Origin of the sequence: Archangium violaceum (assembly GCF_016859125.1) — a bacterium.
Lineage (GTDB): Bacteria > Myxococcota > Myxococcia > Myxococcales > Myxococcaceae > Archangium > Archangium violaceum_A.
Genome location: NZ_CP069338.1, coordinates 7,689,719 through 7,801,178, shown reverse-complemented (window position 1 = coordinate 7,801,178; position 111,460 = coordinate 7,689,719). Strand labels below are relative to the sequence as shown.

Below are 111,460 nucleotides of genomic sequence, written 5' to 3'. Positions count from 1 at the left end.
GGAGTGCCGGAGGTGGGCGTGGCGTACCGGCAGGGGACCGGGGGCTGGGAGCTGGGAGCGCGGGCGCGGTTCGACTACCTGCGGCTGTCGGTGACGGGAGAGGGAGTGGTGAGGCGGCAGCTCTGGACGAACGGGACCTGGGCGGTGGCGCCGGAGCTGGGGCTGGGGCTTACGGGGAGCACGGGGAGCCGGTACTTCGACGAGCAGAACCTGGAAGGGTGGTTCCTGCGGCTGAACCCGGCGCTGGTGGCGACCTGGCGGGCGGCGGAGACGGTGTCGGTGGTGGGGCTGGTGGAGGTGCCGTACGACCTGGGGCTGAGCCCGAGCGGGACGTGGCGGGTGAAGCCGATGGCGGGCGGAGGCGCGGAGGTCTACCTCGGCGAGGATCTGTCGCTGTCGGCGGTGGGCGAGCTGGGTGTGGACGTGTTCAAGGAGCTGCGCGGGGTGACACAGACGCGGCTGGGCTATGGGGTGCGCCTGGGCCTGGGCGTGCGCCTGTTCTGAGGTCCCCCGCTTCAAGGTGAGATGAGGGGGAGCCCCCCTGGAATGCTTGCAGCAGGCGTCTGGGGGCAAGACGCCGCATGTCGAAGTCGGCAATGGCGCTCGCGGGCATCTGCCCCCTGATTCTTGTCGCAATGATTGACTCAACGGGCTTGCGTGGATGCTCACGCGGCCTGGCTGGGTTGACGTTCGCCGCCATCCGCAGCAGCAAGCGGCTCAGCACCGGCGCCGATTGGGTTTCAAGCCCTTCCCACTTCGCTTCTGGCACGGCAATCATCATGTCGCGGCAGGCATTCCTCTCTTCGCTTGTCATGTAGCAGGAGGAGGACACCTGGAAGTTGGCCGTCCACCAGCAGAGACTGCCCGGGCTGCACCGCACCACGGAAGCCTCGCGGCGGCTTCAACCTCTTTTCACTCACCGCCAGGCGGTTGCCACCCAGCACACGCCCCCCCGGTAACCCACCGCCCACTGCGTCTGCCTCGCCCTCATGAGCGCAACCACCGGCACCAACTTCTCGGCGCACCCGCGCATGTATCACCTCCGGCCCGGTGTGGTTCACCTTGTCGTTCAGGGACCGGTTTGGCTTCCGAGACGGTGTCGAAGGACTTGCACTGCCGGGCTCGCGTAGGCTTTCCTAGTGCAAACCTCGGGGGAAGAACTTGTTTAGAATTCCACAATCCACACAGAAGGCCCTTCAGGAGGAATTCGACAGGCGGGAGGTCGTGCCGGAGTTATGCCAGTACCTGAGGCAAACATGGCCTGAGCACATCTCCAGCTTGTCGGACGAAACTCTCTTCGAGAAGGTCTTCCAATCATGCCTGACTGCCCGACGCTTCGGGTTGAGTTCAGGCATGGACCTCTATTGCTTTGTCACATTGGATGTCACCATCTGCCCTGGCTTCCACGAGAGAAACGCCATCGCATCCATCCTGATGCGTGAAGGCGCGAGCAGTGACATGCGCATGCTCGAGGTGTTGACACAGGCTCCTCTTCGCACCTGGAGCCTGATCATGAAGAATCGCCCGTGATTCCACCATAAGACACACCATGCAAGTTATCGAGAAAGGAGAGAATGACATTGGAATCCCCATGCGTTCAGACGCTTTCGCCCGTGGTAATGGTCTTCTCCCAGGGGTTGTCGGCGGGGGACGAAGGAATGAAGAAACTCTGCGGCATCATCCAGGGCTGCCCTGACACAACGGCGCAAGCAAAAGATGCCGCCAGACGTGCACTCGTCAAAAGGCTTGACGAAGAACTGCTATGCGCGATCGTGTGTTGCTGTGAAGCCAATCCGTCCATCAGCCCTTCCGGGCGGAACGGAATGCAGGAGTGCTTGAAACAGACTCTGAGAAAAGCGGACTCCGAGCTGAATTGGAAGAGCCGATACAAGGCGGAAATCGCCTACAATATGGACGCCAAGCCTCATCCCACGCCATTCATGCACCGTGAGCCGAAGGGCAATGATTCTCCAGGCACGGAGCCTTCCCGTTACTGGCAGGCCCGAGCGAAGGAGGAGATCAATGAATTCGAAGGAGGTCAGGGGAAGGTCCGGATTCCAGATGTCGTCATCGTGAACGATCCTTCTCGTCCACCAGATACTGGAAACATCGACAGGGTCGTGGAAATCAAGTTCATGGGAGACTCGCTGAGCAAGGACCGGGAGGTGGACTACACCGATATAGCGGGCGGGCGCAGCCGGTTTGCCGTGATGGGCTCATCCAAAACGGAACTTCGTAATGTCTCTTCCAGCACGAAGAACTGCGACTGTCGAAAGGGGCAGAAAAGGACCGCGCCTCAGGAAGTCTATGCCCCTTCCGTCAAGAGCGTTCACGAGCGGCTCAATACGCCTGGGGTTGATTGGAAGTCACTACTTGAAACAGCTGGATGGGGAGTGGTGACCGTACTTGGGACCGCGGCAACAATCGCTTTGCTCATTTCTCCCTTCGAGGGTCCCGTGGGGGAGGCCGCCGCGGGAGCAGGTACCACTGCGGCTGCTGCACGGACCGGCGCGGCTGCACGAGCACTCTTCCAATCGCTGTTTGCCAGACCTGCGCTACCATGAACCGAGTGGTATTCGTATCCCTCACCCTGGAGAACGCTCTTGCCAACGCCCGATCTCGAAAGTGTCACGGCTGATTCGCTGGATACGTTGGAAGTGACAGACGAATTGGGACAGCCCGTTGCACGGGTTGGTCTCACCATGACTCTATACCTGGAAGACCCCCACAAAGCCAGCGTCCGCCAAAAGGCCGCCGAGTGCATCGATGAGTACATTCTACTCGTTCGTGAGCACTTGCGCTGGGGAGTGGTTGGGGAGCAACGTCCCAGGGACATCAGCCATCAGCCTTTCGGCCCCATGACTGACGTAGCTCGCGCCTTGCCGGAGGCCGAGAGCTTCGAGATGGCGGCGACGGGTGCCGAGGCCTATCATCAAGCAAGTCACTACAATTTACATGCGCTCCTGGGCCGCCACCGTCCATTTCGTCGCCTGGGTTATGTCAGCGCATCCTTGCCCTTCCGTTTCTTGCTCGGGCGCCCCGCTGGCTTCTTTCAGCAGCTTGTCCACGCCTGGTGTTGTAGACTTTCGCCTTTTCACGGCTATGCAGGCCTGGGGCTATTGCGCAGCATGGAAGGCTCGGAGGCTCGCGCGATCGAGCCCCTCGTCTTCCCGTTGGTCAAGCGTTTCCCCGGGCTGGAAATCGAAATGCCTCACCTGGAGTCCAGATTGCTCTCGGAGGGAATCAAAGGCGTGAATTGGCTCACTATCGTGGGGGACCCCCTCCTGGAAAAGGTGGGCGGCCAGAAGGCTCTGATCCAGTCCTTGGGGAATGACTTCATATTTCATCCCTACCCTGGTGGTTTGATGATTCAAGCGGGGCCGCAACCCGAGTTCGGAGATCTGGAGCGGAACATGCTTCCTGTTCATTACTGTCAACTCTATGAAGTCTTGAGGCCCTTGCAGGCTCAGTACGATGATATATTGATGGATACGCCTGAGGGTGTTGAGCCAGAGGAGTTCACCCGGCAATGGTTGCGTCGATTTGCTGGTCCCCGTCGGCGCGATTCGTCAGGACGATGATTCGCCCCCTCTTCGCCGAAGCAGTTGCGCGATGAGCGAGTTCCCCTGGAATGGCTTGCAACAGGCGCCTGGGGGCAAAATGCCTCATGTCGAAATCGGCAACGGCACTCTCCGGCATCCTCTGGCCCCTGGTTCTTGTCGCAATGATTGACTCACTCCTCGGTTCAGTGAAGAGGCCTCGAGCCCTTGGGGAGACGCACCCGGAAGGTCGTCCCGTGCTCCTGGGTGCTCTCCACCCGAACGCATCCCCCGTGCGCTTCGGCGACGCCCCTCACCAGCGTGAGACCAATCCCCCAGCCCTTCTTTCCACTGCTCTCCGCGCTCCTCGTGCGGGCGAAGTGCTGGAAGAGCCCTTCCCGCTCCTCGGGGGGAATGGGCCTGCCCCAGTTGTGGACCGACATCTCCACCTGGTCGCCGTCCTCGCTCAGGGTCACCGTCACCCGGCCGGTGGGGTCGCCATACTTGATGGCGTTGTTGCAGAGGTTCTCGGTGAGCCTGCGGAGCGCATCGGCATCCCAGGAGCCCTGGAGTCCCTCCTCCCCCTGAAGGGAAAACCGCTCTCCGTGAACGGTCGTGAGATCCTCCAGCGTATCGGCCACCACCTGACGGAGATCGCAGGGTGACGTCACGATCGGCAATCCCTGCCCCGCGCGGATCCGGCTGGCATCCAGGAGGTCGGTGATCATCTGGTCCGCCCGGTCGATGTTGAGCTTCACCCTGGCGGCGAGCGAGTAGACCTTGTCGGGCAGGTTGGGCTGCCGGGGAATCAGCTGGGCGCTCATCTTCGCCGCGGTCAGGGGCGTCCGCAGATCATGACTGAGCGCCGACACGAACTGTTCGCGCAGCTCCCGCTCCATCCGGAGTTGGGTCAAAGCGGTCTCCGCGTCTTCCCTGGCCAGTTGCTCACTGGAGAGGCTCCGCGCGAGCTGCTCCTCGGCCGCCTTGCCCTGGGTGATGTCGAGGACGAAGGCGACGTTCTTGAAACGGCTCTCATCGAGGAAGGCGACGCCCAGGAGGATCCACACCACGCGACCATCCGCGAGGACGTATCGCTTCTCGTACGGGGTACAGACTCCCTCCGGGGATTCGAGCATCTCCCTCGCCGCGGCCCTGTCCTTCTCGAGTTCCTCCGGCGGCGTGATCTCATCCCATCGCACCTGACCCGTCAGGATCTCCTCTCGTGAGAAGCCGATGAGCCGGGCGTAGTACTCGTTCACGTCGTACAGCCCCCCCTCGATGTCGCCGAAGACGATCCCGAGCAGGTTGGACTCGAAGAGCCGCCTGAACCGGGTCTCGCTCTGCTTGAGCTCCGCCTCGACTCTCTTCAACCCCGAGATGTCCTGGAAGACGAGCATCGCCAGCGCGGGGCGCCCATGGAGGGCAGGCATCAGCCTGCCATTGAAGATGAGGGGGAGGGAGCCTTCCGGCGTATGCCAGGTCAGTTCGACCCCCGAGAACGTCTCGCCACTGGCGACCCTGACTCTCGGCAGCTCCGAGAGGGAAACCCGCCTGCCCCGCCCATCGGTCGCGAAGTACTTCACGCCATCCACCTGGGAGAGATGGGTCGGGACGGGGAAACTCAATCTCTTCGCCTCTTCGTTCCTGAAGGTGAACTCCCGGGTGGCCGGGTCGATCAGCGCCACGGGCACGGGGAGGCGATCCAGCAGAGCCTCCAACCACTTGCGCTCGTCATGTAACGCCGCTTCCGCGGCCTTCCGCGCGGAGATGTCGATGAAGAGTGTGACGGCCTGGATGACCCGCCCCTCCGAATCCCGGATGGGTGCCGCCGTGACGGACAGGTGCGTGAAACTTCCGTCATCCCTTCGGTACAACATCTCCTCATCCTTGACGGTCTCGCCCTGGCGGAGTGCTCGGACCATCGGGTACTCGTCCGGCCCATAGGCAGAGAGGTCCTCATGAACGGCGCCATGAAGGGTGCCCTGTGCGGGATTGTCGACCGGGGAAAGAGAATGCCCGAGGAGGCGCTCCGCTTCCTGATTGCAATAGATGACCCGGCCTGACGGCGCTTCGACGAGGGCGAGGCCCGCTGGCATCTGTTTCACGATGGCATCCAGCGTCCTGCGCTCGGATTGGACCTCTTCGTAGAGGCGCGCGTTCTCCAGCGCCACCGCGGCCGAGGCGCCAAGCCCCTTGAGGAGTTCCAGATCCTCGCGGGTGAAGGGCTGGCCGTCCTTCTTGTCGTGGAGCTCGAAACAGCCCAGGAGCGCCCCCGAGCGGCCAAAGATGGGCAGGTCGATCAGGCTGCGAAAGCCCATGGCCTTCTGGAGATGCGGAGGGACGTGAGGATCATGGGCCGCATCGTTCGAGATATAGGGTGCTCTCGTGACCATCACATGACCGGGAACGCCCACCTCCGGCTCGAACACGATGAAATGGGGTTCGATGTTCTGGCCTTGCCGCCTCAGATATTCGGTGAAGATCATGCGGCCGGACCTCAAGCGTCCCCAGGTTCCCCCGGCCGCGTTGACGAGCTCCAGGGACATCCGGACGAGGCACCTCATGATGTCCTCGATCTGAAGGCTCGAGTTGAGCTCCTGAGCGGCGGTCGTCAGGATTTCGAGCTGCCGGGTGCGATGCTCGAGCTGCGCATTGGTTCGCTGGAGCTCCTGCGCTCGACAATAGATCTCCGCTTCCATCTCATGAGCACGGCTCTCGAGCGCCTCGGTGAGCCTGCGCTGCTCGCGTCCTCGCTCCTTGAGCTGGACGTATTCGGTCACATCCTCGACCCGGTGGATGATGTGGGAGACGTCGCCCGACTCGTCCAGGAGCGGGGAATTGACCGGTGACCAGTACTTCGCCTCGAATCCGCCTCCCTCCGACGCGGGCCGGCGGACGGAGTACTTCTGCACGGCCATGGTATCCGTGGCCTTGTTCGCCAGGACGCGCCTCAGGGAAGCGCCCAGGTTCTTCGTCCCCGTGGCATGCGGGTCGTCCGGATTGTCGGGAAAGGCCTCGAAGATGGGCCGGCCCAGGATGTCTTCACGCCGGGTCATCGTGGCGTGCAGATAGGCATCACTGACGGCGACGATGATCAGGTCTGGATCCAGGACCAGGTAGAGCCCTGGGACGGCTTCGAAGAGGCGCCGGAACGTGCGGTCGGAGAGATGCTCCCCTCGCGAGGAGGTACCTTGAAGGATCCCTTCCAGGTTCGCCTGCTCTTCCATCCTCAGTGGATAAGAACGTCACGGAGAGGAGGCCAGAGGGGGTGGCGCGGGACAACCCCTCTTTCGTGGGGATCGAGCGAGAAGCCGTGAGACCGTTCCCCAGGTGAGCGAAGAGGCAGGCGAGGAGGGGGCACGTGCCCGTGCTCACCACTCCGGAAGCGGCGTGACGCGAGGCGTCCCGAGGATCTCCAGGGTACGCAACGCGACCTGGATGAGCGTCTGCGCGCAAGGCTCACAGCCCCCGCCGCAGCACCGGGGCCAATGACCCTCGGGGTTGCGCAACAGGGGCCGGACACAGGCCTCGTAGTAACTGGGGAAGGACAGTTCCTCGCTGGCGCGGCGGAGTGCGGAATCCATCTGCTCTTCGGTGAAGTCGGCCACGGCCCCATCAAAGCATGCCCGGGGCACGACGTTCGACTGCATCCGGCGCCTGCGGGGCAGGTCAGGGCTCCCCTCCGTCCAGAGCCCGCCTCAGGATTCGCCCGTCCACGCTGATCGCATAGGTTGCCCCATCATCGAGCATACCGACGGTCCTTCCGCAGTTCTCTGGCTTGAACTCGATCCGAACGAAGATGACGTCACCCTTTCGTAGGGCCCGGTACCTGTAGGAGACCTGCTTCTCTCCACAAGGGAGACCCGTCGGGTCCGCATCCAGGAGATCGTCTGCCGCGATGCGGATGGCCTGGAGCGTGTATCCATCCAGGTCAGCCTCTGGTCTCAGGGAGTGATCGAAGACGGGGAGTTGGACGGACGAAGCTCGATTTCGAAATTCTCGGAATCCAGCCACCGCACCGCACCATACGGTTCCCGCCTCCACTCCCTCGCCCCCGCGGTCCATTTCAGCAATTCACCTGTGAGTGGGACATATTGGAAGAATCCATCGCATGAGGCATAGCCAACCCCACCCTCCGAAAAGAACGCGACCACAACCAGGGGCGCGCGGATAGCCCCAGGATTGGACCGATTACGCCCCCCGGACCTCCACCTCGCGCACCAGCGGCGACACCTCGCTGACGGAAACCTTCACGTCGAGGAAGTGCGCGAACGTTTCAATCTGCGTCTGTGCATGTCCATCCAGGGGCAGGGTCCGGAACGAGCCTCCTCTCGCCAGCGCGAGCAACAGCATGAGCTGATCACACAGGTGCTCCCCCACCGGTACCCCGGCCTCCAGGTAGACCCGCGCCTCCTCCGCCACCGTCTCGGCCACGTCCTCCGCTCGCACACCCCGCTCCCCGAACGCGGTGAACACCTCGGTCACGTGCTCGCTCTCGACCTCGAGAGTCAGCGCGTTCCCCGGCCCCGCCGAGTTCTTCACCTCCTCGACCTTCCGCTCCTCCGGGAACCACCCCAGCTTCCGCCCCACCGCCTCCAGTTCCCGCTTCGCCACCTCGTACGGCACCTGCGCGATCAGCGCCGTCGCCTGACGTCGCAACACCGCTCCCCGCTCGGGCAGATGCAGGGGCTTCAGCGGCGCGGGCTCCACGCCCACCAGGAACTTCCCTCCTCCCGCCGGGAAGAACCCGGGCCGCTCCAGCGTGGCCTCCACGCTCGGCCCCATCCGTCTCAGGAGCGGCAGGTACGCCTTCGTCAGGAAGTCGAACGGCGGCGCCGCCGGGTTGTGCGTCCCGCCCTCGAGCACCAGCATCGACGGCCCGCTCGCCTTCAGCAGCGCCGGTAGCACCGTCTGCAGCACCAGCGTCGCGCTCCCCGCCGTCCCCACCGCGAAGTGGTACTCCCCCGCCTTCAGGCTCCTCGGCCGGAACGTCAGCTCCTTCGAGTGCAGCTCCGCCCCCTCCAACTCCGCGTCTCCCACGGCCGCCGCCGCCTTCACGGCGGTGAGGTGCTGGCGCAGCAGCCCCGGCTTCGAGCGTCCCGCTCGGATATTCACCATCTGGAAGGGCGTCCCCGTCACCAGCGACAGCGCCAGCGACGTGCGCAGCACCTGTCCCCCTCCCTCTCCCTTCGAACCATCGATGCGAATCATTTTCTGAACCCCTCGAGCCACTGTGCCCTTCACGGGCCCGACATACCCTCACCCCAGCCCTCTCCCGAAGGGAGAGGGGGCATCCCCCCCCGCACGTAGCGATGCCCGCTCCCTCATCCTAGCGACCGAAGTCTCGGAGAGAGCGGGCATCTCGATGTCTCTATCCCCTCATGTGTTTCCTCCCATGTCGGGTCCCCCCTTCTTCGGGTCCACGCCTCATCCCTTCACGCACACCACCTGGCGCAGCGTGTGGACCACGTCCACCAGGTCCGCCTGCGCCGCCATCACCGCGTCGATCGGCTTGTACGCACCCGGCGTCTCGTCGATGACCTCCGCGTCCTTGCGGCACTCGATGCCCGCCGTCGCCTTCGCGTGGTCCTCCAGCGTGAAGCGCCGCTTCGCCGCCTCGCGCGACATCACCCGACCCGCCCCGTGGCTGCACGACTCGAACGCCTCCGCGTTCCCCTTCCCTCGCACGATGTACGAGCGCGCCCCCATGCTGCCCGGGATGATCCCCAGGTCCCCCTCTCGCGCCCGCACCGCCCCCTTGCGCGTCACCAGGACGTTCTTCCCGTAGTGGTGCTCGCGTGACACGTAGTTGTGGTGGCAGTTCACCGCCGCCTCCGTGAGCTCGAACTCCGGCAGCTCACCGCTCGCCTTCAGCGCCTCCACCACCGAGCGCAGCATCAGCTCGCGGTTCATCGCCGCGTACTCCTGCGCCCAGCTCACCGCGTGCAGGTAGTCCTCGAAGTGCTCCGTCCCCTCGGGCAGGTACGCCAGATCCTGCTCGGGCAGATGGATGAAGAAGCGGCGCATGTCCTCCTTCGCCAGCTCGATGAAGTGGCTTCCGATCCGGTTCCCCACCCCGCGCGAACCGCTGTGCAGCATCAGCCACACCTGGCCGGACTCATCCAGGCACACCTCGATGAAGTGGTTCCCCGTCCCCAGCGTCCCGAGGTGCCCGAGGTCCGGGCCCCGGTTGATGTGCGGGTGCTTCTCGATGATGGCGTCATAGCCGGGCTTCAGGCGGGCCCACGCCTCGCGGTGCATGGCGGGCGCGTCCTTCCACGCACCCCGGTCGTTGCGGCCCCCGTTGTCGGTACGGCCGTGCGGCACCGCCTGCTCGATGGCCGAGCGCACCTTCCCCAGCGAGTCCGGGAGCTGCTCCGCGCGCAACGTCGTCCGCACGGCGATCATCCCGCAGCCGATGTCCACCCCCACCGCCGCCGGAATCACCGCGCCCGCCGTCGCCACCACGCTCCCCACCGTCGCGCCGAACCCGCGGTGCACGTCCGGCATCACCGCCACCCACTTGTGGATGAACGGCAGGGACGCCATCGCGCGCAACTGCTTCTTCGCCTCGTCCTCGAACGGCACACCCACCGTCCACGCCTTGATGGGCACCCCACCCGCCTCGTTCGACAGAACCTCGTAGTTGCGCTGCGTCTGCATGACCGTCTCCTTCAGTCCGTTCGCCTCGGCCTTGCCGGGCACGCGAGGGGGTAGAGCAGGCCGCGTGCCAGCTTCCTCCCCGAGGGAGCGCGCGAATCCCCTGCCCGTCCGTCTATCCTCCAGGATAAAATCCTATCCGCATGGCGAAGACTCGGGCGCGCGAGACGGTGGTCATCGGGATGCTGGGCTCCATCCTCGACGCGGGGCGGGGCCCCAAGCGCTGGGAGAAGTGGCGCCCCACGGTGGCGCTCTGTCAGCAGGAGGACCTGTTGGTGCACCGCCTGGAGCTGCTCCATCAGAGCGCCCATGCCGAAATGGCCCGGCAGGTGGCCGAGGACATCGCCCAGGTGTCACCGGAGACGCGGGTGCGCCTGACCGCCATGGACATCCAGAACCCGTGGGACCTGGAGGAGACCTACACGGCGCTGCTCGACTACGCGAAGGCGTACCCCTTCCAGCCCGAGCAGGAGGACTACCTCGTCCACATCACCACCGGCACGCACATCGCCCAGATAACGATGTTCCTCCTGGCGGAGAGCCGGCACATCCCCGCGCGGCTCATCCAGACGTCTCCACCTCCCTCGGGGAGGGACTACGGCGGCCCGGGCTCCCACGCCCTCATCGACCTGGACCTGTCGAAGTACGACAAGCTGGCGCGGCGCTTCCAGCAGGAGCAGCGCGAGGGTCTGTCCTTCCTCAAGGCGGGCATCGACACGCGCAACCCGGCCTTCAACCGGCTCATCGAGCGGATCGAACAGGTGGCCACGAGCTCTCGCGCGCCACTGCTCCTCACCGGGCCCACGGGGGCTGGCAAGTCCCAGCTCGCCAGACGCATCTACCAGCTCAAGAAGGCGCGGCGGCACGTGAGCGGTCCGTTCGTGGACATCAACTGCGCCACCCTGCGCGGGGATGGGGCCATGTCCGCGCTCTTCGGCCACGTGAAGGGAGCCTTCACCGGAGCGCTGGCGGACCGGCCGGGGCTCCTGCGCCAGGCGAATGGGGGCGTGCTGTTCCTGGATGAGATTGGCGAGCTGGGCGCGGATGAGCAGGCCATGTTGCTGCGAGCGCTCGAGGACAAGCGCTTCCTGCCGGTGGGCTCGGACAAGGAGGTGGAGAGTGATTTCCAGCTCATCGCCGGCACCAACCGGGACCTGCAGGCCGAGGTGGAGCGCGGACGCTTCCGGGAGGATCTGCTGGCGCGCATCAACCTGTGGACCTTCCGCCTGCCGCCCCTGCGCGAGCGGCCCGAGGACATCGCCCCCAACCTCCTCTACGAGCTGGATCAGGCCTCCCAGGTGATGGGGACGCGGGTGACGATGAACAAGGAGGCCCAGGAGCACTTCCTGCGCTTCGCCACGTCGCCCGAGGCGCGCTGGAGCGGCAACTTCCGCGACCTCAACGCGGCGGTGCTGCGCATGGCCACGCTCGCCCCGGGCGGGCGCATCACCCGCGAGGGCGTGGACGAAGAGCTGGAGCGACTGCGCGCCGCGTGGTCCAGGAGCGGGCCCAGGCGGGAGGCTTCGGTGGACCTCGTGGTGCGGGTGCTCGGCGAGGAACGGGCGGCGGAGCTGGATCGCTTCGATCGGGCACAGCTCGCGGAGGTGCTCGATGTGTGCCGACAGGCGCGCTCGATGTCCGACGCGGGTCGGGCCCTCTTCGCGCAATCCCGAGCACAGAAGAAGAGCGTCAACGACGCGGACCGGTTGCGGAAGTACCTCGCCCGCTTTGGCCTGAGCTGGGCCGACGTGTCCGGACGAGCGATCGCCGAAGAAGCCTGAGCGGAGCCCCACCCTCGGCCGCCAACCACACCTGACCCTGGGCCCGCTGGAGAAGGACCCGGAGCAGGCTGACGGGTGAACGAGAGCCGCGACCTCGCCACCGCGAGTGTGCCGACGTACGGCCTCGCACCCGCATCACATTCTTCACTTCCATCTCTACCGCTCATCGACAGCGGGTCACTCGACGAGAGCGACCCGAAGAGCCGGGCTCCGTCTTCGGCTCGAGGAATACATGCATGACTCGCGCTCATGATCTTCCCGCCGCCGTGCAGTGGCACGAAGGGATGCTGCTCGCCCCCCAGCACTTCCAACAACAGGACCGCCGCTACGAAGAGCTCCTCCATTACCATCTGGGTCTGGCCATGCCCTTCCACTGGGGCGTGCGCCAGCTCCAGTACGATCGTTCACTGCTCCTCGCGGGCACGCTTCGGATATTGGAGTTGGAGGCCATTCTTCCCGACGGGCTCATCATCTCCCACCGGGCGAACGCGCGAGAAGAGCTGCAGCTCTCGCTCGGTAGCCTGAAAGGTGTGGACTGGCAGCGTCCGGTGCGCATGCACGTGGCCGTTGCCTGCGAACAAAGTGGAGTCCCCGGCCCCGGCCGCTTCGTCTCCACCACGAGCGAGCCACTCGTCGACGAGAGCACCGGAGACATGCCCCTGCGCATTGTCCAGCTCCAACCACGGCTCGAGCTGTTCGCGAATATTCCCCCCGCCGGATACAGCGCACTCCCATTGCTCGAGGTCCGCCGCAACCACGAATCCTTCTCCGTGGAGGAGTACCTGCCCCCCCTGATGGCGGTGCCTTTCGACTCGCCACTCGGAGATCGGTGCGACCGGATCACCCTGCGCATCCGGCAGAAGGCCGCCAGTCTGGTGGAGGCACTCAGGGCCCGGGCAGCCGAGCCCACGCAGCTCGCCGAGAACCAGCAACTGCTGCGCTGGATCGTCGCCGGACTCCCGGCCTTCGAGGCCGTGCTTCGCTCGGGCACGCCCCACCCCTTTGGCCTCTACCTGGCGTTGTGCACACTGGCCGGCCACCTCGCCCCACTGAGCGAGAGCCGGATTCCGCCCGCCTTCCCGGCCTACGAACATCGGGAGCTCCTGCGCTCCTTCGAGTCGGTCCTCTCCTTCATCGAGGGCACACTGGAGGAAGGCGTCTCCGAGGCCTACACCCGCGTCAAGCTCGACCCCGAGGGGGGCGGCTTCTCCACGCGCTTCCTCCCGAGCTGGATGGGCCGCGAGCTGGTGCTCGAGGTTCAAGGTGGGCCCAACACCACCCGTCAGCAGCTCCTCGGGTGGGTGGCCAGTTGCCGCATCGGCTCGGAGAGCCGTCACCGGCTCATGCGTGAGACGCGCACGCTCGGGGCCCGCCGCGAGCTCGTCGAAAGCCGCCCGGGCCTGGTGCCCCGTCCCCACTCGCTCCTGTTCTCCCTCGAGGCCAACCCCACCTTCATCCGCCCCGATGAACGGCTGCTGCTCGAGAACACTCTCGAGCAGCGCGAGGTCCAGACCCCCTCCGCCATCTCCCTCCTCATCCGAAAGGAGAACTGAACCCCCATGCCAATTCCAGACATCTCTCCCCCCTCCTCCGAGAGCACGCCCCTCCTCGACAAGTCCCGTATCGTGTTCACGGAGATCCTTCAGCTGCGCCAGCAACTCCAGGCCATTTCCACCCCCACCCGCTTCAACAGCAGGTTCACACCGGGCCCCACCGTCGAGGAGCTCCGGCGGCAACTGCTCCATCGCGTTCAGGAGCAGACCCGCATCGAAGGGGCCCCGCGTGGCTCGCTCATCGAGCGCCATCTCGAGGAGTGCCGCTATGTGCTCACCTCCTTCGCCGACGAGATGATGGTTCACACGCCCTGGTACGGCCATGAAGCCTGGCGGGAGAACCTGCTGGAGGACGAGCTCTTCGGCACCCACGTCGCCGGGGACCGGATCTTCGAGGAAGTGGAACGCTTGTTGCGCGAGAGGGATCCGGCACGCGCGGAGATCGCGGCCGTGTACCTGATGGCGCTCGCACTCGGCTTCCAGGGCCGCTACCGGGGGCTCGGGGCCGAGGCCTTGCTGCAGGATCTGCAATGCCAGCTCTACACCCTGACCTGGCGGCGACGCCCCGAACCGGACACGCCCGCCCGCCGGCTGGTGCCCCAGTCCTACGAACACACCCGGGATGAGCGGACGGATCGACGCTTCATGCGCCGCTGGCCCTGGACCACCGCCATCGCCGCCGTGCTCGTGAGTGCGTTCGCCGCCGGAGGAATCCTCGTCAGCTCGCACGCCCACCGTTCTTCGACCTCCGTCACGCAGGAGTCCCGCCCATGACCGCCCGACATGCACCTCTCGACACGACACTGCACCGGATGGGCGCGACCGGCCGCCACCGGGAGCGGCGCTACCAGGTCCCCTGGCTCATGGTGGTGGGCGAACCAGGCTCGGGGCGCACCTCACTGGCGGCGAGCATCGACCTGCGCCGCCCCTACGGCTCTCCCACCCAGAAGGAGATGGCGAGGGACGGCTGGGGTGTCTGGCTCTTCGAGCAGGGCGTCGTGCTCGACATGCCCGCCATGACCGAGGAGCCCACGGAAGATTGGCGCTCCGTCATCCGGCGCCTGCGGCACCTCCGCGGTCAGCGGCCCATCGATGGGCTGATGCTGGCCGTGCCCGCCACCGAGCTGGCCGGCCCCAAGGCACTGGACGAGGTCCAGCTCGATCGCAAGGCCCAGCGCCTCTTCGAGAAGTTGCAGTCCCTGCGAGGTGAGCTGGGCGTCCGCGTCCCCATCTACGTCGTCATCACCCAAGCGGACGCCATTCCCGGGTTCTCCGCCTTCTGCCGAACCCTGCCTCCGCGAACGCGGGACGAGATGCTCGGCTGGTCCAGTCCTTACTCTCCCGAGGAGGCCTACGCGCCCGCCTGGGTGGACGAGGCCTTCCAGGACATCCATCGGGCGCTGAGCCAGATGCAACTGGAGCTGCTCGCGGATGGGTGGGGAGAGCCCTCCGATCGCGAGGACTCCTTCCTCTTCCCCACCGAGCTGCGAAAGCTGGCCGAACCGGTACGGCGGCTGCTCGACGTCCTGTTCCAGTCCACGCCCTACACGCGGCCCTCGATGCTGCGGGGACTCTATTTCTGCGGAGACCCGGAGGCCGACGGAGCATCCGCGAGCGGCGGGAAACGAGCCTCCGGGCTGCGCTCTCCGGCGTTCGTCACCCACCTGGTGGAGCGCAAGATCTTCCCGGAGAGCGGCCTCGCCGGCCCGGATCCGGAGGCCGCGCGCGGCAACCGGCGGAAGATCGCGATGCTCCAAACCGTGCTCGCCGCCTGCGTGCTGCTGGCGGTGGGCGGCCTGGGGGTGACGTGGGCACAACTCCGTCCCGCCAAGGTGGCGACTCCGGTCCACCCCCACCCGACACAGACCGTGGTGAGCACACCTCCGCCACCGGAACCCAGGCCGCCGGAGCGGCCCCGGGCCAAGGCGAAACCCAAGCCTCCACGGAAGACCCCTCGAATGGCGCGTGCTCCCCAGCCCATCCAGGCGCCGCGAGCCCCGAGCACGCCTGTCTGGGATGACGCTCCGCCACCCAAGGTCACCCGGCGGACTTCTGCCTGGGATGACGCCCCACCCCCCCGGCCTGGAGCGGCCACCACCTCTCATGGGAACCCACCATGACGGATACGACTTCCGCCTCCCCGCCAGACCTGCAGTCGCTCCTGCAACCCATCTCCCCCGAGGCGCCCTCGGGGCGGAACCTTCGCTACGAGCCGATCTACGAGCACATTCGCGAGGCACGCCGCGAGGATGATCCCTCACTGCCTCAGGGCGTCTGGCAGGTCTCGCTCAAACGGGCCGACTGGGCGCAGGTGAGCGCGCTCTGCCAGCAGGCCCTGGCGCGTGAAACCAAGGACCTCCAGCTCGCCGTCTGGCTCACGGAGGCCTGGGTGATGCAGCAGGGGTTCACCGGCCTGCGGTGGGGGCTGAACCTGTCTACCGCGCTGGTGGAACACTTCTGGGACACACTCTGGCCCACTCTCGATGATGGCGATCCGGAGGCCCGCCTCTCCCTGCTGAAGTGGCTCGATGACAAACTTTTCATCGCGCTGGGCAAGCAGCCCCTCATCCGGCCACCCGCCCCCGGAGCCGTGACGTATGGCTTCGCGGATTGGCAGCAGATCCTCCTCCGGGAGAAACAACCCGGCAAGCAGGAGGATGCCAAGAAGAAGGAGCAACCGGATGGTACCGATCCTCCCCCGTTGACCCGGGAGCGGTTCATGGCCGCCGCCTCCCAGATACCCGCGCCCACCTTCGTCGCGCTCGCACAGCAGCTCACGGATGCGCTCGAGGCCATCTCCGCACTGGAACAGGCGCTCGATACGCGGCTGGACCAGACCTCCGCGGCCCTCCGCCGGACCCGCGCCGTCCTGGGTGACATCCAGGCACTGATTGCCCTGTTGAAAAGCAATGCCTCTCATTCCCTGACAGATGACCCACCGGAGGTCACCACCGAACCAGGGGCTCCGTCCCCGCCTCTCGGACCGGGGCAGGTCCCGAGCGTCATCCGTAGCCGGAAAGAGGCCTATCTACTCCTCGGGCACGCAGCGGACTACCTGCTGCGCACCGAGCCACACAGTCCCGTCCCCTACCTGGTCAAACGCGCCATGGCCTGGGGCCAGCTGTCTCTCGACAAACTCCTGGAGGAGCTCGTCCCCGACTCCTCCAGTGTGGAGGCACTCCACACACTGCTCGGCATGAAGCAGCGGGAGTGAATCCGTCATTCGTCATCACAAATCCACGCACCCCACCCAACCCCCAACAAGGAGAAACACAATGCCCGCGAAAGAAAGCATTCAACACGTGCTGGACCGGATCCGCCCCCCTCGAGTGCAGATCACCTATGATGTGGAGATCGGAGACGCGGTGGAGCAGAAGGAGCTCCCACTGGTGGTCGGCATCCTGGCGGACCTGGCCGGTCAGCGCGAGGGGCTGCCCCGGTTGAAGGAACGCAAGTTCGTGGAGATCGACCGCGACAACTTCGACAAGGTGATGGCCGCCATCAAACCCCGATTGAAGCTGTCCGTGGAGGACAAGCTCCGCGGCGGCGACAACCGCATGCCCGTGGAGCTGGAATTCGAGAGCTTCGATGCGTTCAACCCACGCCAGATCGTCGAGAAGATCGAGCCCCTGAGCAAGCTCCTGCAATCGCGCGAACGGCTGGTGGACCTGCTGGCCAAGTTGGATGGCAATGACGCGCTGATGGAGCAACTGCGGTCCGCGTTGAAGGACAAGGCCAGCCTCCAGGCGCTCGCGTCCGAGCTGAACGCGAAGAGCAATCCCTGACCCGCCCCCTCCCCCCCACCCCACAGAAAGAGAAGAACAATGGCTGACGACACGACGCAGATGGCATCCGCCGAGAAGCAGGCCCCCGTGGAGGAACCGGCCCCGGGACTGCTGGCACGACTCATCGAGAAGGGCAGGCTGGCGCGCGACGAGAACCAACAGCCTCGCGCCCGGGAGCTGGTGGGCGAGTTCGTGGCCCAGGCGCTCTCCACGGAGGCAACCGCCGATGTGGACGTGCTGGCCCTCCTCAACCGGCGCATCACCGAGATCGACGGGTTGCTGAGCGCTCAGCTCGACGAGGTGCTGCACGCCGAGCCCTTCCAGCGGCTGGAAGCCTCCTGGCGGGGACTGCGCATGCTGGTGTTCGACTCGGAGACGGGGACGAACCTGAAGCTGCGCGTGCTGCACGCCACCAAGAACGAGCTGCGCAACGACATGGAGCGGGCACCCGAGTTCGACCAGAGCAACCTCTTCAAGAAGGTCTACGAGGAGGAGTACGGCACCTTCGGTGGCCAGCCCTATGGTGTGCTCATCGGCGACTACGAGTTCGGCCGAGCACCGCAGGACGTGGCGATGTTGGAGTCCATCTCCCGGGTGGCCGCCGCCGCCCACGCTCCCTTCATCTCCGCGGCAAGCCCCTCCCTGTTCGACATGGACAGCTTCACCGACCTCGGCGCCCCGAGGGACCTGGCACGCCTGTTCGAGAGCACCGAGCTCATCCGCTGGCGCAGCTTCCGGGAGTCGGAGGACTCTCGCTACGTGGCGCTGGTGCTGCCGCACGTCCTGCTGCGGGAGCCCTACGGGCCCGACACGGTGCCGGTGGAGGGCATCAACTACACCGAGAACGTGGACGGGCGTGATCACCACAAGTACCTGTGGGGCAATGCCGCGTATGCGATGGCCCAGCGCATCACCCAGGCCTTCTCCCTCTACCAGTGGTGCGCCAACATCCGAGGCGTGGAGAGCGGCGGCATCGTCCAGGGACTGCCCACCTATACCTTCCGCACCGACGAGGGGGATATCGCCCAGAAGTGTCCCACCGAGGTGGCCATCACCGACCGGCGTGAGAAGGAATTGAGCGACCTGGGCTTCATCGCGCTCTGCCATTGCAAGGGCACCGACTACGCGGCCTTCTTCGGCTCGCGGACGGCCAACAAGCCGCGTCGCTACGACACGCCCGAGGCCAATGCCAACGCCGAGCTGTCCGCCCAGCTCCCCTACCTGATGGCCACCTCACGCTTCGCTCACTACCTCAAGGTCATCATGCGCGACAAGATCGGCGGCTTCTCCTCGAGCCAGGAGATCTCCACCTTCCTCAACCGGTGGATCAGCAATTACGTGCAGATCAACGACAACGCGTCGTTCTCCATCAAGGCCCGCCAGCCCCTGCGCGAGGCGCGGGTGGACGTCACCGACATCCCCGGCCGCCCCGGCTCCTACCGGGCCGTGGTGTTCCTCCGCCCCCACTTCCAGCTCAACGAGCTGACCGCCTCCATCCGACTGGTGGCCGATCTGCCCACCCCGGCCGCCTGAAGCACTCCTCCTCCTCAGTGAATCCCCTTCCACTCCATGAGGTCATGACCAGACATGGCATCCAGCATCTATCTCAAGATCGACAAGATCAGTGGCGCCTCCAAGAACGCTGATTTCGCGGGCCAGATCGAGGTGTTCTCTTTCAGCCACGGCGTCTCCTTCCCGATGACCAGCGGTGAGCGCTCCAACGAGGGCGATGACAGACAGGGCCGCAGCCAGCACGAGGCCTTCACCATCGTCAAGAAGGCAGACGACGCCACACCCAATCTCTTCCTGTACTGCAGCTCGGGCGAGCAGGTCGGAAAGGCCACCATCAGCATCCAGGGCAACAACAAGAGCAAGATCTTCTCCTTCGAGCTGGACAAGGTCTTCATCACCTCGGTGTCCATCAGTGGAAGCCCGGGGGACGATCCCATGGAGACGGTGACGCTCAACTACTCGTCCATCAAATGGACGGAGGGCGCCAGCAATTCGACGGCTTGGGACCTGGAAACGAACGCGAAGAAGTAAGCCCGGGAGAAGCACGCATGAGAGCCGCACACCAGGACGGCGGAGTCTCCACTCCACTGCTGGACAGGTTGATGGACCTGAAAGGGGCGACTGGCGAGCCCTTCGAGCCGCAGGACCCGGAGGAGGCGTTGCGCGCCTCGGTGAGGCGAGAGGTGGCCCATGTGCTGGGCACCCGCTGCACGCTCTCCGTCAAGGAGGCCGAGTCGCTCGAACCCGGCGAGCGATCCGTCCTGGACTATGGACTGCCGGACCTGTGGTCCCTCGGCTCGGCTCCAGAGGATGCCCGGCGCCTGGAGCGGCTCATCACCCGAGCGGTGGAGGCCTACGAGCCACGTCTGTGCCAGCTCCAGGTCTCCGTGAGGCTCCCTCCTTCCGAGGAGGGAGCCGTGGTGGCGGTGCTCACCGCCCGGCTCGCTCCGGGGCTCAACCTTGAACCCTTTTCCCTTCCGCTTCGGCTGGACCGGAGCGGACGGTTGGTGGAGGTGGGCGATGGGCTCTAGCCAGGACGAGCTGCTCAAGGCCTACCAACGGGAACTGGCCTGGCTGCGCGGGGCGGGGGCGGAATTCTCGGCCAGCTACGACAAGCTGGCCCCGCGGCTACGACTGGCGGATGGCGAGGTGGGGGATCCCCACGTGGAGCGGCTCATCGAGTCGTTCGCGTTCCTCACCGCGCGCGTCCAGCTCGCCTTCGACAGCGATCTGCCGGAGATTGGCACCAGCCTGCTGGGCCAACTGGCCCCTCATCTGGTGGAGCCGCAGCCCTCCATGTCGATCGCTTATTTCAAGGTGGATCCGGATGCAGGCCTGTCCCTGGCGGGCACCCGCATCGAGCGCGGTACGCCCCTGCTCGCCGAGCCTCGTCCGGGGCAGGTCTGCCGCTTTCGCACCTGCTACCCGGTCACACTCTGGCCGCTGAAGGTGACCGAGGCGTGCCTGGAGTCACCTCTTGCCCACAAGTGGCTGCGTGAGCAGCGGAACGTGTCGGCGGTGCTTCGGCTACGGCTGGAGACCTTCAACGGTGCCCGATGGCAGGATCTGGATATCGAGCACCTGCGGTTCTTCCTCGACGGGCCTTCGGAGGTGGCCTTCCGCCTCTACGAATTGCTCACCGGTCACATCCAGAGCGTGGCGCTCATACCCGATGGACCACCGGGCAGACCCCACCTTCTGCCTGCGGGAAGCTTGCGACAACTGGGCTTTGGCCCGGAGGAGGAGGTGCTGCCCAACCCGCCCCACGCCCACCCTGGCTACCGACTGCTGCGGGAGTACTTCGCCTTCCCGGAGAAGTTCCTCTTCACCGAGCTGTCGCTGAGCCGCGAGTGCATCCAATCCGCCGAGAAGACACTCGAGGTGCTCCTGCTCCTGGACGATGAGCCCGACGAGGGTCTCGCGGTCTCGCCGGAGATGTTCCGGCTGGGTTGCACGCCCATCATCAATCTCTTTCCCAAGCTGGCCGAGCCCCTGCGGATGGATCAGCGCCGCACCGAGTATCCGCTGGTGCCCGACGCCCGCCGCCCGAGGGAGGTGGAGCTGCACTCCATCGTCTCCGTCAGCGCGTCACCCGACGAGAAGAAGCGGACGCGTGTGGTGGAGCCCATCTTCTCCTGGCACCACCGTGAGCGAGGAAGCCAGCCACGCGCCTTCTGGCACGCACGGCGCCAGCCCACCGGTGACGCGGACGCGAGGGGCTCACGGGTACTGCTGTCCTTCGTGGATCTGGACTTCAACCCCCGGCTTCCAGCAGATCAGACGCTCTACGCACACACGCTGTGCACCAACGGCTCGCTGCCCGTGCAGCTCGCCACCGGCGCACCGCTGCAGGTGGAGCAGCGCGCTCCGGTGGGTTCCATCCGCTGCCTGCGCCGCCCCACACCGCCGCGCCTCCCTCCGGAGCGAGGCCCCACGCTCTGGCAGCTCGTCTCCCTGCTGTCCCTGCACCACCTGTCGCTCAGCGGAGGCGAGCAGGCGCTGGAGGCGCTCGAGGAGCTGCTGCGGCTGCATGACGGCTCCGGAGGCGATGTCGCCGAGAAACAGCTCCAGGGACTGACGAAGCTGGAGTGCCGGCCGGTGGTGAGACAACGCGGGTGGGATGCCTGGCGAGGCTTCTGCCGGGGCCTGGAGCTCACCCTCACCTTCGACGAGTCATTCTACGTGGGCAGCAGCGCCCTGCTGCTCGGGACGGTGCTCAGCCACTTCTTCGGCCTGTACGCCGCGGTGGATTCCTTTACCCAGCTCGTGGCGAAGAGCGAGCAACGGGAGGGCACATGGATGAGATGGCCACCCAGGACCGGCGACCAGCCCCTTCTGTAGAGCAGGAGCTCCGCGAGGCCGGCTACCGCTTCGACTTCTTCCAGGCGATGCGCCTGCTGCGCCTGCTCCACCCGGGGCAGGAGGCGCCCGCGGGCCGAGGCGTGTCGTTCCGCCAGGAGCCGGTGCGCCTGCGCTCCACGGTGGAGATGTCCTTCCCGCCCAGCGACATCGTCCAGGTGGAGTTTCCCCCGGAGAAGGCGGATGCACCGAAGCGGGGGGGCGTGCCGGAGATGACGGTGGCCTTCTTCGGGCTGGGCGGGGCGTTGGGGCCGCTGCCGAGGCCCTTCGCCCAGCAACTGCGGGACCGGACGCGCGCCGGGGACACGGGGATGCGCGACTTCCTGGATATCTTCCACCACCGGCTGCTGTCGTTGCTGTACCGGGGGCGGCAGCTCCGCCGGGTGTGGCTGGCGGAGGGCGCACCCGAGACTCATGACGTGGCCCGCTACCTGTATGCCTTCATGGGCCTGGGCACCCAGGGAATGCAGGGTCGGTTGAAGGTGAAGGACCCGGTGTTGCTGCGCTACGCGGGGCTGCTGGCGCGCCGGCCCGTGTCCGTGGGGGCGCTGCGAGCGATGCTCTCGGATTGGTTGGGGTTGGACGTGCGCCTCCGGCTGCCCCGTGGGTCCTGGCTGGAGTTGGAGGAGGAACAGTGGACGCGTCTGGGACCCACCGGCCGCAACCAGCGTCTCGGCCAGGGAGCGGTGCTCGGCAGGCGCGCGTGGCAGGAACAGGCGGGCCTGGAACTGGAGCTCGGCCCCCTCTCGTGGCACCGCTACCAGCGCCTGCTGCCCGGTGGTCAGGAATTGGCCGCGCTGCGCTCACTCACCCGCTTCGCGCTCGGCCCGGGCCCGGAGGTGGCGCTGGTGCTGCGGCCACGCGCCGAGGACATCCCCGCCCTGCCCCTGCGCAACGTGGGTGATCACCGGAGCCCGCGATTGGGATGGACGTCCTGGCTGCGCGCCAGGCCCGGACAACAGGGATTGCGGACGGTGGCGCTCCCACCCCGCCACCTGCGCGAACAACGAGAAGAGGCCGGAACATGAGCTACACCCAGGATCGCGTCTACCTGTCCCTCACCACTCCCCTGGGCAAGGACGTGCTGCTGCTCCACGGCTTCCATGGAGAGGAATCCCTCTCACGGCCCTTCCACTTCACCCTGGAGCTGCGCTCCGAGCAGCGCGACGTGGACTTCGCCCAGGTGGTGGGCAAGGACGCCGCCATCACCCTGGACCTGGTCCGCGGTGGCGAACGCTTCTTCCACGGAGTGGTGACCCGCTTCGTCCAGGCCGGCACCTACCCGGACTTCACGAAGTACATCGCCGAGCTGCGTCCCTGGCTGTGGCTGCTCACCCTCACCCGAGACAGCCGCATCTTCCAGGACAAGACGGTACCGCAGATCCTCGAGCAGCTCTTCACCGAGCACGGCTTCACCGACTTCCGGATGGAGCTCCAGCGCAGCTACCCACCTCGCGAGTACTGCGTGCAGCACCAGGAGTCCACCTTCGACTTCGTCTCCCGGCTCATGGAGGACGAGGGCATCTTCTATTTCTTCGAGCACTCGGAGTCACGGCACACACTGGTGCTGGCGGACGATGCCGGCGCCCACGCCCCCTGCCCCGGGCCGGGAGTGGCGAGGGTGCAGGGGCATCAATCCACGGTGAAGACAGACGACGCCGTGACCGGCTGCGAGCTCGAGCAGCAGGTGGTCCCCGATGTCCATGCCCTGGGGGACTACTACTTCGTGACGCCCTCGACGCGACTGCGCACGAAGGTCGCTGGCGAGCAGGCCCGCTTCGAGCAGTACGAGTACCCCGGGAACTTCACCCAGCAGCACGTGGGCGAGCAGCGCGGCCGGGTGCGCCTGGAATCCCACGAGGTGCGAGCCCGGACGCTGAGGGGCCAGAGCCGGGTGCGCTGGTTCATCCCCGGCCACCGCTTCTCGCTGACGGAACATGACCGCGACGACGTCAATGGGGACTACGTGCTGCGGTGGGTCTCCCACTCGGCCACGGTGGAGCAGTACGCCAACAGCTTCGAGGCATTCCCGGCCGCCACGCCCTTCCGTCCGCCCCGGGAGACGCCTCGGCCCGTGATGACGGGCGTACAGAGCGCCCGGGTGGTGGGCGAGTCGGGTGCCAGGGATATCTGGACGGACAGCTACGGCCGCGTGAAGGTGCGCTTCCCCTGGGACCGGGAGGACCGGGACTCCTGCTGGATACGGGTGGCCCAGAGCCAGGCCGGCAAGGGTTGGGGCACCTTCTTCCTTCCCCACGTGGGCCAGGAGGTCCTGGTCACGTTCGTGGACGGGGATCCGGATCGGCCCATCATCACCGGCTCGGTCTACAACGCCGAGCAGCGGGTGCCCTATCCCCTGTCCGCCGAGCAGACCAAGAGCACGATCCGCGGCGCCCCTTCCGGCGAAGGGCAGCCCAACGAGCTGCGCTTCGAGGACAAGAAGGGCGTGGAGGAGTTGTATCTGCACGCCCGCCGGGACATGAAGGTCGCGGTGGAGCAGGACAGCCTGCGCGAGGTGGGCAACGACGACACGCTGGTGGTGAAGAAGGACCAGATCGTGAGTGTCGAGCAGGGACAATCCCTCACCGTGGGCGAGGACCTGCAGGTGAAGGCGAACAAGCGGCATGCGTTGGAGGCAGGCGAGGAGGTCCACCTGAAATCCTCCAAGGTGATCATCGAGGCCACGAGCGGACTTACCCTCAAGGGGCCCGGGCCCGGCAATTTCATCACCATCGATGCGAGCGGAGTTTCCATCCAGGGATTGCTGGTGAAGATCAACTCGGGAGGCAGTGCGCTGTCTGGAGGCGGTGCGAACCCCAAGCGCCCCAAGAACACTGCTGATTGAAGCGTGTCACAACCGGCGCGCGGAACCTCTCTCAAAAACAAGTGAATCCAACACTGAAAAGGAAAGCACTCATGGCTCGGCATGTCTGTATGGGCGCGATGATGCGGTGCAGCTTTGGCATGACGCCGTCCCCGCTCGTGGTACCGCCCGTGAAGAGGGTGCTCGTTGGTGGGAGCCCGGCGGCCAACATCCAGGACCATGCTCCCGTGGCGAACATTCCTCCGTTTGGAATGTGCATGTCACCGCTCAACCCCACGGTAATCGCCGCGACCACCGCGGCCCTGGGCGTGCCGACCCCCATGCCTTGCATACCGGTGACCCCAGCTCCCTGGGTCGTGGGCGCGCCCACCGTGGTGGTGGGAGGAGCTCCCGCCCTCGACGACCAGTCCCGGCTGATGTGCACCTGGGGAGGCATCATCCAAATCATCCAGCCCGGCCAGCTCACCGTGGAAGTGCCTTGAAGTGGCTCTCCCTCCCAGGTGCGTTGCCCCTCACGAGACAAGGAACACACGATGAAACGAATGATGCGCATGGCCATGGTTGCCGCCGCGACCTTCGGAATGGGTGCCGCAGCTCGAGCAGAAGAACCGCCTCTCGCCATCACGCTCAAGGACAGCGAGCAGGTGCTGACCGTTGGCGGCTCCGCGGGGAAGGATGAGGATGCGGTCGTCCTGTCGCCCTTCCAGCTCCAACCCGGCCAGGGCTTCAGCCTGAAGCCAGTCGGAAATCCCGAGGACCGGCTCTTCAACATCATCTCCCAGCAGAGCGGCAAGTGCGTGGATGTCAAAGATGGGAGCCGCGAGGAGGGAGCCCCGATCGTCCAACGGCCGTGCAATGGCGCGGAATGTCAGGTGTTCCACGTGAGCGAGCGGGGCACCGATGGCCACCGGGAGCTCCGCAACAAGCTCAGCGACAAGTGCATGGCAGCGCATGGGGGCGGCGCCACTACCGGCAACTCACTCATCCAGGCGAACTGCACATCACAGGACGAACAGCGGTTCCGCATCAGCGCTCCACAGACGACGGCATCCACCGTGGCCCAGCAGAGAGCCAATCCAGCCAACGAATAGCAAGAGATCGGGGCTGGCGGAATTCAGATCAACCCCATGAGCGGATAGGGGCGCAGGGGAGCGGTGGGGATGTATGCTGTTTCCATGGGCACGAAATGCTCCATGTCCCAAACATCAACACAGCACACCTTCAACCAACAACGGATATACCCCATGCCGAACGCACAGAATGTTCTCCTCCGTTACAACATGAGTCACTCCAGCAAGTCAGGCCAAACGGCATCCGGAACAGCTGGGAGACTGACTCGGATAAATGGCAAGACACTGATTCGCCATCACACCAACAGCATCTGGGAGTATTGCCTCAGAGACCAGACAGGAAACGTTCATGGAAGGGTACCGGAAGACATCATCATCACAACACTTACCCGTCTTGAGGCGGGATACATCAACACCTACTCCAACGTAAAAAACCACCCAGGCTGGCAAACAGCATACATGAGGGCGCCACGACCCGTGAACCTTGTCAATGCCGCGGGCAATTTGACGCAGAGCCAAAACGTGTGGACCTATCCGTGCCACTATTGCGGCATCGTCCTCCCAGAGCAGTTGATTGAAGTTGATCACCGCCAGCCCAAATCGCGTCCAGGCCCGGCCATTCTGAAGTCTCTACACACACTCCACAATCAGTACGCTGGCAGTGGCGCGCATGGCCGAAAGGCCACGCAGCTGGACAACATCATGCAAAATGGCAACATCCAGCCGATCACTCCCAAAGGATGGAGCTGGGGGAATTGGCAGTCGGGGCTGGCTACGCGGGTCAACGCGCTCGCCACAGCCAATGATCCGCTCGCGCACATCAACGCACAAGCCAAACAGGACCGATACAGGATCACCGAGTACGGCGAGACATTCCTGTCAGTTTGCGTGATGTACTACGGCCAAAGTCGAACCGAAAAGATTTGCGTGAACAATCTCATCAATCTCGTCCCCGCATGCGGCATCTGCAACGGGGCATCAGGCAAGGGAGCTAGCGCTCACGCGCATCAGTGATCATTCGGGGACGCATGAAATGTTCGTCACGTCCATCCTCCTCTCTCTGCCCAAACACAGTCTCACCACCCCAAAGGAACTGACATATGAATACCAAGGCATTAGCGACGATCATCGGCACCTTGTCGCTCGGCTCGCTCGCGGCGGGGTGTGCGACCGCCAGTGGTTCCGCGGCACCTCGCACGGAGAAGGGCGCGCAGGGCTCGTGTAGCACCACGAGCGGCGAGGTCTCCTGCAGCGGCAAGGCCACCCAGAAGGGCGGCGAGGCCTCGTGCGGCGAAGGATCCTGCAGCGGCGCCCAGAAGGCCGCAACTCCGGAGAAGGGTTCCCTGGGAGGCTGCGGCGAGAACAGCTGCGCGGGTGGCAGGTAGCCCGTCTCTCGGAGGCCCTCATGACGGCGAGCCATGCACAGAGAAAGGGATTGAAGCCGCTGGGAGCCGGCATCGGGCTCCGGCGGGACTTCTATGAGCAACTCCCTCGCACCCAGCGAGCACTCGATTGGGTGGAGCTCGTCTCCGAGAACTTCCTCACCCTGGGGGGTCGCGCGCAGAGGGCGCTGGACGCCTGTGCCGAGCGCTGGCCGGTGATTCCCCACGGGGTGGGACTCGACATCGGCGGGCCCGAGCCCCTGAACGAGGACTACCTGACCCGGCTCGCGGCTCTGGTGGAGCGGGTGGACGCGCCCTTCTTCTCCGACCACCTGTGCTACGCGCGGCTGGGCGGGGTGTACCTGCATGACCTGCTACCGCTCCCTTTTTCCGAGGAAGCGGTGGAACACGTGGTGTCTCGGGTCCGCGAGGTGATGGCGAGGGTGGAACGACCCTTCCTGCTGGAGAACATCACCTACTACGCACGCATGCCCGGGAGCACCCTGTCCGAGGCCGCCTTCCTCCGGACGGTGGTCGAGGAGGCCGACTGCGGTCTGCTGCTCGACGTGAACAACGTGTATGTGAACGCATGCAACCACGGCTACGACCCAAGGGCATTTCTGGACGCGCTGCCGCTGGAGCGGGTGGTGCAGGTCCATCTGGCCGGTCACACAGAATTGCCAGACATCCTCATCGACAGCCACGGAGCCACCGTCCGCAACGAGGTGTGGGCGCTCTACCGGTATCTCCTGGAGCGAACCGGTCCGGTGTCGACACTCATCGAATGGGACCAGGAGATTCCCTCGATGGAGGCAGTACTGGACGAGGCGGACCGGGCGCGTGCGGTACTCGGAGAGCTGGGGGAACGGTGATGCCAGGCCTTCAGCATTTCTTCGAGTCCATGAGGACCTACCTGACGGAGCCCGGGGCGGCGGGGTTGGAGCGGCTGTACGCGGCGCACCCCGGATGGGAGGTACCGCGCGCTCGGGTGGCGCTGTATGGGCGCTTCGTCCGCCACCACGTGGTGGACGGAGTGGAGAAGCTCTTCCCATTGGTGCGTCGGTGCGTGGGCGAGGCCGCCTGGGAAGAACTGGTGCGGGGTTACTTCGCCACCGGGCCCGCGCGGCACTACGAGCTCAACCGGCTGGGTGAGCACTTCCCGGACTTCCTCTCGGACAAAGCGCCGGCACGTGGGCTTCCCGCGTGGGTGCCAGAGCTGGCGCGCTTCGAGTGGACGGACTTCGCGGTGTACGCCTCGGAGGAGCGGGTGCCAGCGACGGTGGAGAGGCTCTCGCCCAACCCCACACTCGCGGTGCTGCGGCACTCCTGGCGGCTGTGCCCCTTCGTCCGAGGTAGCGCGGAAGGAGAGCCACGGCCGGGCGAGGAGCTGGCGCTGCTGTGGCGCCACCCGCGAGACCTGGTGACCCTGTACATGGCCGCGGATGACGTGGCGTTGCTGGCGCTGAAGATGGCGGTGGAGGGGCTAACGCCGGCCGAGGTGGCTGTGGCTACGGGAGTGGCGGAATCCGACATCCGCGCCGCGGTGGAACGCGGCCTCGCGGATGGTCTGGTACTCACCCCCTGAAGGGATGACGTCTTCGGACTGCAGCGGGGCCGGAACATGCGAACCGCTCCCCCACGAAACCGGTCGGCCCGGCGCAGCGCGTGCTCGGCGACAGAATCGACGTGCTCCCCACAGGGCTCGCTTCGCTGCAAGACATCCATCATGACGCCAGCGGGGTGAGCCGATTGGGGTGATTCCCGAAGAGGGCCTGTCATGCTTGATTTTCCCCATCGACCCACGAGAGCAATGGGATCCAGTTGCTGGCGTTGCAGCGATAGTTCAGGTCCTTGAAGCCAGGTTGTTCCTTCGTTGTTTCATGCGCTTCCATCAACTGGATCAGCTCTGCTCCCACCCTGTGCCTGGTCATCATGGCGCGAAAATCTGAATCGTCAGCCACCAGGAGCGAGACGTCCGCCTTGCGGACCCGCAGTACCACCATCGGCACATCGCCGAGCTTTTTCTTGTAGTCATCGTAGCAATAGGCTGCATACTCTGGCTTCTGGAAGTAGATGTGGCTCGCCGTGATGGTCTCCTCGATATCGAATCGGCATGCCACGTATTGAATGGCGAGACGAACCAGGAAATGGCTCTTGTCCTTCAGGAGCATGTCCTTTGCCGCCTTCTCAACCTCCGGGTCCCTGCCAAGTCGAAGCCTCCTGGCTCTGTTGACCTGTCCCTCATTGGGCAACAGCAATCGAACATACGAGAGAAATTTCCCCTTCTCGAGGCCATCGAGCTTCGGATTATCGACTTCGTTGCTGCCTTGTGGCTCGAAAACGAAGGGCTGGTACTGACCTTTTTCCTCCCGGATCTGATCCATCGAGACGCCGCGCGAAAGGATGTCGCAGAGATAGGCCTTCAGCTTGTTATTTGTTGATTTTGGCTCTCTTTCCCTTCGATCCTTCGCGAAGGCTCCCTGTGGATGGGCCACTGCACGGCCGCTCCGCATCAACTCCGAGGTCATCCCGTGGTCTTTGATGAGCAGGGCCACTTTCCTGGTGGTGAGGTGATACAGCCAGGCGGAGTCACGCATTGTCGGCTCTCCATGTGCGGATGCATCAGGCGAACAGAGCGGGACAACCGGTGTATGGCCCCCGGAGACCCGTCACTCAGTTCCACGAGGTGGAGAGCCACCGCCCCCCATGTGACACGCCTACCCGATGCGCACCGTGTAGCCACGGGAGTGGCGGAATCCGACATCCGCGCAGCGGTGGAGCACTGCGTGGCGGATGGACTGGTTCTCACTCCTTGAGTGAATAAGCGTTGCCTCCAGGCCCAACTCATTTGAGCAACAATCAATATCCCTCGCACGTCACGAAGACTTTCTCCCTGCGCGCGCCAAAAAACGGTATCGAACAGGCAGCGGGCTGGCCCCTTCTCGGTTAGTTGCTCGACGCCGGCACAGCGGTCATGAGAGACGCCACGGCCCGATTGAGATGGACCCCGGGGCCACACCAGCCCGGCCCAAGGCCGAAGTCGCTCCGAGGCGCAGGAGAGCACGTGGAAATCGCGGTGATGCACGAGGGACAGTCGACACAGGGCCAACCACCTCTGGGGCTCTTCCGGCTGACCTGGCCAATCTTTTTTGAGTTCCTACTGTTCATGCTGATGGGCACGGCGGACACGCTCATGCTCAGCGGCGTCTCGGACGATGCCGTGTCCGCGGTAGGTGTGGTCAATCAATACATCTTCATCTGCATCCTCATCATGGAGGTCATCAGCAACGGGGCCTCCGTCGTCGTCGCGCAGTACATCGGCGCCCGGCGAGCGCAGGAGGCCGCCCGGATCACCGCGCTCTCCATCACGCTGAACTTCCTGCTCGGCATCGTCGTCAGCGCGGGCCTGTTGCTGTTCGGCAACGCGATCCTGAGCCACATGAACCTGCAGGGCCAGGTGCTGGCTCATGCCCAGACGTACATGGGAATCGCGGGTGGATTCCTGTTCATCCAGGCGCTCATCAACGTCTTCTCCAGCATGCTCCGCACGTACGGATTCACCAGGCAATCCATGTACGTGTCGCTGGGCATGAACGTGGTCCACGTGCTCTGCAACTACCTGCTCATCTTCGGCCACTTCGGCTTCCCGAGGATGGAGGTGGCCGGTGCCGCGATCTCCACCGTGATGAGCCGTGCCCTCGCACTCGTCGTCTTCGTCTGGATGCTCTACCTGGTGATGGAAGTCCGGATGGTGCTCCGCGACTACGTGACGTTCTCGAAGGAGTACATCCACAAGATTCTCAAGGTGGGCATTCCTTCCGCCGGCGAGCAGGTCACGTACCACGTCTGCCAGACGGTGTTCCTGTACTACGTGACCTTCGTGGGCACCGCGGCCCTGGCGTCCAGGCAGTACGCCCTGGCCATCTCCCAGTATGTCTTCCTCTTCAGCCTGGCGATCGGGATCGGTACGTCCATCATCGTCGGGCGCCTGGTGGGTGCACGCCGCCCGGGAGACGCGTACCGGCAGGTCCTGCAAAGCCTGAAGTGGAGCGTACTGATCACCCTCGCGGTGGATGTGGTCGCGATCCTCTTCCGCGAGCAGCTCGTCGGGATGTTCACGGACAACGCCGACATCATCCGGCTGACCTCGCAGGTCATCATCCTGAGCCTCGTGCTCGAGACCGGGCGGGCCTTCAACCTCGTGCTGGTGAACGCCCTGCGCGCCGCCGGAGATGCCACGTTCACCGTCTACATGGGCTTCCTGTCCATGGCCTGCCTCAGCCTGTCGCTGGGCTACCTCTTCGTCTTCAAGCTGAACCTGGGACTGCCGGGCGTCTGGCTGGCCATCGCGGCGGATGAATGGACGCGCGGCCTCGTCTTCTGGTACCGGTGGCGGAGCAGGGCCTGGGAGAAGAAATCGCTCGTCACCCCCGTGGAGCAGGAGCAGCCCGCCGCGGTGGCCGTCGGCGCTTGAGGTCCATGGGAGCGTAGGTGAGGCACTTCGTCATGGTCGCGCTGGGAGCCACCCTCTGGGGGTGCTGGTCCCTCTTCCTGCGGCCGGCCGGGCTCACCGGCATCCAGAGCGCCTTCCTCTCGATGGCGCTCCTGTCGCTCCCGGCCCCCTTCGTCCTGCGCCGCGAGGCCTTCCGCGATCGCCGTGCCACGCTCGCGCTCGTCGTCCTCGGGTTCAGTGACGCGGCCAACTGCGCCCTCTTCTTCGGCGGCGTCCAGCGCGGCCCCGTCGCCGTCGCCGTCCTCACCCACTACCTCGCTCCCCTCCTCACGGCCCTGTGCGCCCCCTGGGTCCTCCGCGAGCGCCGCTCCCCTCGCGCCCTCCTGGGTGCGCCCCTCACCCTCGTGGGGCTGGCGCTCCTGCTGGATGTACACCGGGGAGGCCTCGCCGATCCCTGGACCGCCCTGCTCGGCGGCGGCAGCGCCCTCTTCTTCATGGCCAACGTGCTCGCCTCGAAGGAGGCCTCGCGCGCCTACTCGCCCCTGGCCATCTCCGCCCTCCACTCCCCCATCGCCACCCTCGCCCTCCTGCTCGTCTTCGGGCGCGAGGCCCTGCCTCCCGCCCTCGACTCCCGCCTCCTCCTGGCCTCCTGCGGCGTCCTCCTGTGCGGCTTCGTCGCCAGCCTGCTGTTCTATGCCGGACTGCGCCGCATCCCCACCGCCACCGCCAGCGTCCTGACCTACCTGGAACCCCTTACCGCCGCCCTCGTCGGAGTGATCGTCTTCGGCGAGACCCTCGGGCCCCTCGGTGTCCTGGGAGGGTTGGTGGTCCTCGGCTCCGGCGTCTGGGTCGCCAGCGAGCCTCGGGCTCGGGAGGGCGTCCCGGTCCAGGACGCACCGGTCCCCACGGGTACGGGGTGACCCATGGGGACCGGAGGGAAGGGGCTACTTCAGCTCCTTCTCCAGCGCCGCCCGGACTTCCGCGGTGAAGCCCCCCAGTAGCCGGCTCCCCGTGTCGATGAGGGGCCTGCGTACGTGGTTCGGGTTCGCCGCCAGGTGCGTCACCAGCTCTTCCTCCCCGAGCGCCCCCAGCTCCGCCTTCCTCTTGGGCGCTATCAACTGGTGGACGCCTCCCATCTTCGCCGCCAGCGCCCGGACCTCGGCCTCGCTCAGCGGCTTCTTCGTCAGCTCCCGTACTTCCGCCTGCACTTCCTTTTGCGCGAGAAACTCCCGCGCTGACTTACAACCCGTTCAACCGTTCTTGATATAGAGCGTGATGGACATGCCTCCCGTGTAGCAGTCCCACCGCACTCCCTCAAATACCCGCTTGCACTGGGGGCCGGGGGAGTGGTCCTCTTGAGAGATCCCGTCAGAGTCCACGGGAGCAGTCCCCTCATGGAACCCTCCGTCGATAGCCGCGAGTACCGCGTCGTCTTCTTCTGCCCGACCTCGAGCGCCCAGCTCGAGAACATCGAGGCACCCGTGCGCCGCGTCCTCACGCGCATCTCCGCTCCTCCCGCCGAGCTCGCCCCGCTCGAGGCCGCTGGCACGCTCGGCGAGGCCGGCTGGCGCGTCTACCTGGTGCGCTCCATGACCGAGCGCTCCGCCGCGCACGCCCTGGCCGCCCATGTCACCGAGGCCGCCTCCGCCATCGCCGCCGAGCTGGACACCGAGGTGCTCGGTCTCTACGTGGACGTGGGCAGCGACTCGGCCCGGGTCTGTCGCTGCCTGCCCGACGAGAGCCCCGAGACGTTCGCCGGCCGCCGCCGCAACGTGCTCGACCGCACCGCCGAGTGGCTGGACATCAACCCGGCCAACCTGTCGGCCCTCTTCCAGCTCGGCATGGAGACGGACGAGGAGATGGACGCCGAGGACCGCTTCGTCGAGTCCAAGCTGCGCGAGGCGCGCGAGCTCATGCAGCGTTACCGTCAGGGCAAATGAGGTCTCGCACCCCGGCGGATTTCGCCGGACGCTGTCCTACCTGCTACCTGCCCACCGCCCTGTGCCTGTGCGCCGACGTCCCTCGGATTGAGACGCGCACCGACTTCCTCGTCATCCGGCACAACAAGGAAGCCAACAAGTCCACCAACACGGCGCGGTTGGCGGGGCTCGCCCTGACGCGCTGCCGCATCGTCACCTACGGGGCGCCGGGCCAGCCGTTCGACCTGTCGGTGCTCGCCGCGCCGGGCACCTGGCTGCTCTTCCCGGATGCCCAGCCGCCTCCGCCCGGCACACCTCCGCCCGAGCGGCTCGTGGTGCTGGACGGTAACTGGACACAGGCCCGGCGCATGTACCAGCGGCTCCACGAGCTGCGCCGCCTTCCGGGGCTCGCCCTGCCCCCGCCGCCCCCGGAGGCCCGGCGCCTGCGCCGCTCGCCCCACCCCTATGGCATGTCCACCGTGGAGGCCATCGCCGGGGCGATCACCGTCCTCGAGGGCGAGGAGGTGGCCCGCCCGCTCCACGAGCTCCACGAGTTGATGATCGACCGGGTGTTGACCGCCCGGGGCCGGCTCGAGGACGACGACTGATCCGAGCCCGCAAAAAACCGCGGCCCGCTCCTCGATGCCTGGGCATCAAGAAGCGGGCCACGTAGAATCCCGCGTGCCCCCCCGGACCTCGCGGGAACGGGAGGCGCCTCCCCCCTTTGCACTGCAAGGCGCCTCCTCGGAGTTTGTCGGATCCGCAGTGCAAGCCCCCTCGCCTCGCGGAACCCGTCCCCCGTGTTCTGAAAGCACCTTCTCATGAGCCCGCCTCCAGCGCTGTGAGCCCGCTCACTCCGTTGATGTGAACTGGTTCACACCCCCTCCACCCCCTGCCCTCCATGCGAGCAGGCAGGGGTGCCCGAGCGGGCCTTCGCACCCGGTGCCCTACTCCCCTCTTCGGTGGATCGCGGCTGGTGCGATACCGTTGGGGCCCCAGACGCTCTTCTTCCCCCAGGAAGGCACATGTTGCGCACCCTCCTCACGAGTCTCACCCTGGTCCTCGGTCTCGTCGCCTCGACCGCGTCCGCGGTGGAGCCCACCAACGCCCCCCTCCCCTCGCGCGAGGAGCGTCTGGACCGCCTGGCCCGCCTGTGGGGCCAGGTGAGATACCGCCACCCGTATCTGGCCTACAAGGACATCGACTGGGACGCCGCGCTCGTGGCCGCCATCCCCCGGGTGGAGGAGGCCAGGGACAAGGTGGCCTACGCCGCGGCCGTGCAGGACATGCTGGACGTGCTGAGGGATCCGGCCACGCGCATCCTCCGCCCCGACGAGCAGCAGGAGAGCGCGCAGAAGACGCCAGCGGCCCCGGCGCGCGAGCTGCGCAGCTGGGAGGCCAAGGACGTGCTCGTGCTGGATCTGCGCGCCGTCAAGACTCCGGCGAACCTGTCCACCCTGCGCAACAGGCCCGAGGAGCTGAGGCCGGACATCTCCAAGGCCAAGGCAGTCATCGTCGACCTGCGCGCCCGCGGGATGGAGGAGCACACCGCCTGGGCCATGCACGATGCGTTCGGCAACATCCTCCCGTTCCTGTTGAGCCAGGAGCTCCAGGTGCCGGGAGAGCGCAGTGTGTACCACTCGGGCTACCGCCCGCAGAGCCGCCCCACGGCGAGCGGCTACTCCACCTCGTTGCTCACCACGGCGGGTGAGCTGATCTCCCCCAAGGGGGACGGCAAGGCGCGCCCGGTCATCTTCCTGCTGGATGACGCGTCGTATGCGGATCCCCGCATCCTCACGATGAAGGCCCTGGGCGTGGCGCAGATCATCACCGAGGGGCGCCTGGACGACGGCGCCGCGGTGCAGCAGACGCAGGTGGAGCTCGGCGCCGGGCTGAAGGTGGCGGTGCGGCTGAGCGAGCTCGGCATCCCCATGCGCGCGGACGCCGTGCTGCCCAAGCGCGCGCGCTCGGAGGGCAAGGACGAGACGCTCCAGAAGGCGCTCGAGCTGGCGCGCAAGCCGGCGAAGAAGGCGAAGACACGCGAGTTCGATCTGCCCCCGGCCCGGTGGCAGGCGGACCGGAAGTACGAGGACATGCTCTACCCGAAGCGCGAGTACCGTCTGCTGGCGCTCTTCCGGCTCTGGAACGTCATCCAGCTCTTCTACCCCTACAAGCACCTGCTGGACCGGGACTGGGACGGCGCGCTGCTCACGTTCCTGCCGAAGTTCGACAAGGCGAAGGACGCGGCGGAGTACGCGCTCGCGGTGGCGGAGATGAGCGCGCTCATCCAGGACGGGCACACGACCCTGCGCGGTCACCCCGAGTTGGAGAAGCGGGGCCTGTCCGGGATGAACGCGCCCTTCGAGCTGATGGAGATCGAGGGCAAGCCGGTGGTGGTGAACATCTGGGACGAGGCGGCCGCCCCGGGTCTCGCGCGCGGCCAGGTGATCGAGACGCTCGACGGAAAGCCCCTCTCGGAGCGGATCGAGACGCTGCGGCCCTATGTCACGGCCTCGCACCCCGTGCACCTGAGGCACAAGCTGCTGGCCAGGGCGCTGGCGGGGCCCGAGGGCTCCCAGGCGACGGTGGGCGTGCGTGATGCCACGGGGCAGCTCAAGCAGGTGCGCTTCACCCGGAGCATGAAGTCGTTCCAGAAGCCCCCCCAGGGCGAGGCCTGGCGAATGCTCGGGGACAACATCGGTTACGTGGACCTGACCCGCCTGCAGGTGTCCGAGGTGGAGGCGATGTTCGGGAAGCTGAAGAACACGCGGGCGCTCGTGTTCGACATGCGCGGCTACCCGAACGGGACGGCCTGGGCCATCGCGCCGTATCTCAACACGCGCAAGGCGCGCTACGCGGCGGTGTTCGAGCGCAACGTCATCTCGGCCGTCTCCAAGGAGGAGGCGAATGGCCGGTTCAAGTTCTTCCAGGAGCTGCCGAAGGCCAACGTGACCCTGTACCGCGGCCGGACGGTGATGCTCATCGACGAGCGGGCCATCAGCCAGTCCGAGCACTCGGGCCTGTTCTTCGAGGTCGCGAACGGCACCACCTTCATCGGCAGCCCGAGCGCGGGTGCCAACGGCGACATCACGGACCTGGTGCTGCCCGGCGGCATCTCGCTCATCTTCACCGGCCACGACGTGCGGCACGTGGATGGACGCCAGTTGCAGCGGATGGGCCTGAGGCCCCAGGTCTTCGTGAGGCCGACACTCGCGGGTATCCAGGCCGGAAGGGACGAGGTGCTGGACAAGGCGCTCGAGTTCCTGAAGGCCAGCGGCAGCCCCGCGGTGGCCGGCGACTCCGTCCGGTAGCACGCCGTACCCCTTCCCCAGGAGAACGAGCCATGCCGACCCTCATCGCCGCCCCCACGCGCATCACCGCCGCGGGCAACAAGCCCAAGCTCATCGACGAGTACGTGGGGCGGGTGAACACGAAGCAGGGCGATCTCAGCGTCGCCCACATGCGCAGCCCCGGAGGGTGGGTGGAGCCCGGCCAGACGCCCGAGTTCCGGGAGATGACCGTGGTGCTCAAGGGCCTGTTGCGTGTGGAGCACAAGGGCGGGCACCTGGACGTGCGCGCGGGGCAGGCCGTGGTGACCGAGCCCGGCGAGTGGGTGCGCTACAGCACCCCCGAGGCCGAGGGCGCCGAGTACATCGCCATCTGCCTCCCCGCCTTCTCGCCCGACACCGTCCACCGCGACGCGTAGCCGCCGCGACGGGCGCTCGCGCTAGTTGACCTTCTTCATCTCCACGACGAAGGAGCGCGGCTCGAGGAAGCCCGTCACCCGGGGGGCCGGGAGGAGCTCCCCGGTGGAGGAGATGAACGCCACCGTGGGCAGGCCCTCCACCCCGAAGCGCTCCATCAGCGCGTCCAGGGCGTCATCGCCGTTCGTGGCGTCGACCTTCACGTTGACGAAGCGGCCCGACTCCTCGATGACCTCGAGGGCCGGGTACGTCTCACGGTCCAGCTCCTTGCAGGCCGCGCACCACTCCGCGAAGAAGTCGATCATCACCGGCCGGCCCTCGCTCCTCGCGCGGGCCAGCACCTGCTCGAAGGACTCGGACGAGAAGCCGCTGCCCTTGGCCGGCATCACCGCGTGCCACTCGAAGGAGGGCGCCTTCGGCTGCTCCATCAGGCCGAGCGACACCCACAGGGAGCCCACGCTCTTCGTGTCCATGGCGCCCCCCCGCACCACCAGCGCCACCACCACCAACGCCACGCCGAAGCCCTTGAGCGTGAAGTCGCGCGCGCCCTCCTTGAAGGACAGGTGGATGGCGCCCAGCAGCACGCCCAGCATGGCCAGCACCGCGGCGATGGCCGCGCCGGGTGCGCGACCGAGCTGATCGGCCAGGCCCTTCACCACCCCGCCCACCGCCGGGAAACCGTCCTTCAGGTACGAGATGGCGAGCGCCACCAGCACGATGCCCAGCACGCTCTTCACCCACTCCATCCACACGCCGCCCCGGGGCAGCCGCACGGTGAAGACGCCGATGAGGAAGAAGGGCACGCCAATGCCGAGCGCGTAGATGAAGAGCAGCGCCGCGCCGAGCACGGTGCTCTGCGACTTCGCCACGAAGGCCAGCAGGCCCGTCAGGACCGGCCCGGTGCACGGGGCCGCGAGGAAGCCGGACACGCTGCCCATGAGGAAGGCCCCCGTGAGGCCCGAGCCCCCCACCGAGTTGAGCCGCTGCTGCAGCTCCTGGGGCAGCGCCAGCTCGAAGGCGCCGAACATGGACGTGGCCAACGCCAGGAGGAACACCGCCAGCCCCGTCACCACCACGGGACTCCCGAGCATCGAGCCGAAGGCCTGCCCCGTCTTCGCCGCCAGCACGCCCAGCGCGCTGAACACCCCCCCCATGCCGACGATGTACGCGCTGGTCAGCACGAGCGCCTTGCCCCGGCCCTCGGCCTTGCGCGCCCCGAAGACGGACACGGTGATGGGGATGAGCGGGTAGACGCACGGCGTCATCGCGGTGAGCAGCCCCCCGGCGAACACCACGGCCGCGCCGAGCGCGAAGCTGCCGGCCTCGAGGAAACGCGCCGCGTCCAGGCTCGAGCTCGGGCCCGTCGGGAGGAGAAAGGGAATGACCGCCACGGCCAGCCCGAATACCGCCGCGATGACTCCGACCTTCTTCTTCGCTTCCATGTGGCTCCTCTTTGCCCTACCGGGCCCCCGCGAGGCGAGCAGGTAACGGAATCCGGCCCGCCATGCCAGCCCCCTTCCGCCCATTCTACCGGCGAACGAACAGCCGCTCCCGACTCCCTCTTCCTATACCGGAGGTGAAGCGGGCTGGGGCGAGGGCTCCGTCCGGCGCAGGGGGAACAGGAGCAACACGAAGGCCACCGAGAGCACCATGCCGAACAGGAACACGTCCGCGTAGCTCCAGCCCGCCCCGGTGGCGAGCAGGCCAGCCAGGGGCCCCCCAGGCGATTTGCCCAGCACCTCCACGCTCGCCAGCAACGTGTAGTGCGTGGCCCCGATGCGCCGGTCCACCCGCGACATCATGAACGCGAACAGGACCGTGGTGAGCACCCCTCCGAAGAAGTGCTCCGCCACCGTGACGGCGATGACGCCCGACGCCGTGGGACCATGGAGCGCCAGCCACCACTCCCCTCCGAGCGGGAACACGCGCAGGCACGAGGCGAGGGCCAACGCCCCCAGCAGCGGCATCCGGCTGGCGAGCAGTCCGCCCGCGGCCGAGCCGAGCAGCGACGCCACGGTGCCCCACGTCCCCACCCACTGGCCGATCTGCGCGGCCGTGAAGCCCATGTCGACGAGGAAGGGCTTGAAGAGCACGTCCACCATCGTCTCGCCCAGCTTGTAGGTGCCGATGAAGAGCAGCATCCAGCCCGTGCCGGGCTGGTGCCACAGGGAGAGCAACCGCTCCTTCACCTCGTCCCAGGAGAGCCGCGCCCCCTCACCGCCCGGGCCTTCCGCCACGTGCCGGGGCTCGCGCGCCAGGGCCGCCACCCCGAGCACCAACAACGACAACCCCGCCATTGTCAGGAAGAGGCCGCGCCAACCGATGGCGTCGCTCATCCACACGAGCAACCCGCCCCCGGTGAGCATCCCCACCTTGTAGCCCACCACCTGGGCCGAGTTGCCCCAGCCCAGCTCGCGCGGCTCCAGCAGGTCCACCGCGAAGCCGTCCACCGCGATGTCCTGCGTGGCCGCGAAGAGGTTCATCACGAAGACGAGCCCCAGCAGCACGGGCAACGCGCCCTGCACCGGTACGAAGGCCGCCGCCGCGCAGGCCGCCGCCATGCCCGCCTGCATGGGCAATATCCACGACTTGCGCCGGCCGATGCGCTCCGAGCCGTAGCGGTCCACCAGGGGCGCCCACAGCGCCTTGCCCATCCACGGAGCCGCCAACAACCCGATGCTGCTGATGACCATCAACGACACGCCCTGCGTGCGCAGGTACACGGGCAGCGCGGTGGTCTGGAAGCCGTAGGGCAGTCCCTGCACGAAGTACAGCGCGCTGAGCAGCCCCAGCTTCCGGTACGAGGTCGTCTTCACACCCGGGACCCTAGCTCACGTCGTCGTGGGGCGGCGGCGGAACAGCGCGATGGGACTCTCGGTCATCACCACCTCGCCCTGCTGGTTGCGGACCTCCATGCGAATCTTGATGGAGCCGCGATCCGGCTTGCTGCGCGAGGGCGTGGACTCGAGCACCTCGATGCGCGCGGAGAGCGTGTCCCCGGGCCGCACCGGACGCAGCCAGCGCAGCTCGTCCAGGCCCGGCGAGCCCATGCTCGAGGAGTCCTCCAACACGCCGCGAACGAGCAGCCGGTGGCAGATGGCCGCGGTCTGCCAGCCACTGGCGATGATGCTCCCGTAGATGGATTGACGACCGGCTTCCTCATCGATGTGAAAGGGCTGCGGATCGTACTGCCGGGCGAACGCGAGGATCTCCTCGCGCGTCACCACATACGAGCCGAGCTCGTGTACCTGTCCCACCTGAAAGTCCTCGAAGTAGCGCATGTGTTCCCCTATAGGAGCCCGCGCCGATGCTTTCAAAGCTTCGGAAGCCGCGGCAAGTTTCGATGCGGCGGCAGCTCATCCGTTCTCCTCGCGACACAGGTCCCCTCGAACCATCGCCCGATGGGGCCCCCCAGGCGAAACCCCCTCGCCATGGGAATACACTGTTCCCAGGCACTCTCTCGAACACACGGCATGAGCATCTCGGGCTCCATCACCATCGACGACACGCAGTGGCCACTGCTGGTGGTGAGGTTCGTGGGGCAGCCCTCCCTCCAGCAGCAGGAGGCCTACTTCGTCCAGATGCTCGACCACCTGAAGCGGGAAGAGAAGCTCGTGGTCATCGTCGACACGCAGCAGGTGATCATGATGACGACCGAGAATCGCCAGCGGCTGGCGGAGTTCGTCAGGGAGCACGACGCGCTGCTTCGCACACGCCTCCTGGGCTGCGCCACCATCATCACCTCGCCCGTGATGCAGCTGGCGGCGAGCCTCATGCTCTACCTCAAGCCCCCTCCCTTCCCGTACCTCACGGCCAGTTCCCTGCCCGAGGCCGTGAAGTGGACGGCGAAGTGCCTGGACGACGCGGGACTCCAACCCGCCGCCCAGCGCATCCTGCGGCACCACGGTCTGCACGAGGGGCAGCGCGCCGGCTGACGCCGATGCCCACCGCCAGCGCTCAGCGCGCTCCGAACGTCTTCACCATCTTGTTGTAGACGCCCATGATGAGCAGCGGCCCCACCCACATGCCCACGAAGCGGCTGGCCCGGTCCCGTTGAGCCAACTCCGCGCCCAGTGAGAAGGCCATCGCGCACAGACTGGCGAAGAGGAAGACGTCCGAGGGAATCTTCGCCGTCTGCTGCTCCAGCAACCGGGTGAACGAGCCCTCGTCATGCTCGGCGCGCATCACCGCTGCGGCCCGATAGTCCCTCAATGACTTCTCGCTCGCCGGATTGATGTCCTGCTGCATGACGCCCTCCCCATGCGCCCACCATTGCGCCCCACACATATTGAGGACTCCTGGATGAGGAGGCGAGATGGCGGGAGCAGGCATGGAAGCAGGCGATGGGTTGCAGGATGGGTTGTTGTCCGCGGTGGACGGCGCCGGGCCCCTGCTGCAGCGAGACTACTGGGCCCTCATCGACCACTGCCGCTGCTCTCCCTCGGAGCTGATGGAGCTGGTGTCCGCCCGCTTCGCGGAGTTCGCCCCCGAGGAGCTGGTCGTCTTCACGCCCGAGAACGAGCGGAACCGGCTACTCGAAACGGGTGACGAGCTGCGGGTGCGCATCCGCGGGGCGGGGACGTTCCACGTGCGCATCATCCACCGGGATCGCCAGAGCCTCACCCTGGCCACCCTGCCCGGACACCCCGAGGCGGGACGCATCACCTTCGGGGCCTACCGCAACGAGCGGGGCGACGTCATCTTCCACATCCGCAGCCGGGCGCGCTCGGGCTCGCGAGTGAAGTACCTGGGGTTCCGAACGGGCGGCGAGGCCATGCAGACCAACACCTGGGCCGACTTCGTGAACACCGTGGCCCTCACCGTGGGCGAGGGCGTCATCGGCTTCATCCACGCGGAGACCACCGTGATGAAGAAGGAGCACGAGAGCGCGGATGACGTCCGGGGCCCCACCTTCCTCGCTCGGGGAGACGAGACATGACGGACGTGGAGTGGCGCTGGATGAGAGGCTGGTCGAAGAACGAGGTGTCGGCGCTGCTCGAGCGGGCCGCGACCCTCCCCCTCAACTTCGAGGAGACCGAGGAGCAGATGACGCTCGACAGGGGCTGGAGCCAGGTGGAGTCGCAGGCCGTCATCGCCCGCGATCGCCCGGGCCCGCCGTCCGGGGATGACGCGTTCGACAGGCTGAAGCACGCCGTCATCCACTACGGTTTCTCCGACCCGCGCATCGTGCATGCCCACTTCGATGCCTCCACGCCGTTGGAGGGACGCCCGGTGTTGCTCGAGCTGAAGAGCGTGGGCCCGCATTACCTCTGTCCGGTGCGCATCGGCGCCGTCCGCGATGAGGACACGGAGGGGCGCACCGTGTTCGGCTTCCGCCTCGACACCCTGTGGGGGCACATCGAGGCCGGGCGGGAGTGGTTCCTCCTCAGCAAGGACCACGGCAGCGGAGAGCTGCGCTTCCACATCAAGGCCGCCTGGCGCGAGGGACACTTCCCCAACTGGTGGAGCTACGTGGGCTTCGAGTTGATGGGGCGACGCTACCAGCGCGCCTGGCACCACCTGTCCCACGCGCGTCTGCGGGGGTTGATGCGCACCGGCCACCTGGAGCGGCATCCCGAGGCCGAGGAGTTGTCGCACGTGGAGGTGGGGTTGAAGTCGGTGCGGTTCTATTCGCAGAAGGCCCTGGGCCGCCGCCTCAGCGGCACCGAGCGGGAGGTGGAGCGCGTGAGACGAGACAAACTGTTGACGACCGTGGGCTTCGGGGTGCTGGCCGGAATGCGAACCTTCAGCGCCCCTGCACTCCTCAGCCACCAGCTCTCACGTGAGCCCGTCGAGGCGCCCAAAGGACGAGCACACGCACTCGCGTCGCGGCGGACCTCGCGCGTGCTGGCCGTGCTGGCGGCCGGAGAGCTGGTCGGGGACAAGCTGCCGTGGACCCCCGCACGTATCTCGCCGCCATCCCTGGTGGCACGGGCCCTCTCCGGTGCGCTGGCCGGCGCCGCCGTGGCCGCGCCACACCAACGATTGTCCGCCGGCCGGGCCCTGCTCGGTGCCGCGGCGGCCGTGGCCTCGAGCTTCGCCTTCTACAAGCTGCGACAACTGGCGACGCGCCGCCTGGGCCTGCCCAACGTGGTGGCGGGGCTGATGGAGGACGCCCTGGTCGTGACACTCGGGGGCAGGCTGCTCGCCGCCATGCGCTAGAACGAGGAAGTCACCCCCGATAGGAGGACTCCATGGCTGGTACCCCCAAGCATTTCGCTCCGCCCGGCCCGCTCGGCTTCGGAGGCGCTCCCCTGGGCAACATGTTCAACCGCGTCGACGAGGAAACCGCCGAGGGCGCACTGGTCGCGGCCTGGGACTCCGGCATCCGGTACTTCGACACCGCGCCGATGTACGGGTGCGGCCTGTCCGAGCACCGCTTCGGCCGCGTGCTGCGCCGCTACAATCGCGACGAGTACGTCCTCTCCACCAAGGTCGGCCGCTTGCTGATCCCCGATCCGAAGGCGCCCGACACGCTGGGCCCCTTCATCGGCGTCCTGCCCTTCCAGGTGCGCTACGACTACTCCGCCGACGGCACACGCCGCTCCATCGAGGACAGCCTGCAGCGACTCGGTGTGGGGCGCATCGACATCGCCTACATCCACGACGTGGCCGAGGATCATCACGGGCCGGGCTGGACCGAGGTCTTCTCCACCGCCATGAAGGGCGCGGCGCGCGAGCTGAGCCGCCTGCGAGACCAGGGCGTCATCCGCGCCTGGGGCCTGGGCGTGAACCGGGTGGAGGCCTGCCAGCGAGCGCTGGAGGAGTCGGACCCGGACGTATTCCTGCTCGCCGGGCGATACAGCCTGTTGGATCTCGCGGCCCTGGACACGCTGTTCCCCGCTTGTGCCGCGCGCGGCGTGAAGGTCGTCGTGGGAGGCCCCTACAACTCCGGCCTGCTCGCGGGAGGCTCCATGTTCGAGTACGCGGAGGCGCCTCGCGAGCAGGTGGCCGCGCGGGACCGCATCGCCGCGATGTGCCGTCAGCACGGCGTAGACATCAAGGCGGCGGCCCTGCAGTTCTGCGCGGCCCATCCCGTCGTGGCCTCGGTCATCCCCGGGGCCAAGAGCGGGGAGCGGGTGCGCCAGAACGTGGAGCTGATGCGTCAGCCCATCCCCGCCTCGTTCTGGAAGGCGCTGAAGCAGGAGGGCATCCTGCCAGCACACGCGCCCACTCCGGGGACTTGAAGAGGACTTCGGGTGGCCCCCCAAGGTGTTGGTATAGAAAGCACCCCCATGAGCACGTCCAACACGCCCGTCCTGCCCCCCGCGAAGCTTCCTGGCCCCAACGAGCCCTGCTGGTGCGGGAGCGGAACCAAGTACAAGAAGTGCCACCGGGGCGAGGACAGCCAGGCACGTGCACCGGTGCCCGCTTCCCGGCGTGTGAAGCCGGGCGTGGTGAGCCCTCGCCGTCCGGTGCCTCCCCACATCCCTCGGCCCGACTACGCGGAGACGGGTCGTCCCGGCCCCGGGGTGAAGGGAGATCCGGCGACCCGGCTGGAGCGGATGCGGAGGGCCTGCCGCGCCGCCGCCGAGGTCCTCCAGGTAACGGGTGCCGCCTTGCGGCCGGGTGTCACGACGGACGCGATCGACGCCATCGCGCACGAGGAGTACATCCGCCGCGGTGGCTACCCCAGCACGCTGAACTACCACGGGTTCCCCAAGTCGCTCTGCACCTCGGTCAACGAGGTCATCCTCCACGGCATCCCGGACAGCCGGCCCCTGGAGGACGGAGACATCGTCAACCTCGACATCACCATCTACCTCGATGGGATGCACGGCGACTGCTCGGCGACCTTCCCCGTGGGGAAGATCGACGCGGCCTCCGAGCAGCTGCTCCGGGTGACCCGCGAGTGCATGATGTTGGGCATCGAGGCGGTACGCCCGGGCCTGCCCATCAACGTCATCGGCCGGGCCATCGAGGCGCACGCCAGCCGCTATGGCTACGGCGTGGTGCGCGCCTACTGCGGACACGGCATCGGCGAGGTGTTCCACCTCGAGCCGCAGGTCTGCCACTACTTCGATCCCCGCGCGACGGACATCATCGAGGAGGGCATGTTCTTCACCGTCGAGCCCATGCTCACGATGGGCTCCATCCAGCACCAGGACTGGGATGACGACTGGACGGTGGTCACCGCGGACGGCAGGCGCTCGGCGCAGTTCGAGCACACCATCCACGTGACGCGCGATGGCGCGGAGATCCTCACCCGTTTGGAGGGGTAGACACCGGCGGGGTTGGCACCCGCAGGCCCGCCGACTTCGCCAGCCCCATGACGCCTTCCACCGCCGCCGCGATGTAGCCGAACGGGTTGGCTCCATCCACCGCCGTCACGTGCACCTCGCCCATCTTCTGCTGGAACGCGGCGGCCACCTGCGGCAGCTGCTGCGCCACCACCAGCTGGATGGACTCCGGTGAGAGCGTGTTCTCGATCTCCCGCAGCGCGCGCACCCGCGCCAGCTCCGGGTCCTGCGTGATGCGGGCCTTGCGCGCCTCCATCTCCGCCATCGCCAGCTCCGCCTCGGCGATGGCACACCGCGCCTCCGCAACCTTCGCCTGCGCCCTCGCCCGCTCCGCCTCCTGCAGCAGCACCTCCATCATCGCCGCGTGCCGGGACGCCTGCGCCTGCTGCTCCTGGTGCAGCTTCTCCAGCTCCGCCTCCGCGCGCACCGCCGCCATCCGCCGCTCGTGTGCCAGGCGCGCCGCCTCCGCCTCCTGCTCCAGCTTCAGCTTCTCCAGCTCCGCCTGCGCCTTCGCCGCCGCCAGCGCCCGCTCCTGCGCCAGCTTCGCCTCCGCCAGCCTCCGCTCGGCCTCGAGCTGCGCCAGCTTCTGCGTCTCCTCCGCCCTCGCCTTCTGCTCCCTCACCTCCAGCTCGGCATTCAGCCTCGCCAGCGCCGTCTCGCGCTCCAGCCCCACCTGCGCCTGCCGGGTGCTCCGCTCCTTGGCGACCCGCGCCTCCTCCACGCGCGACTCGACCGCCAGCGCCTCCAGCTTCGCCTGCTCCTCCGCCTCCTGCCGCTTGTGACGGACCTCCTCCTCCGTCGCCAGCCGCGTCAGGGAGATCTGCCGCTCCGCCTCCGCCTCCTCCCGCCGGATGAAGCGCTCCTTCGCCAGCTCCGCCTCGCGCGCCACCCGCTCCTGCTCCTGCCGGAAGCGCGCCTGCATGTTCGCGAACACCGTCTCCGACAGCACCCGCACGTCCTGGATTTCGATCGTGTCCAGGACCACGCCCCACCCCGTGTCGCTCCGGTCCTCCAGCCGCCCCTTGCCCGACACCACCGGGGCGATCTCCCGCATCAACTCCGTGGCGATGCCCTCCTTGCGCTTGGAGAGGCACTCCTCCACCGACAGGTTCGCCACCAGCCGCCGCACCGCGCCCACGAACATCTCCCGCAGCAGCTCCTGCAGCTTCTGCTGCGCCCGCTCCGGGAAGGAGAAGTTCAGCATCCGGAAGGCCACCAGCGGATCCACGATGCGGTACACCGCCAGGCCCGTCACCTGGACGCCCACCTTCTCGCTCGTCACCTGGTCCGCGGTGAACTGCAACCGCTGCACGCTCGTGGGGACGATCGCCACCGCGTCGCCCGGCAGCTTGAAGCACGAGGCCCCCTGCCCGCTCACCTCGCGAACCCGGCCCCGTCGCATGTGGATGAGGAACTCGCTCGGCCTCGCGGTGACGAGGCCCCACTTCTTCATCTTCTCCGGATCCTCCTCCGGCTTGCCCGCGCGCCACCCGCCCTGGTACCGGCGCGGCTCGTCCCCGCCCCCCTGTGCGGACGCCAGCTCCAGGGCCCCCACGGCGTTCAGCTTCACGGCCCGCTTCTCGTTCGTGCTCATCGGCGCAACCTCCGGAAGTCTCGGACTCCCGGAATTGCAGCCCGTCGGCCAACGCCCCCCTGCCCTGAAATCGCGCACTTGGCCGCCAGGGGTGCTCCACCCTGGCGCACGTGCACCGAATTGGACCGCGCCGCTCCGGTCCACCCGTGATAGAGGACTGAATCGGTCCGATTCGCGGTTGATAGAGGCTGGAACGCCCTCTCCTTATGTCAGCTTGACCGAGGGGGGCTCGATTTTATAATTGACCGGTCCAGTCCACATTAGGTGTGTCCATGTAGGACCTCCTAGGGCCTCGCGGGGTTACCGGCACCTGCGGCGAGGGGACGGACAGTCGTCCGGAAGGTTTACCGAAATGCTGAAGCTGCCCATCTACATGGACAACCACGCCACCACCCCGATGGATCCTCGGGTGCTGGAGGCGATGATGCCGTACCTCCGTGAGGACTTCGGCAATGCCGCGTCGCGCAATCACGCGTTCGGCTGGAAGGCCGAGGCGGCGGTGGAGCAGGCGCGCAAGCAGGTGGCGGCGCTCCTCGGCGCGTCCGACAAGGAGATCGTCTTCACCTCGGGCGCCACCGAGTCGGACAACCTGGCCATCAAGGGCGTGGTCGAGTTCTACAAGGACAAGGGTGACCACATCATCACCCTGAAGACCGAGCACAAGGCGGTGCTCGACACCTGCAAGCGCCTGGAGCGCATCCGTCAGGAGCGCCTGGACGAGCTGAAGCAGATGCGGTTGGGCCAGCTCACCGGCGCGCCCGTGTCGCGCGACAACCTGGCCGAGCTGTCCATCAAGCACGACCTGGACAATGATCCGGTGTACCGCCAGTGGGCCGAGCTGCCCACGGGTGGCGCGCGCGTCACCTACCTGGAAGTGGAGAAGGATGGCCGGATCGATCTGAAGAAGCTCGAGGCGGCCATGACCGACAAGACCATCCTGGTGTCGATCATGCTCGCCAACAACGAGATCGGCACCGTGCAGCCCATCGCGGAGATCGGCAAGCTGTGCCGCCAGAAAGGCATCCTCTTCCACTGCGACGCGGTGCAGGGCATCGGCAAGGTGCCATTCAACGTGGAGCAGATGAACGTCGACCTGGCGTCCATCTCGGCGCACAAGATGTACGGCCCCAAGGGAGTGGGCGCGCTCTACGTGCGCCGCAAGCCGCGCGTGCGCATCGCCCCCATCATCGACGGCGGTGGCCATGAGCGTGGCATGCGCTCGGGCACGCTGAACGTGGCGTCCATCGTGGGCTTCGGCAAGGCGGCGGAGATCGCCCGTCAGGAGATGGCCGACGAGGCCGGGCGCCTGCTGCGGCTGCGCGAGAAGCTGCGCAAGGGCATCACCGAGCAGCTGGACATGGTGACGGTGAACGGCTCGCTGGAGCACCGGCTGCCGGGCAACCTCAACATCTCGTTCGCCTACGTGGAGGGCGAGGCGTTGATGATGGCCATCAAGGACGTGGCGGTGTCCTCGGGCTCCGCGTGCACGTCGGCCTCGCTGGAGCCGTCCTACGTGCTGCGCGCGTGCGGCGTGGAGGAGGAGCTGGCGCACAGCTCCATCCGCTTCGGCCTGGGCCGCTTCAACACCGAGGAAGAGGTCGACTTCGTCATCAAGCTCATGGTGGACAAGGTGAACCGCCTGCGCGAGATGAGCCCGCTGTACGAGATGGCCAAGGAAGGCATCGACCTGAAGAGCATCGAGTGGACGGCGCACTAGCACCGTCCGGTGCCCTCCCCTGGTAGGAGGGCAGACGGGCCCCCTGCCCCGGCACGGTTGCCGGGCAACGGACCCGGTGACAAGGCTTCATAAGAGAGTACGGGAGCACCATGGCCTACAGCGACAAAGTCATCGACCACTACGAGAACCCCCGCAATGTCGGCACGCTCGACAAGCAGGATCCCAACGTGGGGACCGGTCTGGTGGGAGCGCCAGCGTGCGGCGACGTGATGCGCCTGCAGCTGAAGATCACCGACGAGGGCATCATCGAGGACGCCAAGTTCAAGACCTTCGGGTGCGGCTCGGCCATCGCGTCCAGCTCGCTGGTGACCGAGTGGGTGAAGGGCAAGACGGTGGACGAGGCGATGACCATCTCCAACAAGGACGTGGCTCGCGAGCTGGCGCTGCCGCCGGTGAAGATCCACTGCTCGGTGCTGGCCGAGGACGCCATCAAGGCGGCCATCGAGGATTTCAAGAAGAAGCGCGAGGCGCGGCAGAACAAGGCGTGAGCAGGACCGAAGGAGGAGGCGCGTGATGAACGAGCAGGCGAGTACCCAGACGAGCCAGACGCAGACGGCGCCTGCCACCCCGGCCGCGAAGCCGGCGAGGGGCATCACGCTGCACGACAGCGCGGTGACGCAGCTCCGGAAACTGCTGGAGGAGCGGCAGACGCCGGATGCGGGGCTGCGCATCGCGGTGAGGGGCGGCGGATGTTCGGGGCTGGCGTACGTGATGGAGTGGGCGGAGAAGCCGCGCGAGAAGGACAAGATCTTCGAGCGGGACGGGGTGCGGGTGTTCGTGGACCCGAAGAGCTACCTGTACCTGCTCGGCACGGAGATCGTGTACGAGTCGACGCTGATGGCCTCGGGGTTCAAGCTGAACAACCCCAACGTGAAGGGCTCGTGCGGCTGCGGAGAGAGCTTCTCCGTGTAAGCCCCCTCTCCCTCCGGGAGAGGGCTGGGGTGAGGGTCTGTGTTCAAGTGGGGCTCGGCCACGAAAAGCCGGGCCCTTTCGTTTTGCCCCGGAAGGGGGACGCGAAGTGAAGTGCTGGAACTGTGAGAAGGACACGGCGGGGCGCCCGTTCTGCGCGGCCTGCGGGAAGATCGCGGCCCGAGCGCCCGGAGCGACCCACTTCGACGTCTTCGGCCTGCCCCGGACGTACGACGTGGACGTGCCGGCGCTGGAGAAGCAATACCGGGAGCTCTCGCTGCAACTGCACCCGGACCGCTTCGCCCAGGCGGAGGCGCGCGAGCGCCGGCTTTCGCTGGAGCAGACGACGGCGCTCAACGAGGCCTTCAAGACGCTCAAGGACGCCACGAAGCGGGCCTTCTACCTGCTGAAGCTGCACGGGGTGGACCTGGAGAGGGAGGACGCCGGAGCGCAGAAGGACATGCCCCTCGAGTTCCTCGAGGAGGTGATGGAGCTGCGCGAGGCGCTCGACGAGGCCATGGAGGCCAAGGACCTCGAGCGGGCGAGGAAGATGGCAACGGAGGTGGAGGGCCGGCGCAAGTCCGCCCTTCAGGAGGCCGTGGACGCGCTGCGCACCCTGGAAAAGGGGGTGCCGATCGAGTCCTCGGTGAAAAAGGCATCGCACGCGCTGGGACGGGTGCGGTACTTCACGCGCTTCCTCGAACAGGTGGACGCGTTCGAGGAGGAGGTTCTGGCGTGAGCAAGAACGGCTACCTGCAGATTCACGACCCCCTCAAGCCCAAGGGGCATGCGGTGGGCATCGACCTGGGGACCACGAACTCGCTGGTGGCGAGCGTCATCCAGGGCAAGCCCCGCTGCCTGGAGGCGGACGAGGGAGGCGCGAACCTCCTGCCCTCGGTGGTGCACTACGGGAGGGACGGAGGCGTGGTGGTGGGCTCGCGGGCGAAGAAGCTCGCGGCCGAGCACCCCACGGACACCATCATCTCCGTGAAGCGCTTCATGGGCCGCAGCCCGGAGGACGCGGAGACGCGCAAGCTGGGCGCCTACAAGTTCGCCAGCGGCGGCAAGGTGGTGCGCTTCGAGGTGTCCGGCGGCCAGCCGGTGACGCCCATCGAGGTGTCCGGCGAAATCCTCCGCGCCCTCAAGCGCCGCGCCGAGTCCTACTTCTCCGGCCGGGTGGAGCAGGCCGTCATCACCGTGCCCGCCTACTTCGACGATGCCCAGCGCCAGGCCACCAAGGACGCGGGCCGGCTCGCGGGGCTCGACGTGCTGCGGCTCCTCAACGAGCCCACCGCGGCGGCGCTCGCCTACGGGCTCGACAAGGGCAGCCAGGGAACCTACGCGGTGTACGACCTGGGCGGCGGCACCTTCGACATCTCCATCCTCAAGCTGGTGGACGGCGTCTTCGAGGTGAAGTCCACCGGCGGTGACTCGGCGCTCGGAGGCGACGACTTCGACCGGGCCATCGCCCAGCGCGCGCTGGAGGCCATGGGCCAGTCCGCCCCCACCCCTTCGCTCGTGGCCGAGGTGCTGGCGGCCTCGCGCAAGGCCAAGGAGGCCCTCACCGACGCGCCCGAGGTGGAGCTCACCGTGGGCTCGCACCGGCAGACGCTCCGGCGCGAGGACTTCGAGGAGTGGATCCGCCCCTTCATCCAGAAGACGGGCGTGGTGTGCCGCCGGGCCCTCAAGGACGCGGGGGTGACGGCCTCCGAGCTGGACGGCGTCATCCTCGTGGGCGGCGCCACCCGGGTGCCCGCCGTGCGCCGCTTCGTGGCCGAGCTGTTCGGCCGGGAGCCGCTCAGCGACATCGATCCGGATCAGGTGGTGGCGCTCGGGGCGGCCGTGCAGGCGGACCTGCTCACCAACTCGGACCGGCAGGATGAGGTGCTGCTGCTGGACGTCATCCCCCTGTCGCTCGGCCTGGAGACGATGGGCGGGCTGGTGGAGAAGCTGATTCAGCGCAACTCCACCATCCCCACCGCCGCGGCCCAGGTCTTCACCACCTTCAAGGATGGGCAGACGGGCCTGGACGTCCACGTGCTCCAGGGCGAGCGCGAGCTGGTGGAGGACTGCCGCAGCCTGGCGCGTTTCACTCTGAGTGGGATTCCCGCCCTGCCCGCGGGTATGGCCCGGGTGGAGGTGCGCTTCCAGGTGGACGCGGACGGCATCCTCGCGGTCACCGCGAAGGAGCAGAGCACCGGCACCACCCAGTCCATCACCGTGAAGCCCAGCCACGGCCTCACCGACGAGGAGATCGAGCAGATGCTGCTCGACTCCATCGATCACGCGGAGGACGACGTGCAGGTGCGCCAGTTGCGCGAGCAGCGGGTCGAGGCCGAACGCGTCCTCACCGAGGCGGAACGGCAGCTCGGGCAGAACGCGGCCCTGCTGGCCGACGGCGAGCGGGACACCATCGAGGCGGCCATGGCGAAGGTGCGCGAGGTGGCGAAGGGGAACGACTCCCACGCCCTCGAGGAAGCCATCCACGCCCTCGACGAGGTGTGCAAGCCGTTCGTCGAGCGGGTGATGAACCAGGCCCTGACGAAGGTCGTCGCGGGCCATTCGGTCGAGGAGTTCTGACGTGCCCAAGGTCCACTTCAAGAGCCCCCTGGACGACACCACGGTGGAGGTGTCGGCGGGGACCACCCTGCTGGACGCCGCCGAGAAGGCGGGCGCCCAGGTGGGTCATTCCTGCGGCGGGGTCTGCGCCTGCTCCACCTGCCACATCTGGGTCCGCAAGGGCCTCGAGTCGCTCTCCGAACAGACGGATCAGGAGATGGACCGGCTGGATATGGGGTTCGACGTGCGCCCGTACTCCCGCCTGTCCTGCCAGACCGAGGTCGGGAATGAGGACGTCTTCGTGGAGATTACCGAAGAGTCCCTCACGGCCTTCATGGATGAGAACCCCGCCGTCCGGCGTCGGCTCGAGTCCGAGGGGAAATGGCCGTTGAAGAAGTGATGTTGAAACAACTGCTTGACGGGGACGGTTCAGGCATCTATACACCGCTCCCGTCAACGCGACGCACCGCTGCAACGCGCCGCTGAGACGCACCGCCTGCCCAGGTGGTGGAATTGGTAGACACACTAGATTCAGGGTCTAGCGCCTGCAAGGGCATGGAGGTTCGAGTCCTCTCCTGGGCACTGAGAAAGGCCCCGGCTGAAAAGCCGGGGCCTTTTTCTTTTTCCGGCACCCCGCCGTCCCCTCGGGCTCAGCTCGGGACGTGGACGGGCTCCACCGCTTCGTGGGCCACGTGGCTCGCGGCCTCGCGCGCCAGGCTGCCGCCCTTGCGCAGGTCCTTGATGCGGATGCCGCGCAGGCGCACGGAGAGCGCCCCCACCCCCACCTGACTCAGCACGGTGCCCAGATGGGTGAGCGTGGAGAAGGCCGCCGCGTCCTCCGGTGCGGCGCCCAGGTTGCGCGCCGCCCAGCTGGTGACGAAGTAGTAGATGCCCATGCCGGCCGGTACGCCGGGAAGCGACTGGCCGAGCGCGATGGCCCCCAGCACGACGGTGCCGGCGAAGAGGCCCCCGCGCACGCCGATGCCCCTCAGGGCCAGCCCATAGGCCAGCGCCGGCGCCAGCACCGGAGGGATGGAGAAGACGAGCGCCTTGGCCATGCCCCGGAAGCTGCGCGCGGTGCCCAGCCCCTCGGACACGTGCCCCAGCAGGTGCCGCACCCGCGGCAGCCGATTCTTGCGCTCCAGCATCCGGGCGAGCGGCAGCGCGTAGTGGGCCAGCAGCACCACCGCCACCACCAACCCCACGCACAGCCCCACCGCGATTCTCAAGGGCCCGGCGAAGTGGGCCATCTTCTCGCCGAACGGCCCCAGGAAGGACACGGCCACCAGCCCCATCAGCGCGGCGAACTCCAGCAGCTTGCCCACCGCCACCGAGCCCAGGGACTGCAGGAAGGGAATCCGCTGGGTGCGCGACAGCAGGAAGGAGCGGATGAAGTCCCCCAGCTTCCCGGGCAACGCGTTGTGGGTGAAGGCGCCGATCGCCACCAGGTGGTAGCGCTCGCGGTAGGGCACCGGCTTGCTCAGCGTCCTCGCCCACTGCGCCGCCCGCGCCGGGATGATGGACGCGGAGAGCAGCATGAACGGGATGAGCCAGGGCAGATGGCCCGGCAGCTCATGGACGAACTTCCGCAGCGAGAAGCGCGGAATGAGCAGGGGCCCCTCCCCGCCCAGGTTCCACCGGAAGAAGGCACTGGAGATGAGGAGAACGGACAACACCCCCCCCACCAGCACCGCCAGTGCCTTGAGGTACGTCCGGCCCGCTGGCAGCCTCATGTCGCCTCCGCCCACCTCGTCTCCGTCTCCGTGTACACGAGCGGACGGGAGCCATCGCGGTACACCTCGGAGAGTCGCTCGTGGAGCTGCGTGCAGTGGCTCAGCGCGGACAGGTCCACCGGGAGGCTGCGCGGCCAGCAGATGACGCTGGACGTCTCCGTGCGCGTGAGCCCGCCGTGCGAGCCGAACTCCCAGGCGAAGCCCACCGTGCCACCCCGCGACACCGCCTGCCCGAAGAGCACCAGGTCTCCCGCGGTGGGCATGTAGGGCAGCTCACGTAGGAAGTCCGCCACCGCGCGGCGCGAGAACTCCGTCGAGAGCGGCGCGCTGTCGATGTCATCCGGCCCGTACACGCCCCCGTCGATGACGGCCACCGCCGAGTCACCCCGCCGCATCGCCACGATCGCGATGTCCGGGTGGCGCGTGGCCCTCGCGAGCACCTCCGGATGGCGCGCCACCAGCTGCGCGGCCTCGAGCGGCTTCAGCTCCCGCGTCAGGTAGACGTGGGAGAAGTTGCCGGACTCGATCACCACCGGCTCCGACGGGGCATGGGGCCCCACGTCCACCGGGTGCGGGCGGCCGTCGAGCAGCCCCCGCGCCACGTCCTCGGAGAGCGGCAGCGGCTCGCCATGGAGGAGGACGTCCTCCAGACGTTGTCCCCCGCGCCGCTCGAGGGGGTGACTGTCCACGTGGCCGTGGTCCGTGAGGAAGATGATGTCGTAGCCGGGCTCCACCACCCGGGACACGGCGTGGAGCTCGGCGAGGTAGGCGTCCACGCGCCGCAGCTCCGAGAGCGCCTGATCCGAGTTCGGACCGCGGCGGTGGGCCACCTCGTCATAGTTGCCATAGACGAGGTAGATGGAGGGCACGCCGCGCACCATGTCCACCAGCGCCTTGGTATGGGCGAAGCTCCACCCGAGCCGCTGCAGGAAGACACGACTGGCGAGGAAGCCGCTCTCGTGACGCCAGTCCCGGAGCGCGCGACTCCAGCGGTACACCTCCGTGAAGGCATTCCACGCGTCATGCCCGAGCGAGCGCAGGTACGAGAGCGGCGTCTGCGTGCGCGCCGCGAGGATGCCTTCCATCTCGTACTTGAAGCCGCGCGCCATCATCTTGTAGCTGGCCAGCGTGCTCATGCACAGGCGGTTGTCGGCCTCGGCCTGGAAGAGCGAGAAGTACGTGTGCCCACCACCGGACAGCAGGCTCCTGCCGGGGCGGCATCCCAGACGCGACTCCACGGCGAGCGTGTCGGTCGGCGTGTTCATCTGGACCTTGCGACCGAGCTCCCGATCGAACCAGCTGTAGGCCGGCAGATTGGGATGGCGCAGACCGTAGAGGAAGCCCGCCTGGAAGAAGGGCGTGGAGGCAGGCGAGCCCCAGAATGCATCGTCCATGGCGTAGGCGCCGGAGCGAATGAGCTTCGAGAAGAATGGCATGCGCCCGGTGCGAACGGCCTCCACCAGGTGGGACCTGGGCACCCCGTCCAGATGGACGACCAGGAGCTTGCGTCGCCGGGAAACCGACAGAGGGCAGACCTTCGCCCCCACTCGCTTCACATATTCACGGGCCCAGGATTGCAACTGCGGATTGATCACTTCGCTCACGGTCTCGCCTCCCCTCCCCCCGCGGCCATGATGCGCACTCGTGAACCCAGCAGCCGTGCGATACGCCCGGGTCCGTTGGACAGCAGCCGATCGGGCACGGACCTTGAACAGGACAATGGTCCACCCCCTTGTCGACGTGCCACCTTGTACGGTGATGCTCACGACCGCGCTGCTGCTGACGACGCTGGCCACGGCCCCGACCGCGCCCTCGAGCGCCCTGCCCGCCACGGGCGCCGATTCCACGGCCTCCGCCCCGGCGGAGCCACCGAAGAAGGAGAAGGGCTTCGACGGCATCGTGCTCCCGCTGGTGAGCTACAACTCGGACCTGGGCTTCACGTATGGCGGCGTGGCCGGCGCCTATCTCTACGCACCGGGGCATGCGCCGTACCAGCACGGCATCGCCATCCAGGCGATGTTCACCAGCCGCGGCCAGCAGAACCACTACCTGCGCTACGACGGGCCGCAGCTCATCGGGCCCATGCGCCTGGAGCTGCGTCTGGAGTACCGGCGCGAGCTGCGCAGCCCCTTCTATGGGGCGGGCAACGTGTCCGCGCAGGACTTCAACGGCGACGAGAACCAGGAGCGCTTCAACTACACGAAGAGATCTCCGGGTGCATGGGTGCGTCTGCGCGGCCGGCCCTGGGGAGAGACCCACCCCTTCCAGTCCTACGTGGGCTACTCGTGGCGGTACACGGGGGTGGATCCGTTCGAGGCCTCGGAGCTGCAGAAGCTCAAGCCGGTGGGCATCGAAGGTGGGCCCACGGGACAGCTCATGGCGGGCGTGCTCTGGGACACGCGCGACAACGAGTCGGATCCGGTACGCGGCGGTGTGGAGGAACTGAGCCTGCGCGTGTCGGGGAGCGCCACGGGCAGCCGCTACCAGTACGCGGGCGTGACGCTGAGCGAGCGGCGCTACTGGCAGCTGGGCCCTCGCTTCATCCTCGCGCAGCGGCTGACGCTTGACGTGCTGTTCGGCGAGGTGCCCTTCTTCGAGTGGGTGAACACGGGCGGCGTGAGCACGTCCGAGGGCATCGGCGGCATGAGCAGCGTGCGAGGCATCGAACGCAACCGGTTCGCGGGCAACATCAAGGCCTTCTCCAACACGGAGCTGCGCTTCCGCGCCTTCGACTTCAACCTGTTCGGCGCCCCCGTCATCGCGGGCGGCGTGGCCTTCGTGGACCTCGGGCGCGTATGGCACCCGCAGGTGACGGACGGCCCGTGGTGGAAGTGGCACCCGGGCGTGGGGGCCGGCCTTCGTCTGAGCCGACGCGCCGCCGTGGTGCGCTTCGACTGGGCCATGTCCACCGAGTCGGGCCGCAGCCGCCTGTACCTCAACTTCGGCCACATGTTCTGAGCCGCGCGAATCACTGACAAAACCGGCTCCCGCGAAAAAAACAACCGTCAGGCGGCCCGCGCTTCACCGCGAGGCTGGGTTTGCAGGTTCGACGCCGTGCCACGCGGACACCGGGGGGAGTGATTGTCCAAGCGTCAGCCGTTAAACTGACGCGGCACTCACGGAAAGGACTGGTGCTGACGTGATTTCCTTCGATGATTCCCTGTGGCCGCTTCTGCTCGTGACGTTCGAGGGCGAGAGCTCGGACGAGGAATTCGCGTACCACCTGCAGCGGATGGACGAGTACCTGCAGCGGCAGGAGAACTACGTCTGCATCTATGACGCCACGAAGATGAAGTCCTCGCCGATGAACCACCGCCAGCTGCAGGTGGAGTGGCTGCAGAAGAATGACGCGGCGCTGCGCCAGTGGATGCTCGGCACGGGCTTCGTCATCACCTCGCCGCTGGCTCGCCTGGCGATGAGCGTCATCTCCACGCTCAACCGGCCGCCCTGCCCGAACACCAGCGTCGCCACGCTCCAGCAGGCGCTGGCGTGGGCCGCGGATCGCTTCCGGGACGAGGGCCATCCGCTGCCCTCGGTTCGCATCCGGACCCACTACGGTCTCGTCCACCCCCCGGCCAGGCGCGCCACGGTCAAGTAGCGGCGCGCTCCCGGCGTAACCGCTCTCAGCGAGCGCCTGGACGCCAGTGGCCCGCTCCCACCGGGGGCGGCTCCGCCACGGGACTCGGACCCAGGGCCACCTCACCCCAGCGGAGCACCGCCGCTCCCGCGCTGGACACGCTGCCGATGCTGTAGAGCAGGACCAGGTCTCCGGGCTTGATCCGGCCCGCCTGGGCGGCGTGGTACAGGTTGGTGGGCATCAACACCGGGCCCACGTTGGCGTAGAGCGGGAAGGTGTTGAGGGTGCGCTCCAGGGCAACGCCCAGCATCTTCGCGCAGAAGGACGCGTACCAGGCCAGCGGCGTGTTGAAGACGAAGAAGTCGATCTGCTCGAGCGACACCCCGGCGGCCCGAACGGCGCCTTCGCAGGAAGCACGCAGGCTGGACTCGGACACCACCTTGAGGGACTTGCCCGCCTGGGGGTTCGCCTTCAGGAACATGCGCGGCGCCTGGTCCGCTTCGGCCACCATCTCGTAGTACAGGGAGCCGCACGTCTCCGCGGTGTGCAGCGACTTGAAGCCGAGCACGCCGGAGCCCTCGGGCACGGCGCTCACCAGGAAGGCGGCGGCGCCGTCACCGCACGTCCAGCCCAGCGAGTCCGTCTCCGCCGTGTTCTGCGAGTAGCTGCAACCCACCACCACCAGCGCGTTGCGGTACTCGCCCGAACGCACGAGCGAGCAGGCCATCTGCAGGCCCACCAACGCGCCCGAGCAGGCGCTCTCGAAGTTCCACGCCGTCCCCCTGAGGCCCAGATCCCTGGCGAGGAAGGCCGCGTCCCCGATACCGACCGCCTGGGGCAGCAGCGAGGTGCACAACAGCAGTTCCACATCCCCCGGCGACATGGCCGCGGCGGCGAGCGCCTCGCGTGCGGCCCGGAGCTCCAGAGAGTAGACGGACTCACCGGGCCCGAGCACCCGGCGCTCCACCGTGCCCCGGAAGGGATCATCCAGGAACGGCGCCATCTCCTCGTTGAAGATGTCGCGCGCGCTCTCCGTCGTCTTGTGCGGCGACCAGACGCGGGACAGGGACTTCTGCTGGGCCTCGGCCAGCACCTGCGCGTGGTTCGTGCGGAAGTAGTCGTTGGTACGGACCGTCTCCGGGTACGCCAGCGCGAGCGCGCGGATGCCAACTCCCCCCTTCATCGCTCACCTCCCTTCTGGGACTCGGCGCCCTGGACGATGAGGTTCTGGATGCGGCGCATCCACGGCGCCGTCTCGTGGGGATCGATGGCCACGTCCACCACGAACGGGCCCCGTGCCGCCAGGGCCGCCTCCAGCGCCGGGTCCAGCTCCGGCTCGTGCTCCACGCGCACCCCATCCGCGCCACATGCGCGTGCGATGGACACGAAGTCCGCGCGGGGAATCGCCGTCTCGAGCGGCTGGAACCCCAGCGCCCGCATACCCTGCTCCACCATTCCGTACTGTGCGTCGTTCATGATGATCCACACTGCCGGGGCGCGGTACTGCGCCGCGGTACTGAGCTCGTTGTTCATCAACATCGAGCCATCACCCACGATGGCCACCGCCTTGCCGCCCCGCGCGAGCGCCAGGCCCACCACGCCCGAGGCCATGTGGCCCATCGAGCCGAAGCCCGTGCTCACCCGGTAGCGTCCGGGCTCCTCGAAGCGCAGGTGCTGGTTGCCCCAGGCGAACGCATTGCCCGACTCGGTCATCACCACCGCGTCGCTTCGATCGATGATCAACGACTGCACCCGCTCCATCAACACGCGCGGGCGCACCGGCCCCTCCTGACGAGGAGCCAGGAGCTCTTCCGCCGCCAGGCCCTCCACGGCCCGGGGCGCACGGCGCTGTGCCGGCAGCAGTCCCAACAGCCGATGGAGGAAGCCCTTCACCTCGGCCTGCACGGGCAGGACGCGCGCGGTGGGGTAGGCACTGCCGGGCACCTCCGGGTCCACGTCCACGTGGATGAAGCCCTGGGTGGGGATGAACAGCGGATTCCAGAACGAGGTGGGCTCGGAGAGACGCGAGCCGAGGACGAGCACGTGTTCGGGCCGGTGGGCGATGAAGTACCGGTCCACGGTGGCGTGCCCCCCCAGGCCGGTGCTGCCCAGGTAGAGGGGATGGCGCTCGGGGAAGATGCCCTTGCCCCGGGGAGAGGACATCACGGGTGCACCCAGGCGCTCGGCGAGCGCGCGGACCTCGGCCGCCGCGTGCCGGGCACCGAAGCCCACCCAGAGGACCGTCTCGCGCTCCGCCAGCATCCGCGCGATCTCCGCGAGCTCCTCCGGCGAACAGGCCGGGCCCCCTGGCCGGATGAGCGGCGACGAGGACGCGGAGGGAACCTGCGCCATCTGCACCGAGAGGGGCAGGCTCACGTGCGCGATGAACCCTCCCGGGCGGGCGAAGCCCGAGGCGAGCCGGGCGCATACCGTATCCAGTTCCGCCGGGTTCTCCACGGTGGTGGCGTAGTGGAAGAGCGGGCCCGAGGTGAACAGGCCCGACTGCGGCAGTGTATGGCTACTGGTCTCCTGACAGGCCCAGCGCCCGCGCTGCGCCGAGGACGTGCTCCCCGACAACACCAGGAGCTTCGCGCCCTCCCAGTGGCCAGCCGCCACCGGAGTCAGTGCGTTGAGCAACCCGGGGCCCGTGGTGGTGAAGAGCACCGTGGGCCGGCCCGAGGCGAGCGAGGATTCCACCGCGGCGAAGCCCGCGCCTCCCTCGTGCCGGAAGTGGAAGGCCTGAAGCCGGCTGAGCGCGAGCGCATGGGCCAGGGGGGCGATCGCTCCCCCCACCAACCCGAACGCGCTTCGTACGCCGAGCGCCTCGAGCCGCCCCAACAACACCTCCACGAAGGTGCCAGCCCGTGTCTCGGATGACGGCTCCGTGGGCGCCTGCACGAGCCGCTCGGAGCACACATCCTTCAATGCAATGACAGACACCGACCCCGACTCCGCCCTCTCTTCCTGATGCATAACGAGGGGAGCTACCAATCCTGGCCTCCTGACTGATACGCGCTCTGGTGAAGAATCTCGGCCTACCCGCGAAGGGCGGCACGGCGCGGGGACTCAGGGCGCGTGGAAGACGATACTGGCATGGACCGTCTGCGCCTGAATGCGCCCATCGCGAATCACGAACGTATCCGCGCCGTCCTGTACGGAAGCATGTGGAGTGTCGAGCGAGAAGGTGGCCAGCACGATCTCCCCCGAGATGGTGACCGACGACGGCTGGGGAATCACTCCCCCAAAGACAGACCCGAAATTCGTGAAGGCAATCCGCACCTGCTCACGTCCCTGGACCACCGAGCCCGGTAGGACGATCACCGCGTCCTCGGCGTAGTAGCAGAAGGCGAGATCCAGGTTCCCGGCGAGCAGCGCCTCCATCCGGCCCGCGAAGACCTCCTCCGCGCTGAGCTTCTTCGACAGCTTCGGACACTCGAAGGCGGGATCCTTGTCCTTCTTCGGCTCGGCCAGGCCCTGACCCGCCACCAGGAGGACCATCACGAACATCAGACGGGCGGAAAAGTTCGAGACGGTCATCCTCGTGCTCCCACATGTGCCGTGGCGGCGAAAATCTTGAACACGAGTATACACCAACGAGGTCCAATGACACCTGTCCCATGTTTTTTCATGAGAAATGACCCACCCATGGGTTGGTGTGAAATGACCCACCTCACAACCGGCGGAGCGAGGACCAGGGGAAGGGCTTCCAGAAGGGCGTGGCCACCTCGTGGACGTCCAGCGAGAACCAGGGGCCGTCCTTGCCCGGGGAGAGCACGTGGAAGTCCTGCGCGGGGGTGAAGCCCTGGCCGAGCAGTGCCACGCGCGCACCCGAGGCGTTGCGAGCCACGTCCAACACCAGCACCGCATGCCCCGGACTGCCGCCCAGCACGAAGAAGTCACCGGGCCGCACGTCCTCGCGCCCCGGCCGCCGCGCCTCGGCGGACAGGGACAGTGTCCCCGCGTAGGTGAAGACCAGGTCCAGGTACGCGCGGAACGAGGCTCGCGAGCCATCCACCGGTCCGTTCTTCACCCACGTCACCTTGGAGCCGGAGACCCGCGCACGCTCGCCCGCGGCGTAACGCGTCCAGGAGGCCGGGTGCCCGCTGGTGAAGCGGTAGGTGATGCGCTCCTTCTGGCCCCGCGACCACAACCACTCCGCATGCAGGCGGATGATGGAGTCCGCGCACTGCTGGAGATCGGCCGGGCCCACGTCCAGCTCCGCCACCGCCGCGAGCGCGGCGGCATCCCCGGCCAGGATGTCGTTGCCCCGGAAGTCCCGCACCGGAGCACCGGCCGGACGCAGCGGAAGCCCGCGCAGCCACGCCCCGAAGGAGCCCTCCTCGACGGCCACCCGCGTGTACCCGGATGGCGGCGGAATCGCCTCGGCGAGCGGGCGGATGGCGCGCTCCGCGGAGAGCCAGGAGTAGCGGGCCCGCTCGTCCTTCGTGGGCTGACGCGGCGCGGGCGGGGCCGCCACCGACCCGCCCGGATCCCCCAGGAGGGCGGAGAGCGATACGAGCAGCAACAGATGGTGGGCCGTCTTCCTCATGAGCCATTCGCCGGTGCGCACGGTCCCCATTCTGCCCGGGTAGCGGTGTGCCGTCTCCAGCACGGAAGCCATGAAGTCAGCGCGAGGAGCACTCATCACCCGGCCCTCCGGGGAACCTCCCGCCCAGGGGCTCCCCCGCTCACACCGGGCCACACGCGCCTCTGCCCCTCGAGCCGCCTTGCGGGAAGCTCGGCGCGGACCTCACCTTGCTGGGAAGACCCTCGCTACAAGGAGGCCGTCATGAGGGCTCGCTGGTCGAGCATGCTGCTGTGCGTCTGGCTCGTCGTCTCGCCGTTCATCCTCGGAGGATTCGGAGCTCCGGAGGCCCGGGCCAACACGGTCACCGTGGGCCTCTGCCTCTTCCTCTTCGTGCTGGTGGCCGATTCGATTCCCGCCTTCCGCTTCGTCGACACCGCGCTCGGCCTGTGGCTCGCCGCCTCGCCGTTCCTGCTCGGGTACAGCGACGAGATGGCGCCCACCGTGAACAGCATCATCGTGGGTCTTCTCGTCGCGGCCCTGTCACTCCTCCCGAGCAGGCGAGCCGGACAGCTGGCCCTGCGCACGAGGCGACCGCTCCACGCCAGGTGAGCCGGTCCCGCGGCCTACCGCGAGGCATCGAGCCACGAGCGCAGCCGCGCGTCCGGCTGTGCTTCCCCGCGCACGCCGGGCTCCACCTCGAGCTCCAGGGTGTGGAAGCCCCGCGCGCGGATGCCCTCCAGCAGCGCGGCCCGCTTCTCCGCGTCCGGGGCGAACAGGATGCACCCGTCCCCACCACCGGCGCCGGACTGCTTGCCCACGCACCCGTACGCCGAGGCCATGCCCAGCACCCGGCGCATCGGCTCGGTCTCCAGCGGGCCCAGCTCCTGGAGCAGCGCGTGCTGCTCGCGCACCGCCTCGGAGAAGGCGCGGAAGTCCCCGCCCCCGAGCCCCACTTCGATCTCGTGCCCCAGCGCGTCCGAGCGCTCCACGAAGGCCCGGCGCCCCGCCTCGCCCATCTTCGCCTCCACCTGCGAGATGAGCACCCGCGTCGAGGCGCTCTCCCCGGTGAAGGCGTAGCCCAGCGACACCCTGGGCACGGGCAGCCGCCACACGTCCACCGTGGGAGCCGCGTCCAGCGCCGCGCGGTAACCACCGGCGCTCGACGCCTCGATGAGGCCCGACACCTCGTAGCGCCGGTAGCGCACCACGCCGCCCGCGTAGCTCGCGGCCACGTCGCCACCACTGCCCTTCCCGCCCTGCGCCGCCGCGTGGGAGACGAGCGCCACCTTCAGCGCATCGAACTTCTCCTCCAACACGAAGCGCACCGCGTCCGCCGCGAGCACCGTGGCGCACGCGCTACCACCCATGCCCAGCTTGCGCCCGTTGGGGCCCACCGCCGACGGGGACACCGCCAGGTCGAAGCCCACGGACTCCCGCCCGTGCAGCCGCAGCGCCTCGTCCAGCGTGCGCGCCACGAAGGAGAAGCCCGGCGGAACCTCGCGATCCCACTTCACGCCCCGAGGCGTCGTCCGCCCCGACAGCGTCCCCTCCTCCACGCACACGTGCACCAGGCTGTCCGCGCGCCGACGCACCAGCGCCGACGTTCGCGGCCCCACCGCCGCCACACGCGACACGCCGCCCCACAGCACGGCGTACTCGCCGGACACGAACAGCTTCCCCGGGGCCGAGAGCGCGCGCTCCATCAGAACAGATGCTCCGTCAGCAGCACCGCGTCACCACCCGGCACGCACCGCACCACCTCGGTGGCGCCACACGCCCGCGCCACCGCCTCCGCCGCCACCTCGTTCGCCGCGTCCGTCAGGATGCAGGGGTTCGGCCCCGCGTCCAGCGTGAACCACACCGGCACGCCCTTCTTGCGCTGCTCGCGCAGCGAGTGGATCAGCTCCAGCGTCTTCGGCATCAGGTAGCAGAGCGGGGGATCCGCCGCGAGCGACGTGGCGTGCATCCTCCACGCGTTGCGCTCGCACATCTCGCCCAGCGCCTGCAGGTCCTTCTTCGCGAGGAACTCGCGCGCGCGCACCACCTCGGCCTCGGCGTCCTTCACCCAGGCCGGGTAGTACGGGCTCGTCTCCACGGCGTTCTTCATGCCGTCGCGCGACTTCACTTCCTTCTCGTCGCGGCTGACGATGGCCACCACCATGCGCAGCTGCGGCCAGTGCTTCTCGTCGAAGCGCTGCACCGCGTAGCTGTCCGTGCCGTCCGGGCGCTCGCCCCGCATCCACTCGCAGAAGCCACCCTGCACGCTGCGGCACGCCGAGCCGCTCCCCAACCGGGAGAGGATGCTCGCCGCCTTCGGATCCGCCGGCAGCCCCGCCGCCGCGCGAGCCGCCACCGCCAGCGCCGCGAAGCCCGCCGCGCTGCTCGCCAGTCCCGCCGACGCCGGGAAGTCCCCGCGCGACACCATCTTCGCCGGGCCGAGCTCGCGGCCCTTCACCTCCGCGCGAACCGCGTCCAGCACGCGCAGCACGCGGTCGCGTTCGCTTCCCTTGGCCACGTAGCCGTTGAGCTCCACCTCGTCGGCCGAGCCCTCGCCGAAGGCCACCGTCGTCCGCACCGCCAGCGGCGACAACGTCATGGAGAGACTCGACTGGTGGGGGAGGATGAGCGCGTCGTCGCGCTTGCCCCAGTACTTCACCAGCGCCAGGTTGGGATGGGCCCGAGCGGTCGCCTTCATGCCGCCCCCCTGGTTCCCTCGGCCCGCGGTCCCGCGAGCTGGCTGTCGAAGCACCGGATGCCGAGCCGCGTGAGCTCGTGCACCACCGGGCCCGTGTCGGTGAAGAGGCCAATGACGGCGCCGCCATCCCCTCCCGCCCCGGTCAGCTTGGCTCCCAGCGCGCCCATGTTGCGCAGCCGGTGCACCATGTCGTCCAACCCCGGCGACGACAGGCCCAGCGCCGCGAGCAGGCCGTGGTTGACGTTCATCACGTCGCCCAGGGCCTCCAGATCTCCCTCCTCCACGGCCTCGGCGCCCTCGGAGGCGAGCAGGCCGATCTCCCGGAAGATGCGCTGGTAGCGCTCCGACCAGCGCTTCTGGCGCTCGCGCAGCGCGCCCACCGTCAGCTTCGTGGGGCTGCGAGCGCCCGCCATCACCACCACCAGCTTCACCGGCTTGGGGCTCTCCACCACCTTCGCCCGGCCCTGCTCCGCGCCCGGCTTGCGGCGGTAGAGGATGAGCTGCTCCATGGCGCTCGTCGTGTGGTCCACGCCCGAGGGCGTGCCGTGGAACTCCTGCTCCATCTCCCACGCCACGGCCGCCACCTCGCTCGCGGACGTCTTGCGCCCGGCCGCCTGCAGCAGCACGCGCGCGCACGCCACCGACAGCGCCCCGGAGCTACCCAGGCCCATGGACAACGGAAGATCCGTATCGAACGACACCTTCACCCCGGGCTCGCCGCAAGCCGCCATCGCCCGTGCGAAGGCCGCCTTCAGCACCTTGCGCTGCTCCGGCGTCAGTGCCTCCGGAATGACGAGCTGGCACTTGTTCGACGCCTCGCCGCGTGCCCTCACGCCTCGCGACAGGGGACCGGCCAGCGCCGGGTAGCCGTACACCACGCTGTGCTCACCCAGCAGGATGACCTTGCCCGCACCGAAGCCAGACAGGGAGGAAGAGTCGTTCGTGTCCATGTATTTCCTGTTTCTCCCAGGGGAAGCGGGAGGATTCAGCCCTCGGTGCCCGTGGCCGCGCGGAAGTCCTCGGCCGACAGCGAGGCGATGATCTCCCGCGCCTTCTCCACCTTCACGTGGCCCGCCGTCACCAGCAGCTCGGCGATCTTCTCCACCCAGTCACCCCGCGCGCCCGCCGTCACCGCCACGCACCGCGCGTGCAGCGCCATGTGGCCCTTCTGGATGCCAATGGAGCCCAGCGCCCGCACCGCCGCGAAGTTCTGCGCCAGTCCCACCGCCGCGAACACCATGGACAGCTCGCGCGCCGACGACACCTGCAGGATCTTCATGGCCACCTGCACGCCCGGGTGGATCTTGATGGGACCGCCCACCAGGCCCAGCGCCATGGGCAGCTCGATGCGGCCCACCAGGTGCCCGTCATCCACGTGCCACGTGGACAGCGGCCGGTACTGACCGTCCCGGCACGCGAAGGCATGCGCGCCCGCCTCGATGGCGCGCCAGTCCTGGCCCGCGGCGATGGCCGCCGAGTCGATGCCGTTCATGATGCCCTTGTTGTGCGTGGCCGCCCGGTATGGATCCGCCAGCGCGAAACGGCTCGCCTGGTAGATGCCCTCGGCGATGGACGCACCCGGCATGTCGAAGTCCGCCAGCATCTCCACCGGAATCCGGCACGTGGCGCGCGCCAGCCGCCGGTCCGCCAGGTTGGAGAGGATGCGCAGGAACACCTTGCCGCCGGTGAGCTGCTCGAGCAGCGGCGCCACGCCCTCGGCCATGGTGTTGATGAGGTTGGCCCCCATCGCCTCCTGCGTGTCGATGATCAGGTGGACGACGAGCAGCGGTTCGCCGCGCGGGCCCTCGGGGGCCGGCAGGACGCGCACCTCGATGTCCTTGCAGCCACCGCCACGCTTCACCATGGACGGGTGGAAGCTGTTGGCCAGCGCGAGCAGCGCCTCCTTGGACGCGAGGATCTTCTTCGTCGCCTCGGTCGGGTCCCCATAGCGGGTGAGCTGCACCTGGCCGATCATCACGGGATCATCGGCCTCGGCGGAGAAGCCGCCCGCCTCGCGGACGATCTTCGACGCGAAGGAGACCGCCGCCACCACCGAGGGCTCCTCCACCGCCATCGGCACCAGGTAGTCCCGGCCGTTGATCTGCAGGTTCAGCCCGAGCCCCAGCGGCAGGGAGAACGTCCCCACGGCGTTCTCGATCATCTGGTTGGCCAGACCCGGCTGGAGCGCGCTGATGCCCTGGAGCTGCGCCAGGTCCATCTCGTCCAGGTTCAGCATCTGGGAGAGCTTCTCGTGCCGCTCCACCATCGACAGCTTGTGGAAACCAGACAACCGGGACGTCAGCGTTTCAGACATTCGTTTCTCCACTGCGGAAGGCATTTCGGGGGCCGCGGGAATAATCCCTACAGTGCCTCGAGCCAGTCCTTCAACTGGCCCATGATCACGCGGGGTTTACGCCTCAGCTCCTCGCAGTTCCTGCTGCCGGTGAGCACGAGCGCCTGACGGAGACCGGAGAGGATGATGGCGAGCGCCTGCTCGGCCCCTTCCAGTCCGCCTGTCTGCTGAGCACGGAAGAGAGGGAGCGCCATGCCCGCCACATCCGCGCCCAGCGCGAGTACCTTCGCCGCGTCCAGGCCGGTGCGCAGACCTCCCGAGGCCACCAGCCGGGGCTCCGGGCCCACCGCCCTGCGCACGGAGGCGATGGCCGCCGCGGTGGGGATGCCCCAGCTCGAGAACTCCGCGCCCACCTGGGCCTGCACGCCCGTGGCGCGCAGCTGCTCCACCCGCACCCACGAGGTGCCACCCAGCCCCGACACATCCAGGTTGCGCACCCCCAGGTCCACCAGGCGGCGCGCCACCTCGGGGCCGATGCCACACCCCGTCTCCTTCACCAGCAGACGCGAGCCGAAGACGCGCACCAGCCCCTCCACCACCTTGTAGCCACCGCGGAAGTCGCGATCGCCCTCGGGTTGGGTGAGCTCCTGGCCGGCGTTGAGGTGCAGCGCCATGCCGTCCGCGTTGATGGCCTCCGCCAGCCGCTGGACCCCGTCCACGCCCAGCTCCACCGCCTGGTACAGGCCGATGTTGCCCAGCAGCGGCACCGTGGGCGCCACCTGCCGCACCACATAGCTGTCCGCCGCCTGCGGGTTCTCCGCCATGGCGCGCTGGCTGCCCACGCCAAAGGCCAGCCCGTGCCGCTCGGCGAGCGTCGCCATGTCCCGGTTCACGACCCCGGCCCGCTCCGTACCGCCCGTCATGCCGGTGATCAGCAGCGGATAGCGCAACTTCTTGCCGAGGAACTCGGTGGAGAGGTCCACCTCGTCCACCGCCATCTCCGGCATCGCGCAGTGCACCAGCCGCACGCACTCCAGCAGCGTGGTGTTCTCCGCCGGTTCGACATCCCCAGTCGCGCACAGGTCGAGGTGGGCGTCCTTACGCTTCGCCGTTGCCTCCTCACCCATCACGTCCCGCCTGCCCTGTTTAGGAACCATGTGCCTGAAAAATTACAAGAACGCCGATAGTGTCCGATATTCTGGAATCCCTAGCAAGTAGGGCAAGCAGGCGCAAGCCACGCCTCTTCAACAGGGTCATACCCCAAGTCCGGATGGACCCCGAGGCAGGGGTGCCCGGGAGCCCTGGAGCCAGGATCCGCGCGAGCGAGAGGCCGAGCGATTGCCAGGCCGCCTGGAGCACCCTCCTCCTCGAGGGCTACTGCCAGCGCGTTTGACGCACCCCGTTGCCTGTTTACGTTCATTCAGACCCCCACAGAGGGAAAGGAAAGGCAAGGCAACGTCATGAGTGCTGGCGGAAGGTATGGATCGTCGATGCCCCCCGAGGGCCTGCGCGGGAGCGGCTGGGGCCACCGGCTGGGCAACGCGCTGAAGACGACGGTGCTGCTGGCCGGGCTCACGGCGCTCCTGCTGTTCGTGGGCGAGCGCCTGGGCGGCCCGCAGGGGCTCGTCATCGCGGGCTTCTTCGTCGTGGTGATGAACTTCGCCTCGTACTGGTTCAGCGATCGGATCGCGCTGGCCATGCATGGCGCGCAGCCGCTGGAGTACACCGAGGCGCCGTGGCTGCACCAGATGGTGGAGCGGCTGGCCGCGCGCGCGGGCATGCCCAAGCCGAAGCTCTACCTGCTGCCCACCCGGACGCCCAACGCGTTCGCCACGGGCCGCAACCCGGAGCACGCCGCGGTGGCGGTGACGGCCGGCATCGTGGACCTCCTGGATCAGCGGGAGCTGGAGGGCGTGCTGGCACATGAGTTGGCGCACGTGAAGAACCGCGACACGCTCATCGGCACCGTGGCGGCCACGCTCGCGGGCGTCATCAGCTACGCGGCGCAGATGCTCTTCTGGTTCGGCGGCTCCATGCTCAGCCGCGATGACGACGAGGACGGGCTCGCCCACACGCTCGGCAACCTGGGCGTGCTGCTGGTGGCGCCCATCGCCGCCACCCTGCTGCAGCTCGCGGTGAGCCGCTCGCGCGAGTACGGCGCGGATGCCACCGGCGCGGAGCTGTGTGGGGATCCGGATGCACTGGCGGACGCGCTGATGAAGATGGAGCGTGGCGCGGAGCTGATGCCCTACGATCGGGCGCCCGCCACCTCGCACCTCTTCATCGTCAACCCGCTGTCCGGCGGTGCCATCATGCACCTCTTCTCCACCCACCCGCCCATCCCCGAGCGGGTGCGCCGCCTGCGCGAGATGGGGGCCCGCCGGGGCTCGCCTCGCGTCTGGCGCGGCGCCTGGGCGTAGCACCCTCTCCCTTCGGGAGAGGGGACATCCACGGAGCCTCGGACTCCGTCCAGGGACTTCGTGGATACGCCACTAGCCCACGGCCGACACCGGCGGGGTGACCTCGGCCGGCAGCGAGGGGGCCACCTCGTCGATCTTGTCGAAGTGCTCGAAGGGGTTCTCCAGCATCTCGCGCAACGTGTTGGCCAGGACGCTGGCGTGGAAGCCGTCGATGAAGCGGTGATCGAACGACGCGTTCACGTTCATGATCTTCCCCGCCACCACCTTCCCGTTCTCCACCACCGCCGCGTCCTTGATGGCGCCCGGAGCGATGAAGATGGGCACGCGCGTGTAGGGCACCAGCGGCACGTACGCCGTGTCCAGCCCCAGCGAGCCCACGTTGGTGATGATGGCCGAGCCGAACGCATCCCGCGGCATGCCCGCCCACCGCATGTCCAGGTTCAGCGTGTACATGAAGAAGGACATCAACCAGGTGAAGAGGTTGAGGAACATGTAGGGGATCTTCTGAACGGTCCCCTTGCCCTTCTCCAGCATCTCGTCCTTGCGCTGGCGGACCTTCTGCACCGCCGCCTCGAGCTCGGCGGCGATCTGCCGCAGCGACTTCTGCTCCGCGTCGTCGATCTTCGCCGAGGTCAGGTCCACCTTCCCGCCATCCGTCTGCACCACCAGCGCGGAGACGGTGATCTGCTTGCGCAGGTAGATCTTGTTGAAGCGCAGGATGGCGTTGGCGTCCGGACAGCGGCGCAGCGCCTCGGCCATGGCCTTGGCCAGCAGGTGCGTGACGGTGAGGCGGATGCCCGTCTTCTGACGGAAGGCCTCGATGTAGGCCAGCGCCTTGTCCATCCGCAGCGTCATCGTCCCGTAGACGGTCGGGTCGTACGAGGTCTTCCAGCTTCCGATGGCGAGCTTGCGGAAGCTGGAGACGTTCTCCTTGGGAATGAGCTCCAGGTGAGCCATGACGCGGGGGTGCCTCCAGACGATGCGGGACCTCCAGCAATACCCCTTTTTCCATGCTCGGAGAAAGCCCCCCTGCCCCACTGACACCCGGGCCCTGCGAGCACGTCAACACATGGACTCCTGGTTTCCAGGAGCGGCTCACGCCCTCGGAACGGGGAGGACGGGCGAGGTAGGGCCCGCTCCGCCGGCCAGGGAGCGGGCGACGAGAGCTATTGACGTCCCGCCTCCTGACGCTAGGCTGCGCCGCTTTTTGCATCCTCCCCGGAGGTCAACCTCGTGCTGGAAGTACTCCTCGTCGTCGTCTCGGTGCTCTTCCTCGCGGCGCTCGGCTACATCTTTTTCGGCCAGAAGCAGGCCACGGCGCTGCCCCCTCCCACCCATGCGAAGGCCGCCGAGCTGGAGTCCGACTCCAAGGCCCGTGCGCGTCTGGAGGCCGACCTGGAGCGTAAGCGCAAGGAGCTGGATGAACAGCGGACGCAGCTGCAGGACGTGAAGGAGCAGCTCAAGCAGGCCAAGCGCAAGCTCTACGAGCAGAAGGAGTCGGAGAAGGGCGAGAAGGACCTGGCCCGCGCTCGCGCCGAGGTGGAGCGCAACGCCTCCATGCAGCTCGAGGTGGTCCGGGGCGAGCTGGCCCAGGCCGAGGCGGAGATCGCCCGGCTGAAGTCCGAGATGGAGATGGGCCGGGGTGGCCGCCGGGGTGGTGCTCCCGCCGCCGCGCCCGCGCCGCAGCAGCAGCTCTCCACCCCCGCGCAGCCGGAAGAGCGCGTGGTGACCGCGACCACGACGGTGATGCCCGCCGCCGCTCCCGCCGCCGAGCCGGCCCCGGAGCGGGGCCCGCGCCGCTACCGCGACCTGAACGACGCCGACCGCGAGAAGATGGAGCGGCTGGAGGCGACGGCGAACAAGGAGCGCAGCCGGGCCGCCGAGCTGGAGCGTGAGCTCAAGCGCATCAAGGGCCGCGCGGACTCGCAGCAGCGCATCTTCGCCGCCAGCAAGAACGAGCTGGAGCTGGTGAAGGACAAGTACAAGGCGCTCGAGAAGCGCCTGAACCGCACCCTGCTGGAGCGGGATCTGCTGCGCCGGGCCATCAAGGACCTGGAGAAGAAGACCGGCATGTTGGCTGAGCGTACGGAGCTGACGCCGGACGAGATGGCGGCCAGCGACCGCAAGGTGGAGGAGGCCGCACAGGCCCGGACCGCCGCCGAGGCCGCGCAGCAGCAGGCCGCCGCCGCGTCCGAGCAGTCCGGCGTGTCCAACGAACAGCCCGCCACGGGCGAGTCCAAGCAGGACGAGAATCCCACGACGCCGACCGCGTAACACTCCCCTCTCCCCCTGGGAGAGGGTCGGGGTGAGGGTATCTGGGGTCCCGGGCCGCTACCGGGCCCCCGAGGTCCGAGGGTTCAGTCCAGGGGTACCGGCGTGTAGATGACCAGGTCTCCCAGCGTCGTCCGCCGGACCCCGTTGTCGTCCAGACCACCCACGATGAGCACCGAGCCGTCCTCCAGCACCGTGCACGTGTGCTGGTGACGCGCCTGCTCCAGCGGCTTCAACCCGAGCAATGCCGTCGAGCCACCGTCCGTCCCGGGCACGAGCAGCTCCACGTGCGGGTCGCTCACGGGCCCGCTCGCGGTGAACTGGAGCCCTCCGAGCGTCATCACCCGCCCATCCGGCAGTGCCACCGCGCACAGCTCGCTCCGGGCGAACACCTGGGGCCCGGCCGTCACCTGTGATGCATCACCCGGGGAGACGACCTCCGAGGTCGGCAGGAACCGCACCCCCAGCACGTCCTCGGGACGCGATGCGTCAGGCGAGTCATGGCCGCCCACGTACAACAGCCGCTCCGGCCCGCCGAACGGGACGAGCGCCGCGTCGCGACGGGGCTCCCGCAGCCGCGCGTCCTCGCCCACCGGCACGAAGGAGCCGCCCTCGTACGAGAAGAACAGCACCTCCGGCCTCAACTCCGTCCCATCCGAGCCGCCCACCACGGCGATGCGCTGGCCGCCCCGCACCGGCATCACCCCCATGCCCACCCGGGGCACCGGCGTGCTCACGGAGAACACCTGGCCCGTGCTGGAATCGTAGCCCTCGGCCTCCGACACCACCGCGCCCCCCGCGCCCACGCCTCCGACGAGCAGCACCCGCCCGCTCGCGTCCACCGCCGCCCCGTGGTGGCTGCGCGCCGCCTTCAACGCCACCTCCGTGGACGTCCCCCGCGCGACATCCAGCACCCGGGCATGGCCCACGGGCAGCGAGCCCTCCACCGACTGCACCTCGCCACCCGCCAGCAGCACCTTGCCATCCGGCAGCCGCGTCGCGGTGTGGAACGCCCGAGGAGAACCCAGCCCCTGCACCTGCTCCAGCGTGCCCGTCACCGGATCGAACAGCTCCGCCGAGGAGAGCGTGGCGTCGTTTCCCCGCGAGTCGACCTGGAAGCCACCGGCCAGCAGCACCCGGCCGTCCTCCAGCAATGTCGCGGTGTGCCCGGCCCGGGGCTCCGAGAGCCCCACGCATACCTTCGACCTGCCCGGCCGCACGTACTCACCCACCCGGCGGAGGGCGACGCGGACCTTCGGGTGGCTGGCGTCCGCCGACTCCGGCACATCGAAGGGATGCGAGCGCCCCAGGGCCACCACGCGGCCTCCCGCACGAGGCAGATCCGTGTAACCGCGCACCTCCAGCACGCGCCCCGGGCCCGACGGGACGGCCGGCAGCTCCGCCGTGCCCCGATCCAACGGGACGTAGCGCTCCACGGGCTCCATCCCCGCTCCGGTGACGCGGAAGCGCAGGTAGCTCACCCCGTCCAGCGCGGGCGTCCCGGAACACGCCTGGGGGAGGAGCTCCGCCTCGTAGCGCGCCTCCCGCGGCCCACAGCCAGAAACGAGCCCCAGCGCGACCACCCACGTCTTCCAACCTGGCGACCGGGCCCTGCCCTGTCGGCTGCCCCTCCGGACGGGCGAGGTCCACCCGTTGATACTCCGCCCCATGGCGTTCCCCTTTTGCGGTTTCCGGCCACGGCGCAGGCAAAGATGGCTTGCGCTCGGACCGTCGCGAGCGTAGCGATGCCCTCCAGCCGTGGTCAACGCGGCGCCTGTTCCTGAATGAAGCTCTCGCTCGCCACCCGCATATTCCTCGGCTACGCGGTGGTGCTCGTCACCTTCGGCGCGGTGTCTCTGTTCAGCGTCGCCGAGCTCCACCGCAACCGGCTGGAGATCCGCCTGGTGAGCCAGGGCTACCTGCAGCTCTCCCAGGACGCGGCCACGCTCGAGTCCTTCCACACCAACCAGGAGAAGGATACCGAGCGGCTGCTCGAGGAAGGCAGCGTCGAGACACGGCGGGCCCTCATCCGGCTCGCCCGGCTGTACTTCCCCTCCCTGATGGCCGAGCGGCTCCAGGAGGCGCAGGCCCGTGCCCGCGAGGTGCGCGCCCTGGCCCCCGCAGGAGAGGTGCACTTCGTCCAGGATCTGGAGTCGCGCATCGGCGAGCTTTCCAAGCGCTACCAGGCATACGGACGCGCGGCGGAGGCCGTCTTCACGGTGCTCTCCAACGAGACTCCCGCTCCGGAGGCCGTGTCCCACGCCACCACCGAGCTGCGCCAGCAGGAGACCTCCATCGGCCGCGACATCCGCTTCCTTCGCGCCGCTCTCAACAACCGCATCCGCGAGCGCGTGGACGGGGCCGAGGATCGCGAGCGGCGCACGGGCCTGGCCATCATCACCCTGTCCGTGCTGGCCATCGGCGTGGGCCTGGGCGCCACCGCCTGGTCCGCTCGCACGCTGCGCCCGGTGCGCACCCTCATCGAGGGCGTGTCGCGCATCGGCCGCGGCGACTACAGCGCCCAGCTCGGCGTGCGCGGTGAGGACGAGGTGGCGGTGCTCGCCCGCGAGTTCGACGCCATGGCCCGCTCGCTCCAGGCGCGCGAGGCCCAGCTCAAGGCCCAGGCCGAGGCCCTCATGCGCGCCGAGCAGCTCGCCGCCGTGGGCCGCATCTCCGCGCAGGTGGCCCACGAGGTGCGCAACCCCCTGTCCTCCATCGGTCTCAACGTGGAGCTCATGCAGGACGCCTTCGAGCACGCCACCTTCGACTCCCCGGAGGAAGCCCGCGAGGCACGCGAGCTGCTCGCCGCCATCAACCGCGAGGTGGACCGGCTCACCGAGGTGACGGAGCAGTACCTGCGCATGGCCCGGCCGCCCCGGCCCAGCCTCGAGCCCACCGACGTCACCGACGTGCTCGCCAGCGTGCTGGACTTCTCTCGCGAGGAGCTGGAGCGCGCCCACGTGGAGGTGGTGCGCGAGCTCTCCCCGGACACCCCGCGGGCCCTCGCCGACGAGGGTCAGCTGCGCCAGGTGTTCCTCAACCTGCTGCGCAACGCCCGCGAGGCCATGCCCGATGGAGGCCGCCTCACCATCGCCACGCGCGTCCACGCTCACGAGCTGGAGGTCGCCCTCCAGGACACCGGACGCGGCATGAGCGAGGCCGAGCGCTCACGCATCTTCGAACCCTTCTTCACCACCAAGGAAGACGGCACGGGCCTGGGGCTCGCCGTCTGCCAGCAGATCCTCAAGGCCCACGGCGGCGCGCTCTCGTGTCAGAGCGAGCCCGGCCGGGGCACCACCTTCTCCGTCAGGCTTCCCCGCGCATGAGCTTCACCTACCACCGCGACGTCCTGCCCAATGGGCTGCGCGTCGTCACCGTCGAGACCCCCCACCTGCACACCGCCCTGCTCGCGGTGTACGTGCGCACCGGCAGCCGCCACGAGACGGCCGCCAACAACGGCGTCAGCCACTTCCTCGAGCACCTCTTCTTCCGGGGCACCGAGGGCTGGCCGGACACCATCAAGATGAACACCGCCGTGGAGGAGGCGGGCGGCAACCTCAACGGCGTCACCACGCGCGACCACGGCTACTACTACACCCCGTTGCACCCGGCGCACCTGGACGTGGGCCTGGCCGTCCTCGGCGACATGCTCACCCGCCCCAAGCTCACCGACATGGAGGTGGAGCGCAGCATCATCCTCGAGGAGATGCTCGACGAGGTGGACGAGAAGGGCCGGGACATCGACATCGACAACCTGTCCAAGCGCATCCTCTTCCCCGAGCACCCCCTGGCCTTCAAGATCGCCGGCACACGCGAGTCCGTCTCGGCGCTCACCCACGCGCAGGTGCTCGAGCACTTCGCGCGCCACTACGTCACCGGCAACCTGGTGGTGACGGCCGCAGGCCGGGTGAAGCACGACGAGGTGCTCGCGCTGGTGGAGCGGCACTTCGCCCGGCTGCCCCAGGGCCCCGAGAGCCTCGACATCCCGCCGCCCCCCACGCCCGCGGGTCCCCTCCTCCACGTCGTCACCCACGACGAGGCCCAGACGGAGTTCCGCCTGAGCTTCCGCACCGTCCCCGAGCACCACGAGGACTGGCCCGCCCTGCAGCTACTGCGGCGCTTCCTCGATGACGGGCTGTCCTCGCGGCTGCCCTTCGAGATCGTGGAGAAGCGCGGGCTCGCCTATTCGGTGCATGCCTCGCTGGAGGCCTTCCACGACGCGGGCATCTTCGAGATCGAGGCCGCGAGCGCTCCGGACCGGGCCTCGGTGGTGGTGGCGGAGATGTTCCGGGTACTGGGCGAGCTATGCGGCACGGAGGTGGGCGAAGAGGAGCTGACGCGGGCCAAGCGGCGGCACCGGATGCTGCTGGAGTTCGCGCAGGACTCGCCGGGCGAGCTGGCCGGCTGGTTCGGCGGCACGGAGCTGTTCCGCCGCCCCGAGTCCTTCGGCCGGCGCGCGGACCTGGTGGACGCCGCCACCGCCGCCCACGTGCGCGACGTGGCCCGGCGCTACTTCGCCCGGGAGAACCTCACCGTGGTGGCAGTGGGCCAGCGCAAGGGGATCAAAGCCCTGGAGAAGGTCGTGGACACCGCCGAGGGGCTGCCCACCTCGAAAGTCTGACACCGGCTCTCGGATTTCCAGCGGCCCCCTTCGCGCAATCCTCCGCTTCCTCTCTGGCACCCACGTCGGCGCGGCCATTGCACACCGGCGGGACACACTCCACCGAGGTTCGCGACATGAAGAAGATGGGATGGCTCGTTCCCCTGCTCCTGCTGGCCGGCTGTGAACCACTCCAAGGCTCCGAGGGCGCGGTCTGGACCGCGAGCACCCGCGAGGCCACCGTCTCGCTGACGGAGAGCATGGCGACGTCCGTCACGGAATGCACCTTCAACTCCTCCACCCGGAAGCTCATCAGGACCATCAGAGAGAACGGACCCGGCGGCCAACGCTGGCAGGAGGACGAGCGGCTTCTCTCCGCCGACCAGGCCGCCCGCTACGAGGAGCTCCTCGCGCACATCCAGCTCGATGACACCTCGAAGCCCGGCGATTGCTGGAACGATGTGCCCTCGCTCAACCTCCGGCTCGTGGATGACTCGGGCGAGTCACGGCTCTACTACACCGACCCCGAGAAGGAGAGCTGCGGGCGGTCGGAGGCCTTCGTCGTCAAGGAGGACGTCCTCGCCGTGCTCGACCTCTGCAACGCCCTGTTACCCGAGCCTCTCTGACGGCCGATCGTCAGATACTCGTCAGTCGATGAAGCACCCCTGACATCGCCCGAGGCTTCCCGGAGGGATCCCACTCCAGGCGTCCACTCCGGGACATCAACTTCCCGGAGAAGGTGTGGTAGAGGCCCCGCCGAGGGGCTACCCTGCTCGGAGCGCCCCTGCACCAGGTCCTCTTCGTCCCAGGGACGCTCCGATGCTGATGACAGCCGTCGTGACCCAAAAGGAACCCGTCATCTTCAGTCAGGTGGTGGAAGCGCTGTTCAAGCACGGCATCAAGGAGCGGCTCGACGAGAGCACCCGGCGACGACTCAAGACGATCGGCATCGATCTGGACCAGCCGTTCCTGGTCGCCTACTCCATCCCGACCTGGTTCGCCGCCCTGCGTGTCTGCGCCGAGGTCCTCCATCCAGACCTCCCCAGTGAGCAGGCCCGCTATCGGATCGGCCGCCTGGTGGTGGATGGCTACGGCCAGACCACGATGGGCAAGGCCGTATTCGCGATGCTCCGGATGCTCGGCTGGGAGCGCTCGCTGACGCGGATCTCCCGCGGGCTGCAGTCGGGGACCAACTTCCTGGCGGCCCGGACCCGCTTCCTGACAGATGGCTCCCTCGAGGTCATCTTCGAGGTCATGCCCGAGTTCCACGCCGCCCTCGGCTCCCAACACGGCATCGACCCGTACTTCATGAACGGCACCATGGACGGGATGATGGCGCTGGTCGGCGCGCCATTCGAGAGCGGCAAGCTGCAGCCCATCGAGCCCGGCTCGCAGCACGTCGTCTACCTGCTGCGCCGCAGGGTCTGAGCCGGCTACTCCTCGAGCGGCTCGAAGTCCGCCTTGGTCGCCCCGCACTGGGGGCAGTACCAGTCCTCGGGAATCTGCTCGAAGGGCGTCCCCGGAGCGATGCCCGAGTCGGGATCTCCCTGGGCCGGATCATAGATGTACTCACACATGGTGCAGCGGTAGCGCTTGTTCATGGATCAGGTCTCGCTCGCGTTCAGGTATCGGGTGAGGCGGAGTTTCAGCCCCAGTGGGGCGAAGGGCACGAACCATGTGCCCAGGAGATTGACAAGCCCGGGCACCACCACCGCCCTGCCTCGCTTCATGGCCCGGTAGCCGGACTCGGCCACCTGCCGCGCATCTCCACTTCCGAGAGGTCCGCTGAAGAGCCGGGGCCGCTGGTGCTCCGCGGCCCGCGCGGCGAACTCCGTGTCGGTGAACCCCGGGCACAGGGCCGTCACCGTCACGCCCCGGCCCCGCAGCTCCTCGTGCAGCGCGGTGGAGAAGGACAGCACGTACGCCTTGGTGGCGTAGTACACGGACATGAGCGGGCCTGGCTGGAAGGCCGCCGTCGACGCCACGTTGAGCACGTACCCGCCCCCCCGCGCCACCATGCCCGGCACGAGCTCGCGGGTGAGCGCGGTGAGCGCCCGGACGTTGAGATCGATCATCCCCAGCTGTCCCTCGGCGGGCAGCTCGGCGAAGGGCCCGGCCAGACCGAAGCCGGCGTTGTTCACCAGGACCTCGACGTCGAGATGGCGCTCCTTCACCTCGCGCATCACGGTGGCCACGCCCTCGGGTGTACCGAGGTCCGCGCCCACCACCACGGAGGGAGTCCCATGGGCCTGCTGGAGCTGATCCGCCAGGGCCCGCATGGGCTCGGAGCGCCGGGCCACCAGCACCAACGCGTACCCCTCACGCGCGAGGACCGCCGCCAGCTCCCGGCCGATGCCGCTGGAAGCCCCCGTCACCACCGCGTACCTGCGCGCCCGCTCGATGCTGTCCATGACGCCACGCTTCCCAGGGAGTGCGCACCGCGTCAATGGTCTTGTGGAGCTCTCGGGGTGTACCCTGTGCCTCACTCACTCAATGAAACCCTCCCCCATCGATTGGCGTGCGCGTCTGGAAGCCTGTGGATTCGAAGGGGCGGAGCTCGTGCCCCCCACGTACGGCGCCCACGTGCTGTGGTCCCGGAGGGAGACCCAGGCGGCCGAGGCGGCCCTGCATGAGCAGCTCGAGCAACAGCCCGAGGACAAGGACGCCCTGAAGATGTTGGTCTCCCTCCTCCGGGAGCTCGGGAGGGCCGACGAGGAGGCACCCCTGCGCCGGCAGCTCCACGCGCGGCGCTGCCGTGACATGGGGGTCCCCCAGGAGGCGATGGACTCGGTGATCGCCTACCTCGAAGCGGCCGAGACCGGGAGCACGCCACCGGAGCGATCGGCCGATGCCTATGTCACCGCGCTGTTCGACGTCTACGCCCCGAGCTTCGATGACAGCCTGCGCGGGTTCCTCGCCTACCGCGCGCCCGAGCGGCTCATGGACGCGGTGCGCGCGGTGCTCGGTGAACGGAAGGCGCTCGATGTGCTCGACCTGGGCTGCGGCACCGGGCTGGCCGGTCCACTCCTGCGGCCCTTCGCCCGGCGCCTGGAGGGAATCGACCTCTCGACGGGCATGCTGGCCAAGGCACGCGAGCGCGGCGTCTACGACATGCTGCGGGCCGGGGAGATCACCGCGGAGCTCGGCGCCTCCACGGCCCACCACGATCTGATCGTCGCCGTGGACGTGCTGGTCTACATCGGCGCGCTGGAGCCGCTCTTCGAGCGCGCGGCCCGAAGGCTCGCGCCCGGAGGCCTGTTCGCGTTCACCGTGGAGAAGGGAACCGAGCCGGGGTACCGGCTCCTGCCGAGCGCGCGCTATGCACACCACCTCGACTACGTGCGCGGCTGCGCCAGCGCGGTGGGCCTGCGTCCGGTGGTGGAACGGGAGGACATCCTGCGCAGGCAGGCGGGTCAGCCCGTCATCGGCCACGTGGTGGTGCTGACCGGGAGCTGAGCCGCGCGCGACATGCCGCGCCTCCCGGGCCGCGACGCTCAGCGCCGCCCACCGCGGATGATGATGGGCCCCGACTTCTTCTTCCGGGGCAGTGCCTTCTTCAGTTCCTTCTGGATCTCCAGGTACTGAATGTTGGCCGCGTCCTGCTTGAGCGCCTCGCCGATGAGCTTCAGGCCCTGCTCGGGCTTCATCCGGGCCTGCGCGTACAGATCGGCGAGCGCCACCTTCTCCTCCAGCAAGGCCTCGCCCACGCCGACGAGCCGCTCCAGGGTGGCCATGGCCTCCTCCCGCTCACCGGCCTGCCGCTGCAGGCGCCACATCCGCGAGAGCGCCGGCGCGAAGCGGGGGTTCTCGTTGAGCGCGTAGCCGAAGTCCTCCTTCGCGCGCTTCATGTCTCCCTGGGCCTCCTGCACGCGGCCCCGCACATAGAGGGCACGCGCCGAATCCGGCTGCACCTTCAGCGCCTGCTCCACCTTCGCCAGGGCCTCGAGCTTGTTCCCCAGCGCCAGCTTCGTCTCGGCGAGCCGGGAGATGAGTTCCGCGTTCTGCGGGTAGAGGGCCACCGCCTTGGAGAGCAGGGCCTCCGCGTCCTTGTGGCGATCGAGCGTGGAGAGCACCCGCGCCCGCACCGAGACGAGCTCCGGGTTCATGGCCCCCTCGCCCTGGACCTGCGCCAGATCCTGCTCGGCGTACTCCGCATAGCCGCTCTGGAGGAAGTAGCGGGCACGCAGCACCCGCGCCGACACGAGCCCCGGCTGCTCCTCCAGGAGCCGATCCATCAGCTTCGCGGCGAGCACCTCGTCGCCCTTGGCCAGGAGGATCTCCGCCTCCACCACCTTGGCGTTCACGTCGTCCGGGCGCTCCTGCTGGATGCGCTCCAGTGTCTTGAAGGCGGCCTCGTGCTGGCCCTCCATCGTCTGCAGGTGGGCCAGCTCGAGCACGTCCGTGTCCTCGAGCTGATCCGTGTCGCGCAGCTCCATCAGGACGCCAATGGCCTCGCGGATGCGCCCGTCATGCTTGTAGCGCTCGGCCAGCTTGCGCTTGATGGCGGGGGCCTCGGCGGGGTTGAGGGCCATGGCCTGCTTGAGGGCCAGGATGGCCGCGCCCGTGTTGCCCGCCCGGCGCTGGGCCTCGGCGAGCTCGATGAGCGGCTCGGTGCTGTCGGGCATCAGGCCCGCGGCCTCGGTGAAGGCTTTCGCGGCCAGCTCGGGCTGGCCGCTGGTCATGAGGCCACGACCTTCGTCCATCTTCGCCTGGATCTTCCTCTCCCGGGACTGGACCGAGAGCGTCTCGGGGTCCTTGCAGGCGAGCGAGAGCAACAATGGCAGGGCCCAGAGCGGGCGGGGAAGTTTCAAATGCATCGCTGAGATGGAGGGTAGCGGATGTTATCCTGCGCCGTCGATGGACCCATTCGTGAGGCGCCTCGTGGAGAGGCTCCATGATCCGGCGCGGCCCCTGTCGCGCAACCGGCACTTCCACACGTTCGACACCCCCGAGGGTCGGATGGCGCTGAAGGTGTATCGCCGGCTGAACAGCATCCACAAGGACATCCTCGCCTGCGTGCGGGAGGGCCGGCGTGCCCGCCTCTTCCGCCACGTCAACGACGAGGGCGAGCACCGCATCGAGCTCCACTTCGAGCGGATCGCCGGACGCCGCGTGTCCCATCTGAAAGCCGCCGAGCTGGAGCTGCTCGCCCAGCTGCCGGGCGTGCGCGACGCGCTCGAGGGAGACCTCTAGGCCCCGGCCTTCTCCGGAGCATGGATGGGCAGCTCGATGCGCAGGCGGGCGCCGCCCTCCTGACGGTTCTCCGCGACGAGCGAGCCACCGAAGCGCTCCACCAGATCGCGGGAGATGGACAGGCCCAGGCCCGTCCCCTTCTCCGGGCCCTTGGTGGTGAAGAAGCTCTCGAAGAGGCGCGGAAACACATCCGGCGGGAAACCCGGACCGTTGTCCTCCACCAGCAGCACCACGCGCTCGCCCCGCACCTCGCCCCGCACGCGGATCTCCCCTTGGGACACACGCGCCCCCTCCAGGGCGTCACCGGCGTTGACGAGTAGGTTGAGCAGCACCTGCGCGAGCCGCCGAGGCGTGATGAAGACCCTGGGCAGCGCCGCGGGCACCTCCACCTTCAGCGTCGCCACGCTCTTGAGCCGGATCGACGCCAGGCGCGCCGCGTCCTCCACCACCCCCAGCAGCTCGCACTCGGACGCGGCCTCCGCGTCCATGCTCTGGGAGAAGCCCTTCAGGTCCGTGATGATCTGCTGGATGCGGTCCATGCCCGCGTTCGTCTCGGCGAACACCTCCTCCAACTCCTGACGGAGCTCGGCGGAGAGCGGCTGGGCGAGCACCTCGGTCTCGATGAAGTGGATGTTGGCGCGGACGAAGGCCAGCGGGTTGTTGATCTCATGCATCACGCCGGCGGCCAGGCGGCCCACGGTGGCCAGCCGCTCGGACTGGGTGCGCTTGAGCTCGGCCCTGGCGAGCTTCTCCAGCGTCTCGCGGCGGGCCCGCTCCAGGCGGGACTCGTTCTGCGCCGCCGCGGCCTTGCGGAACTGGTTCGAGCCGAAGACCCCGAAGAACGTGGCCGACCCCAGGATGGACAACCACCCCGCGGTCTGGGCGAAGGAGGCCGTCCCCATCGGCACCTGCGCCATCATGACCAGCGCGCACCCGATACCGCAGGCCACGGCCGAGCCCGACTCCTCGGGATAGGTGAAGGCCGTCAGCAGCGGCAGGGTGGGCACGAGGTGGACGTACGGGCTCTCGAGCCCCCCCGTGGTGTAGACGAGGGACAGGTAGAAGAAGCTGCCCAGCGCGCAATGACCCAGGATGAGCCAGCGCCGCTGCTTCTCGGCGGCGTGCTCGAACAGCAGGGCCAGGGCCACCAACTCCAGGGCCCAGGACGCTCGCGCCAGGAACGCGTCCAGACGCATGGCGGGCAAGGTGAATACGTCGAGCAGGGTCAGCAGCGGGAGGACCGCGGCGAAGACCAGGGACTTCCTGCCCGGGGCCGTACTCACTCTGTCGAAGAGGGGGAACTTCAAGACCTGGCTCGCCCGCGGAAGAGGTTGCCCAGGCTGAACGCCTCGTCGTTCTCGCGGCCCACCACGCGCGCCTTCATACAGGCGCGACAGGCCAGGCCGTCCCGCAGCGCCTGTCCTTCACGCAGGGGCTTGCGCTGACCACACTCGACGCACTCGAAGGTGCCCGCGCTTTCGGTGGGCGCTTCGTCCTCCAGGTCGACCAGGACGCTGGGGGGCTCGTGCTCCTCGTGAATCGGCCTGGGAGGCGGAGGCGGAGGGGCGACGGTGGGACGTGGCGTGCCCGCGGGCTTCGGGAGGCCGGCGCGCGCGGGGGAGCGGCCGGGGTCCCGGACTCCGAGCTGCTCCAGCTCCCCGGCATCGAGGAACATGCCATGGCACGCCGAGCACACCTCGACGGTGACGTTGGAGGGAAGCACCGCGGGGGTCATGAGGATCCGACACTCCACGCAGTTACGGACCGTCAAGCCGCCGATGAGCTGGTGCCGGGCGGCGGCGCCGAAGGCATTCTGGATGCGTCCGCGCGCGCCCCAGCATCCTCCGCACTGGGGACAGCGCTCCAGCTCGAGTCCGGCGCCCGAGGGCGTCCGCGGGCTGAAGGCCTGGAGAGAGTGGGTACAGCCGGGACACTTGCTCTCGGAAGTCATGGACGGAGATCCTACGACCCGTTCTCTCCGAGTGCGAGAAGGCTCCTACCCGGCGGTGGCGGGAGCCCGCGGGACCTGTGCCTGTGGCACACCGGGCAACAGGGGCGCCGGGTTGAGCGCCAGGATGAGCAGGTTGCGCAGGGCCTCCGTGAGCTCCTCCCCCACACTGGTGGCGCCCGCGGGAGCCCCCTGGAGCTCCGCCGGGACGGGGTGCCCCACCACCACCACCGGCATGCGGATGTCCCACGCCAGGAAGTGCGCCAGCCGCACCGCCGCTTCCGAGGTGTCGAAGAGGAGCGCCCCCAGCGCCCCGGTGCTGAACGGCCGCCATAGGGGCCTGGCCGCCTCGGCGGGAGGCAGCACGCAGAAGTCCAGGTGCAGCAGCTCGTTCAGGTCCAGCCGTCCCAGCGTCCCGAAGCCGCTCTTCACGGCCGGAGGGTCGGCGGCCACGGCCGCGATGTCGGGGAGCTGGGACAGCAACCGCCGTGCCACCGCCGGGCCGCTGCCGCAGACGAAGAGCTTCGCGGTCGCCTCGCGAGAAGGACCCCGGCCCCGGAGGATGCGCCCTCGCAGCGCGTGCAGCTCGGCGGGCCCCAGCAGCGGACCCGTCCCCTCCTCCCGCTCGCCCTCGGACATCCGGGCCACGCCCTTCTGGAGGAGCGTGTGCAGCACGCCCACCACCTCCAGGTCCGTGGCCGGCGCCAGGTCCAGCACCTCGCCGAGCGCCCGCGGCTGGCGCAACAACTCCACCACCTGCGCCGTCACCGGGTGCTGGTCCTGCGTCAGGTCCGCCTCGGGCGCGAGCACCAGCCGGGTGTTGCGCGCCGGCAGCCCCGGCAGCAGCCGGTTCACCTCGTCCGCCTGCCGCATCGCCTCGAGCAGGGCGTCGTCCACGGCGCGCTGGATGCGGGGCTTGCCCCCGGTGTTTCCCGGGGAGAAGGTGAAGGAGCCCTCGGTCCACACCAGCAGCCGGAAGAGGGCCTTCTCTCCCTCGGCGCGGCCCACGCGCGCGTTCACCGGGCGGCCCTCCGCCACGACGATCTCCCCGCGCTCGTTGCCCCGCTCCAGCGTCAGCTTCCCACTGCGCTTGTTCATCCCGAGGATCTGCATCAGATCCGGGATGCTCAGCTGGCTGAGCGAGCCTTCGATCTCCTGGACATCGGTCTTGAGATCCTTCGCCGCCTCGTTGCGGCGGAAGACGTGCTCGATGCGGGAGAGCACCTCGTCGATGTTGAAGGGCTTGCGCAGGAAGCCGTCGCGCAGGCCGCGCAGCTTGTCCGCCTCGAACTGGCCGGTGGAGACCACCACCGGGATGTCATCCGTGCGCGGGTTGGTGCGCAGGATGTTGATGAAGGTGCGCGCGTCCAGCATCCGGCACGCCTCATCGAAGAGGATGAGGTCCGGGTGGCGCAGCACCGCCACCTCCAGGGCGCGCGAGCCGTCCGGCGCGTAGTGCACCTGGTAGCCTCGCGTGCGCAAGGCACGCGAGAGCGGGCGGACCGACTCGAGATCGGGATCGGCGATGAGGATCTTTCGCACCTGGGCCACGGTCGCTCCTCCGGATCAGTACGGCTGCAGGTCGTACTCGGACTGCAACCGGGTGATGAGCCCATCCACCACGGCGGTGTCCGACGAGTGGAACCCCCAGGTGGCGCCGAGCCCCCGGCGCTGGATGAGCGCGTAGGCCGCGTTCTCCGAGAGCCAGAGGATGAACTCGTGCCGGCCCATGCGCTCGTCCCCCTCCAGGAAGACGGGCGTGAGCGCCGGGTGCGACTCCATGTCCGCGCGCCGCCCCAGCAGATAGACGCGCGAGGACATGTCGGGAGGGGCCGACTCCAGCCCCAGCGCGATGGGCAGATCCGCCTTGATTTCGGGGCTGCCCACGTACAACAGCCCGCGCGAGCTCGGATCGCGCATCAGCTCGCGGGCGATCTCCGCCTGCAGCTCGTCGAAGAGCACGTCGCTCACCTTGCCGCGGCGCGAGGGCTCGGCGCCCTCTTCCACCGGCAGCTTGGGGCTGGAGGCGTTGCCGAGCAGCAGATCCACCTCGTCCCAGAAGGGCAGCGTGTCCAGCATCAGCTTGCGCTGCAGCGAGCAGCGCCGCTCGTCCATGCGCCGGCGGCAGCGGTGCACCAGCTCGTCGAAGTCCTCGCCATCCTTGGGGAAGGTGCTCGCCCCTCCCACCAGCGCCAGCGGCAGGCGGGCCTCCACCTCCTGCGCCTCCGGCTCCTCGCGCACGGCGGCCAGGGCGCGGCGCACGAACATCATCGCGCCGAAGAAGTCCGTCTCCGGCAGGAGCAGGTAGAACTCCTGATCGCTCGCCTTGGCGATGACGTCCGAGTCGCGGACGATGCGCGAGAACGCCTTGATGATGCCGCGCACCGCGAGCTTCGCGTCCGCCGCCCCCAGGCGCATGCGCACCATGGGCAGGTTGTCCACGCTGAACGTCAGCAGCGAGAACGTCCGCCCGTAGCGCCGCGCCTTGTAGATTTCCTTGGAGGCATAGTCGGTGAAGTAGCTGAGGTTGTAGGCGGCGGTGTCACGATCCCGGAGCCCCAGCCGCTGCAGCGCCAGCATCCGGCGGCCGTTCTTGACGCCCACCGCCGCCGAGTCGCCGAGGATCTTCGCGTAGCGCACGTGCTCGGTGCGGAAGTCACCGGCGAGCGGATCCGACAGCTGCGCCATGCCCATGATCTCCCCACTGATGACGAAGGGGACGTAGAGCACCGGCGAGCGCTCGTCGCGGGCGATCCACGGCATGGCCTCGCGCAGACGGTTGCCGAGCGGCCCTTCCGGGCTCATGCGCTCGGCGAGGAACTGCCTGTCGAGCAGGCCGCGGTAGGCGCGCAGGACGAGGTGCCCCCGGTCATCGGCGATCCACAGGGCGGCGCTCTGGGCATCGCAGACGGAGGCGAGCTCGGCGGCCACGCGCTCCTGGAGCCACTCGAGATCCGGCTGGGAGAGGAACTCCAGGCACCGCTGGTGGAGGTTCTGGTAGCGGGCGAACTCGAGGTTCTCCGTCTGGAGCTGGCTGCGTTCGCGGCGCAGTTGGGCGCGCTCCACGGCCCGCTCCACGGAGAGCAACACGTCCGTCTCGTCGACGGGCTTGGTGAGGACCACGGCCACGCCCGCGCTCAGCGCCATGGCCGAGCCCCTCACGTCCGTGCGCTGGGTGACGAGGATGATCTCCTGGTCGGGATCCCGCTCCCGCAGCCTCGCGGTGAGGGCGAAGCCGTCCATCCCGGGCATCACCACGTCGGTGATGACCACGTCGAAGGATTCGCGCGCCACCTCCTCCAGGGCCCCGGCGGCGCTCTCCACCGCGACGACGCGATAACCCCTCCGGGTGAGCATGTCGGAGGCGAGCTGCCGGAAGAAGTTGTCGTCGTCGACGACGAGAATGGGACCAGCCACGGCGGTGGACTCGACGGGGGGAGGTGGACGGCGGAGGTTACCGGCCCGGGAGATCCGGAACAACGCCCGTGAAGACGAAGGACACGGGACCGCGGAGACGGACGTCCGACAGGTCCGAGGGCACCTGGATGTGCAGGTCCCCGCCCGGCAGGGTGACACGCAGCCAGGCATCCGCCGGGAGCCTCTTCGCGAGCACCGCCGCCACGGCCGCAGCGCAGGCCCCGGTGCCGCAGGCCTCGGTGAGGCCACAGCCCCGCTCCCACACCACGACGGTCAGGCCGTCCTTGTCCACCCGGACGAACTCGACGTTGGTGCGATCCGGGAAGCCGGGGTGCCGCTCCAGCTCGGGGCCCAGGCGGCTGGCGTCCTCGAGCGGCTGGTCGAGCAACACGAGGTGCGGGTTGCCCATGCTGATGGCATGGCCGCGCAGCCCCGAGTAGCCAGGCACGGGAGCGTCCAGGAAGGGCTGGCCGCTGGCGCCCGAGGGCAGGTTGGGCGCCACGAGCCGGGCGGGCCCCATGGAGATCTCCACCTCGGCGACGCCGTCCACGCCGTAGCCGGGCTTGCACGAGAGGAGCCCCGCGCCCGTCTCCACCTCGATGCGCTCGGGCTTCTCACCGGAGTGGTCCACCAGGAACTTCACCGCGCAGCGCAGGCCGTTGCCGCACATCTCCGCGATGCTGCCATCGGCGTTGTGCACCACCATCCGAGCCATGCCGGTCTCCGACGGCAGCAGGCAGAGGACTCCGTCCGCGCCCACGCCCCGGCGCCGGTCGCAGACCTGGCGCGAGAACTCCGCATCGATGTCCGTTCCGGATTGACGGCAATCCAGCACGATGAAGTCGTTGCCGAGGCCGTGATACTTGAAGAAGAACTCTGCCGTTGTGCTCATGCTCGTGATCTGACTTCAGCCCTGCTCGTCGGGTTTCGGGTTCGGCGTGGACGTGGGGGCTGGAACGGATGTGCCCCCCTTCGGGCGGCGAAGCAACTCATTCTTCACCGCGTTCAGCTCGGCGTTGGCGCGCGCGTAGATGTCCTGGACGGTATCAGCACCCTTGCGAGCCGCCATGCGCTTGAGCGGGGCCAGCTCGGCTTCCCTGGCCTCCAGGAGGCGCTTCTGCTCCGCCAGGGCCGCGTCGCGCTCGGCCACGGTGGCCTGGAGGGCATCGATCTCGCTCTGCAGCCGCTCCACTTCCTCGGACATCTCCAGGATCGCCTCGGAGTCCGACACCGGCTTGCGCGTCTCGAGCTGCTTGATCTTCTCCCGCAGTCCGGCCCGCTCCGCTTCGAGGGACTGGAGACGGGCGGTCAGCGCCTCGACGGCCTGCTGCTGCTTCGTCTTCTCCGCGCGCTCGGCATCCAGGAACTTCACGGCCTCGGCGGAGGCCGCCTCCAGTGCCGTCACCCGGCCCTCCAGGCGGATGCGCGCCGCGCGAGCCACCGTGAGGTCCGAATTGAGCCGCTCGCGCTCGGACATGAGCGTGCCCTTCTCCGCCTCGAGCTTCGCGAACTGCTCCTGCACCGCCTGCGTGGAGCTCTCCCGGGCCTGCGCCCGCCGCTCCGCTTCCTCCGCCCGGGCCCGCAGCTCGGCGAGCTCCGCCTCCGCGGACGCCTCGCGCTCCCTCGCCTGACGCTCCGTCTCCTCCGCCCGGGCCTCCAGCTCGCCCAGCTTCTCCAGGATGGACACCTCGCGCTCCCGCGCCAGGCGCTCCGTCTCCTCCGCCTGGGCCGTCAGCCCGGTCTGCGTCTCCTTCGCGGCCTCCAGCTCGGCCCACGCTTCCGCGAGCCGGGACTCGAGCTCCTTCGCCGAACGCTCCGCCGCGGAGACCCGCTCCCGCTCCGCCTGACCCGCCGCGAGCGCCTGCACCAGCTCGGCGCGAAGGGTCTCCAGATCGGCGTGTGCGGTCTCCAACCCGGCACGAGCCTTCTCCAACTCGGCCCGGGCCGACCCGAGCGCCTCGCGCTCCTCCTGAAGGGCCGACTCGAGCGAGGGCGCCTTGCCCGCGATGCGCCGCGCCGACTCGAGCTGTACGGTGAGCAGCTCCATCTGCTCGTGCTCGGAGGAGAGCCGGGCATTGGCCTCGGACAGCTCCTTCTGGAGGTGCGCGATGTGGGCGTCCCGATCCCTCAGGCCCTGGTGGGCCTGTTGAATCACCATGGAGGCCTGCTGCGCCTGGAACCGGGCGGCATCGAGCTGCGCCACCTGGGCCCGCAGCGCCGCCAGCTCTTGCTCCTTCTTCGCGAGCTCGTCCTGGAGGCCCTCCAGCTCCATCCGGACTTCCACCGCGTCGCGCTTGCGGGCCTCGCGCTCGGAAGAGATGGCTTCCTCGCGTGCCCGGAGCTCCTCGACGAGCCGCTTCTGCTCCGCCAGGGAGGCGCCGAGCTCCGTCCCCTCGCGCCGGGCCGACTCCAGCTCCGCGCGCAACGCCGAGGACTCCTGCCGGGCCGCTTCCAGTGCCTCGAGCCGTGCCCGCTCGCGCTCGTCCGCCCCCGCCCGGGCGGACTCCAGGTCCGCGTGCGCCTCGGACAGCGACTTCTCCAGGGCCGTGCGTGAGGTGCGCTCGGACAGCAGCTCTTGCCGTAGGGACTCCGCCTCGGCACGGACCTCGGCCCGCGAAACCTCCAGCTCCGAGAGCGCACTCCGCAGCGCCTCCAACGTCGAGCGCAGCTCCACGAGCCCGCTCTCCGCCTCCGCGCGAGCCCGCTGCTCCGCCTCGAGCGCGGCACGCACCTGGGAAAGCAGCTCCTCCGCCTCCTGGCGCTCCGCCGCGAACAACTCCTCGGCCTCGGTCCGCTGCCGCCGCTCGGTGTCGAGCTCCGTCCGGACGAGCGCCAGCGACGCCTCGGAAGCAGCATTGCCCTCGCGCTCCGCTTCCAGCTCGGCACGGAGGATCTCGAGCGACGCCTCGGAAGCAACCTTGCCCTCGCGCTCCGCTTCCAGCTCGGCACGGAGGGTCTCGAGCGATTCCTCGGAGCGGGCCCTGCCCTCGCGCTCCGCTTCCAGCTCGGCACGAACGGCCGCGAGCGATGCCTCGGCCTCGGCGCGCTGACTCCGCTCGGTGTCGAGCTCGGCGCGGACCTGGACGAAGGACTCTTCCGAGGCCCCGTGTGCCTGCCGCGCGGACTCCAGCGCGGACTCGAGCTGGGTGGCGCGTTGCCGCTCGGCCTCCAGCGCCGCCCGGGCCCGCTTCAGCACTTCTTCCGCGTGGAGCCGCTGCTGGCGCTCCTCGTCGAGCTCGGACCGGGTGCGCGCCCCTTCCTCGTTCGACTCGATGCGCAGCTGCCGCTCGGTTTCGAGCCCGGCGCGGGTCCGCGAGAGCTCTTCCCGAGCCGCCTCCAGCCGCTGCTGCTCCGCCGCGAGCTCGGCCTGGGCCCGCGACACGGCCTCCTCCAGCCGTACCCTGCCCTGCCGCTCGAACTCGAGCTCGGCCAGGGCCTGCTCGCGTTCCTCGTCGGCGGTTGCCCGCGCCTGCTGCTCCGCCGCGATGGAGCCCTGCGTCGCCTTCAGCGCCGCGTCGAGCCGGGAGATGGACTCCACGTCCGAGGCCCGCACCCGCTCCAGCTCCGCCAGCAGGGACTCGACTTCCACCACGCGCCGGCGCAGGGCACCGCGCTCGTCGGCCCACTGCTGTTGTTGGGCCTCCAGCTCGGCGAGGGCCCGCGCGGCGTCCTCACGCGCACCGGCCTCCACCGCCACCTGATTCTCGAGCTCCTCGGCGCGGCGCTCCTGGGCCTCGCGCGCGGCTCTCTCCCGCGCGAACCCGGCCTCGGCCTCCTCCGCCCTCGCCCGCTCCACCGCGACCGCCTGCGCCAGCCGCTCCTCGGCGCGCCGGCGCTCCTCGTCGATGGACTCCTCCAGCTCCACCGCGGCGCGGACCCGCTCCTCCTCCATCGACGCCAGGCGACCCTGGAGCTCGTGCAGGGACTGCTCGAGCTGGGCCGCCATCGCCCGGGTGTTGGCCTCGGCGCGTGAGCGGGCGTCCACCTCGGCCGTGAGCTGCTCCACGGTGGCGCGAGCCGCCGTGAGCTCCGTCTCCAACCCGCGCCACTCGGCCTCGCGAGCGGTGAGGCGCATCTCCGCGTCCCGCCGGGCGGCCTCCGCGGCCGACACGCGCCGGGCACCGTCCTCCACCTCGCGCGTCACGCGCGCCAGGTCCGCGTCCTGGAGGCGCAGCGACTTCTCCGCCTCCTCGCGCGCGCGCTCGGCCCGGGCCACGTCCGACTTGAGCAGCTCCACCGCGGCGAGCGCCGTCGAGTACTGCTCGGCGATGCGCAGCTCCCGCTCACGAGCCGCCTCCACCTGCCGCCGCAGCTCCTCGGACTGCTCCCGCGCGCGCTCCGAGGAGAGCCTGTCCTTCTCGCGCTCGACACGCAGGCCGGCCAGCTCGTCCTGCAGCTCGCGCAGCTGGGTGTACGCCTGGGTGAGGCGCTCGCGGGACTCCTCCAGGGAGGTGTTCAGCTCCTCGCGGCGCGCGCGCTCCAGCCGCAACGCCTCCTGGGCGCCCAGGGCCTGGACATCCGCCTCCTTCCGGGCGCGCTCCGCGGCCTCCAGCTCCAGCCGCTGCTGGGCGAGGCGCCGGTCCGCGTCCGTCACGCGCTCCAGGGCCACCTGCAATTCCAGCTCGGTGCGGCGCAGGCGGGAGGACAGCTCGTCGCGCTCGCGGGCGGCCTCGGGGGTGCCGCGCGCCTGCTCCAGCTGCGCGGTGAGCCGGGCCACGTCATTGCGAGCGATCTCCAGCGAGGGCTTGAGCTGGGCGAGCTCCGTCTCGCGGTCGGTCAGCTCCGCGCGCATCCGGGTGAGGGACTCCTTGAGGCGCCCGGTGCGCTCCTCCCAGCCCCTGGCACGCTGGGCCACCTCGTCCAGCTTCCCGCGGGTGAAGGCGAGCGGCTCGGGAGGCAGCTGCACCCAGGTGGGGTCCACGATGCGGGCGGGCTCCTGGCCGGCCACCACCACGAAGTAGGCCGCCTCGCCGCCGTGGATGAGGGTGCCGTCCACCTGGAGGCCATCGCCCTTCTCGAAGGCGAGCTGATAACCCAACACGGGGGACTGGGTGGCCACCTCCACCTGGGTGAAGTGCGGCGAGAGCGCGTCGAGCAGCTGCCCGTACGTGGGCGGCACGCCCTCCTCCACCTCCATGAGCTGCCAGAGGGCCAGGCCCGCCGTGTTGCGCAGGCCGCCGAGGAGGTAGCCCTGCCGGCCGACGAGCCGCGCCAGCTCCGCGAGCAGCGTGGGCGCGCGCACGTAGGGAGCCAGGTCCGCCACCAACACCAGGTCGAAGCTGCCGGGCTCGAGGTCGTCGTAGACGTTGGCGCGGTAGCGCAACGTGGCGCTGCCATGGGCCTTCTGGGCCGCCTCGACCGCCTTGAGGTCCGCGTCACAGGCCACGACGGTACGGGCGCCACGCTCGAGGAGGAAGCGCGCGCTCTCGCCACCGGTGGTGGCAACGGCGTCGACCTCCAACACGCGTCGGCGTGCGAAGAGGCTCTCCGCGAAGATGTACCGGGGCAACAGCTCGCTGGTCCCCAGGCGGCGGAATGTGGGATGCATGAGGTCGGGCAGCCGAGTATAGCCCTGGGGACGGTTGTCCCAAGGAAAGGACCGGAGCCGGGAAATCGCCTCCCCGCCCGGACGTCTGGGGAGCGAGCGATATGAATCCCATGATGAACCCTCAACAGAACCGGCCGAGCTTTGGACGTCGGGCCACGAGCGCCTTCACGCGCCTGGTCGTCACCCTCCTCATCCTCGGCCTGGGAGGGGCGGTGGTCTTCTTGCTGTCTCAACTGAACGCCCGGACCTTCTCCCTGAACCTGGAAAACGGGCAATTGGTGGTGATGAAGGGGCGGATGCTGCCCACGGGAGCGGTGCCCTACCGGCCCGGGGACGCGCGACTGACGGACACCTATGCCCCCATCGCCGTGGAGGGCCGGGACGTCTCGTCCCTGCTGGAGCAGAAGTTCACCGAGCGGGACGAGCTGGACCGGGCCCTCTTTCCGGTGCTGGAGGGCCTTGCCCGGCCCAAGGTGCAGTCGGACGAGCCGGCTCTGCTGGAGAAGGGCCTCTACTACCTGAGGCGCGCGGAGCTTCTCTCCGGGCTGACGGAGGAGCAGCGCCGCACACTGGAGACGATGAAGGCGGACGTGGCCTTCTTCCAGGCGAGGCAGAAGCTGGAGGAGGCGCGGCGGGACGTGACGGAGGCGCTGACGCAGCTGAAGCTGGCGGCGGAGAGCCGGAACCGGAACACGCAGAGGGCCAATCAGCTGCTCTCCACGGTGGGCCCGGCGGCGCAGGCCCTGGAGAAGGCGCTGCGGGCCGTGGACGCCAGCTTCGGCGAGCCCGGCGGCGCCTCGACGGCGCTCGAGACGCCCATTCCCCCGCCGGCCGCACAGGGACAGCAGACGGCGCCGACGCAACAGGCGCCGGGGAGCACGACGACGCCCGCCGCGCCCCCGCAGGGCACGCGGGCCACCGACAGCGAGACGCAGCAGCGCCCCACCGGGACGGAGCAGCCCGGGACGGGCACGACGCGCTGAGCGCCTGTCGAACGCACGGAGGGTGGAGGAATCCGGGGGCGCGGTTCATCCGCGCCCCGTGCGGTATACGTGCGGGCCCACGAGGAGACGTGCCCCATGTCGATGACCCCGGTCCCCCCCGAGATGAAGAGACTCGTGCCGTTCGAAATGGCCCTGCGCGACGTCGGAATGCGCTACCCCGAGGTCACCGAGGACTTCCCGTGGGGCCACCGGACGTTGAAGGTGAAGGGCAAGGCCTTCGTCTTCATGGGAGTGAGCGGCGAGGGCTTCTTCATGTCCGTCAAGCTGCCGCAATCGAATGGCGCGGCGCTGATGCTGCCCTTCGCACAGCCGACCGGATACGGCCTGGGCAAGAGCGGCTGGGTGAGCGCCAGCTTCGGTGCGCGCGACACGCCCCCGGTGGAGTTGCTGAGCAAGTGGCTCGACGAGAGCTACCGCGCGGTGGCGCCCAAGAAGCTCGTGGCGCAAATCGGCGGAGAGGCGGGAGGGACGACGGCCGCGCCACCCGCCAAGGCCCGGAGCGCACCAGCCAGGAAGTCCGCGCCGGCCGCGGCGAAGAAGACGGCGGCGAAGAAATCCGCCGCGAAGAAAGCTCCGGCCCGCGCGAAGGCCCGGTGAGTGTAACCCCCCCAACCAATGCGAGAACGTGACACCAGGAGTCCCCATTTTCGCTGGGGAATCTTGGTAGAGAGGGGCGGCAAGAAAAGGAGACAAGGCGAATGTCGGGACGCTTCGAAGCGCATGGTGACGTTGGCATCCTCTGGATCGACAACCCTCCGGTGAACGCCATCAGCCAGGCCGTACGGGTGGCGATGCTCGAAGGGCTGAAGCAGGCCGAATCCGACAGCACCATCAAGGCCCTGGTCATCGCCTGCGCCGGGCGCACCTTCATGGCGGGCGCCGATATCTCCGAGTTCAGCGGCCCGCCCAGGCTCCCGAGCCTGCCGGAGGTGATCGACGCGCTCGACGCCTTCTCCAAGCCGGTGGTGGCGGCGATCCACGGAACGGCCTTTGGCGGCGGCTTCGAGGTCGCGCTGGCGTGCGACTATCGCGTGGCCCTGGCGAACGCCCAGGTCGGCCTGCCCGAGGTGAAGCTGGGCATCCTGCCGGGAGCTGGCGGCACCCAGCGTCTGCCGCGGCTGGCCGGCGTCGAGCCCGCCTTGCAGGCGATGATCTCCGGAGACCCGATCCCGGCCCCCGCCGCGCAGGAGATGGGCGCCATCGACAAGCTCGTGGTGGGCGACCTGACCGAGGCCGCCGTCGCCTTCGCGCGGGAGAAGAGCGGCTCGCCGCGGCGCCGGGTCCGCGACATCACCCTCTCCCCGAGCTCCATCCCCGCCGGCTTCTTCGATGCCGCGCGCCAGCGCACCGCCAAGGAGAAGCGCAACCTCTTCTCCCCGCAGCGCATCATCGACGCGGTGGAGGCCGCGGTCACCCTGCCCTTCGATGAAGGCATCCGGCGCGAGCAGGAGCTGTTCTTCGAGTGCGCGAAGAGCAGCCAGGCCAAGGCGCTCCAGCACGTCTTCTTCGCCGAGCGCCAGGTCGCGAAGATCCCCGGCCTGCCCGCGGACGTGAAGCCGCGCACCATCAAGTCGGTGGGCATCATTGGCGCGGGCACCATGGGCGGTGGCATCGCCATGAACTTCGCGAACGCCGGCATTCCCGTGACGCTCCTGGAGGTGAACCAGGAAGGGCTGGACCGGGGCCTGGGCGTCATCCGCAAGAACTACGAGGCCACGGCGGCCAAGGGGCGCCTGACGTCGGAGCAGGTGGAGACCCGCATGGGCCTCATCAAACCGACCCTGTCCTACGACGCGCTGGCCGACGCGGACCTCCTCATCGAGGCGGTGTTCGAGACGCTGGAGGTCAAGAAGAAGGTCTTCGAGACCCTGGATCGGGTCGCCAGGAAGGGCGCCATCCTGGCCAGCAACACCTCGTACCTGTCGATCGACACCATCGCCGGCTACACCTCGCGGCCGGAGGACGTGCTGGGGATGCACTTCTTCTCCCCCGCCAACGTCATGAAGCTGCTGGAGATCGTCCGTGGAGCCCGGACCGCGCCGGACGTGCTGGCGACCGCGCTGGACGTCGCCAAACGCATCAAGAAGGTGGGCGTGGTCGCCGGCAACTGCCACGGCTTCATCGGCAACCGCATGCTGGAGGGCTACGGGCGTGAGGGTAGCCTGCTGGTCCTCAAGGGCGCCACGCCGCAGCAGGTGGACCAGGCCCTGGTGAAGTTCGGCATGCCCATGGGTGTGCTGCAGATGTTCGACCTGGCCGGCCTCGACATTGGCTACAAGTCGCGCAAGGACCGGGAGCCGGGCACCTTCGACGTCAAGTCCGGAGCCGTGGCGGACAAGCTGGTCGAGATGGGCCGGCTCGGCCAGAAGACCAAGGCGGGCTTCTACGACTACGAGGCGGGCCAGCGCACGCCCATCCCCTCCGACGTGGTCGCCCGGGTGATCGAGGAGACGGCCGCGCAATACGGCATCAAGCGCCGGGAGCTCAGCGAGCAGGAGATCCTCGAGCGCTGCTTCCTGGCCATGGTGAACATCGGCTGCGAGGTGCTGCGCGAGGGCATCGCCTACCGGGCCAGCGACATCGACATCGTCTACCTCTACGGCTACGGCTTCCCGGCCCACCGGGGTGGCCCGATGTTCTGGGCGGAGCACGAGCTCGGCCTGCCCAAGGCCCTGGAGAGGATCCGCGAGTACGCGCGTCAGCACGGGCCTCGCTGGTGGACGCCGTCCCCGCTGTTGGAGCGGTTGGTCGCCGAGGGCAAGGGCTTCGCGCAGGCGGTCTGAACCCCGAGCAGGCTCACACCCGACGAATCCAAAGACACTCCCTGGAGAGCACCATGGATCTGAACTACACCCCCGAGGAACTCGCCTTCGCCGACGAAGTCCGGCAGTGGGTGCGGGCCAACCTCCCTCCCGAGACGCGTGACCGGGTCCTCCAACACCAGCACCTCGGCAAGGAGGAGCAGGTCGAGTGGCAGCGCCGGCTCCACGCGCGAGGCTGGGGAGCGCCGCACTGGCCGAAGGAGTACGGCGGTCCCGGCTGGACCTCGGTCCAGAAATACCTCTTCGACGAGGTGCTGTCCGAGGAGGGAGCACCCCAGGCCCTGCCCTTCGGCCTGAGCATGATCGGCCCCGTGCTGATTGCCTACGGCAGCCAGAAGCAGAAGGACTATTACCTGCCGCGCATCCTGCGGATGGACGACTGGTGGTGCCAGGGCTTCTCCGAGCCGGGCTCGGGCTCGGACCTGGCCTCGCTGCGGATGAAGGCGGAGCTCGACGGCGACGAGTGGGTGCTCAACGGGCAGAAGACGTGGACCACCCTGGGCCAGTACGCGAACATGATCTTCCTGCTGGCGCGCACGGATCCGGCGGCCAAGAAGCAGCAGGGCATCTCCATGCTGCTGGCGGACATGAGCACGCCAGGCATCACGCTCCGTCCGATCATCACCGTCGACGGTGCGCACGAGGTCAACGAGGTCTTCTTCGACAACGTGCGGGTGCCGAAGGAGAACATCGTGGGCCAACCTGGGATGGGCTGGAGCTACGCCAAGTTCCTGCTGGGCCACGAGCGCACCAACATCGCGCGGATCGGCCGCTCGAAGGCGGAGCTGGCGCGGCTGAAGAAGATCGCCACCGAGGAGAAGGCCGACGGCGTGCCGCTGATGGAGACCCCGGGCTTCCGCGAGAAGGTCGCGGCGGTGGAGATCGAGCTGATGGCGCTGGAGCTGACCAACCTGCGCATGATCGCCGCCGAGCAGTCCGGCCAGGCGCCGGGAGCCGAGGCCAACATGCTGAAGATCAAGGGCTCGGAGATCCAGCAGACCCTGACCGAGCTGATGATGGAGGCAGTGGGCCCCTACGCGCTGCCGTACAACCCCGAGGCGCGAGAGCACGGGTGGAAGGGCGAGCCGATCGGTCCGGCGTACGCGGCCCCGCTGGCGCCGGACTACTTCAACTACCGCAAGGTGACGATCTACGGCGGTTCCAACGAGATCCAGCGGAACATCCTGGCCAAGGCCGTGCTCGGCCTCTGAGTCGGAGCGGAAAGGAGCGACAGCCACATGGACTTCAATCTGAGCGACACGCAGCAGATGCTGCGAGACACCGCCGCCCGTCTCATCCGCGAACGCTACGGTTTCGAGGAGCGGGCGAAGCTCCTGGCATCGGAGGACGGTTTCTCCCGGAAGATGTGGGCCACCTTCGCCGAGCTGGGCCTGCTGGGGGTGGAGATCCCCGAGGAGCACGGAGGTATTGGTGGCACCTTCCAGGATCTCGCGATCGTCCTGGAGGCATTCGGCCGCGGAATGGTGGTGGAGCCCTTCATCCCCACGGTCGTCCTGGGAGCGGGCCTCATCCGGGCCGCTGGCAACGAGGCCCAGAAGTCCGAGCTGCTGCCCCGCGTGGCCGAGGGCGGGATGTTCCTGGCCTTCGCCCATGGTGAGCCCCGGTCGCGCTATTCGCTCACCCACGTGGAGACCACGGCGAAGCGAGAGGCGGACGGCTACCGGCTCGACGGAGCCAAGGCGGTGGTGCTCGGGGGTGACTGCGCCGACAGGCTGATCGTCTCGGCGCGCACGGCGGGCAAGACGAGCGACCGGGACGGGTTGTCACTGTTCCTGGTCGAGCGCGGCGCACCGGGCCTGAAGATCCGCGGCTACCCCACCGTCGACGGCACCCGCGCCGCGGAAGTGATGCTCGTGGGAGTGCGGGTACCGGGCTCGGCGCTGCTGGGACCGGAGGGAGGCGCGTTTCCGTTCATCGAGCAGACGATCGATCGAGGCATCGCCGCCCTGTGCTCGGAGGCGGTGGGCAACATGCAGGCGCTCAACGAGGTGACGCTCGACTATCTGAAGACGCGCACCCAGTTCGGCGTGCCGATTGGCAGCTTCCAGGTGCTGCAGCACCACATGGTGGACATGTACATCGCCCACGAGCAGGCCAGATCCATGGCGATCCTGGCCGCGGACCGCGCGGACAGCACCGACGCCCAGGCGCGCACCAAGGCGATCTCGGCGGCCAAGGTCCAGATCGGCCGGTCCGGCCGCTTCATCGGACAATGGGCGATCCAGCTGCACGGAGGAATCGGCACTACGATGGAGTACAGCGCCGGCCACTACTTCAAGCGGTTGACCGCGATCGACCGGACCTTCGGAGACGCCGATTTCCACCTGACCCGCTTCGCCAATGTCCCCTCTCCCTCTGGGAGAGGGTCAGGGTGAGGGTATCGAGTGAACCCGGGTTGAACCCCCCTGTCCACGCGGAGAACCACGTCCCATGACGAACCACCCGACCGCCCGGCCCGTGCTCTTCGTGGGCTCCCGCGAGGACGCGCACGTGTCGGAGGTGGCGCGCCGGGTCGAGCAGGAAGGGGTGGAAACCCTGGTGGTGGACACCCTCACCTTCCCCGAGGAGACGCGTCTGGCGCTCACGGACGACCTCGGGGGCATCATCCTGGATGGCCGCCGTCTCGAGCGGCCCGGCGCCATCTACCTGCGCGGCTATCACGCGCACCCGCTCGCCTTCGGAGTGGATGCACGCGAGGCGATGGATGACGACTGGCGCACCACGCTCGTGGCCTTTCGCGAGAAGATGACCCTGTTGCGGGGGTTGGTGGGACGCTGGGAGGCGATGGGCGTCCCCCTCTACAACCCGCTCTCCGTGGACTGGCGCACGCCCAAGCCGGTGCAGCTCGCGCTGCTGGCCAACGCGGGGCTGCCGGTGCCGGAGACGCTCTGGACGAACGACGCGGAGGCGGTGCGCCGGTTCGCCGCGGGGCGGCGCGTGGCCTACAAGCCCGTCGAGGGCGGCGCGGCCACGAAGGAGCTGGGGCCCGAGGATCTCACGGACGCACGGCTCGCCGCATTGGAGGCCGCTCCCGTCACCTTCCAGGAGCTGATGCCCGGCGAGGACGTGCGCGTCTACGTCCTCGACGGAGAGATCGTCGCCAGCCTGCGCATCATCTCCAGGGCGCTGGACTTCCGGCAGAACGAGGAGCGCATCGAGTCCTTCGAGCTGCCGCCCGAGGTGGCGCGCCAGTGCCTGCGGGCCACGGAGGTGGTGGGCCTGCGCTGGACGGGGATGGACCTCAAGCGCGACGCAGGGGGCGCGCTGCGCTTCCTCGAGCTCAACGCCTCGCCCATGTTCCTCGGCTTCGATGCGCGCGCGGGCACGGATCTGCTCGGCCAGCTCGCCCGGGCGCTCGCCAGGGCCGCACGCTCTCCCATTCCCTGAGGCCACCGGCCCCCTGGCGATCGGTGTGCCGAAGGGCGAGCCGCCGGGCGGGCAAAGGCCCCCTGGCCCTCATGGACTGGGCTCGCGCCGACAGCCGTTCTTCGGGATGCAGGCTCCCTTGAGCCTGTGACCTTCGCGGGATGAGCCCGCGGGTCATCCGATCCTGGAGAACGTCATGGCGCAGGAGAAGGAGAAGAAGGCCAAGAAGATCAAGGAGCTGTTCGTGCAGGACCTCGCGCGCATCGAAGGTGGCAACGGAGCGACGAAGGATCCGAAGTGCCCGGAGTTCACCACCCTCGCCTGCGGCGAAGAGCCCGGGGGCTGCTCCGACTGCTGAGCCGTCCCATTTGAAGCCGAGCAGAGACGGTGGGGTCCGCCCCACCGCCCTGCCTGGCGCGCCCGGTCTCACGGCTGCCCCTCGTGCGGGGGGCCGGGCCGGGGACCTGCCGGACTACTTCCCCTTCATCACGCCGATGAAGGGGAGGTTGCGGTAGCGCTCGGAGTAGTCGAGCCCGTAGCCCACGACGAAGACGTCGTCGATGACGAAGCCCTTGTAGTCGATGGGAATCTGGGCGCGCGCGCGCGACGGCTTCTCCAGCAGCGTGCACACCTTGAGCGACGCGGGGTGCCGGGCCCTGAGGTTCTCCAGCAGGAAGCTCATGGTGAGCCCGGTGTCGATGATGTCCTCGATGATGAGCAGGTGCTTGCCCGCCATGGGCTTGCTCACGTCGGTGGTGATGCGCACCTCGCCGGTCGTCTCGGTGCCGCCCTGGTACGAGGACACCCCGAGGAACTCGATCGTCAGCGGCAGGTCCACGTAGCGCGCCAGATCCATGGCGAAGAACGCCGAGCCCTTGAGCACGCAGATGAGCGTCAGCTCCTTGCCCTGATAGTCGCGGGTGATTTGAGCGCCCAGCTCGCGCACGCGCGCCTGGAGCTTCTGCTCATCGATGTGGGTGCCGACGTCCTGCTCGTAGAAAGCCACGGTCCTACCTCTACACGTACGCGTTGTTCATGATCTCCCCGAAGCCGCCGCCACCGGGGACGATGTATTGCCGGTCATCCAGCCCCCGCTCCTTCTCCCACAGCTCGCCGGGCACCGTGCCGAACACCTCCGGCGGTGACAGCCCGCGGTCCAGGCGCAGCGCGTACACCACCACATCCGGATGCTCGCGGGAAATCCTCCGCAGGAACTCGGGGGTGACGATCAGGTTGAGGCTGAGGATGCGCCGGGGCGTGCCATGCACCTTGTCCTTGTACATGGACACCGCGGTGCACAGGCTGCCTCCGGTGGCGCCCATCGGATCCGGGAAGAGGACGAACGCGTCGTCGATGTCCCCGCCAATCTTGGCCCCTCCGATGTTCGACCCCACCACCGTCTCCTTGGCGTCGATCATCCGGCTCATGATGATGTGATCCTGTCGCACCAGCACCGGATCCACCGTGGTGTTGAGCAGATCGTACGCCACCTGGGAGGGCAGCGTGCCGGCGCGGGCGATGTTCACCGTCACCGCGCGCACGGCCGGATCGATGACCTCGCCCTGGTACATGCCCTGCGGCGTGTGATCGATCATCCGCGTGGGCATGGCCACCATCTTGCGCGGAAACTCGGCGTTGATGACCGTCTTCACCAGATCCGAGTAGAGCAGCGCCACCAGCCGGTTGATCTCCGGCTGCACCGTCGCCTTGGAGCACAGCTTCGCCAGCTGCGAGAGCAGGAACGGATTGCCCACCAGGTGCACGTTGGGCCCGTACCGGTGGGGCATCTCGCTCAACTGGAAGGGGACGTTGGCGTAGAGGGTGTCGCGCATGGCCAGGCTTCCGGAGATTCAGTCCTTGAACAAATCGAGCGTCTGGGGAGGCGTGGCCTCGGTGGGCTCGGCCCGGTGGCACTTGCGGCAGCGCGCCTCATAGGCTCCGGCGGCTCCCACCACCACCCGCTCCCCGCGATCCACCAGCCGCTGCGAGCGATTGGCCGGATTCCCACACACCACGCAGATGGCCAGTTGCTTCGTCACATACTCGGCGACCGCCAGCAGCTGTGGCATCGGCTCGAAGGGGCGCCCCTGGTAGTCCTGGTCCAGCCCCGCGACGACGACGCGCAGCCCCCGATTGGCCAGGGCCTCACACACCGGGACCACCTCGGGCCCGAAGAACTGTACCTCGTCGATACCCACCACCTGGGTTCGAGGGGACAGGTGAAGGAAAATTTCTTCAGCCCGTTCAATCGGAATGGACGTCAGTTTCAGCTGGGAGTGGCTGACGACCTGGGTCTCGTCGTAGCGGATGTCCAGTTTCGGCTTGAAGACCTGGACCACTTGTTTGCCGTATACGGCACGCTTGATGCGGCGAATCAACTCCTCGGTCTTGCCGGAGTACATCGAGCCGCAGATGACCTCTATCCACCCGATATCTGTGGGAAATTGATGCACGAGGAGGACTCGCTCGGGGGCGTGTGCGGGATCGCGCGTCTCCTGTGTCACGCCCCTCCTGGCACGTCAACTTTCAAGAGCCCACCACTCCAGGCGGCGCCCGCCAGCCCCCACCCCTCCCTGTTGGCAAGCATCTTGAAGAACCCCGCCCGGATTCCATCGGGGAGGATCGGGTGGCGGCGACGACGCAGGCAACACGTTGGGCGGGTATCGAGGGCGCTTCGTTCCACATCAGCCCGGCAGCGGCCCTGCTGCTGGTGCTCAACCTGCTGGACGGGCTCTTCACCCTCACCTTTTTACAACTGGATGTGGCCGAGGAGCTCAACCCGCTCATGCGGATGGCCTACGAGCACTCGCCCCTGGCCTTCATGGCCTCCAAGCTCGCCATCGTGAGTCTGGGGCTGACGCTGCTGTGCCTGCACCGCTCCATGCGGATCAGCCAGCGGGCGATCCAGGCAGGGGCCGCGCTCTACACCGTCATTGATATCTACCATCTGGCCTTCCTGGCCCACATGTGCTTCCGAAGCGTCGGTTGACGTACAACAAGCCCGGACAGACTTGATTTTCCGGGTCGGTCTGTCTCAGTCTCCCCCGCTAGCTCGGACCCCTGGAGGTCCGGGGGGGGACCATGAACATCACCGACGTCAAGGTGTATCCGGTCGACGAGGATAAGCTGAAGGCCTACGTGACCATCACCTTGGATCACTGTTTCGTCATCCGGGATCTCAAAGTCATTCACGGTGCGTCCGGCCTGTTCATCGCCATGCCGGCCAAGCGCCGGAAGGACGGGACGTACAAGGACATCGCGCATCCGCTCAACGCCGACACGCGCAACCAGATGGAGAGGACCATCCTTCTGGAATATGAGCGGCACCAACAAACGGGCACCGGGGGCTCGAGCCCCTTCCTGGCCGCCGCCGAGCACGACTGAGCACGTGGCCGGACGAGCAGGAGGAAGGGGCTTCCCTTCCGTCGCGGGGCGCGTTAGTAGCGCGCCCATGCAGCCTCGCGACTTCAAGGTGTTCACCGGGAGCTCCAATCCGGGTCTGGCCCATCGCATCTGCGATTACCTCAAGCGGCCTTTGGGGAAGGCTTCCGTGGGCCGTTTCTCCGACGGGGAGATCCACGTGGAGATCGGCGAGAACGTGCGTGGGCTGGACGTCTTCATCGTCCAGTCCACGTGCCCTCCGGCCAATGATCACCTGATGGAGCTGCTGATCATGTGCGACGCGCTCAAGCGCGCGAGCGCTGGCTCGATCAACGCGGTCATGCCCTACTACGGGTATGCCCGGCAGGACCGCAAGGTGGCGCCGCGCACGCCCATCACCGCCAAGCTGATCGCGGACATGCTCGAGGTGGCGGGTGCCACGCGCGTGGTGTCCATGGACATGCACGCCGGGCAGATCCAGGGCTTCTTCAACATCCCCTCGGATCACCTCTACGCCTCGCCGGTGTTCCTGGACGACCTGCGCAAGAAGTTCCCCGACTCGCAGGATCTGGTCATCGTGTCGCCGGACGCGGGCGGCGTGGAGAGGGCGCGCGCCTACTCCAAGCGGCTCAACTGCGGCCTGGCCATCATCGACAAGCGCCGGCCGCGGCCCAACTCCTCCGAGGTGATGAACCTCATCGGAGACGTGAGCGGCAAGGACGCGGTGCTGGTGGACGACATGGTGGACACCGCGGGCACGCTCACCCAGGCGGCCGCCGCGCTGAAGGACCGGGGCGCGCGCCGGGTGGTGGCCTACGCCGTCCACCCCATCCTCTCCGGGCCCGCCATCCAGCGCATCCAGGACTCGACGCTCGAGGAGCTCGTCTTCACGGACACGGTGCCCCTGTCGCCCGCCGCCCTGGCCACCGGCAAGGTGCGCGTGCTCACCACCGAGCGCCTCTTCGGCGAGGCCATCGCGCGCATCCACCGCGCCGACTCGCTCAGCTCCCTCTTCGTCTGACGGAGAGGGGCTCCCCTGCCCGCCGGGCGGCTTGACTCTGGCCGTCCGCGCTGGCATGTCGCACCCCACACCACGCCGGCCCTTCTTTCCGCAAGGCGCCGTCTCGGGGCCCGCCACGGGGGCGGGATGCCAGAGGCGCCGGGGTTCGTTCCGGCGGGGTCACATCGCAGTCCCCACACCGAGGAAATCCATGTCCGTCGACAAGAGCATGCTCGAGGTCAAGCCGCGCGAGGGCTCCGGCAAGGGCGCCGCCCGCCGCCTGCGCAGCCAGGGTCTCGTTCCCGCCGTCGTCTATGGCAAGCACCTGGAGAAGCCGCTGTCCGTCGCGGTCGACCCCAAGTCCGTGCGCCAGGCCATCAACACCCCGCACAAGTTCAACACCCTCATCACCCTGAAGGGGGTCGGCGAGGGCGAGCAGCAGGTCCTCTTCAAGGACTACCAGCAGGATCCGGTCACCCGTGAGATCCTCCACGTGGACTTCATCGCCGTGCGCGAGGACGACCAGGTGAAGGTGAACGTGCCCCTGGTGCTCACCGGCAAGGCCGAGGGTGTGGCCGAGGGCGGTCTGCTCACCCAGGCCCGCCGTGAGATCGAGGTCTACGCCAAGCCGCGCGCCATCCCCGAGAAGATCGAGGTGGACGTGACGCCGCTGAAGATCGCCCAGGCGCTCCACATCAACGATGTGAAGCTGCCCGAGGGCGTGGTCGTGAAGACCAACGTCAACTACACCATCGCAGTCATCAGCGCGCCCGAGGGTGCGGCCGAGGCGGCTCCCGCGGCGGCGGCTCCCGCGGCTGCGGCCAAGCCCGCGGCCGGCGGCGCGGCCAAGCCGGCGGCTGGCGCTGCTGCCAAGCCCGCGGCTGGCGCGAAGAAGTAGTCACTTCTTCCCGCCGTATACTCTGTGCACGCGGGGTCGGCCCGGAGGGGCTGGCCCCGTCTGTTTTTGGAGCGTCTGCCATGAAGCTCATCTGTGGACTGGGCAATCCCGGGCGCGAGTACGAGCGCCACCGGCACAACATCGGATTCATGGTGGTGGACGCGCTGCTGTCGCGCGCGCGCGCCGAGCTCAACCACGAGAAGTTCCAGGCCCGGGTGGGCCAGGGCTCCCTGGGCGGCGAGAAGGTCCTCTTCCTGGAGCCGCAGACGTACATGAACCTGTCCGGCCGCTCGCTGGCCGAGGCGGCGCGCTTCTACAAGATCGCCGTGGAGGACATCCTCGTCATCCACGACGAGCTGGACCTGCCCTTCGGCCGGTTGCAGCTCAAGGCGGGAGGCGGCAGCGGGGGCCACAACGGGCTGAAGAGCAGCGTCTCCTCCCTGGGCGCGGACGGCTTCATCCGCCTGCGCTTCGGCATCGGCAAGCCGCAGGGCCCCAACGCCAAGGACCGGGTGGCCGGCTACGTGCTGTCGAATTTCGACGATGGCGAGCGCCGGCAGCTCGACGAGCTGATCGCCCAGGCGGCGGACGCGGCCGAGACGTGGGTGCGCGACGGACTGGCGACGGCCATGAACCGGTACAACAAGCGGGCGCCTTGACTCGGGGTCTGGCCCCCCGTAGAAGGCCCCTTCCCCGCCTCCCGGAAGCTCCGGCGAGGTTGGACTGTTCCTTTCCATCATCCCGGGTGCGTGCACTCGGGACGAAGCGCGAGGGAGACGGGCGCGCGGTTTTCCCGTTCCCGGCGGACGATCCCCCTTGGACCGTCCGACCGTTTCCCCGCTCCTCGGGCAACCGGGGGGCACTCAACCCCAAGGGGAGAGAAACATGGCTGATACGCAGGCCGCCACGCGGCTTCGTGAGTACGAGACCATCTTCCTGGTCAAGCCTGACCTCACCGACGACAACGTGGACAAGCTCAAGGAGCGCGTCCGCGGCATCGTCGCCCGTGAGGGTGGCAAGGTCATCCGCTTCACGGTGTGGGGCAAGAAGAAGACGCTGTACCCCATCGCCAAGCAGCCCCGCGCCATCTACATCCACGCCAACTTCCTGGGTAACACCCGGCTGGTGGCCGAGGTGGAGCGCAACCTCCGCATCTTCGACGAGGTGACGCGCTACCTGTCCGTGAAGCTCGCGGACGAGGTGGATCCCGAGACCCGTCCGGTGCTCGAGGACCTGAAGCTGGCCGGCGACGTCGAGGAGACCCGCCCGGGTGCGGCGCCCGCTGCTGAGCGCGTCGATACCGCGGACGAGGCCCCCGAGGCGGATGAGGAGACCACCGAGGAGGCCTAGTGCCATCCCGGTCGTCTTCCACGGACCCATTCCAGAGACGAGAGAACACTCATGATCGGCAATGATAGGAACGCTCCGCGTGGCGGGGACAGGGACAGGGGTGACAGGGACGGTGGCCGCGGCGGCGGCGCGGGTGGTGATGACGAGAAGCGTGGTGGCCGTGGCTTCGGCCGCAAGAAGGTCTGCCGCTTCTGCGCCGAGAAGAACGCCAAGGTGGACTTCAAGGATCAGTCGACCCTGAAGTACTTCGTCACCGAGCGCGGCAAGATCATCCCCCGCCGCATCTCCGGTAACTGCGCCAAGCACCAGCGTGAGATCGCCACCGCGATCAAGCGCGCTCGCGGCCTGGCGCTGCTCCCCTACAACGCGATGGTCGGCTAGCCCGGCCCCTCGAACGAACGGAGACATCACATGAAGGTCATTCTTCGTGAGGACGTCGCGAACCTGGGCAAGTCCGGGGAGCTCGTGACGGTGAAGGACGGCTTCGGCCGCAACTACCTGCTGCCGCGCAAGCTCGCGGTGCTGGCCACCGAGCAGAACGTGCGCCAGCTCGAGCACGAGCGCGCTGTCATCTCGGCGCGCAACGCCAAGCTGAAGGGCGCCGCCGAGGAGCAGGCCAAGAAGCTGGGCGCGGTGAAGGTCACCATCCGCCGCAAGGTGGGTGAGCAGGACAAGCTGTACGGCTCCGTCACCGTGCTGGACATCGCCGAGGCGCTCGCCGCCCAGGGCCAGACGGTGGACCGCCGCCAGCTGCACCTGGCCGAGCCCATCAAGGCCACGGGTCAGTACGAGGTGGAGCTGCGGCTGCACCGCGACGTGGCGGCGAAGATCAAGGTCGAGGTCGCGGCGGAGGCCTGAGCCCTCCCCCCGCCTGTGAAGCACCAGGGCCGTCCGGGATTCGACTCCCGGGCGGCCCTTCCTTTTGCGGGAGGGAGCCAGTCCACCCGCCCTGGCATGTCGGAGGCCGCTGCCAAGGTGCTCGCTACAGACCTGTAGCGACGCGGTATACTGGCCGGGCACCCATGGACAACATCCTCGATATTCGGACCGGTGGCAGGAAATCCCACGAGGACCTCGCCGCGGAGCGCGCGGTGCTGGGCGCGGTGCTCGCGGACAACACGATCGTCGCCAGCATCGCGGAGGTGGTGCACCCGGACGACTTCGCCAGTCCGGCGCACTCGCAGATCTTCGCCGCGATGCTCAAGCTGGACGGCTCCTCACGGCAGGTGGACCACCTGACGCTGGCCGAGGAGCTGAAGGTGCTCGGGCAGCTGGCGGGAGTGGGTGGCCCGGCCTACCTGATGAGCCTGGACCAGATGGTGCCCGTGCCGGGCAACGTCATCCAGTACGCGAAGATCGTCAAGGACCAGGCCATCCGGCGGAGGCTGGCCGGCGTGGGGCGGGAGATCCAGGAGCTCGCGAGCCAGGAGACGGGCGAGCTGGACGTGCTGCTGGACGAGGCCGAGCGCAAGGTCTTCAACCTGGCGGAGAAGAAGCGCGAGGGAGATCTGCGGCCCGTCAGCGAGCTGATGGAGCACACGCTGGACCTCCTGGACAAGATGAAGACCGCGACGACGGGCATCACCGGCCTGTCGACGGGTTACGTCGACCTGGACAACCAGCTCACGGGACTGCACGGCGGCGAGCTCATCATCCTCGCGGCGCGCCCCGGCTGCGGAAAGACGTCCTTCGCGATGAACATCGCCACGCACGTGGGGCTCGCGGAGGAGCCGAAGGCTGCGGCCATCTTCAGCCTGGAAATGCCCGCGGATCAGCTGCTCATGCGTCTGCTGGCCTCGAGCGCGCGTGTGGACATGAAGAAGCTGCGCGGCGGCCGGCTCACCCCACATGACGAGGAGAAGTTCCAGGAGATGGCGGGCAAGCTCTACAACGCCCCCATCTACATCGACGACTCGGGCGGCCTGTCCCCGTTCGACTTGCGCGCCAAGGCGCGGCGGCTCAAGCAGAGGGATCCGCGGCTGTCGCTGATCGTCATCGACTACCTCCAGCTGATGCACCAGAAGGGCAAGGTGGAGAGCCGCCAGCTGGAAATCGCGGAGATCTCCCGCGCGCTCAAGCAGCTGGCCAAGGAGCTGGAGGTGCCCATCATCGCGCTCTCGCAGCTCAGCCGTAAGGTGGAGGAGCGCAAGGGCGGCAAGCCGATGCTCTCGGACCTGCGTGAGTCGGGCGCCATCGAGCAGGACGCCGACGTGGTGATGTTCATCCACCGCGAGGACCAGACCGAGGGCGAGGGCGGCGGCGGGGGTGGCGGAGGAGGAGGCGGCGGTGGGGGTGGCGGAACCACGGCGATCCCCGTGCAGCTCGTCATCGCCAAGCAGCGTAACGGCCCCATCGGAGACATCGACCTGGTCTTCCTCGCCGAGTACACGCGCTTCGAGAGCCGGGCCCGCATGGAGTAGGCCGCGTGCGGCCTACGATCCCGGAAGCTCAGTCACGGCCGGAGCGCAGGTAGCGCGTCACATGGGCCTTCGCCCGGCGCGCGGCGGCAGTGGGCGGCCTGCCCCTGCCCAGCTCCACCGCGAAGGCCGAGGCCAGCCGACAGCCCGTCCCCCGGCGCTCGGGTGGGCGCTCCAATCGAGTGCCTTCCAGCACCACGTCCCGCTCCGGCAGGCACAGCACGTCCACCGCCCCCGTGGCCCGGTGCCCGCCCTTCACCAGCACCGCGCCGAAGCCGTGGGCCACCAGCGCCCTCCCCGCCTCGCGAGCCTCCTCCACCGTGCGCACCGCTCCCCCGCCGAGCAGCCACGCCGCCTCGTCCAGGTTCGGGGTGAGCACCACCTTCGGTCCCGCCAGCGACAGGTAGTGCCGCCGCGTCAGCTTCGAGAGTGACTCGCCCCTCGAGGTCCGCACGACCGGGTCCACCACCCACCACGCGTCCACGCCCTCGAGCGCCTCGCGCAGCGCGGCCAGCTGCGACGGCCCGGGCACCTGGCCCAGCTTCACCGCGTGCAGCGGCCCCAGCTCGAGCGCCGCCTTCACCTGGGCCCTCAACACGCGCGGCGGCGTGGACTGGTACAGGAAGGTTCCCCGCCCCTGCGCCGTCTGCGCGGATGGCACCGCCACGGGCGCCCCACCGAGCGCCCGCACCGCCGCCACGTCCGAGAGCAGCCCCGCTCGTCCCGTGGGCTCGTGGCCCGCGCACAGCAGGATGCGCGGCGCCCCAGTCACCGCCGGTGCTCGCGTGCCTTCTGGATGAACGCCCGGTACACGCCCACGTTCACCGGCACCGTGTTGAGCATCAACTCCGGGTGCCACTGCACACCCAATGCGAAGGCGTGCTGGGGCGACTCGATGGCCTCCACCACCCCATCCGGTGACACCGCGCTCACCACCACCTGGGGGCCCATGCGGCACGCCGCCTGGTGGTGCGTGGAGTTCACCATCAGCTGACCCCGGCCGACCGCATCCGCCAGGAGCGTCCCCTCTCGCACGTCCACCGGGTGCTGCGGCTGGGTCCGGTCGTGCTTCTGCTCGTGCTCGTGTGCCCCCTGCACCTCGCGGCCGATGTCCTGGTGCAGCGTGCCTCCGAGCACCACGTTGAGCAGCTGCATGCCCCCGCAGATGCCCAGCACCGGCATGTTGCGCTTGAGCGCCCCACGCATCAGCGCCGTCTCGAAGGCGGTGCGCGACAGCTTCAGCGGCCCCATGCCCTCACGGGCCGTCTCACCATAGGCCTCGGGCGGAATGTCGAAGGCCCCGCCCGTGACGAGCAGCCCGGAGATACGATCCAGGTACGCGTCCACGCACGCCAGCTCGTCCGAGTACGGCAGCACGAAGGGCAGGCCCCCCGCGCGCAGTACCGCGTCCGCGTAGGGCACCTTCAGCTCGTAGTACGCGAACGCCGAGTCCGGCCGGTTCGCGCTGTAGTCCGGGGTGATACCGATGTTCGGCCGGCGCGGAGGCTGGCCATGAAGTTTGTGCGTCATACGTCTCCGCTCGCGAGGCTAGCCCCCAGGGCGCCCCTGTCAAAAGCAGAGGAAAGGCGCCGGACGCGCTCGGCAATGTCCTCGGCGAGCGAGAACGAACCTCGGGGAAGGGATGGAACGAGGGGAACGTTCATCGGCTCCGGGACGGGTGTGGGTTCAGTGGCGTTGACAGAGGGCAGCCCTGCTATAAGGTGGCGCGCCCTTTTCCAAGAGATTCCGAGGAGTTGACGATGGCCGATACGACAGACCCCAAGTACCTCGACAAGCGCACGGCCGACCGCTACCTGCGCAGTGGCGAGCTGGACGAGAAGGCGTACCAGCACCACATCGAGTCCCTGCCGGACGTGGCCGAGAAGGCCGTCCCCGTCGAGACGGTGATGCACGACGAGCTCGAGAACGACGAGGACTTCGACGACGAGGACTTCGACGACGAGGACGACGACGAGGATCTCGAGGACGAGGAGGACGAGGGCGACAAGGACTCCGAGTCGGCCGAGTGACGCCATGAGCGAGGAGAAGCGCGGAGAGACGTTCGTGATGAAGGGCGAGGCGCGGCAGAGCGCGCCCGAGGCGCCCATCACCTTCAGCACCTTCCTCATCGGCCTGGCCTCCAGCGCCCTCATCCACCTGGGTGAGGCGCCCAATCCGGAGACGGGCAGGTCCGAGCGGGATTTGATTCTCGCCCGGCAGAGCCTGGATCTGCTGGGAATGCTGCACGACAAGACGCGCGGCAACCTCACGTCCGAGGAGCAGCAGCTCTTCGACAACCTCCTCGCCGACCTGCGCCTGCGCTTCGTGGAGGCGAGCAAGCGGTGAGTCGACCGGTCTCCCCCTCCCAGGGCCTGCCGCGAGGCATCCGCTTCGCGGCGTTCGTCTGCCTCGTGCTCTCCGCCTTCACGGGCTTCTTCGCCCTGAGTGAGTCCATGGGGCTCAGCCGGCTCTCGGAATTCAGGGAGGCCAGCGGCTCGTCGAACTTCTCCATCGTGGGCGATCCCTCCATCGACGCACGCATCGCCGACGCGCAGCTCGCCGCGCTCGAGCCCATGCGCGAGTCGCGCGCGCTCACCCTGGGGGCGCTCTCGGTGGCCTGTGCCCTCGTCTTCGTCGCCGCGGGCCGGATGCTCCGCCCCGATGGGCTCCCCCTGGAACGGATGCGCCGGATGCTCGGGGGAGCCGCCATCACCGCGGCCCTGCTGCGCACCATCGACGGAGCCCAGGGGGCCGTGGTGGCCCGGCGCATGGGCCCCGTCATGGTCGAGGCCATGAGGACCCTCCCCGAGTTCCAGGGTCCGGCCGCCGATCACCTCCAGGTCATGCCCTGGCTCGTCTCCGCCAGCGCGGTGGGGCTGACGGCGCTCGTCGCCGGC

General features: G+C 68.3%; 108 protein-coding genes and 1 tRNA gene (2 of these 109 cut by a window edge). 71 read left to right on the top strand and 38 right to left on the bottom strand.

The window, feature by feature from the left end:
* From JQX13_RS33475 to JQX13_RS33455, 5 genes are all read left to right on the top strand, one after another.
* A protein-coding gene (locus JQX13_RS33475; protein WP_203403534.1) for a hypothetical protein crosses the window boundary here: on the top strand, positions 1–504 show its 3' portion. It extends 189 nt beyond the left edge of the window; only the last 504 of its 693 coding nucleotides appear in the window; its start codon lies off the left edge, out of view; it ends in the stop codon at positions 502–504.
* A gap of 77 nt (positions 505–581) precedes the next feature.
* Positions 582–818: a hypothetical protein gene (locus tag JQX13_RS33470; RefSeq protein ID WP_203403533.1), complete on the top strand. Its 237-nt coding sequence runs from the start codon at positions 582–584 to the stop codon at positions 816–818.
* Between the two features lie 535 nt (positions 819–1,353).
* The gene (locus JQX13_RS33465) at positions 1,354–1,530 is read left to right on the top strand and encodes a hypothetical protein (protein ID WP_203403532.1); all 177 of its coding nucleotides are present in this window, start codon (positions 1,354–1,356) and stop codon (positions 1,528–1,530) included.
* Positions 1,531–1,658: 128 nt separating this feature from the next.
* Positions 1,659–2,564, top strand: coding sequence for a VRR-NUC domain-containing protein (locus JQX13_RS33460; protein WP_203403531.1), 906 nt, complete (start codon positions 1,659–1,661; stop codon positions 2,562–2,564).
* 39 nt (positions 2,565–2,603) lie between these two features.
* Entirely contained in the window at positions 2,604–3,581 is a 978-nt protein-coding gene (locus JQX13_RS33455; protein WP_203403530.1) for a type VI immunity family protein, read from the top strand.
* Between the two features lie 164 nt (positions 3,582–3,745).
* Here the strand turns inward: JQX13_RS33455 and JQX13_RS33450 are convergent, their stop codons facing one another.
* The 4 genes from JQX13_RS33450 to JQX13_RS33435 all read right to left on the bottom strand — a co-directional run bounded on the left by JQX13_RS33450 (position 3,746) and on the right by JQX13_RS33435 (position 10,202).
* Positions 3,746–6,766: a PAS domain S-box protein gene (locus tag JQX13_RS33450; RefSeq protein WP_203403529.1), complete on the bottom strand. Its 3,021-nt coding sequence runs from the start codon at positions 6,764–6,766 to the stop codon at positions 3,746–3,748.
* A gap of 144 nt (positions 6,767–6,910) precedes the next feature.
* Entirely contained in the window at positions 6,911–7,123 is a 213-nt protein-coding gene (locus JQX13_RS33445) for a hypothetical protein (RefSeq protein WP_203403528.1), read from the bottom strand.
* Between the two features lie 607 nt (positions 7,124–7,730).
* The gene (rtcA, locus tag JQX13_RS33440) at positions 7,731–8,750 is read right to left on the bottom strand and encodes an RNA 3'-terminal phosphate cyclase (RefSeq protein ID WP_203403527.1); all 1,020 of its coding nucleotides are present in this window, start codon (positions 8,748–8,750) and stop codon (positions 7,731–7,733) included.
* A 216-nt stretch (positions 8,751–8,966) separates the two neighbouring features.
* Positions 8,967–10,202 carry an RtcB family protein gene (locus JQX13_RS33435; RefSeq protein ID WP_203403526.1) on the bottom strand — a complete coding sequence of 412 codons (1,236 nt, stop codon included), beginning with the start codon at positions 10,200–10,202 and terminating at the stop codon, positions 8,967–8,969.
* A gap of 140 nt (positions 10,203–10,342) precedes the next feature.
* On the opposite strand from JQX13_RS33435, the gene rtcR reads away from it, so the two are divergent.
* The 18 genes from rtcR to JQX13_RS33345 all read left to right on the top strand — a co-directional run bounded on the left by rtcR (position 10,343) and on the right by JQX13_RS33345 (position 28,550).
* Positions 10,343–11,980: an RNA repair transcriptional activator RtcR gene (gene rtcR, locus JQX13_RS33430; protein ID WP_203403525.1), complete on the top strand. Its 1,638-nt coding sequence runs from the start codon at positions 10,343–10,345 to the stop codon at positions 11,978–11,980.
* A gap of 236 nt (positions 11,981–12,216) precedes the next feature.
* Positions 12,217–13,533 (top strand): type VI secretion system baseplate subunit TssK, encoded by a 1,317-nt coding sequence (gene tssK, locus JQX13_RS33425; protein ID WP_203403524.1) that lies wholly within the window; start codon positions 12,217–12,219, stop codon positions 13,531–13,533.
* A 6-nt stretch (positions 13,534–13,539) separates the two neighbouring features.
* On the top strand, positions 13,540–14,307 hold the full coding sequence (locus tag JQX13_RS33420; RefSeq protein WP_203403523.1) for a DotU family type IV/VI secretion system protein: 768 nt from the start codon (positions 13,540–13,542) through the stop codon (positions 14,305–14,307).
* Positions 14,304–15,653 carry a type VI secretion system protein gene (locus JQX13_RS33415; RefSeq protein ID WP_203403522.1) on the top strand — a complete coding sequence of 450 codons (1,350 nt, stop codon included), beginning with the start codon at positions 14,304–14,306 and terminating at the stop codon, positions 15,651–15,653. The genes JQX13_RS33420 and JQX13_RS33415 overlap by 4 nt, the downstream gene beginning before the upstream one ends.
* Positions 15,650–16,747, top strand: a complete 1,098-nt coding sequence (gene tssA / locus JQX13_RS33410) for a type VI secretion system protein TssA (RefSeq protein ID WP_203403521.1) — start codon at positions 15,650–15,652, stop codon at positions 16,745–16,747. Before JQX13_RS33415 ends, tssA begins: the two co-directional genes overlap by 4 nt.
* Before the next feature lie 61 nt (positions 16,748–16,808).
* A complete protein-coding gene (tssB, locus tag JQX13_RS33405; protein WP_203403520.1) occupies positions 16,809–17,318 on the top strand; it encodes a type VI secretion system contractile sheath small subunit in 510 nt (169 codons plus the stop codon).
* Positions 17,319–17,357: 39 nt separating this feature from the next.
* On the top strand, positions 17,358–18,851 hold the full coding sequence (tssC, locus tag JQX13_RS33400) for a type VI secretion system contractile sheath large subunit (RefSeq protein WP_203403519.1): 1,494 nt from the start codon (positions 17,358–17,360) through the stop codon (positions 18,849–18,851).
* A gap of 54 nt (positions 18,852–18,905) precedes the next feature.
* The gene (locus tag JQX13_RS33395) at positions 18,906–19,361 is read left to right on the top strand and encodes an Hcp family type VI secretion system effector (RefSeq protein ID WP_203403518.1); all 456 of its coding nucleotides are present in this window, start codon (positions 18,906–18,908) and stop codon (positions 19,359–19,361) included.
* Positions 19,362–19,378: 17 nt separating this feature from the next.
* Positions 19,379–19,861, top strand: a complete 483-nt coding sequence (gene tssE, locus JQX13_RS33390) for a type VI secretion system baseplate subunit TssE (RefSeq protein WP_203403517.1) — start codon at positions 19,379–19,381, stop codon at positions 19,859–19,861.
* A complete protein-coding gene (gene tssF / locus JQX13_RS33385; RefSeq protein ID WP_203403516.1) occupies positions 19,851–21,671 on the top strand; it encodes a type VI secretion system baseplate subunit TssF in 1,821 nt (606 codons plus the stop codon). The genes tssE and tssF overlap by 11 nt, the downstream gene beginning before the upstream one ends.
* On the top strand, positions 21,626–22,717 hold the full coding sequence (gene tssG, locus JQX13_RS33380; protein WP_203403515.1) for a type VI secretion system baseplate subunit TssG: 1,092 nt from the start codon (positions 21,626–21,628) through the stop codon (positions 22,715–22,717). Before tssF ends, tssG begins: the two co-directional genes overlap by 46 nt.
* Positions 22,714–24,534: a type VI secretion system Vgr family protein gene (locus tag JQX13_RS33375; RefSeq protein ID WP_203403514.1), complete on the top strand. Its 1,821-nt coding sequence runs from the start codon at positions 22,714–22,716 to the stop codon at positions 24,532–24,534. Before tssG ends, JQX13_RS33375 begins: the two co-directional genes overlap by 4 nt.
* 71 nt (positions 24,535–24,605) lie before the next feature.
* Positions 24,606–24,995, top strand: coding sequence for a DUF4280 domain-containing protein (locus JQX13_RS33370; protein WP_203403513.1), 390 nt, complete (start codon positions 24,606–24,608; stop codon positions 24,993–24,995).
* A gap of 51 nt (positions 24,996–25,046) precedes the next feature.
* Complete coding sequence (locus tag JQX13_RS33365; protein ID WP_203403512.1) at positions 25,047–25,604, top strand: RICIN domain-containing protein; 558 nt, start codon at positions 25,047–25,049, stop codon at positions 25,602–25,604.
* Between the two features lie 153 nt (positions 25,605–25,757).
* The gene (locus JQX13_RS33360) at positions 25,758–26,597 is read left to right on the top strand and encodes a hypothetical protein (RefSeq protein ID WP_203403511.1); all 840 of its coding nucleotides are present in this window, start codon (positions 25,758–25,760) and stop codon (positions 26,595–26,597) included.
* Between the two features lie 86 nt (positions 26,598–26,683).
* Positions 26,684–26,968 carry a hypothetical protein gene (locus JQX13_RS33355; protein ID WP_203403510.1) on the top strand — a complete coding sequence of 95 codons (285 nt, stop codon included), beginning with the start codon at positions 26,684–26,686 and terminating at the stop codon, positions 26,966–26,968.
* A 20-nt stretch (positions 26,969–26,988) separates the two neighbouring features.
* A complete protein-coding gene (bufB, locus tag JQX13_RS33350; RefSeq protein ID WP_203403509.1) occupies positions 26,989–27,837 on the top strand; it encodes an MNIO family bufferin maturase in 849 nt (282 codons plus the stop codon).
* Positions 27,837–28,550, top strand: a complete 714-nt coding sequence (locus tag JQX13_RS33345) for a DNA-binding domain-containing protein (RefSeq protein WP_203403508.1) — start codon at positions 27,837–27,839, stop codon at positions 28,548–28,550. The genes bufB and JQX13_RS33345 overlap by 1 nt, the downstream gene beginning before the upstream one ends.
* A 190-nt stretch (positions 28,551–28,740) precedes the next feature.
* On the opposite strand, the gene JQX13_RS33340 is transcribed toward JQX13_RS33345, so the two are convergent.
* Positions 28,741–29,562: a hypothetical protein gene (locus tag JQX13_RS33340; RefSeq protein WP_203403507.1), complete on the bottom strand. Its 822-nt coding sequence runs from the start codon at positions 29,560–29,562 to the stop codon at positions 28,741–28,743.
* A 482-nt stretch (positions 29,563–30,044) separates the two neighbouring features.
* On the opposite strand from JQX13_RS33340, the gene JQX13_RS33335 reads away from it, so the two are divergent.
* Together JQX13_RS33335 and JQX13_RS33330 are read left to right on the top strand one after the other, a co-directional pair.
* Entirely contained in the window at positions 30,045–31,439 is a 1,395-nt protein-coding gene (locus JQX13_RS33335; RefSeq protein WP_203412327.1) for an MATE family efflux transporter, read from the top strand.
* Positions 31,440–31,456: 17 nt separating this feature from the next.
* Positions 31,457–32,338, top strand: a complete 882-nt coding sequence (locus tag JQX13_RS33330; RefSeq protein WP_203403506.1) for an EamA family transporter — start codon at positions 31,457–31,459, stop codon at positions 32,336–32,338.
* Positions 32,339–32,362: 24 nt separating this feature from the next.
* Here JQX13_RS33330 and JQX13_RS33325 read toward each other — a convergent pair whose 3' ends face one another.
* Entirely contained in the window at positions 32,363–32,626 is a 264-nt protein-coding gene (locus JQX13_RS33325; protein ID WP_203403505.1) for a hypothetical protein, read from the bottom strand.
* Positions 32,627–32,812: 186 nt separating this feature from the next.
* Between JQX13_RS33325 and JQX13_RS33320 the strand changes: the two genes are divergently transcribed.
* The 4 genes from JQX13_RS33320 (at position 32,813) to JQX13_RS33305 (ending at position 37,043) form a co-directional block, all read left to right on the top strand.
* Positions 32,813–33,358: a hypothetical protein gene (locus JQX13_RS33320; RefSeq protein ID WP_203403504.1), complete on the top strand. Its 546-nt coding sequence runs from the start codon at positions 32,813–32,815 to the stop codon at positions 33,356–33,358.
* A complete protein-coding gene (locus JQX13_RS33315) occupies positions 33,355–33,945 on the top strand; it encodes a tRNA-uridine aminocarboxypropyltransferase (protein WP_203403503.1) in 591 nt (196 codons plus the stop codon). Before JQX13_RS33320 ends, JQX13_RS33315 begins: the two co-directional genes overlap by 4 nt.
* A 417-nt stretch (positions 33,946–34,362) precedes the next feature.
* Positions 34,363–36,648 (top strand): S41 family peptidase, encoded by a 2,286-nt coding sequence (locus tag JQX13_RS33310; protein WP_203403502.1) that lies wholly within the window; start codon positions 34,363–34,365, stop codon positions 36,646–36,648.
* 32 nt (positions 36,649–36,680) lie between these two features.
* The gene (locus JQX13_RS33305) at positions 36,681–37,043 is read left to right on the top strand and encodes a cupin domain-containing protein (RefSeq protein ID WP_203403501.1); all 363 of its coding nucleotides are present in this window, start codon (positions 36,681–36,683) and stop codon (positions 37,041–37,043) included.
* 21 nt (positions 37,044–37,064) lie between these two features.
* Here JQX13_RS33305 and JQX13_RS33300 read toward each other — a convergent pair whose 3' ends face one another.
* The 3 genes from JQX13_RS33300 to JQX13_RS33290 all read right to left on the bottom strand — a co-directional run bounded on the left by JQX13_RS33300 (position 37,065) and on the right by JQX13_RS33290 (position 40,322).
* On the bottom strand, positions 37,065–38,483 hold the full coding sequence (locus JQX13_RS33300; RefSeq protein WP_203403500.1) for a protein-disulfide reductase DsbD family protein: 1,419 nt from the start codon (positions 38,481–38,483) through the stop codon (positions 37,065–37,067).
* Positions 38,484–38,606: 123 nt separating this feature from the next.
* Positions 38,607–39,857 carry an MFS transporter gene (locus tag JQX13_RS33295; protein WP_239014005.1) on the bottom strand — a complete coding sequence of 417 codons (1,251 nt, stop codon included), beginning with the start codon at positions 39,855–39,857 and terminating at the stop codon, positions 38,607–38,609.
* Between the two features lie 15 nt (positions 39,858–39,872).
* Positions 39,873–40,322, bottom strand: a complete 450-nt coding sequence (locus JQX13_RS33290; protein WP_203403499.1) for a MaoC family dehydratase — start codon at positions 40,320–40,322, stop codon at positions 39,873–39,875.
* A 192-nt stretch (positions 40,323–40,514) separates the two neighbouring features.
* Between JQX13_RS33290 and JQX13_RS33285 the strand changes: the two genes are divergently transcribed.
* Positions 40,515–40,976 (top strand): hypothetical protein, encoded by a 462-nt coding sequence (locus JQX13_RS33285; RefSeq protein WP_203403498.1) that lies wholly within the window; start codon positions 40,515–40,517, stop codon positions 40,974–40,976.
* 22 nt (positions 40,977–40,998) lie between these two features.
* Here JQX13_RS33285 and JQX13_RS33280 read toward each other — a convergent pair whose 3' ends face one another.
* Positions 40,999–41,289, bottom strand: coding sequence for a hypothetical protein (locus JQX13_RS33280; RefSeq protein WP_203403497.1), 291 nt, complete (start codon positions 41,287–41,289; stop codon positions 40,999–41,001).
* A gap of 82 nt (positions 41,290–41,371) precedes the next feature.
* Here JQX13_RS33280 and JQX13_RS33275 point away from each other — a divergent pair, with 82 nt between their 5' ends.
* Genes JQX13_RS33275 through map form a run of 4 tightly spaced genes read left to right on the top strand, consistent with a single transcriptional unit; the run spans position 41,372 to position 45,263 of the window.
* The gene (locus JQX13_RS33275; RefSeq protein WP_203403496.1) at positions 41,372–41,980 is read left to right on the top strand and encodes a DUF1990 family protein; all 609 of its coding nucleotides are present in this window, start codon (positions 41,372–41,374) and stop codon (positions 41,978–41,980) included.
* Complete coding sequence (locus JQX13_RS33270; protein WP_203403495.1) at positions 41,977–43,203, top strand: DUF1990 family protein; 1,227 nt, start codon at positions 41,977–41,979, stop codon at positions 43,201–43,203. Before JQX13_RS33275 ends, JQX13_RS33270 begins: the two co-directional genes overlap by 4 nt.
* A 32-nt stretch (positions 43,204–43,235) precedes the next feature.
* On the top strand, positions 43,236–44,228 hold the full coding sequence (locus tag JQX13_RS33265) for an aldo/keto reductase (RefSeq protein WP_203403494.1): 993 nt from the start codon (positions 43,236–43,238) through the stop codon (positions 44,226–44,228).
* A 48-nt stretch (positions 44,229–44,276) separates the two neighbouring features.
* On the top strand, positions 44,277–45,263 hold the full coding sequence (gene map / locus JQX13_RS33260; protein WP_203403493.1) for a type I methionyl aminopeptidase: 987 nt from the start codon (positions 44,277–44,279) through the stop codon (positions 45,261–45,263).
* On the opposite strand, the gene JQX13_RS33255 is transcribed toward map, so the two are convergent.
* Positions 45,244–46,875 (bottom strand): SPFH domain-containing protein, encoded by a 1,632-nt coding sequence (locus JQX13_RS33255; RefSeq protein ID WP_203403492.1) that lies wholly within the window; start codon positions 46,873–46,875, stop codon positions 45,244–45,246. The two genes, map and JQX13_RS33255, sit on opposite strands and share 20 nt — an antisense overlap.
* Before the next feature lie 355 nt (positions 46,876–47,230).
* Here JQX13_RS33255 and JQX13_RS33250 point away from each other — a divergent pair, with 355 nt between their 5' ends.
* From JQX13_RS33250 to JQX13_RS33220, 7 genes are all read left to right on the top strand, one after another.
* Entirely contained in the window at positions 47,231–48,592 is a 1,362-nt protein-coding gene (locus JQX13_RS33250; protein WP_239015405.1) for an IscS subfamily cysteine desulfurase, read from the top strand.
* Between the two features lie 110 nt (positions 48,593–48,702).
* A complete protein-coding gene (iscU, locus tag JQX13_RS33245) occupies positions 48,703–49,101 on the top strand; it encodes a Fe-S cluster assembly scaffold IscU (protein WP_203403490.1) in 399 nt (132 codons plus the stop codon).
* Positions 49,102–49,126: 25 nt separating this feature from the next.
* Positions 49,127–49,525 (top strand): HesB/IscA family protein, encoded by a 399-nt coding sequence (locus JQX13_RS33240; protein ID WP_203403489.1) that lies wholly within the window; start codon positions 49,127–49,129, stop codon positions 49,523–49,525.
* A 169-nt stretch (positions 49,526–49,694) separates the two neighbouring features.
* Positions 49,695–50,261, top strand: coding sequence for a Fe-S protein assembly co-chaperone HscB (hscB, locus tag JQX13_RS33235; RefSeq protein ID WP_239015403.1), 567 nt, complete (start codon positions 49,695–49,697; stop codon positions 50,259–50,261).
* Entirely contained in the window at positions 50,258–52,102 is a 1,845-nt protein-coding gene (gene hscA, locus JQX13_RS33230) for a Fe-S protein assembly chaperone HscA (protein ID WP_203403487.1), read from the top strand. The genes hscB and hscA overlap by 4 nt, the downstream gene beginning before the upstream one ends.
* A gap of 1 nt (position 52,103) precedes the next feature.
* On the top strand, positions 52,104–52,481 hold the full coding sequence (locus JQX13_RS33225) for a 2Fe-2S iron-sulfur cluster-binding protein (protein WP_203403486.1): 378 nt from the start codon (positions 52,104–52,106) through the stop codon (positions 52,479–52,481).
* A gap of 98 nt (positions 52,482–52,579) precedes the next feature.
* A tRNA-Leu gene (locus tag JQX13_RS33220) sits at positions 52,580–52,663 on the top strand.
* Positions 52,664–52,731: 68 nt separating this feature from the next.
* Here the strand turns inward: JQX13_RS33220 and JQX13_RS33215 are convergent.
* Both JQX13_RS33215 and JQX13_RS33210 read right to left on the bottom strand, forming a co-directional pair.
* On the bottom strand, positions 52,732–53,814 hold the full coding sequence (locus JQX13_RS33215; RefSeq protein WP_203403485.1) for a lysylphosphatidylglycerol synthase transmembrane domain-containing protein: 1,083 nt from the start codon (positions 53,812–53,814) through the stop codon (positions 52,732–52,734).
* Entirely contained in the window at positions 53,811–55,418 is a 1,608-nt protein-coding gene (locus JQX13_RS33210; protein WP_203403484.1) for an alkaline phosphatase family protein, read from the bottom strand. Before JQX13_RS33210 ends, JQX13_RS33215 begins: the two co-directional genes overlap by 4 nt.
* A 154-nt stretch (positions 55,419–55,572) precedes the next feature.
* On the opposite strand from JQX13_RS33210, the gene omp85 reads away from it, so the two are divergent.
* A complete protein-coding gene (gene omp85 / locus JQX13_RS33205; protein ID WP_203403483.1) occupies positions 55,573–56,772 on the top strand; it encodes an Omp85 family outer membrane protein in 1,200 nt (399 codons plus the stop codon).
* Positions 56,773–56,953: 181 nt separating this feature from the next.
* Positions 56,954–57,412 (top strand): hypothetical protein, encoded by a 459-nt coding sequence (locus JQX13_RS33200; protein ID WP_203403482.1) that lies wholly within the window; start codon positions 56,954–56,956, stop codon positions 57,410–57,412.
* Between the two features lie 25 nt (positions 57,413–57,437).
* On the opposite strand, the gene JQX13_RS33195 is transcribed toward JQX13_RS33200, so the two are convergent.
* The 4 genes from JQX13_RS33195 to JQX13_RS33180 form a co-directional block, all read right to left on the bottom strand.
* Complete coding sequence (locus tag JQX13_RS33195; protein WP_203403481.1) at positions 57,438–58,574, bottom strand: 3-oxoacyl-ACP synthase III family protein; 1,137 nt, start codon at positions 58,572–58,574, stop codon at positions 57,438–57,440.
* Positions 58,571–60,331, bottom strand: a complete 1,761-nt coding sequence (locus JQX13_RS33190) for a thiamine pyrophosphate-dependent enzyme (protein WP_203403480.1) — start codon at positions 60,329–60,331, stop codon at positions 58,571–58,573. The genes JQX13_RS33195 and JQX13_RS33190 overlap by 4 nt, the downstream gene beginning before the upstream one ends.
* A 126-nt stretch (positions 60,332–60,457) precedes the next feature.
* Positions 60,458–60,928, bottom strand: a complete 471-nt coding sequence (locus tag JQX13_RS33185) for a nuclear transport factor 2 family protein (protein WP_203403479.1) — start codon at positions 60,926–60,928, stop codon at positions 60,458–60,460.
* A gap of 133 nt (positions 60,929–61,061) precedes the next feature.
* Positions 61,062–62,036, bottom strand: a complete 975-nt coding sequence (locus tag JQX13_RS33180; protein WP_239014004.1) for a DUF4846 domain-containing protein — start codon at positions 62,034–62,036, stop codon at positions 61,062–61,064.
* Between the two features lie 144 nt (positions 62,037–62,180).
* Between JQX13_RS33180 and JQX13_RS33175 the strand changes: the two genes are divergently transcribed.
* Positions 62,181–62,528: an SPW repeat protein gene (locus tag JQX13_RS33175; RefSeq protein WP_203403478.1), complete on the top strand. Its 348-nt coding sequence runs from the start codon at positions 62,181–62,183 to the stop codon at positions 62,526–62,528.
* A 14-nt stretch (positions 62,529–62,542) separates the two neighbouring features.
* Here the strand turns inward: JQX13_RS33175 and JQX13_RS33170 are convergent, their stop codons facing one another.
* Genes JQX13_RS33170 through fni form a run of 5 tightly spaced genes read right to left on the bottom strand, consistent with a single transcriptional unit; the run spans position 62,543 to position 68,034 of the window.
* Entirely contained in the window at positions 62,543–63,622 is a 1,080-nt protein-coding gene (locus JQX13_RS33170; protein WP_203403477.1) for a mevalonate kinase family protein, read from the bottom strand.
* A complete protein-coding gene (gene mvaD, locus JQX13_RS33165) occupies positions 63,622–64,614 on the bottom strand; it encodes a diphosphomevalonate decarboxylase (protein WP_203403476.1) in 993 nt (330 codons plus the stop codon). Before mvaD ends, JQX13_RS33170 begins: the two co-directional genes overlap by 1 nt.
* Complete coding sequence (gene mvk, locus JQX13_RS33160; protein ID WP_203403475.1) at positions 64,611–65,564, bottom strand: mevalonate kinase; 954 nt, start codon at positions 65,562–65,564, stop codon at positions 64,611–64,613. Before mvk ends, mvaD begins: the two co-directional genes overlap by 4 nt.
* Before the next feature lie 35 nt (positions 65,565–65,599).
* Complete coding sequence (locus JQX13_RS33155; RefSeq protein WP_203403474.1) at positions 65,600–66,928, bottom strand: hydroxymethylglutaryl-CoA reductase, degradative; 1,329 nt, start codon at positions 66,926–66,928, stop codon at positions 65,600–65,602.
* A 47-nt stretch (positions 66,929–66,975) separates the two neighbouring features.
* On the bottom strand, positions 66,976–68,034 hold the full coding sequence (gene fni / locus JQX13_RS33150; protein WP_203403473.1) for a type 2 isopentenyl-diphosphate Delta-isomerase: 1,059 nt from the start codon (positions 68,032–68,034) through the stop codon (positions 66,976–66,978).
* A 363-nt stretch (positions 68,035–68,397) separates the two neighbouring features.
* Between fni and JQX13_RS33145 the strand changes: the two genes are divergently transcribed.
* On the top strand, positions 68,398–69,327 hold the full coding sequence (locus tag JQX13_RS33145) for a zinc metalloprotease HtpX (RefSeq protein ID WP_203412324.1): 930 nt from the start codon (positions 68,398–68,400) through the stop codon (positions 69,325–69,327).
* 72 nt (positions 69,328–69,399) lie between these two features.
* On the opposite strand, the gene JQX13_RS33140 is transcribed toward JQX13_RS33145, so the two are convergent.
* A complete protein-coding gene (locus JQX13_RS33140) occupies positions 69,400–70,284 on the bottom strand; it encodes a 2-oxo acid dehydrogenase subunit E2 (RefSeq protein WP_203403472.1) in 885 nt (294 codons plus the stop codon).
* Between the two features lie 279 nt (positions 70,285–70,563).
* Here JQX13_RS33140 and JQX13_RS33135 point away from each other — a divergent pair, with 279 nt between their 5' ends.
* The gene (locus JQX13_RS33135) at positions 70,564–71,601 is read left to right on the top strand and encodes a cell envelope biogenesis protein TolA (protein WP_239015401.1); all 1,038 of its coding nucleotides are present in this window, start codon (positions 70,564–70,566) and stop codon (positions 71,599–71,601) included.
* A gap of 83 nt (positions 71,602–71,684) precedes the next feature.
* Here JQX13_RS33135 and JQX13_RS33130 read toward each other — a convergent pair whose 3' ends face one another.
* Positions 71,685–73,268 carry a kelch repeat-containing protein gene (locus JQX13_RS33130; protein WP_239014003.1) on the bottom strand — a complete coding sequence of 528 codons (1,584 nt, stop codon included), beginning with the start codon at positions 73,266–73,268 and terminating at the stop codon, positions 71,685–71,687.
* 114 nt (positions 73,269–73,382) lie between these two features.
* Here JQX13_RS33130 and JQX13_RS33125 point away from each other — a divergent pair, with 114 nt between their 5' ends.
* From JQX13_RS33125 to JQX13_RS33110, 4 genes are all read left to right on the top strand, one after another.
* On the top strand, positions 73,383–74,924 hold the full coding sequence (locus JQX13_RS33125; RefSeq protein ID WP_203403470.1) for a sensor histidine kinase: 1,542 nt from the start codon (positions 73,383–73,385) through the stop codon (positions 74,922–74,924).
* Positions 74,921–76,219, top strand: coding sequence for a M16 family metallopeptidase (locus JQX13_RS33120; protein WP_203403469.1), 1,299 nt, complete (start codon positions 74,921–74,923; stop codon positions 76,217–76,219). Before JQX13_RS33125 ends, JQX13_RS33120 begins: the two co-directional genes overlap by 4 nt.
* A 116-nt stretch (positions 76,220–76,335) precedes the next feature.
* Positions 76,336–76,824, top strand: a complete 489-nt coding sequence (locus JQX13_RS33115) for a hypothetical protein (protein WP_203403468.1) — start codon at positions 76,336–76,338, stop codon at positions 76,822–76,824.
* 211 nt (positions 76,825–77,035) lie between these two features.
* Entirely contained in the window at positions 77,036–77,626 is a 591-nt protein-coding gene (locus JQX13_RS33110; protein ID WP_203403467.1) for a DUF2378 family protein, read from the top strand.
* Positions 77,627–77,631: 5 nt separating this feature from the next.
* Here the strand turns inward: JQX13_RS33110 and rd are convergent, their stop codons facing one another.
* Positions 77,632–77,799: a rubredoxin gene (gene rd / locus JQX13_RS33105; protein WP_203403466.1), complete on the bottom strand. Its 168-nt coding sequence runs from the start codon at positions 77,797–77,799 to the stop codon at positions 77,632–77,634.
* Positions 77,800–77,802: 3 nt separating this feature from the next.
* Positions 77,803–78,609: an SDR family NAD(P)-dependent oxidoreductase gene (locus JQX13_RS33100; RefSeq protein WP_203403465.1), complete on the bottom strand. Its 807-nt coding sequence runs from the start codon at positions 78,607–78,609 to the stop codon at positions 77,803–77,805.
* Positions 78,610–78,757: 148 nt separating this feature from the next.
* Between JQX13_RS33100 and JQX13_RS33095 the strand changes: the two genes are divergently transcribed.
* Positions 78,758–79,654 carry a class I SAM-dependent DNA methyltransferase gene (locus JQX13_RS33095; RefSeq protein WP_203403464.1) on the top strand — a complete coding sequence of 299 codons (897 nt, stop codon included), beginning with the start codon at positions 78,758–78,760 and terminating at the stop codon, positions 79,652–79,654.
* 38 nt (positions 79,655–79,692) lie between these two features.
* Here the strand turns inward: JQX13_RS33095 and JQX13_RS33090 are convergent, their stop codons facing one another.
* A complete protein-coding gene (locus tag JQX13_RS33090; RefSeq protein WP_239014002.1) occupies positions 79,693–81,009 on the bottom strand; it encodes a tetratricopeptide repeat protein in 1,317 nt (438 codons plus the stop codon).
* 46 nt (positions 81,010–81,055) lie between these two features.
* Between JQX13_RS33090 and JQX13_RS33085 the strand changes: the two genes are divergently transcribed.
* Positions 81,056–81,391 (top strand): hypothetical protein, encoded by a 336-nt coding sequence (locus JQX13_RS33085; protein WP_203403462.1) that lies wholly within the window; start codon positions 81,056–81,058, stop codon positions 81,389–81,391.
* Here JQX13_RS33085 and JQX13_RS33080 read toward each other — a convergent pair.
* From JQX13_RS33080 to JQX13_RS33055, 6 genes are read right to left on the bottom strand one after another with little or no spacing between them, the layout of a single operon-like run.
* Positions 81,388–82,698, bottom strand: coding sequence for a sensor histidine kinase (locus JQX13_RS33080; protein ID WP_239014001.1), 1,311 nt, complete (start codon positions 82,696–82,698; stop codon positions 81,388–81,390). The two genes, JQX13_RS33085 and JQX13_RS33080, sit on opposite strands and share 4 nt — an antisense overlap.
* On the bottom strand, positions 82,695–83,342 hold the full coding sequence (locus JQX13_RS33075) for a zf-TFIIB domain-containing protein (protein WP_203403461.1): 648 nt from the start codon (positions 83,340–83,342) through the stop codon (positions 82,695–82,697). The genes JQX13_RS33080 and JQX13_RS33075 overlap by 4 nt, the downstream gene beginning before the upstream one ends.
* Before the next feature lie 45 nt (positions 83,343–83,387).
* The gene (locus JQX13_RS33070) at positions 83,388–84,890 is read right to left on the bottom strand and encodes a DUF4388 domain-containing protein (protein WP_203403460.1); all 1,503 of its coding nucleotides are present in this window, start codon (positions 84,888–84,890) and stop codon (positions 83,388–83,390) included.
* A gap of 15 nt (positions 84,891–84,905) precedes the next feature.
* On the bottom strand, positions 84,906–86,756 hold the full coding sequence (locus JQX13_RS33065; protein WP_203403459.1) for a GGDEF domain-containing response regulator: 1,851 nt from the start codon (positions 86,754–86,756) through the stop codon (positions 84,906–84,908).
* Between the two features lie 37 nt (positions 86,757–86,793).
* Entirely contained in the window at positions 86,794–87,648 is an 855-nt protein-coding gene (gene dapF / locus JQX13_RS33060) for a diaminopimelate epimerase (RefSeq protein WP_203403458.1), read from the bottom strand.
* A gap of 15 nt (positions 87,649–87,663) precedes the next feature.
* A complete protein-coding gene (locus tag JQX13_RS33055) occupies positions 87,664–92,304 on the bottom strand; it encodes a methyltransferase domain-containing protein (protein WP_203403457.1) in 4,641 nt (1,546 codons plus the stop codon).
* A 110-nt stretch (positions 92,305–92,414) separates the two neighbouring features.
* On the opposite strand from JQX13_RS33055, the gene JQX13_RS33050 reads away from it, so the two are divergent.
* The 7 genes from JQX13_RS33050 to JQX13_RS33020 all read left to right on the top strand — a co-directional run bounded on the left by JQX13_RS33050 (position 92,415) and on the right by JQX13_RS33020 (position 99,875).
* Entirely contained in the window at positions 92,415–93,287 is an 873-nt protein-coding gene (locus JQX13_RS33050) for a coiled-coil domain-containing protein (RefSeq protein WP_430384109.1), read from the top strand.
* A 96-nt stretch (positions 93,288–93,383) separates the two neighbouring features.
* Entirely contained in the window at positions 93,384–93,905 is a 522-nt protein-coding gene (locus JQX13_RS33045; protein WP_203403456.1) for an MmcQ/YjbR family DNA-binding protein, read from the top strand.
* Positions 93,906–94,006: 101 nt separating this feature from the next.
* Complete coding sequence (locus tag JQX13_RS33040; RefSeq protein ID WP_203403455.1) at positions 94,007–96,091, top strand: 3-hydroxyacyl-CoA dehydrogenase NAD-binding domain-containing protein; 2,085 nt, start codon at positions 94,007–94,009, stop codon at positions 96,089–96,091.
* Between the two features lie 53 nt (positions 96,092–96,144).
* Positions 96,145–97,341 (top strand): acyl-CoA dehydrogenase family protein, encoded by a 1,197-nt coding sequence (locus JQX13_RS33035; RefSeq protein ID WP_203403454.1) that lies wholly within the window; start codon positions 96,145–96,147, stop codon positions 97,339–97,341.
* A 27-nt stretch (positions 97,342–97,368) separates the two neighbouring features.
* Positions 97,369–98,526, top strand: coding sequence for an acyl-CoA dehydrogenase family protein (locus JQX13_RS33030; protein ID WP_203403453.1), 1,158 nt, complete (start codon positions 97,369–97,371; stop codon positions 98,524–98,526).
* Between the two features lie 55 nt (positions 98,527–98,581).
* Positions 98,582–99,538, top strand: a complete 957-nt coding sequence (locus tag JQX13_RS33025; RefSeq protein WP_203403452.1) for an ATP-grasp domain-containing protein — start codon at positions 98,582–98,584, stop codon at positions 99,536–99,538.
* Positions 99,539–99,713: 175 nt separating this feature from the next.
* Positions 99,714–99,875 (top strand): hypothetical protein, encoded by a 162-nt coding sequence (locus JQX13_RS33020; RefSeq protein WP_203403451.1) that lies wholly within the window; start codon positions 99,714–99,716, stop codon positions 99,873–99,875.
* Positions 99,876–99,989: 114 nt separating this feature from the next.
* On the opposite strand, the gene hpt is transcribed toward JQX13_RS33020, so the two are convergent.
* From hpt to JQX13_RS33005, 3 genes are read right to left on the bottom strand one after another with little or no spacing between them, the layout of a single operon-like run.
* Positions 99,990–100,523, bottom strand: a complete 534-nt coding sequence (hpt, locus tag JQX13_RS33015) for a hypoxanthine phosphoribosyltransferase (protein ID WP_203403450.1) — start codon at positions 100,521–100,523, stop codon at positions 99,990–99,992.
* A 10-nt stretch (positions 100,524–100,533) separates the two neighbouring features.
* Positions 100,534–101,349, bottom strand: coding sequence for a uracil phosphoribosyltransferase (locus JQX13_RS33010; RefSeq protein ID WP_203403449.1), 816 nt, complete (start codon positions 101,347–101,349; stop codon positions 100,534–100,536).
* Between the two features lie 18 nt (positions 101,350–101,367).
* Positions 101,368–101,970 (bottom strand): thymidine kinase, encoded by a 603-nt coding sequence (locus JQX13_RS33005; RefSeq protein ID WP_203403448.1) that lies wholly within the window; start codon positions 101,968–101,970, stop codon positions 101,368–101,370.
* 173 nt (positions 101,971–102,143) lie between these two features.
* Here JQX13_RS33005 and JQX13_RS33000 point away from each other — a divergent pair, with 173 nt between their 5' ends.
* The 9 genes from JQX13_RS33000 to dnaB all read left to right on the top strand — a co-directional run bounded on the left by JQX13_RS33000 (position 102,144) and on the right by dnaB (position 108,566).
* The gene (locus JQX13_RS33000; RefSeq protein WP_203403447.1) at positions 102,144–102,506 is read left to right on the top strand and encodes a DUF5658 family protein; all 363 of its coding nucleotides are present in this window, start codon (positions 102,144–102,146) and stop codon (positions 102,504–102,506) included.
* A gap of 92 nt (positions 102,507–102,598) precedes the next feature.
* The gene (gene spoVG / locus JQX13_RS32995) at positions 102,599–102,901 is read left to right on the top strand and encodes a septation regulator SpoVG (RefSeq protein ID WP_203403446.1); all 303 of its coding nucleotides are present in this window, start codon (positions 102,599–102,601) and stop codon (positions 102,899–102,901) included.
* Positions 102,902–102,968: 67 nt separating this feature from the next.
* On the top strand, positions 102,969–103,919 hold the full coding sequence (locus JQX13_RS32990) for a ribose-phosphate pyrophosphokinase (protein ID WP_203403445.1): 951 nt from the start codon (positions 102,969–102,971) through the stop codon (positions 103,917–103,919).
* A 190-nt stretch (positions 103,920–104,109) separates the two neighbouring features.
* Complete coding sequence (locus JQX13_RS32985) at positions 104,110–104,796, top strand: 50S ribosomal protein L25/general stress protein Ctc (RefSeq protein WP_203403444.1); 687 nt, start codon at positions 104,110–104,112, stop codon at positions 104,794–104,796.
* A gap of 80 nt (positions 104,797–104,876) precedes the next feature.
* Positions 104,877–105,455 carry an aminoacyl-tRNA hydrolase gene (gene pth / locus JQX13_RS32980; RefSeq protein ID WP_203403443.1) on the top strand — a complete coding sequence of 193 codons (579 nt, stop codon included), beginning with the start codon at positions 104,877–104,879 and terminating at the stop codon, positions 105,453–105,455.
* 226 nt (positions 105,456–105,681) lie between these two features.
* Positions 105,682–106,146 carry a 30S ribosomal protein S6 gene (gene rpsF / locus JQX13_RS32975; protein WP_203403442.1) on the top strand — a complete coding sequence of 155 codons (465 nt, stop codon included), beginning with the start codon at positions 105,682–105,684 and terminating at the stop codon, positions 106,144–106,146.
* Between the two features lie 51 nt (positions 106,147–106,197).
* Positions 106,198–106,527: a 30S ribosomal protein S18 gene (gene rpsR, locus JQX13_RS32970; RefSeq protein ID WP_203403441.1), complete on the top strand. Its 330-nt coding sequence runs from the start codon at positions 106,198–106,200 to the stop codon at positions 106,525–106,527.
* A 30-nt stretch (positions 106,528–106,557) separates the two neighbouring features.
* Positions 106,558–107,004 (top strand): 50S ribosomal protein L9, encoded by a 447-nt coding sequence (gene rplI / locus JQX13_RS32965; protein ID WP_203403440.1) that lies wholly within the window; start codon positions 106,558–106,560, stop codon positions 107,002–107,004.
* Positions 107,005–107,168: 164 nt separating this feature from the next.
* Positions 107,169–108,566: a replicative DNA helicase gene (dnaB, locus tag JQX13_RS32960; protein WP_203403439.1), complete on the top strand. Its 1,398-nt coding sequence runs from the start codon at positions 107,169–107,171 to the stop codon at positions 108,564–108,566.
* A gap of 28 nt (positions 108,567–108,594) precedes the next feature.
* Here dnaB and thiD read toward each other — a convergent pair whose 3' ends face one another.
* Together thiD and JQX13_RS32950 are read right to left on the bottom strand one after the other, a co-directional pair.
* Positions 108,595–109,335 (bottom strand): bifunctional hydroxymethylpyrimidine kinase/phosphomethylpyrimidine kinase, encoded by a 741-nt coding sequence (gene thiD / locus JQX13_RS32955; protein ID WP_203403438.1) that lies wholly within the window; start codon positions 109,333–109,335, stop codon positions 108,595–108,597.
* Positions 109,332–110,093, bottom strand: a complete 762-nt coding sequence (locus JQX13_RS32950; RefSeq protein WP_203403437.1) for a gamma-glutamyl-gamma-aminobutyrate hydrolase family protein — start codon at positions 110,091–110,093, stop codon at positions 109,332–109,334. The genes thiD and JQX13_RS32950 overlap by 4 nt, the downstream gene beginning before the upstream one ends.
* A gap of 230 nt (positions 110,094–110,323) precedes the next feature.
* Between JQX13_RS32950 and JQX13_RS32945 the strand changes: the two genes are divergently transcribed.
* The 3 genes in view from JQX13_RS32945 to JQX13_RS32935 are tightly spaced (at most 4 nt apart) and all read left to right on the top strand, a layout consistent with a single transcriptional unit that may run on beyond the window.
* A complete protein-coding gene (locus JQX13_RS32945) occupies positions 110,324–110,593 on the top strand; it encodes a hypothetical protein (RefSeq protein ID WP_203403436.1) in 270 nt (89 codons plus the stop codon).
* A 4-nt stretch (positions 110,594–110,597) separates the two neighbouring features.
* Positions 110,598–110,909 (top strand): DUF1844 domain-containing protein, encoded by a 312-nt coding sequence (locus JQX13_RS32940; RefSeq protein ID WP_203403435.1) that lies wholly within the window; start codon positions 110,598–110,600, stop codon positions 110,907–110,909.
* On the top strand, positions 110,906–111,460 hold the 5' portion of the coding sequence (locus tag JQX13_RS32935; protein WP_203403434.1) for a hypothetical protein. 93 nt of this gene lie beyond the right edge of the window; 555 of the gene's 648 nt are visible here — the first part of the coding sequence; its start codon is at positions 110,906–110,908; its stop codon lies off the right edge, out of view. Before JQX13_RS32940 ends, JQX13_RS32935 begins: the two co-directional genes overlap by 4 nt.

What these genes read in the sequence shown, in the direction of transcription:
- JQX13_RS33185 (WP_203403479.1), bottom strand. Translation starts at nt 60,928, where the DNA reads ATGACCGTCTCGAACTTTTCCGCCCGTCTGATGTTCGTGATGGTCCTC.
- JQX13_RS33030 (WP_203403453.1), top strand. Translation starts at nt 97,369, where the DNA reads ATGGACTTCAATCTGAGCGACACGCAGCAGATGCTGCGAGACACCGCC.
- JQX13_RS33040 (WP_203403455.1), top strand. Translation starts at nt 94,007, where the DNA reads ATGTCGGGACGCTTCGAAGCGCATGGTGACGTTGGCATCCTCTGGATC.
- pth (WP_203403443.1), top strand. Translation starts at nt 104,877, where the DNA reads ATGAAGCTCATCTGTGGACTGGGCAATCCCGGGCGCGAGTACGAGCGC.
- rpsR (WP_203403441.1), top strand. Translation starts at nt 106,198, where the DNA reads ATGATCGGCAATGATAGGAACGCTCCGCGTGGCGGGGACAGGGACAGG.
- JQX13_RS33180 (WP_239014004.1), bottom strand. Translation starts at nt 62,036, where the DNA reads ATGAGTGCTCCTCGCGCTGACTTCATGGCTTCCGTGCTGGAGACGGCA.
- JQX13_RS32990 (WP_203403445.1), top strand. Translation starts at nt 102,969, where the DNA reads ATGCAGCCTCGCGACTTCAAGGTGTTCACCGGGAGCTCCAATCCGGGT.
- JQX13_RS33175 (WP_203403478.1), top strand. Translation starts at nt 62,181, where the DNA reads ATGAGGGCTCGCTGGTCGAGCATGCTGCTGTGCGTCTGGCTCGTCGTC.
- rtcA (WP_203403527.1), bottom strand. Translation starts at nt 8,750, where the DNA reads ATGATTCGCATCGATGGTTCGAAGGGAGAGGGAGGGGGACAGGTGCTG.
- JQX13_RS32940 (WP_203403435.1), top strand. Translation starts at nt 110,598, where the DNA reads ATGAGCGAGGAGAAGCGCGGAGAGACGTTCGTGATGAAGGGCGAGGCG.
- JQX13_RS33050 (WP_430384109.1), top strand. Translation starts at nt 92,415, where the DNA reads ATGATGAACCCTCAACAGAACCGGCCGAGCTTTGGACGTCGGGCCACG.
- JQX13_RS33270 (WP_203403495.1), top strand. Translation starts at nt 41,977, where the DNA reads ATGACGGACGTGGAGTGGCGCTGGATGAGAGGCTGGTCGAAGAACGAG.
- mvaD (WP_203403476.1), bottom strand. Translation starts at nt 64,614, where the DNA reads ATGAAGGCGACCGCTCGGGCCCATCCCAACCTGGCGCTGGTGAAGTAC.
- tssC (WP_203403519.1), top strand. Translation starts at nt 17,358, where the DNA reads ATGGCTGACGACACGACGCAGATGGCATCCGCCGAGAAGCAGGCCCCC.
- JQX13_RS33420 (WP_203403523.1), top strand. Translation starts at nt 13,540, where the DNA reads ATGCCAATTCCAGACATCTCTCCCCCCTCCTCCGAGAGCACGCCCCTC.
- JQX13_RS33370 (WP_203403513.1), top strand. Translation starts at nt 24,606, where the DNA reads ATGGCTCGGCATGTCTGTATGGGCGCGATGATGCGGTGCAGCTTTGGC.
- JQX13_RS33055 (WP_203403457.1), bottom strand. Translation starts at nt 92,304, where the DNA reads ATGCATCCCACATTCCGCCGCCTGGGGACCAGCGAGCTGTTGCCCCGG.
- tssB (WP_203403520.1), top strand. Translation starts at nt 16,809, where the DNA reads ATGCCCGCGAAAGAAAGCATTCAACACGTGCTGGACCGGATCCGCCCC.
- tssF (WP_203403516.1), top strand. Translation starts at nt 19,851, where the DNA reads ATGGGCTCTAGCCAGGACGAGCTGCTCAAGGCCTACCAACGGGAACTG.
- JQX13_RS33255 (WP_203403492.1), bottom strand. Translation starts at nt 46,875, where the DNA reads ATGAGCACGAACGAGAAGCGGGCCGTGAAGCTGAACGCCGTGGGGGCC.
- dapF (WP_203403458.1), bottom strand. Translation starts at nt 87,648, where the DNA reads ATGAGCACAACGGCAGAGTTCTTCTTCAAGTATCACGGCCTCGGCAAC.
- JQX13_RS33100 (WP_203403465.1), bottom strand. Translation starts at nt 78,609, where the DNA reads ATGGACAGCATCGAGCGGGCGCGCAGGTACGCGGTGGTGACGGGGGCT.
- iscU (WP_203403490.1), top strand. Translation starts at nt 48,703, where the DNA reads ATGGCCTACAGCGACAAAGTCATCGACCACTACGAGAACCCCCGCAAT.
- mvk (WP_203403475.1), bottom strand. Translation starts at nt 65,564, where the DNA reads ATGGACACGAACGACTCTTCCTCCCTGTCTGGCTTCGGTGCGGGCAAG.
- rtcR (WP_203403525.1), top strand. Translation starts at nt 10,343, where the DNA reads ATGGCGAAGACTCGGGCGCGCGAGACGGTGGTCATCGGGATGCTGGGC.
- rpsF (WP_203403442.1), top strand. Translation starts at nt 105,682, where the DNA reads ATGGCTGATACGCAGGCCGCCACGCGGCTTCGTGAGTACGAGACCATC.
- JQX13_RS33025 (WP_203403452.1), top strand. Translation starts at nt 98,582, where the DNA reads ATGACGAACCACCCGACCGCCCGGCCCGTGCTCTTCGTGGGCTCCCGC.
- JQX13_RS32945 (WP_203403436.1), top strand. Translation starts at nt 110,324, where the DNA reads ATGGCCGATACGACAGACCCCAAGTACCTCGACAAGCGCACGGCCGAC.
- omp85 (WP_203403483.1), top strand. Translation starts at nt 55,573, where the DNA reads ATGCTCACGACCGCGCTGCTGCTGACGACGCTGGCCACGGCCCCGACC.
- dnaB (WP_203403439.1), top strand. Translation starts at nt 107,169, where the DNA reads ATGGACAACATCCTCGATATTCGGACCGGTGGCAGGAAATCCCACGAG.
- JQX13_RS33290 (WP_203403499.1), bottom strand. Translation starts at nt 40,322, where the DNA reads ATGCGCTACTTCGAGGACTTTCAGGTGGGACAGGTACACGAGCTCGGC.
- JQX13_RS33395 (WP_203403518.1), top strand. Translation starts at nt 18,906, where the DNA reads ATGGCATCCAGCATCTATCTCAAGATCGACAAGATCAGTGGCGCCTCC.
- rplI (WP_203403440.1), top strand. Translation starts at nt 106,558, where the DNA reads ATGAAGGTCATTCTTCGTGAGGACGTCGCGAACCTGGGCAAGTCCGGG.
- tssA (WP_203403521.1), top strand. Translation starts at nt 15,650, where the DNA reads ATGACGGATACGACTTCCGCCTCCCCGCCAGACCTGCAGTCGCTCCTG.
- JQX13_RS33465 (WP_203403532.1), top strand. Translation starts at nt 1,354, where the DNA reads ATGGACCTCTATTGCTTTGTCACATTGGATGTCACCATCTGCCCTGGC.
- spoVG (WP_203403446.1), top strand. Translation starts at nt 102,599, where the DNA reads ATGAACATCACCGACGTCAAGGTGTATCCGGTCGACGAGGATAAGCTG.
- JQX13_RS33035 (WP_203403454.1), top strand. Translation starts at nt 96,145, where the DNA reads ATGGATCTGAACTACACCCCCGAGGAACTCGCCTTCGCCGACGAAGTC.
- JQX13_RS33310 (WP_203403502.1), top strand. Translation starts at nt 34,363, where the DNA reads ATGTTGCGCACCCTCCTCACGAGTCTCACCCTGGTCCTCGGTCTCGTC.
- tssG (WP_203403515.1), top strand. Translation starts at nt 21,626, where the DNA reads ATGGATGAGATGGCCACCCAGGACCGGCGACCAGCCCCTTCTGTAGAG.
- JQX13_RS33320 (WP_203403504.1), top strand. Translation starts at nt 32,813, where the DNA reads ATGGAACCCTCCGTCGATAGCCGCGAGTACCGCGTCGTCTTCTTCTGC.
- JQX13_RS33155 (WP_203403474.1), bottom strand. Translation starts at nt 66,928, where the DNA reads ATGTCTGAAACGCTGACGTCCCGGTTGTCTGGTTTCCACAAGCTGTCG.
- JQX13_RS33020 (WP_203403451.1), top strand. Translation starts at nt 99,714, where the DNA reads ATGGCGCAGGAGAAGGAGAAGAAGGCCAAGAAGATCAAGGAGCTGTTC.
- JQX13_RS33315 (WP_203403503.1), top strand. Translation starts at nt 33,355, where the DNA reads ATGAGGTCTCGCACCCCGGCGGATTTCGCCGGACGCTGTCCTACCTGC.
- JQX13_RS33170 (WP_203403477.1), bottom strand. Translation starts at nt 63,622, where the DNA reads ATGGAGCGCGCGCTCTCGGCCCCGGGGAAGCTGTTCGTGTCCGGCGAG.
- JQX13_RS33085 (WP_203403462.1), top strand. Translation starts at nt 81,056, where the DNA reads ATGGACCCATTCGTGAGGCGCCTCGTGGAGAGGCTCCATGATCCGGCG.
- JQX13_RS33130 (WP_239014003.1), bottom strand. Translation starts at nt 73,268, where the DNA reads ATGGGGCGGAGTATCAACGGGTGGACCTCGCCCGTCCGGAGGGGCAGC.
- JQX13_RS33010 (WP_203403449.1), bottom strand. Translation starts at nt 101,349, where the DNA reads ATGCGCGACACCCTCTACGCCAACGTCCCCTTCCAGTTGAGCGAGATG.
- JQX13_RS33355 (WP_203403510.1), top strand. Translation starts at nt 26,684, where the DNA reads ATGAATACCAAGGCATTAGCGACGATCATCGGCACCTTGTCGCTCGGC.
- JQX13_RS33285 (WP_203403498.1), top strand. Translation starts at nt 40,515, where the DNA reads ATGAGCATCTCGGGCTCCATCACCATCGACGACACGCAGTGGCCACTG.
- JQX13_RS33075 (WP_203403461.1), bottom strand. Translation starts at nt 83,342, where the DNA reads ATGACTTCCGAGAGCAAGTGTCCCGGCTGTACCCACTCTCTCCAGGCC.
- JQX13_RS33300 (WP_203403500.1), bottom strand. Translation starts at nt 38,483, where the DNA reads ATGGAAGCGAAGAAGAAGGTCGGAGTCATCGCGGCGGTATTCGGGCTG.
- map (WP_203403493.1), top strand. Translation starts at nt 44,277, where the DNA reads ATGAGCACGTCCAACACGCCCGTCCTGCCCCCCGCGAAGCTTCCTGGC.
- JQX13_RS33265 (WP_203403494.1), top strand. Translation starts at nt 43,236, where the DNA reads ATGGCTGGTACCCCCAAGCATTTCGCTCCGCCCGGCCCGCTCGGCTTC.
- rd (WP_203403466.1), bottom strand. Translation starts at nt 77,799, where the DNA reads ATGAACAAGCGCTACCGCTGCACCATGTGTGAGTACATCTATGATCCG.
- fni (WP_203403473.1), bottom strand. Translation starts at nt 68,034, where the DNA reads ATGGGTGAGGAGGCAACGGCGAAGCGTAAGGACGCCCACCTCGACCTG.
- bufB (WP_203403509.1), top strand. Translation starts at nt 26,989, where the DNA reads ATGACGGCGAGCCATGCACAGAGAAAGGGATTGAAGCCGCTGGGAGCC.
- JQX13_RS33045 (WP_203403456.1), top strand. Translation starts at nt 93,384, where the DNA reads ATGTCGATGACCCCGGTCCCCCCCGAGATGAAGAGACTCGTGCCGTTC.
- JQX13_RS32985 (WP_203403444.1), top strand. Translation starts at nt 104,110, where the DNA reads ATGTCCGTCGACAAGAGCATGCTCGAGGTCAAGCCGCGCGAGGGCTCC.
- JQX13_RS33275 (WP_203403496.1), top strand. Translation starts at nt 41,372, where the DNA reads ATGGAAGCAGGCGATGGGTTGCAGGATGGGTTGTTGTCCGCGGTGGAC.
- JQX13_RS33375 (WP_203403514.1), top strand. Translation starts at nt 22,714, where the DNA reads ATGAGCTACACCCAGGATCGCGTCTACCTGTCCCTCACCACTCCCCTG.
- JQX13_RS33340 (WP_203403507.1), bottom strand. Translation starts at nt 29,562, where the DNA reads ATGCGTGACTCCGCCTGGCTGTATCACCTCACCACCAGGAAAGTGGCC.
- JQX13_RS33450 (WP_203403529.1), bottom strand. Translation starts at nt 6,766, where the DNA reads ATGGAAGAGCAGGCGAACCTGGAAGGGATCCTTCAAGGTACCTCCTCG.
- JQX13_RS33115 (WP_203403468.1), top strand. Translation starts at nt 76,336, where the DNA reads ATGAAGAAGATGGGATGGCTCGTTCCCCTGCTCCTGCTGGCCGGCTGT.
- JQX13_RS33145 (WP_203412324.1), top strand. Translation starts at nt 68,398, where the DNA reads ATGCCCCCCGAGGGCCTGCGCGGGAGCGGCTGGGGCCACCGGCTGGGC.
- JQX13_RS33335 (WP_203412327.1), top strand. Translation starts at nt 30,045, where the DNA reads ATGCACGAGGGACAGTCGACACAGGGCCAACCACCTCTGGGGCTCTTC.
- JQX13_RS33415 (WP_203403522.1), top strand. Translation starts at nt 14,304, where the DNA reads ATGACCGCCCGACATGCACCTCTCGACACGACACTGCACCGGATGGGC.
- JQX13_RS33365 (WP_203403512.1), top strand. Translation starts at nt 25,047, where the DNA reads ATGAAACGAATGATGCGCATGGCCATGGTTGCCGCCGCGACCTTCGGA.
- JQX13_RS33360 (WP_203403511.1), top strand. Translation starts at nt 25,758, where the DNA reads ATGCCGAACGCACAGAATGTTCTCCTCCGTTACAACATGAGTCACTCC.
- JQX13_RS33215 (WP_203403485.1), bottom strand. Translation starts at nt 53,814, where the DNA reads ATGAGGCTGCCAGCGGGCCGGACGTACCTCAAGGCACTGGCGGTGCTG.
- tssE (WP_203403517.1), top strand. Translation starts at nt 19,379, where the DNA reads ATGAGAGCCGCACACCAGGACGGCGGAGTCTCCACTCCACTGCTGGAC.
- JQX13_RS33460 (WP_203403531.1), top strand. Translation starts at nt 1,659, where the DNA reads ATGAAGAAACTCTGCGGCATCATCCAGGGCTGCCCTGACACAACGGCG.
- JQX13_RS32950 (WP_203403437.1), bottom strand. Translation starts at nt 110,093, where the DNA reads ATGACGCACAAACTTCATGGCCAGCCTCCGCGCCGGCCGAACATCGGT.
- tssK (WP_203403524.1), top strand. Translation starts at nt 12,217, where the DNA reads ATGACTCGCGCTCATGATCTTCCCGCCGCCGTGCAGTGGCACGAAGGG.
- JQX13_RS33125 (WP_203403470.1), top strand. Translation starts at nt 73,383, where the DNA reads ATGAAGCTCTCGCTCGCCACCCGCATATTCCTCGGCTACGCGGTGGTG.
- JQX13_RS33240 (WP_203403489.1), top strand. Translation starts at nt 49,127, where the DNA reads ATGAACGAGCAGGCGAGTACCCAGACGAGCCAGACGCAGACGGCGCCT.
- JQX13_RS33140 (WP_203403472.1), bottom strand. Translation starts at nt 70,284, where the DNA reads ATGGCTCACCTGGAGCTCATTCCCAAGGAGAACGTCTCCAGCTTCCGC.
- JQX13_RS33305 (WP_203403501.1), top strand. Translation starts at nt 36,681, where the DNA reads ATGCCGACCCTCATCGCCGCCCCCACGCGCATCACCGCCGCGGGCAAC.
- JQX13_RS33435 (WP_203403526.1), bottom strand. Translation starts at nt 10,202, where the DNA reads ATGCAGACGCAGCGCAACTACGAGGTTCTGTCGAACGAGGCGGGTGGG.
- JQX13_RS33280 (WP_203403497.1), bottom strand. Translation starts at nt 41,289, where the DNA reads ATGCAGCAGGACATCAATCCGGCGAGCGAGAAGTCATTGAGGGACTAT.
- JQX13_RS33470 (WP_203403533.1), top strand. Translation starts at nt 582, where the DNA reads ATGTCGAAGTCGGCAATGGCGCTCGCGGGCATCTGCCCCCTGATTCTT.
- JQX13_RS33120 (WP_203403469.1), top strand. Translation starts at nt 74,921, where the DNA reads ATGAGCTTCACCTACCACCGCGACGTCCTGCCCAATGGGCTGCGCGTC.
- JQX13_RS33445 (WP_203403528.1), bottom strand. Translation starts at nt 7,123, where the DNA reads ATGGATTCCGCACTCCGCCGCGCCAGCGAGGAACTGTCCTTCCCCAGT.
- JQX13_RS33195 (WP_203403481.1), bottom strand. Translation starts at nt 58,574, where the DNA reads ATGAAGGGGGGAGTTGGCATCCGCGCGCTCGCGCTGGCGTACCCGGAG.
- JQX13_RS33345 (WP_203403508.1), top strand. Translation starts at nt 27,837, where the DNA reads ATGCCAGGCCTTCAGCATTTCTTCGAGTCCATGAGGACCTACCTGACG.